The sequence below is a fragment of the Bradyrhizobium sp. CCBAU 25360 genome (genome assembly GCF_028128695.1).
GTDB classification, from domain to species: Bacteria; Pseudomonadota; Alphaproteobacteria; order Rhizobiales; family Xanthobacteraceae; genus Bradyrhizobium; species Bradyrhizobium ottawaense.
The window spans coordinates 616,639-725,916 of record NZ_LBJA01000045.1; the positions used below are offsets into that span (position 1 = coordinate 616,639).

General features: G+C 64.5%; 114 protein-coding genes and 2 tRNA genes (1 of these 116 only partly in view). 67 read left to right on the forward strand and 49 right to left on the reverse strand.

Annotated features, from left to right (window positions below):
- Window positions 1–1,656: the final stretch of a YhdP family protein gene (locus XH81_RS37140; protein ID WP_271596824.1), read on the forward strand. Its footprint begins 2,157 nt before the window's first position; 1,656 of the gene's 3,813 nt are visible here — the last part of the coding sequence; its start codon lies beyond the left edge, outside the window; it ends in the stop codon at window positions 1,654–1,656.
- 166 nt (window positions 1,657–1,822) lie between these two features.
- Here the strand turns inward: XH81_RS37140 and XH81_RS37145 are convergent, their stop codons facing one another.
- From XH81_RS37145 to tyrS, 4 genes are all read right to left on the reverse strand, one after another.
- The gene (locus XH81_RS37145) at window positions 1,823–3,517 is read right to left on the reverse strand and encodes a methyl-accepting chemotaxis protein (protein ID WP_028144831.1); all 1,695 of its coding nucleotides are present in this window, start codon (window positions 3,515–3,517) and stop codon (window positions 1,823–1,825) included.
- Window positions 3,518–3,880: 363 nt separating this feature from the next.
- Entirely contained in the window at window positions 3,881–4,318 is a 438-nt protein-coding gene (locus XH81_RS37150; RefSeq protein WP_028144830.1) for a DoxX family protein, read from the reverse strand.
- A gap of 220 nt (window positions 4,319–4,538) precedes the next feature.
- A complete protein-coding gene (locus tag XH81_RS37155) occupies window positions 4,539–5,786 on the reverse strand; it encodes an MFS transporter (protein WP_212429156.1) in 1,248 nt (415 codons plus the stop codon).
- A 57-nt stretch (window positions 5,787–5,843) separates the two neighbouring features.
- Window positions 5,844–7,097: a tyrosine--tRNA ligase gene (gene tyrS, locus XH81_RS37160; RefSeq protein WP_271596808.1), complete on the reverse strand. Its 1,254-nt coding sequence runs from the start codon at window positions 7,095–7,097 to the stop codon at window positions 5,844–5,846.
- A 165-nt stretch (window positions 7,098–7,262) separates the two neighbouring features.
- Between tyrS and XH81_RS37165 the strand changes: the two genes are divergently transcribed.
- From XH81_RS37165 to XH81_RS37175, 3 genes are all read left to right on the forward strand, one after another.
- On the forward strand, window positions 7,263–8,366 hold the full coding sequence (locus XH81_RS37165; RefSeq protein WP_271596809.1) for an anhydro-N-acetylmuramic acid kinase: 1,104 nt from the start codon (window positions 7,263–7,265) through the stop codon (window positions 8,364–8,366).
- Between the two features lie 830 nt (window positions 8,367–9,196).
- Window positions 9,197–9,874 (forward strand): glutathione S-transferase family protein, encoded by a 678-nt coding sequence (locus XH81_RS37170; RefSeq protein WP_038970202.1) that lies wholly within the window; start codon window positions 9,197–9,199, stop codon window positions 9,872–9,874.
- A 10-nt stretch (window positions 9,875–9,884) separates the two neighbouring features.
- Window positions 9,885–10,208: a DMT family transporter gene (locus XH81_RS37175; protein ID WP_028144825.1), complete on the forward strand. Its 324-nt coding sequence runs from the start codon at window positions 9,885–9,887 to the stop codon at window positions 10,206–10,208.
- Here XH81_RS37175 and XH81_RS37180 read toward each other — a convergent pair.
- Window positions 10,205–10,852 carry an alpha/beta hydrolase gene (locus tag XH81_RS37180; protein WP_014495555.1) on the reverse strand — a complete coding sequence of 216 codons (648 nt, stop codon included), beginning with the start codon at window positions 10,850–10,852 and terminating at the stop codon, window positions 10,205–10,207. The two genes, XH81_RS37175 and XH81_RS37180, sit on opposite strands and share 4 nt — an antisense overlap.
- A gap of 350 nt (window positions 10,853–11,202) precedes the next feature.
- Between XH81_RS37180 and XH81_RS37185 the strand changes: the two genes are divergently transcribed.
- From XH81_RS37185 to XH81_RS37220, 8 genes are all read left to right on the forward strand, one after another.
- A complete protein-coding gene (locus tag XH81_RS37185; protein ID WP_038946650.1) occupies window positions 11,203–12,342 on the forward strand; it encodes a cysteine desulfurase family protein in 1,140 nt (379 codons plus the stop codon).
- Between the two features lie 125 nt (window positions 12,343–12,467).
- The gene (gene sufB / locus XH81_RS37190; protein ID WP_028144823.1) at window positions 12,468–13,964 is read left to right on the forward strand and encodes a Fe-S cluster assembly protein SufB; all 1,497 of its coding nucleotides are present in this window, start codon (window positions 12,468–12,470) and stop codon (window positions 13,962–13,964) included.
- Window positions 13,965–14,025: 61 nt separating this feature from the next.
- A complete protein-coding gene (gene sufC, locus XH81_RS37195) occupies window positions 14,026–14,778 on the forward strand; it encodes a Fe-S cluster assembly ATPase SufC (protein WP_028144822.1) in 753 nt (250 codons plus the stop codon).
- Between the two features lie 11 nt (window positions 14,779–14,789).
- A complete protein-coding gene (gene sufD, locus XH81_RS37200; protein WP_028144821.1) occupies window positions 14,790–16,094 on the forward strand; it encodes a Fe-S cluster assembly protein SufD in 1,305 nt (434 codons plus the stop codon).
- Window positions 16,091–17,338 carry a cysteine desulfurase gene (locus XH81_RS37205; protein WP_028144820.1) on the forward strand — a complete coding sequence of 416 codons (1,248 nt, stop codon included), beginning with the start codon at window positions 16,091–16,093 and terminating at the stop codon, window positions 17,336–17,338. Before sufD ends, XH81_RS37205 begins: the two co-directional genes overlap by 4 nt.
- The gene (locus XH81_RS37210; protein ID WP_018323035.1) at window positions 17,335–17,706 is read left to right on the forward strand and encodes an SUF system Fe-S cluster assembly protein; all 372 of its coding nucleotides are present in this window, start codon (window positions 17,335–17,337) and stop codon (window positions 17,704–17,706) included. The genes XH81_RS37205 and XH81_RS37210 overlap by 4 nt, the downstream gene beginning before the upstream one ends.
- A gap of 49 nt (window positions 17,707–17,755) precedes the next feature.
- The gene (locus XH81_RS37215) at window positions 17,756–18,154 is read left to right on the forward strand and encodes a HesB/IscA family protein (protein ID WP_018323036.1); all 399 of its coding nucleotides are present in this window, start codon (window positions 17,756–17,758) and stop codon (window positions 18,152–18,154) included.
- A 182-nt stretch (window positions 18,155–18,336) separates the two neighbouring features.
- On the forward strand, window positions 18,337–18,744 hold the full coding sequence (locus XH81_RS37220) for a TfoX/Sxy family protein (protein WP_038946656.1): 408 nt from the start codon (window positions 18,337–18,339) through the stop codon (window positions 18,742–18,744).
- Between the two features lie 91 nt (window positions 18,745–18,835).
- On the opposite strand, the gene fabA is transcribed toward XH81_RS37220, so the two are convergent.
- From fabA to XH81_RS37240, 4 genes are all read right to left on the reverse strand, one after another.
- On the reverse strand, window positions 18,836–19,366 hold the full coding sequence (gene fabA / locus XH81_RS37225; protein ID WP_028144819.1) for a bifunctional 3-hydroxydecanoyl-ACP dehydratase/trans-2-decenoyl-ACP isomerase: 531 nt from the start codon (window positions 19,364–19,366) through the stop codon (window positions 18,836–18,838).
- A gap of 97 nt (window positions 19,367–19,463) precedes the next feature.
- Window positions 19,464–20,531 (reverse strand): GGDEF domain-containing protein, encoded by a 1,068-nt coding sequence (locus tag XH81_RS37230; protein WP_028144818.1) that lies wholly within the window; start codon window positions 20,529–20,531, stop codon window positions 19,464–19,466.
- Window positions 20,532–20,696: 165 nt separating this feature from the next.
- Window positions 20,697–22,247: a DEAD/DEAH box helicase gene (locus XH81_RS37235; protein ID WP_028144817.1), complete on the reverse strand. Its 1,551-nt coding sequence runs from the start codon at window positions 22,245–22,247 to the stop codon at window positions 20,697–20,699.
- Window positions 22,248–22,546: 299 nt separating this feature from the next.
- Complete coding sequence (locus XH81_RS37240; protein WP_028144816.1) at window positions 22,547–23,509, reverse strand: helix-turn-helix domain-containing protein; 963 nt, start codon at window positions 23,507–23,509, stop codon at window positions 22,547–22,549.
- A gap of 198 nt (window positions 23,510–23,707) precedes the next feature.
- Between XH81_RS37240 and XH81_RS37245 the strand changes: the two genes are divergently transcribed.
- From XH81_RS37245 to XH81_RS37260, 4 genes are all read left to right on the forward strand, one after another.
- Window positions 23,708–25,222: a caspase family protein gene (locus XH81_RS37245; protein ID WP_028144815.1), complete on the forward strand. Its 1,515-nt coding sequence runs from the start codon at window positions 23,708–23,710 to the stop codon at window positions 25,220–25,222.
- 79 nt (window positions 25,223–25,301) lie between these two features.
- Window positions 25,302–25,511, forward strand: a complete 210-nt coding sequence (locus XH81_RS37250; protein WP_028144814.1) for a hypothetical protein — start codon at window positions 25,302–25,304, stop codon at window positions 25,509–25,511.
- Between the two features lie 971 nt (window positions 25,512–26,482).
- Window positions 26,483–27,724, forward strand: a complete 1,242-nt coding sequence (locus XH81_RS37255; protein ID WP_028144813.1) for an FAD-dependent oxidoreductase — start codon at window positions 26,483–26,485, stop codon at window positions 27,722–27,724.
- A 179-nt stretch (window positions 27,725–27,903) separates the two neighbouring features.
- Entirely contained in the window at window positions 27,904–28,668 is a 765-nt protein-coding gene (locus XH81_RS37260; RefSeq protein WP_028144812.1) for an outer membrane protein, read from the forward strand.
- Window positions 28,669–28,783: 115 nt separating this feature from the next.
- Here the strand turns inward: XH81_RS37260 and XH81_RS37265 are convergent, their stop codons facing one another.
- The 4 genes from XH81_RS37265 to parE all read right to left on the reverse strand — a co-directional run bounded on the left by XH81_RS37265 (window position 28,784) and on the right by parE (window position 33,339).
- Window positions 28,784–29,554 (reverse strand): SDR family NAD(P)-dependent oxidoreductase, encoded by a 771-nt coding sequence (locus tag XH81_RS37265; RefSeq protein ID WP_028144811.1) that lies wholly within the window; start codon window positions 29,552–29,554, stop codon window positions 28,784–28,786.
- A 21-nt stretch (window positions 29,555–29,575) separates the two neighbouring features.
- A complete protein-coding gene (locus tag XH81_RS37270) occupies window positions 29,576–29,761 on the reverse strand; it encodes a hypothetical protein (RefSeq protein ID WP_028144810.1) in 186 nt (61 codons plus the stop codon).
- Window positions 29,762–30,084: 323 nt separating this feature from the next.
- Entirely contained in the window at window positions 30,085–30,867 is a 783-nt protein-coding gene (locus XH81_RS37275; protein WP_018323049.1) for an outer membrane protein, read from the reverse strand.
- Between the two features lie 426 nt (window positions 30,868–31,293).
- A complete protein-coding gene (parE, locus tag XH81_RS37280; protein WP_028144809.1) occupies window positions 31,294–33,339 on the reverse strand; it encodes a DNA topoisomerase IV subunit B in 2,046 nt (681 codons plus the stop codon).
- 273 nt (window positions 33,340–33,612) lie between these two features.
- Here parE and XH81_RS37285 point away from each other — a divergent pair, with 273 nt between their 5' ends.
- The 3 genes from XH81_RS37285 (at window position 33,613) to argC (ending at window position 36,011) form a co-directional block, all read left to right on the forward strand.
- Entirely contained in the window at window positions 33,613–34,143 is a 531-nt protein-coding gene (locus tag XH81_RS37285) for a DedA family protein (RefSeq protein WP_028144808.1), read from the forward strand.
- A 225-nt stretch (window positions 34,144–34,368) separates the two neighbouring features.
- Window positions 34,369–35,034: an FMN-binding negative transcriptional regulator gene (locus XH81_RS37290; RefSeq protein WP_028144807.1), complete on the forward strand. Its 666-nt coding sequence runs from the start codon at window positions 34,369–34,371 to the stop codon at window positions 35,032–35,034.
- Window positions 35,031–36,011: an N-acetyl-gamma-glutamyl-phosphate reductase gene (gene argC / locus XH81_RS37295; protein ID WP_028144806.1), complete on the forward strand. Its 981-nt coding sequence runs from the start codon at window positions 35,031–35,033 to the stop codon at window positions 36,009–36,011. Before XH81_RS37290 ends, argC begins: the two co-directional genes overlap by 4 nt.
- Window positions 36,012–36,140: 129 nt before the next feature.
- Here the strand turns inward: argC and XH81_RS37300 are convergent, their stop codons facing one another.
- The gene (locus XH81_RS37300) at window positions 36,141–36,539 is read right to left on the reverse strand and encodes an MAPEG family protein (protein WP_028144805.1); all 399 of its coding nucleotides are present in this window, start codon (window positions 36,537–36,539) and stop codon (window positions 36,141–36,143) included.
- A 64-nt stretch (window positions 36,540–36,603) separates the two neighbouring features.
- Window positions 36,604–38,412 carry a PHA/PHB synthase family protein gene (locus tag XH81_RS37305; protein WP_028144804.1) on the reverse strand — a complete coding sequence of 603 codons (1,809 nt, stop codon included), beginning with the start codon at window positions 38,410–38,412 and terminating at the stop codon, window positions 36,604–36,606.
- A 253-nt stretch (window positions 38,413–38,665) separates the two neighbouring features.
- On the opposite strand from XH81_RS37305, the gene XH81_RS37310 reads away from it, so the two are divergent.
- The 5 genes from XH81_RS37310 to XH81_RS37330 all read left to right on the forward strand — a co-directional run bounded on the left by XH81_RS37310 (window position 38,666) and on the right by XH81_RS37330 (window position 43,751).
- On the forward strand, window positions 38,666–38,941 hold the full coding sequence (locus XH81_RS37310) for a hypothetical protein (RefSeq protein WP_038946669.1): 276 nt from the start codon (window positions 38,666–38,668) through the stop codon (window positions 38,939–38,941).
- 215 nt (window positions 38,942–39,156) lie between these two features.
- Window positions 39,157–40,377 (forward strand): LL-diaminopimelate aminotransferase, encoded by a 1,221-nt coding sequence (locus XH81_RS37315; protein WP_028144802.1) that lies wholly within the window; start codon window positions 39,157–39,159, stop codon window positions 40,375–40,377.
- Between the two features lie 29 nt (window positions 40,378–40,406).
- Window positions 40,407–41,723 carry a homoserine dehydrogenase gene (locus XH81_RS37320; protein ID WP_028144801.1) on the forward strand — a complete coding sequence of 439 codons (1,317 nt, stop codon included), beginning with the start codon at window positions 40,407–40,409 and terminating at the stop codon, window positions 41,721–41,723.
- 162 nt (window positions 41,724–41,885) lie between these two features.
- On the forward strand, window positions 41,886–42,887 hold the full coding sequence (gene glpX, locus XH81_RS37325) for a class II fructose-bisphosphatase (RefSeq protein WP_018323059.1): 1,002 nt from the start codon (window positions 41,886–41,888) through the stop codon (window positions 42,885–42,887).
- Between the two features lie 144 nt (window positions 42,888–43,031).
- Window positions 43,032–43,751: a haloacid dehalogenase type II gene (locus XH81_RS37330; RefSeq protein ID WP_028144800.1), complete on the forward strand. Its 720-nt coding sequence runs from the start codon at window positions 43,032–43,034 to the stop codon at window positions 43,749–43,751.
- A 32-nt stretch (window positions 43,752–43,783) separates the two neighbouring features.
- Here XH81_RS37330 and XH81_RS37335 read toward each other — a convergent pair whose 3' ends face one another.
- Window positions 43,784–44,437, reverse strand: a complete 654-nt coding sequence (locus tag XH81_RS37335; RefSeq protein WP_028144799.1) for a TetR/AcrR family transcriptional regulator — start codon at window positions 44,435–44,437, stop codon at window positions 43,784–43,786.
- 176 nt (window positions 44,438–44,613) lie between these two features.
- Here XH81_RS37335 and XH81_RS37340 point away from each other — a divergent pair, with 176 nt between their 5' ends.
- Entirely contained in the window at window positions 44,614–45,816 is a 1,203-nt protein-coding gene (locus XH81_RS37340; protein WP_049801653.1) for an efflux RND transporter periplasmic adaptor subunit, read from the forward strand.
- 5 nt (window positions 45,817–45,821) lie between these two features.
- Window positions 45,822–48,968, forward strand: coding sequence for an efflux RND transporter permease subunit (locus XH81_RS37345; protein ID WP_028144797.1), 3,147 nt, complete (start codon window positions 45,822–45,824; stop codon window positions 48,966–48,968).
- Window positions 48,969–49,015: 47 nt separating this feature from the next.
- Here XH81_RS37345 and XH81_RS37350 read toward each other — a convergent pair whose 3' ends face one another.
- Both XH81_RS37350 and XH81_RS37355 read right to left on the reverse strand, forming a co-directional pair.
- The gene (locus XH81_RS37350; RefSeq protein WP_028144796.1) at window positions 49,016–49,987 is read right to left on the reverse strand and encodes an MBL fold metallo-hydrolase; all 972 of its coding nucleotides are present in this window, start codon (window positions 49,985–49,987) and stop codon (window positions 49,016–49,018) included.
- Between the two features lie 222 nt (window positions 49,988–50,209).
- The gene (locus tag XH81_RS37355; RefSeq protein ID WP_028144795.1) at window positions 50,210–50,875 is read right to left on the reverse strand and encodes a GntR family transcriptional regulator; all 666 of its coding nucleotides are present in this window, start codon (window positions 50,873–50,875) and stop codon (window positions 50,210–50,212) included.
- 121 nt (window positions 50,876–50,996) lie between these two features.
- Between XH81_RS37355 and XH81_RS37360 the strand changes: the two genes are divergently transcribed.
- The 9 genes from XH81_RS37360 (at window position 50,997) to XH81_RS37400 (ending at window position 59,987) form a co-directional block, all read left to right on the forward strand.
- On the forward strand, window positions 50,997–51,791 hold the full coding sequence (locus XH81_RS37360; protein WP_028144794.1) for an enoyl-CoA hydratase/isomerase family protein: 795 nt from the start codon (window positions 50,997–50,999) through the stop codon (window positions 51,789–51,791).
- A 10-nt stretch (window positions 51,792–51,801) separates the two neighbouring features.
- Window positions 51,802–53,061: a CaiB/BaiF CoA transferase family protein gene (locus XH81_RS37365; protein ID WP_028144793.1), complete on the forward strand. Its 1,260-nt coding sequence runs from the start codon at window positions 51,802–51,804 to the stop codon at window positions 53,059–53,061.
- A gap of 50 nt (window positions 53,062–53,111) precedes the next feature.
- Window positions 53,112–54,101: a Bug family tripartite tricarboxylate transporter substrate binding protein gene (locus XH81_RS37370; RefSeq protein WP_028144792.1), complete on the forward strand. Its 990-nt coding sequence runs from the start codon at window positions 53,112–53,114 to the stop codon at window positions 54,099–54,101.
- Between the two features lie 297 nt (window positions 54,102–54,398).
- On the forward strand, window positions 54,399–54,881 hold the full coding sequence (locus XH81_RS37375; protein WP_028144791.1) for a tripartite tricarboxylate transporter TctB family protein: 483 nt from the start codon (window positions 54,399–54,401) through the stop codon (window positions 54,879–54,881).
- Window positions 54,882–54,891: 10 nt separating this feature from the next.
- Complete coding sequence (locus XH81_RS37380; RefSeq protein WP_028144790.1) at window positions 54,892–56,427, forward strand: tripartite tricarboxylate transporter permease; 1,536 nt, start codon at window positions 54,892–54,894, stop codon at window positions 56,425–56,427.
- A complete protein-coding gene (locus tag XH81_RS37385; RefSeq protein ID WP_028144789.1) occupies window positions 56,424–57,428 on the forward strand; it encodes a 4-hydroxythreonine-4-phosphate dehydrogenase PdxA in 1,005 nt (334 codons plus the stop codon). The genes XH81_RS37380 and XH81_RS37385 overlap by 4 nt, the downstream gene beginning before the upstream one ends.
- Window positions 57,429–57,561: 133 nt before the next feature.
- Entirely contained in the window at window positions 57,562–57,777 is a 216-nt protein-coding gene (locus XH81_RS37390) for a hypothetical protein (protein WP_080670301.1), read from the forward strand.
- A gap of 134 nt (window positions 57,778–57,911) precedes the next feature.
- Window positions 57,912–58,973: a glycosyltransferase family 4 protein gene (locus XH81_RS37395; RefSeq protein ID WP_028144788.1), complete on the forward strand. Its 1,062-nt coding sequence runs from the start codon at window positions 57,912–57,914 to the stop codon at window positions 58,971–58,973.
- A 12-nt stretch (window positions 58,974–58,985) separates the two neighbouring features.
- Window positions 58,986–59,987, forward strand: coding sequence for a L,D-transpeptidase family protein (locus tag XH81_RS37400; RefSeq protein WP_271596810.1), 1,002 nt, complete (start codon window positions 58,986–58,988; stop codon window positions 59,985–59,987).
- 38 nt (window positions 59,988–60,025) lie between these two features.
- Here the strand turns inward: XH81_RS37400 and XH81_RS37405 are convergent, their stop codons facing one another.
- From XH81_RS37405 to XH81_RS37415, 3 genes are all read right to left on the reverse strand, one after another.
- Entirely contained in the window at window positions 60,026–60,442 is a 417-nt protein-coding gene (locus XH81_RS37405; protein WP_028144786.1) for a cupin domain-containing protein, read from the reverse strand.
- A gap of 50 nt (window positions 60,443–60,492) precedes the next feature.
- Complete coding sequence (locus XH81_RS37410; RefSeq protein ID WP_028144785.1) at window positions 60,493–61,236, reverse strand: SDR family oxidoreductase; 744 nt, start codon at window positions 61,234–61,236, stop codon at window positions 60,493–60,495.
- A gap of 360 nt (window positions 61,237–61,596) precedes the next feature.
- Complete coding sequence (locus XH81_RS37415; protein ID WP_028144784.1) at window positions 61,597–62,676, reverse strand: methyl-accepting chemotaxis protein; 1,080 nt, start codon at window positions 62,674–62,676, stop codon at window positions 61,597–61,599.
- A gap of 273 nt (window positions 62,677–62,949) precedes the next feature.
- On the opposite strand from XH81_RS37415, the gene recJ reads away from it, so the two are divergent.
- The 3 genes from recJ (at window position 62,950) to XH81_RS37430 (ending at window position 66,585) form a co-directional block, all read left to right on the forward strand.
- Entirely contained in the window at window positions 62,950–64,791 is a 1,842-nt protein-coding gene (gene recJ / locus XH81_RS37420) for a single-stranded-DNA-specific exonuclease RecJ (RefSeq protein WP_028144783.1), read from the forward strand.
- Window positions 64,792–64,882: 91 nt separating this feature from the next.
- Window positions 64,883–65,692 (forward strand): SDR family NAD(P)-dependent oxidoreductase, encoded by an 810-nt coding sequence (locus XH81_RS37425; RefSeq protein WP_028144782.1) that lies wholly within the window; start codon window positions 64,883–64,885, stop codon window positions 65,690–65,692.
- A gap of 95 nt (window positions 65,693–65,787) precedes the next feature.
- Window positions 65,788–66,585, forward strand: a complete 798-nt coding sequence (locus XH81_RS37430; protein ID WP_028144781.1) for an aldolase — start codon at window positions 65,788–65,790, stop codon at window positions 66,583–66,585.
- Window positions 66,586–66,704: 119 nt separating this feature from the next.
- On the opposite strand, the gene XH81_RS37435 is transcribed toward XH81_RS37430, so the two are convergent.
- Window positions 66,705–67,934 (reverse strand): lytic murein transglycosylase, encoded by a 1,230-nt coding sequence (locus XH81_RS37435; RefSeq protein WP_028144780.1) that lies wholly within the window; start codon window positions 67,932–67,934, stop codon window positions 66,705–66,707.
- Window positions 67,935–68,083: 149 nt separating this feature from the next.
- Between XH81_RS37435 and XH81_RS37440 the strand changes: the two genes are divergently transcribed.
- Window positions 68,084–68,344, forward strand: a complete 261-nt coding sequence (locus tag XH81_RS37440; RefSeq protein WP_028144779.1) for a hypothetical protein — start codon at window positions 68,084–68,086, stop codon at window positions 68,342–68,344.
- Window positions 68,345–68,415: 71 nt separating this feature from the next.
- Entirely contained in the window at window positions 68,416–68,667 is a 252-nt protein-coding gene (locus XH81_RS37445) for a hypothetical protein (protein ID WP_028144778.1), read from the forward strand.
- Between the two features lie 20 nt (window positions 68,668–68,687).
- On the opposite strand, the gene XH81_RS37450 is transcribed toward XH81_RS37445, so the two are convergent.
- A complete protein-coding gene (locus XH81_RS37450) occupies window positions 68,688–69,221 on the reverse strand; it encodes a MarR family winged helix-turn-helix transcriptional regulator (RefSeq protein WP_028144777.1) in 534 nt (177 codons plus the stop codon).
- 54 nt (window positions 69,222–69,275) lie between these two features.
- Here XH81_RS37450 and XH81_RS37455 point away from each other — a divergent pair, with 54 nt between their 5' ends.
- Window positions 69,276–69,755 (forward strand): carboxymuconolactone decarboxylase family protein, encoded by a 480-nt coding sequence (locus tag XH81_RS37455; protein WP_028144776.1) that lies wholly within the window; start codon window positions 69,276–69,278, stop codon window positions 69,753–69,755.
- 21 nt (window positions 69,756–69,776) lie between these two features.
- On the forward strand, window positions 69,777–70,280 hold the full coding sequence (locus XH81_RS37460; RefSeq protein ID WP_028144775.1) for a cupin domain-containing protein: 504 nt from the start codon (window positions 69,777–69,779) through the stop codon (window positions 70,278–70,280).
- A 25-nt stretch (window positions 70,281–70,305) separates the two neighbouring features.
- On the opposite strand, the gene XH81_RS37465 is transcribed toward XH81_RS37460, so the two are convergent.
- The 3 genes from XH81_RS37465 to efp form a co-directional block, all read right to left on the reverse strand.
- Window positions 70,306–71,298 (reverse strand): DUF808 domain-containing protein, encoded by a 993-nt coding sequence (locus tag XH81_RS37465; RefSeq protein ID WP_028144774.1) that lies wholly within the window; start codon window positions 71,296–71,298, stop codon window positions 70,306–70,308.
- A gap of 84 nt (window positions 71,299–71,382) precedes the next feature.
- Window positions 71,383–73,005, reverse strand: a complete 1,623-nt coding sequence (locus XH81_RS37470; protein ID WP_028144773.1) for a peptidoglycan DD-metalloendopeptidase family protein — start codon at window positions 73,003–73,005, stop codon at window positions 71,383–71,385.
- A 21-nt stretch (window positions 73,006–73,026) separates the two neighbouring features.
- Window positions 73,027–73,593, reverse strand: a complete 567-nt coding sequence (gene efp, locus XH81_RS37475) for an elongation factor P (protein WP_018323088.1) — start codon at window positions 73,591–73,593, stop codon at window positions 73,027–73,029.
- A 162-nt stretch (window positions 73,594–73,755) separates the two neighbouring features.
- Here efp and epmA point away from each other — a divergent pair, with 162 nt between their 5' ends.
- From epmA to XH81_RS37490, 3 genes are read left to right on the forward strand one after another with little or no spacing between them, the layout of a single operon-like run.
- Window positions 73,756–74,820 carry an EF-P lysine aminoacylase EpmA gene (gene epmA, locus XH81_RS37480; protein WP_028144772.1) on the forward strand — a complete coding sequence of 355 codons (1,065 nt, stop codon included), beginning with the start codon at window positions 73,756–73,758 and terminating at the stop codon, window positions 74,818–74,820.
- Complete coding sequence (locus XH81_RS37485; protein ID WP_028144771.1) at window positions 74,817–75,911, forward strand: lysine-2,3-aminomutase-like protein; 1,095 nt, start codon at window positions 74,817–74,819, stop codon at window positions 75,909–75,911. The genes epmA and XH81_RS37485 overlap by 4 nt, the downstream gene beginning before the upstream one ends.
- Window positions 75,912–75,954: 43 nt before the next feature.
- A complete protein-coding gene (locus XH81_RS37490) occupies window positions 75,955–76,215 on the forward strand; it encodes a hypothetical protein (protein WP_028144770.1) in 261 nt (86 codons plus the stop codon).
- 58 nt (window positions 76,216–76,273) lie between these two features.
- On the opposite strand, the gene XH81_RS37495 is transcribed toward XH81_RS37490, so the two are convergent.
- The 9 genes from XH81_RS37495 to XH81_RS37535 form a co-directional block, all read right to left on the reverse strand.
- Window positions 76,274–77,359, reverse strand: coding sequence for a 3-deoxy-7-phosphoheptulonate synthase (locus XH81_RS37495; protein WP_028144769.1), 1,086 nt, complete (start codon window positions 77,357–77,359; stop codon window positions 76,274–76,276).
- A gap of 232 nt (window positions 77,360–77,591) precedes the next feature.
- On the reverse strand, window positions 77,592–78,170 hold the full coding sequence (locus XH81_RS37500) for an HdeD family acid-resistance protein (protein ID WP_028144768.1): 579 nt from the start codon (window positions 78,168–78,170) through the stop codon (window positions 77,592–77,594).
- A 54-nt stretch (window positions 78,171–78,224) separates the two neighbouring features.
- Window positions 78,225–79,265, reverse strand: coding sequence for a PrsW family glutamic-type intramembrane protease (locus XH81_RS37505; RefSeq protein ID WP_028144767.1), 1,041 nt, complete (start codon window positions 79,263–79,265; stop codon window positions 78,225–78,227).
- A 283-nt stretch (window positions 79,266–79,548) separates the two neighbouring features.
- The gene (locus XH81_RS37510; protein ID WP_162832228.1) at window positions 79,549–79,704 is read right to left on the reverse strand and encodes a hypothetical protein; all 156 of its coding nucleotides are present in this window, start codon (window positions 79,702–79,704) and stop codon (window positions 79,549–79,551) included.
- 59 nt (window positions 79,705–79,763) lie between these two features.
- Window positions 79,764–80,018 (reverse strand): hypothetical protein, encoded by a 255-nt coding sequence (locus XH81_RS37515; protein ID WP_028144766.1) that lies wholly within the window; start codon window positions 80,016–80,018, stop codon window positions 79,764–79,766.
- A gap of 137 nt (window positions 80,019–80,155) precedes the next feature.
- On the reverse strand, window positions 80,156–81,163 hold the full coding sequence (locus tag XH81_RS37520) for an acyl-CoA desaturase (protein ID WP_028144765.1): 1,008 nt from the start codon (window positions 81,161–81,163) through the stop codon (window positions 80,156–80,158).
- A 122-nt stretch (window positions 81,164–81,285) separates the two neighbouring features.
- On the reverse strand, window positions 81,286–81,912 hold the full coding sequence (locus XH81_RS37525) for a pilus assembly protein PilZ (protein WP_028144764.1): 627 nt from the start codon (window positions 81,910–81,912) through the stop codon (window positions 81,286–81,288).
- A gap of 215 nt (window positions 81,913–82,127) precedes the next feature.
- On the reverse strand, window positions 82,128–82,802 hold the full coding sequence (locus XH81_RS37530) for a hypothetical protein (protein WP_028144763.1): 675 nt from the start codon (window positions 82,800–82,802) through the stop codon (window positions 82,128–82,130).
- Between the two features lie 116 nt (window positions 82,803–82,918).
- A tRNA-Glu gene (locus tag XH81_RS37535) sits at window positions 82,919–82,993 on the reverse strand.
- Window positions 82,994–83,217: 224 nt separating this feature from the next.
- On the opposite strand from XH81_RS37535, the gene XH81_RS37540 reads away from it, so the two are divergent.
- The 3 genes from XH81_RS37540 to XH81_RS37550 are packed head-to-tail and all read left to right on the forward strand — an operon-like array spanning window position 83,218 to window position 83,948.
- Window positions 83,218–83,472 (forward strand): PilZ domain-containing protein, encoded by a 255-nt coding sequence (locus XH81_RS37540; RefSeq protein ID WP_018323099.1) that lies wholly within the window; start codon window positions 83,218–83,220, stop codon window positions 83,470–83,472.
- Window positions 83,473–83,528: 56 nt separating this feature from the next.
- Window positions 83,529–83,774 (forward strand): hypothetical protein, encoded by a 246-nt coding sequence (locus XH81_RS37545; RefSeq protein ID WP_028144762.1) that lies wholly within the window; start codon window positions 83,529–83,531, stop codon window positions 83,772–83,774.
- A 6-nt stretch (window positions 83,775–83,780) separates the two neighbouring features.
- Window positions 83,781–83,948 (forward strand): hypothetical protein, encoded by a 168-nt coding sequence (locus tag XH81_RS37550; protein ID WP_085967565.1) that lies wholly within the window; start codon window positions 83,781–83,783, stop codon window positions 83,946–83,948.
- Between the two features lie 124 nt (window positions 83,949–84,072).
- On the opposite strand, the gene XH81_RS37555 is transcribed toward XH81_RS37550, so the two are convergent.
- Both XH81_RS37555 and XH81_RS37560 read right to left on the reverse strand, forming a co-directional pair.
- A complete protein-coding gene (locus tag XH81_RS37555; protein WP_028144761.1) occupies window positions 84,073–84,711 on the reverse strand; it encodes a glutathione S-transferase family protein in 639 nt (212 codons plus the stop codon).
- 302 nt (window positions 84,712–85,013) lie between these two features.
- Window positions 85,014–85,466, reverse strand: a complete 453-nt coding sequence (locus XH81_RS37560; protein WP_028144760.1) for a VOC family protein — start codon at window positions 85,464–85,466, stop codon at window positions 85,014–85,016.
- 279 nt (window positions 85,467–85,745) lie between these two features.
- Here XH81_RS37560 and XH81_RS37565 point away from each other — a divergent pair, with 279 nt between their 5' ends.
- Both XH81_RS37565 and XH81_RS37570 read left to right on the forward strand, forming a co-directional pair.
- Window positions 85,746–85,913: a hypothetical protein gene (locus XH81_RS37565; protein ID WP_157158357.1), complete on the forward strand. Its 168-nt coding sequence runs from the start codon at window positions 85,746–85,748 to the stop codon at window positions 85,911–85,913.
- 10 nt (window positions 85,914–85,923) lie between these two features.
- Window positions 85,924–86,304 carry a hypothetical protein gene (locus tag XH81_RS37570; RefSeq protein ID WP_131233217.1) on the forward strand — a complete coding sequence of 127 codons (381 nt, stop codon included), beginning with the start codon at window positions 85,924–85,926 and terminating at the stop codon, window positions 86,302–86,304.
- A gap of 116 nt (window positions 86,305–86,420) precedes the next feature.
- Here XH81_RS37570 and XH81_RS37575 read toward each other — a convergent pair whose 3' ends face one another.
- Complete coding sequence (locus XH81_RS37575; protein ID WP_028144758.1) at window positions 86,421–86,723, reverse strand: hypothetical protein; 303 nt, start codon at window positions 86,721–86,723, stop codon at window positions 86,421–86,423.
- Window positions 86,724–86,835: 112 nt separating this feature from the next.
- A complete protein-coding gene (locus tag XH81_RS37580; RefSeq protein WP_028144757.1) occupies window positions 86,836–87,327 on the reverse strand; it encodes a hypothetical protein in 492 nt (163 codons plus the stop codon).
- 358 nt (window positions 87,328–87,685) lie between these two features.
- Here XH81_RS37580 and XH81_RS37585 point away from each other — a divergent pair, with 358 nt between their 5' ends.
- A complete protein-coding gene (locus XH81_RS37585) occupies window positions 87,686–87,982 on the forward strand; it encodes an HU family DNA-binding protein (RefSeq protein WP_007591377.1) in 297 nt (98 codons plus the stop codon).
- A gap of 40 nt (window positions 87,983–88,022) precedes the next feature.
- On the opposite strand, the gene XH81_RS37590 is transcribed toward XH81_RS37585, so the two are convergent.
- On the reverse strand, window positions 88,023–88,199 hold the full coding sequence (locus XH81_RS37590) for a hypothetical protein (RefSeq protein WP_157158356.1): 177 nt from the start codon (window positions 88,197–88,199) through the stop codon (window positions 88,023–88,025).
- Between the two features lie 460 nt (window positions 88,200–88,659).
- Here XH81_RS37590 and XH81_RS37595 point away from each other — a divergent pair, with 460 nt between their 5' ends.
- The 3 genes from XH81_RS37595 to XH81_RS37605 all read left to right on the forward strand — a co-directional run bounded on the left by XH81_RS37595 (window position 88,660) and on the right by XH81_RS37605 (window position 90,031).
- Window positions 88,660–88,797 (forward strand): hypothetical protein, encoded by a 138-nt coding sequence (locus XH81_RS37595; RefSeq protein WP_162832227.1) that lies wholly within the window; start codon window positions 88,660–88,662, stop codon window positions 88,795–88,797.
- Window positions 88,798–89,360: 563 nt separating this feature from the next.
- Window positions 89,361–89,507 carry a hypothetical protein gene (locus XH81_RS37600; RefSeq protein ID WP_162832226.1) on the forward strand — a complete coding sequence of 49 codons (147 nt, stop codon included), beginning with the start codon at window positions 89,361–89,363 and terminating at the stop codon, window positions 89,505–89,507.
- Window positions 89,508–89,833: 326 nt separating this feature from the next.
- The gene (locus XH81_RS37605; protein ID WP_018323112.1) at window positions 89,834–90,031 is read left to right on the forward strand and encodes a hypothetical protein; all 198 of its coding nucleotides are present in this window, start codon (window positions 89,834–89,836) and stop codon (window positions 90,029–90,031) included.
- A gap of 7 nt (window positions 90,032–90,038) precedes the next feature.
- Here the strand turns inward: XH81_RS37605 and XH81_RS37610 are convergent, their stop codons facing one another.
- Window positions 90,039–90,164 (reverse strand): hypothetical protein, encoded by a 126-nt coding sequence (locus tag XH81_RS37610; RefSeq protein ID WP_109866604.1) that lies wholly within the window; start codon window positions 90,162–90,164, stop codon window positions 90,039–90,041.
- 102 nt (window positions 90,165–90,266) lie between these two features.
- The gene (locus XH81_RS37615; RefSeq protein WP_028144755.1) at window positions 90,267–90,497 is read right to left on the reverse strand and encodes a hypothetical protein; all 231 of its coding nucleotides are present in this window, start codon (window positions 90,495–90,497) and stop codon (window positions 90,267–90,269) included.
- A 281-nt stretch (window positions 90,498–90,778) separates the two neighbouring features.
- Between XH81_RS37615 and XH81_RS37620 the strand changes: the two genes are divergently transcribed.
- Window positions 90,779–91,069 carry a hypothetical protein gene (locus XH81_RS37620; RefSeq protein WP_028144754.1) on the forward strand — a complete coding sequence of 97 codons (291 nt, stop codon included), beginning with the start codon at window positions 90,779–90,781 and terminating at the stop codon, window positions 91,067–91,069.
- A gap of 68 nt (window positions 91,070–91,137) precedes the next feature.
- Here XH81_RS37620 and XH81_RS37625 read toward each other — a convergent pair whose 3' ends face one another.
- Window positions 91,138–91,302: a hypothetical protein gene (locus XH81_RS37625; RefSeq protein WP_162832225.1), complete on the reverse strand. Its 165-nt coding sequence runs from the start codon at window positions 91,300–91,302 to the stop codon at window positions 91,138–91,140.
- A gap of 242 nt (window positions 91,303–91,544) precedes the next feature.
- Between XH81_RS37625 and XH81_RS37630 the strand changes: the two genes are divergently transcribed.
- From XH81_RS37630 to XH81_RS37650, 5 genes are all read left to right on the forward strand, one after another.
- Window positions 91,545–92,306, forward strand: a complete 762-nt coding sequence (locus XH81_RS37630) for an SIR2 family NAD-dependent protein deacylase (RefSeq protein WP_028144753.1) — start codon at window positions 91,545–91,547, stop codon at window positions 92,304–92,306.
- A 197-nt stretch (window positions 92,307–92,503) separates the two neighbouring features.
- Window positions 92,504–93,166, forward strand: a complete 663-nt coding sequence (locus tag XH81_RS37635; RefSeq protein WP_026202878.1) for a cold-shock protein — start codon at window positions 92,504–92,506, stop codon at window positions 93,164–93,166.
- A 169-nt stretch (window positions 93,167–93,335) separates the two neighbouring features.
- Window positions 93,336–93,821, forward strand: a complete 486-nt coding sequence (locus tag XH81_RS37640) for a DUF192 domain-containing protein (RefSeq protein ID WP_028144752.1) — start codon at window positions 93,336–93,338, stop codon at window positions 93,819–93,821.
- A gap of 101 nt (window positions 93,822–93,922) precedes the next feature.
- Window positions 93,923–93,999: transfer RNA gene (locus XH81_RS37645), tRNA-Pro, on the forward strand.
- A 752-nt stretch (window positions 94,000–94,751) separates the two neighbouring features.
- Window positions 94,752–94,946 (forward strand): hypothetical protein, encoded by a 195-nt coding sequence (locus XH81_RS37650; RefSeq protein ID WP_028144751.1) that lies wholly within the window; start codon window positions 94,752–94,754, stop codon window positions 94,944–94,946.
- Between the two features lie 99 nt (window positions 94,947–95,045).
- Here the strand turns inward: XH81_RS37650 and XH81_RS37655 are convergent, their stop codons facing one another.
- Window positions 95,046–96,221 (reverse strand): OpgC domain-containing protein, encoded by a 1,176-nt coding sequence (locus tag XH81_RS37655; protein WP_028144750.1) that lies wholly within the window; start codon window positions 96,219–96,221, stop codon window positions 95,046–95,048.
- Window positions 96,222–96,474: 253 nt separating this feature from the next.
- Here XH81_RS37655 and XH81_RS37660 point away from each other — a divergent pair, with 253 nt between their 5' ends.
- The 3 genes from XH81_RS37660 to XH81_RS37670 all read left to right on the forward strand — a co-directional run bounded on the left by XH81_RS37660 (window position 96,475) and on the right by XH81_RS37670 (window position 98,094).
- Entirely contained in the window at window positions 96,475–96,780 is a 306-nt protein-coding gene (locus XH81_RS37660) for an ETC complex I subunit (protein WP_028144749.1), read from the forward strand.
- 275 nt (window positions 96,781–97,055) lie between these two features.
- A complete protein-coding gene (locus XH81_RS37665) occupies window positions 97,056–97,547 on the forward strand; it encodes an Lrp/AsnC family transcriptional regulator (protein WP_038946708.1) in 492 nt (163 codons plus the stop codon).
- Window positions 97,548–97,797: 250 nt separating this feature from the next.
- Window positions 97,798–98,094, forward strand: a complete 297-nt coding sequence (locus tag XH81_RS37670) for a DUF3551 domain-containing protein (protein WP_028144747.1) — start codon at window positions 97,798–97,800, stop codon at window positions 98,092–98,094.
- A 143-nt stretch (window positions 98,095–98,237) separates the two neighbouring features.
- Here the strand turns inward: XH81_RS37670 and XH81_RS37675 are convergent, their stop codons facing one another.
- A complete protein-coding gene (locus tag XH81_RS37675) occupies window positions 98,238–99,266 on the reverse strand; it encodes an AraC family transcriptional regulator (RefSeq protein ID WP_028144746.1) in 1,029 nt (342 codons plus the stop codon).
- Between the two features lie 166 nt (window positions 99,267–99,432).
- Between XH81_RS37675 and XH81_RS37680 the strand changes: the two genes are divergently transcribed.
- Genes XH81_RS37680 through XH81_RS37695 form a run of 4 tightly spaced genes read left to right on the forward strand, consistent with a single transcriptional unit; the run spans window position 99,433 to window position 105,119 of the window.
- Complete coding sequence (locus XH81_RS37680) at window positions 99,433–100,560, forward strand: isovaleryl-CoA dehydrogenase (RefSeq protein WP_085967564.1); 1,128 nt, start codon at window positions 99,433–99,435, stop codon at window positions 100,558–100,560.
- A 24-nt stretch (window positions 100,561–100,584) separates the two neighbouring features.
- A complete protein-coding gene (locus XH81_RS37685; protein ID WP_028144744.1) occupies window positions 100,585–102,189 on the forward strand; it encodes a carboxyl transferase domain-containing protein in 1,605 nt (534 codons plus the stop codon).
- Window positions 102,190–102,193: 4 nt separating this feature from the next.
- Window positions 102,194–104,197 (forward strand): acetyl/propionyl/methylcrotonyl-CoA carboxylase subunit alpha, encoded by a 2,004-nt coding sequence (locus tag XH81_RS37690; RefSeq protein WP_028144743.1) that lies wholly within the window; start codon window positions 102,194–102,196, stop codon window positions 104,195–104,197.
- A gap of 1 nt (window position 104,198) precedes the next feature.
- Window positions 104,199–105,119, forward strand: a complete 921-nt coding sequence (locus XH81_RS37695) for a hydroxymethylglutaryl-CoA lyase (RefSeq protein WP_028144742.1) — start codon at window positions 104,199–104,201, stop codon at window positions 105,117–105,119.
- 96 nt (window positions 105,120–105,215) lie between these two features.
- Here XH81_RS37695 and XH81_RS37700 read toward each other — a convergent pair whose 3' ends face one another.
- The 4 genes from XH81_RS37700 to XH81_RS37715 form a co-directional block, all read right to left on the reverse strand.
- A complete protein-coding gene (locus XH81_RS37700; RefSeq protein ID WP_028144741.1) occupies window positions 105,216–106,142 on the reverse strand; it encodes a dihydrodipicolinate synthase family protein in 927 nt (308 codons plus the stop codon).
- Between the two features lie 74 nt (window positions 106,143–106,216).
- Window positions 106,217–107,200 (reverse strand): TRAP transporter substrate-binding protein, encoded by a 984-nt coding sequence (locus tag XH81_RS37705; RefSeq protein ID WP_028144740.1) that lies wholly within the window; start codon window positions 107,198–107,200, stop codon window positions 106,217–106,219.
- Window positions 107,201–107,224: 24 nt separating this feature from the next.
- Window positions 107,225–108,490 (reverse strand): TRAP transporter large permease, encoded by a 1,266-nt coding sequence (locus tag XH81_RS37710; protein WP_028144739.1) that lies wholly within the window; start codon window positions 108,488–108,490, stop codon window positions 107,225–107,227.
- Window positions 108,490–109,113 carry a TRAP transporter small permease gene (locus XH81_RS37715; protein WP_038974096.1) on the reverse strand — a complete coding sequence of 208 codons (624 nt, stop codon included), beginning with the start codon at window positions 109,111–109,113 and terminating at the stop codon, window positions 108,490–108,492. Before XH81_RS37715 ends, XH81_RS37710 begins: the two co-directional genes overlap by 1 nt.
- Between the last annotated feature and the right edge of the window lie 165 nt (window positions 109,114–109,278).

The window sequence follows — 109,278 nt, forward strand, 5'->3', positions numbered from 1 at the left end:
TCGTCGACAGTCGTCGATCCCAACACCAGCAAGGGGACGTTCACGGCGAATATCCAGCTCGGCCTCCCGGTCAAGGGCGAGCTGACCAAGGCGGACACGACCTACGCCGTCACCGCCGACCTCAACGGTTTTGCCGCCGACAAGCTGGTGATGAACCAGAAGCTGGAGGCCAACACTCTCAAGATCGTCGCGAGCAACACGGGCTATCAGGTCAAGGGCGACGTCAAGATCAACGGGCAGGCGGCCTCGCTCGACTATCGCAAGCCGGCCGAGGGCGACGCGGATGTCAGGTTGCAGGCAACGCTGGACGATGCGAGCCGGGCGCGCCTGGGATTCGATCTCAGCCCCGCCGTCAGTGGATCGTTGCCGATCAAGCTGTCGGGCAAGATCGCCGGCGGCCCCGACCAGACGACGAAGCTCGGCGTCGAGGCCGACCTGACCTCGGTGAAGCTCGACAACATCCTGCCCGGCTGGGTCAAGCTGCCGGGCAAGTCGGGCAAGGCCAGCTTCAAGGTCGTGCCGACCGCGCAATCGACGCGTCTGGAAGACATCGTCATCGAAGGTGGTGGCGCCTCGATCAAGGGCTCGCTCGAGGTCGACGCGAACGGCGATCTCATGAGCGCGAACTTCCCGACCTATTCGCCGTCCGATGGCGACAAGGCGTCGCTGAAGGTGGAGCGCAGCCAGGATGGCGTCATCAAGGGCACCATGCGCGGCGACGTGTTCGACGGCCGTGGCTTCCTGAAGTCGGCGATCTCCGGCAATTCCAAGGACGACAAGAACAAGATGAAGAACGTCGATTTCGACATCGACGTGAAGCTCGGCGCCGTCGCGGGTTTCAACGGCGAGGCCATGCGCAGCGTCGATGCCAAGATGTCGAAACGCAATGGTGCCATCAAGGCCTTCACATTGAGCGGCAAGGTCGGCAAAGACACGCCGGTGGCGGCTGATCTGCGCGGCGGGCGTGCACAGGGCAACCGCGAGGTGATCTACCTCCAGACCAACGATGCCGGCGCGCTGCTGCGCTTCACCGACACCTATACTAAGGCGGTCGGCGGCCAGATGGTGGTGGCGATGGAGCCGCCGACATCCGAGCCGAACACCTCGCGCGAAGGCCTCATCAACGTCCGCGACTTCACGGTGAAGGGCGAGGCGCAGCTCGAGCGCGTTGCCGCCGGCGCGCCCAACGGCACCGGCAACGGTGTCTCGTTCAGCGCGCTCCGCGCCGAGTTCACCCGGCAGAACGGCGCGCTCACGGTCCGTGACGGCGTGGTCAAGGGTCCCATGATCGGCGCCACCATCGAGGGCTCGATCGACTATCCCGGCAACCAGGTCTGCATGAGCGGCACCTTCGTGCCGATGTATGGCGTCAACAACATCTTCGGCCAGATCCCGTTGTTCGGCATCTTCCTCGGCGGCGGCAACAATGAAGGGTTGATCGGCGTGACTTATGAGGTCGTCGGCACGCCGGCTGCGCCCGTGATGCGCGTCAATCCGATCTCGGCGATGGCCCCGGGCCTGTTCCGCAAGATATTCGAGTTCAACACCGGCAAGCAGAACTCGCCGTTCGAAGAATTCCCCTCGCAGTCAAACGACGGTTCGACCGGCTCGACGCGCCAGCTCTCGAGTGGATGTAGCCTGACGCGGCGGCAGTAGGGGCGGCTGTCTCCGGCGTCATGGCCGGGCTTTCCCGGCCATCCACGCCCCACACACGGCACCAGGAACGTGGATGCCCGGGCCTTCGCCTCGCCGAAGCGGCTTCGGCCGCGCAGGCGGGACAAGCCCGGGCATGACGGAGATCGCTTGGAGTGTTGTCGGCCGCCTAAGCCGCGCGCACGCCTGCGAGGAATGTCCCGACTTCGCCGGAGAGCTGCTCGGCCTGCTTGGAGAGGTTCGAGGCGGCGGCGAGCACCATGCCGGCGGCATTGCCGGTCTCGTTCGCGGCGGTAGAGACGCCGCCGATATTGGTGGTGACTTCCTTGGTGGCTTCCGCGGTCTGCGAGACGCTGCGGGCGATCTCGGCGGTGGCGGCGCCTTGCTCCTCGATGGCGGCGCCGATCGAGGTGGCGATGCGGCTGACCTCCTCGATGGTGGCGGTGATGCCGCCGATGGCGTCCACGGCCTCCTTGGTCGCGCCCTGGATCTGCGCGATCTTGTCGCCGATCTCGCGGGTGGCTTCGGCAGTCTGGCTCGCCAGCGACTTCACCTCGGAGGCGACCACGGCAAAGCCGCGGCCGGCTTCACCGGCGCGCGCGGCCTCGATGGTGGCGTTGAGAGCGAGCAAGTTGGTCTGCGCCGCGATGCTGGAGATCAACTCGGCGACATGCTCGATCTGCTGGGCACCGTCCGAGAGCGCGCGCACGATGGTGTCGGTGCGGCGGGCGCTGTCCACGGCGCGACCCGTGACTTCGGCGGACTGGGCGACCTGGCGGCTGATCTCGGTGATGGAGGAGGAGAGCTCTTCGGCGGCGGCCGCGACGGTCTGGACGCGCTGGCTGGCCTCGGTGGCGGCCGTGCCGACCACGGCGGCGCGGCGGTTGGTGCCCTCAGCCGTGGATGACATCGATTTCGCGGTGGTCTCGAGCTCGCCGGAGCCGGAGGCCATCAGGCCGACGAGCTGACCGACGGAGGCATCGAAGCGATCGGCGAGGGCGATCAGGGCGTCGCGCTTCTCCTGCTCGCTGCGGGTCTTGGCGGCGACCTGCTCGGCTTCCAGGTTCCGCGCCGTCAGCGCGGTCTGCCTGAGCACTTCGAGTGTCTCGGCCATGCGGCCGATCTCGTCGCCGCGGTCGGTCTCCTCGACCGGGTTATCGATGGCGCCTTCCGAAATCTCCTGCATGCGGTTCTTCTGGCGGTCGAGCGCGCCGAGCACGTCGCGAGCGATCAGCCAGGACAGCGTCGCCATCAGCAGCATCAGGCCGACGCCGATCGCGCCGAGCTCCAGCGTCAGGGCGCGCACGTCGGCGTCGATGTCGTCGACATAGAGGCCGTAGCTGATGGTCGCGTTCCAGGGCGCGAATTTGCGCGCGAAGACGGTCTTGCGCACGGGCTCGGTCTGGCCGGGGCGGGGGTAGAGATAGGAGGTCACTCCGCCCTGCGCGGTCTCGCCGCCAGCCTTGATGATGGCGTCGGCGATCAGGACGCCGTTGGAGTCTTTGGCTCCGGTGATCTTGCCTTCCAGCTGCTGATTGGCGCCGTTCACCAGGATGGAGGTGTCGGGGTTGTAGACGACGGGGTAGCCCTGGTTGCCGTTGAAGTTCATGCGGCGGCCACGCTGGTGGAACTGGGCTTTGGCGTCGGCCGACGTCAGCTTGCCGGCGGTAACCTCTTCCTGAAGAGATTGCGCGTAGTTGTAGAGCAGCTCTACCGCAGTCCGCATCTGCTGGACGCGGTCCTCCATCATGCGGCTCTTGCTGAGGACGGACGATACGCCGATGATGGCTGTGACTGTGAGAGCTGAAAGACAGACCATGCTGGCGAGCTTGGTCCGGATCTTGAGATGACTCATCAGCTTCATCGCAGCCTCGAAAAAAATGGTTGTTATTGCTCGCGTCGGTAGCATGAAGTTCTTACCAATCATGAATGGACGCGTGCGACGTGCTGCCGCGCGCGCAGCGTCCGCAGCCGGATGCGCACGCATGCAGGCGGAAACGCGCTTCGCCAGTGCGTGGCGCGTCAGGTCGCCGAGACAGATGATGTCGGAATGTGGTGGTGACCGAGCCCGGCCGGAGCGGCAATGAACCGATTCGTTCACCGCATCGTCATGGCCGTGCTGCTCGTGGCCGCCCTCGTCCTGATCTGGAACGTGCTGGGCGCGCACTGAGTCGGCACCGGCAGATCCGCCGGTGCCGTCTTGCGTTCAGATTAATTTGCGAGCGCCTCAGCGCCGTGCGTAGGCATCGCCCGCCGCGTCACTCTCCTTGCCCATCAGCGCATCTACGCTGACCGAACCGCCGCCGGCGGCCGCGAGGTAGAGGCAGGCGAAGCAGAACAGGATTGCTGCGGTGCCGCCATTGAGCAGCGGCAAGAGCACCGGCGTTTCGCCTTTGAGCATGTGGCCCATGAAGTAAGCGAAGGCCATTTCGCCCGAGAGAATGAAAGCGGTGAGGCGGGTGAACAGGCCGAGCATCAGAAGCGCGCCGAGCACGAGTTCGAGCGCACCTGCCGTCCAGATCAGCGGCGGGATGTTGGCGAAGTAGGGGAGCACCGGAAACTTGAAGATCTTTGCGATGCCGTACTGGAACAGCAGCAATCCGGTGACGAAGCGAAACAGGCTCAAGAGAACCGGTTGAAAGCGAGTGAGATACGGAAAGTTCATTGGTTTGTGCCCTCCATCCAATGCTGCGACTTGGACCGCATTCGGTTTCGCCCTGCAAGCCGTGCGCACTCGATTCGTCCTGACATTTTCGTCATGTCGGACAAAACACCGCAGGCCAGGATTTCAGCCGCGTACGACCGCAGCTTTCGCGCGTATTCCGCGTCGCGCCCATCCGTAATTTCCCGGTGACGCGGATGCGCGCAAGTTACCTCCAGGACACCTACCGCCGCAAGGCGGGCACGATCAGGAACGGGATCATCCCGAGCACCACGCTCGCAAGTGCGAAAGCAAGCAGCGCGTTGTACCCGTGGGTCGCGTCATGGATCAGGCCGCCGCTCCAGGAGCCGAACGCCGAACCGAGGCCACTGCCGATCGAGATGGTGCCGTAGATGGTCCCGACCCGCTTGCCCTGGAAAATCCTCATCGCCGTGGCGCTGATCAGCGGGCCGCGCGAGCCCATCATGCTGCCGAAGCAAACGACGAAACCGGTGAGCAGCAGGATGTTCGGAGAATACTGCAACAGCCAGAGCAGGACGATGCCGAGGATCGAGATCGCGTAGCTCAGCAGCACCGACGGCCGGCGCCCGATCAGGCCGTCGAGCGCGGAGACGCCGAGCATGCCGAACACAAGCACGACGCCGGAGAAACCCCAGGCGGTCGCAGCCTGCAGCGGCGGAAAGCCGGCGTCGATCAGATAGGCCACGATCTGTGCGGCGATTGAGTACATGCCGACGGCAGTGAAGAAAAAGGTCCAGAACAGCGCCCAGAAGGCGTGATGGCGCATGGCACGGAGCAGGGTCCAGCCATTGTCGACGAAATCAGGGTCGGTCCTCTTCACGACATGCGGCGAGCCCGCGGCGAACAGCCGCCACGGCAGCAGCATCAGCGGGAGCAACAGGCCCAGTGCCGTAAAACCGAATAGCTGGTAGGTGTCGCGCCAGCCGATGTGATCGATCAGGAGCTGCGAAGCCGGCAGCAGCGCCAGCACGCCGCCGCCCATCGCTGAATACACCACCGACATTGCCGTCGGCAGACGAGGGCCGAACCAGCGGCCGAGCAGGATCGAGTTCGGCACGATGCCGATGAAGGCAACGCCGATGCCGACGCAGAGGCCGATCGAGAGTTGGAACTGCCAGAGATGTTGCGCGTGGGCTGCGACCAGGAACGCCGCGCCCAGCAGCAGCAGCCCGAGCGCATAGACGATGCGTGGTCCGGAATGGTCGAACAGGCGTCCGACGAAGGGCGCGGTGAGACCGCTCGCGAGCCAGGTCAGTGAATAGACCGAGACGATCTGCGCGCGGTCCCAGCCAAAACTTTCCGAAATCGGTTTCAGGAACACCGTAAAGCTGTCGCCGAGCCCGCGGCCGAGCACGGCCAGCGTGAAGCACAGAGCGAGCACGACGAGCGCGATGCGAACAGCGTCCCGCTGATCGCTCGCGACGTTCTCCCTGGGCGTGTTCTGATCCATTGCCCGTCAGGGAGCGCGCATCCGTGCGCCCTGACAAGCAGCGAAAAACTCATACGCCTATGCAGGCTTAAGGAGGACGTGCTTCTTCTTGCCGAAGGACAGCTTGATCACGCCCTCGGGCGTCAGATTGTTTGCCGACAGTGCCATCTTTTCGTCAGTGACCGGCTCGTCGTTGACGCGAAGGCCGCCGCCCTTGATCTGGCGCCGGGCTTCGCCGTTGGATGCAACGAGGCCCGCCTTGACGAAGGCGTTGAGCACGCCGAGGCCGGCGTCGATCTCACCCTGCGGAATTTGCACCGTCGGCAGGGTTTCGGCCAGCGCGCCTTCCTCGAAGGTGCGGCGCGCGGTCTCCGCCGCCTCGTTCGCGGCCTCGCGGCCGTGCAGCAGCGCGGTCGCTTCAGTGGCGAGCACCTTCTTGGCCTCGTTGATCTCCGAGCCGCCGAGCGCCTCGAGCTTCCTGATCTCAGCCATCGGCAGCGTCGTGAACAGCTTCAGGAATTTGCCGACGTCGGCATCCTCGGTGTTGCGCCAGGACTGCCAGAAATCATAAGGCGAGAACGCGTCGGCGTTGAGCCAGACCGCGCCTTGCGCCGTCTTGCCCATCTTGGCGCCCGATGCCGTCGTCAGCAGCGGCGTCGTCAGTGCGAACAGCTGATGGGTGCCCATGCGGCGGCCGAGATCGACGCCCATGATGATGTTGCCCCACTGGTCCGAGCCGCCCATCTGCAATTTGCAGCCGGTGCGCTTGGCGAGCTCGACGAAGTCGTAGGCCTGGCAGACCATGTAGTTGAACTCGATGAAGCTCATCTCCTGCTCGCGCTCGAGGCGCAGCCGCACGGAGTCCATGGTCAGCATGCGGTTGACCGAGAAGTGCCGCCCGACGTCGCGCAGCATCTCGATCCAGTTCAGCTTGGTCAGCCACTCCGCATTGTCGAGCATGATGGCGTCGCTCTTGCCCTCGCCATAGCGCAATACCTTGGCGAACACGCCGCGGATCGATTCTTTGTTGGCCTCGATCTCGGCGACGGTGCGCATCGCGCGCGTCTCGTCCTTGCCGGAGGGATCGCCCACCATGGTGGTGCCGCCGCCCATCAGCGTGATCGGCTTGTTGCCGGACTCTTGGAGCCAGTGCAGCATCATCATGGTGAGGTAATTGCCGATATGCAGCGAGCGGGCGGTGCAATCGTAGCCGACATAGGCGGTCGCCTCGCCCTTGGCGGCGAGCGCGTCCAGCCCCTCGAAATCGGAGCACTGGTGAATGAATCCACGTTCCTGCAGGGTGTTGAGGAAATCCGATTTAAATGCAGTCATCTGTCGGCGTGCCTGACAATTCTTGGTTTACTGTTTTGGGCGCAATTTAAGGGTCTTCCGTGGGAACTCGATTGCTGCCCGCCACTTTGGCCTGTGGCATTATAAGATGTGTCCCTCTGGCACAAGATCGGCATGCCGGAGGGGGTCTCTTGAGGACGCTGATCCATGATGTTGACGGCACTCGGTTTGATGAGCGGCACCTCGCTGGACGGGGTGGATGTCGCGCTGATCGAAACCGATGGAAAACAGGTGAAGGCATTCGGGCCGTCCGGCTACCGGGCCTATAGCCCTGCGGAGCGCAATCTGCTGCGCCAGGCGCTCTCCGAGGCTGTGCACCTGCTGCAACGTGACGCCCGGCCAGGCATCCTGGCCGAGGCCGAGCGCGCGGTGACACGGGCCCATGCCGAGGCGGTTGCCGCCTTCTTTGCCCAGAACCGCATGAAGCCCGAGGACATCGACATCGTCGGCTTCCACGGCCAGACCGTGCTGCACCGCCCCGAGAAACGGCTGACGGTGCAGATCGGCGACGCGCCGGCGCTGGCGAGAGCGATCCATATCCCCGTGATGCATGATTTCCGCGCCGCCGACGTCGAGGCTGGCGGGCAGGGGGCGCCCTTCGTACCCGTCTACCACCGCGCGCTCGCCAACTCGCTGGATCGCGAGGGGCCGATCGTCGTGGTCAATATCGGCGGCGTCTCCAACATCACCTATATCGACGGCAACGACACGCTGATCGCCTGCGACACCGGCCCCGGCAACGCGCTGCTGGACGATTTCATGTACCGCACCATGAACCAGGCGTTCGATGCGGAAGGAAAGTTCGCAGCGCTCGGGAAGGTCGATGAGGCCTGGATCGCGCGCGCGCTCGAGCTGCCATTCTTTGCATTGCCTCCGCCGAAATCGCTCGACCGCAACGATTTTGCCGCGCTCAAGCTCGGCGATGTCGCCCCGGCCGATGGCGCGGCGACGCTGACCGCCTTCACCGCGGCGGCGATCGCCCGCATCATCCCGTTGCTGCCGCGTCGGCCGCGGAGCTGGATCGTCTGCGGCGGCGGCGCCCGCAATCTCACCATGCTGCGGATGCTGCGGGAGCGGGTTGCATCGGCGACCGTCGAGGCCGCCGAGACGCTCGGCTGGGCCTCCGACGCCATCGAGGCCCAGGCCTTCGGCTTCCTCGCCGCGCGTGGGCTGAAGGGCCTGCCGCTGTCCTATCCGGCCACCACGGGCGTGCCGATGCCGATGACGGGCGGGGTGATCGCGCGGCCCTGAGGGCGGCTTCCCGAATTGGGGCACTGCCTCGCCCTTCCAATCGGCTTTCAAGATTGCAGACACGCCTTCGTACTCTCGCGGCAGGTTTTGCCCGAGCCTTGCTGTCGTTCGGCGCCCTCAATCGGACCAGAGGACGCAGGGAAGGCCGGGCGCCGGCGGCACCCGCAGGTCCGTGGGCGATTAGAACGCACACGGGGTGGACCACAGGTGTGCCGGTCGCCCGGCCTTCCCTGCGCGGATGGTTTTAACGGTGTCCTTCGTGCTCTCCTCGGGGAGCGTTGCACTATTGCCCCCGTCGCCTTGCGGATGGCTGATGCACGTGCCCGGTCGGGCCGCCGCATCACCGCAAGCCTTGACGCCAGAACCCCGGGCGTCGGGACCACACGACTTCTCCGTCCGCGGACGGCTTGGCCTCAACATCCGGGGCTTGCGTGTGCCCGCCCCAGAGCATCGACCAAACCGCTGTGACCGCGCCGTGTCGTATGCGCGTTGTGCCGGGACTCACGGTCGCCCGCCCTGTCCTCACGCACATCGCGCCGGCGCTACCGCGTCCACCGCACCCCGGCCCGCATCTCGTGACGATCGCGAAGCGCCCCTCTGGCAGGGCCGGGATGGCGTGTGTATGCCATAAATCCGAAATTCGGGAAAGTGGAATATTTTTGCGGACGGGGATTGACGGGTTTTGGGTGTTTTGCCCGACGCGCGCCGATGCCGATGACGGGCAGGGTGATCGGCCGGCCCTAAATTAATGCAATTGCATTGATCTTGACAGTTGCATGCAAATGCATCTATGTTGGGTGCAGCTGCATCGAAACGCCGGGATATTGGCCATGACCGCGTCACTGAAACTCATCAGTCACAAGCTTTGCCCCTACGTGCAGCGCGCCGTGATCGCGTTGAAGGAAAAGGGCGTGCCGTTCGAGCGGATCGACATCGATCTCGCCAACAAGCCCGACTGGTTTCTAAAGCTCTCGCCGCTCGGCAAGGTGCCGGTGCTGGTGGTGACGACCGATAGCGGCGAGGTCGCGCTGTTCGAGAGCAACGTGATCTGTGAATACATCGAGGAGACACAGGGCGGCGCGAAGCTGCATCCGGCGGATGCGCTGAAGCGTGCCGAGCATCGCGCCTGGATGGAGTTCGGCTCGGCGATCCTCGGCGATCTCTGGGGACTGGAGACGACGACGGATCCGGCGACCTTCGAAACCAAGCGCCAGGCGCTCGCCGCGAAATTCGCGCGTGTCGAAGGGGCGCTCGGCGCGGGACCTTATTTCGCTGGCGATGCGTTCAGCCTGGCCGATGCGGTGTTCGCGCCGATCTTTCGCTATTTCGATCTGTTCGACGAGCTGACCGAGCACGGCATCTTCACCGATCTTCCGAAGGTGCGGGCGTGGCGCGCGCAGCTTGCGAAGCGTCCGAGCGTACGAACCGCGGTCGGCGCGGACTATTCTCAATTGCTGCGCGCCTTCCTGGTGCGGCACGACGCGCATCTGCTCAAGCTCGCCGCCTGAGACGATGCCGATGTCGCAATCCCTGGCCTGGCTGATGCTGGTGATCGCCGGCGCGCTCGACGTCGGCTGGGCGATCTCGATGAAATATGCGGAGGGCTACACGCGCTTAGGCTGGAGCGTCGTTTCGGTGGTGCTGCTCGCGGCCTTCGTTGTCCTGCTCGGGCGGGCCTTGAAGGTGCTCGAGGTCGGCGTCGCCTATTCGGTGTGGACCGGCATTGGGGCTGCCGGCACTTTCGTGATGGGCGTCGTGTTGTTCGGCGAGACGTTGAGCGCGATGAAGCTTGCGGGCATCGCGCTCGTCTTGATGGGGATCGCCGCGCTAAAGCTCGCTTAGCGCACGTTGGCGAGGCGCATGTCCAGATAGGCCGTGATGGTCTCCATCAGCGGCTCGAGCTTGGCGTCGAAGAAATGGTTGGCGCCGGGGATGACCTGCTGGTCGATCACGATGCCCTTCTGCGTCTTTAACTTCTCGACCAGGGTGTTGACGTCCTTCGGCGGCACCACCGCGTCCTTCTCGCCATGCACGATCAGGCCCGAGGACGGGCAGGGCGCAAGGAACGAGAAGTCGTAGAGATTGGCCGGCGGCGCGATCGAGATGAAGCCCTCGACCTCGGGGCGGCGCATCAGGAGCTGCATGCCGATCCAGGCGCCGAAGGAGAAGCCGGCGACCCAGCAGGCGCGCGCTTCGGGATTGATGGTCTGCGCCCAGTCGAGGGCTGCGGCGGCATCCGACAATTCGCCGGTACCATGGTCGAACGAGCCCTGGCTGCGGCCGACGCCGCGGAAATTGAAGCGCAGCACCGAGAAGCCGCGATGCGCGAACGCATAGTAGCACTGGTACACGATCTGATGATTCATCGTGCCGTGAAACTGCGGATGCGGATGCAGGATCATCGCGATCGGCGCGTTCTTCTGCTTGGCCGGGTGATAGCGGCCTTCGAGACGGCCGGCAGGGCCAGTGAAAATAACTTCAGGCATCGATGATCTCTTGATTGATGTGCTGGAGAGACGATCCTCGGCAATCAACCGATTGTGGCCTCATCGGCAGGTACCGACGGAAGCGCGAATGAAGGGTGAGAAGGCGCGCCTTGCGGTGATGCGCTGAAGGCGTGCGGTGACTTGACGGTGCGGGTTCTAACATAGGCTGAGGGTCAAAAAGCAAGCATCTTGAACATCACTCAATGGGCTCAAGATGTTAGCGTGTCATGGTCGCGTCATCAGCTGCCGCGGGCATGGAATCGCCCGTTGCCAAGCGCGTGTCGGGGCGCCATGTCGGGCTGGATGGGCCCAACGGGTTAGGTTTCCCAGACAAGGTAAGATAATACTACATGCGGAACCGCGTTTATCTCGACTGGAATGCGACCACGCCGCTGCGTGCGGAAGCGCGACGCGCAATGCTCGCCGCCTGGGATCTGGTCGGCAACCCGTCATCGGTCCATGCCGAGGGGCGGGAGGCGCGACGGCTGATCGAAGAGGCCCGCGCCACGCTGGCGGTGGCGGTAGGGGCGCTGCCGCGGAACGTCGTCTTCACCTCCGCTGGCACGGAAGCCAACGCGCTGGCGCTGTCGCCTGGCCTGCGGCGGTCATCCGGCGGCCCGGTCGAGCGGCTGCTGGTCTCGGCCGTGGAGCACGCTTCGGTGCTGGCCGGTGGCCGGTTCGCGGCGGACAAGATCGGCCTGATCCCGGTGACGCGTTCCGGTGTGGTTGACCTCGACCATCTCAGGAGCCTGCTCCGCGACGGCGCTCCGGCACTGGTTTCCGTCATGGCGGCGAACAACGAAACCGGCGCGCTCCAGCCGGTCGCGGAGGTCGCCCGGATCGTCCATGAGGCCGGCGGTTTCCTGCACGTCGATGCAATCCAGGCGCTTGGCAAAATCCCATTCGAGATCAACGCTATGGGCGCGGATCTTGCGACTTTTTCCGCACATAAGGTCGGCGGCCCCAAGGGCGTCGGCGCCCTGGTCGTGGCGGAGGGACTGACGGGATTGGAGCCGTTGTTGCGGGGAGGCGGCCAGGAGTTGAACCGGCGCGCCGGAACCGAGAATGTTGCGGGGATTGCCGGCTTTGGCGCAGCGGTGAAAGCCGCGCTTCAGACTCTTTCGGAAGATGCGGAGCAGGTGGCAACCCTCAGAAATCGCTTGGAAAATGGCATCCGGGGAATCGCCGGCGCAACGATCTTCTCGGATGAGGTCAAGAGGTTGCCTAATACCGTCCTTTTCACCGCGCCCGGCCTCAAGGCTGAGACCGCCGTGATCGGCTTTGACCTCGAAGGCATCGCAGTCTCCTCGGGTTCGGCCTGTTCCTCGGGCAAGGTCCAGCCGTCCCACGTGCTGTCCGCCATGGGATACGATCCCGCCGTGGCCCAGGGAGCGGTGCGTCTCAGTCTGGGCTGGTCCACGGAACCGGATGACATCAACAGGGCGTTAGAGGCTTGGCGAAAGCTCGGTAATACCCTACTTAAGAGCTAAGCGATGAAACACGGCTTGAACGGTTCTAAGCGCGTGCTTTCCGCCAAAAAACATCGTAATAGACACCGTAATAATCGTTCGAGTTTGATCCACCGCGGTCCTTGAAACCGCGAGCGGAGGATGGAATGCCAGCCGTACAAGAGACGGTCGAGCGCGTGAAGCGCATCGACGTCGACCAGTATCGTTATGGGTTTGAGACCCTGATCGACTCCGAGAAAGCCCCCAAGGGGCTGTCGGAAGAGATCGTAAAGTTCATCTCGCAAAAGAAGAACGAACCCGCCTGGATGCTCCAGTGGCGGCTTGAGGCCTATCGGCGCTGGCTGACCATGACCGAGCCGACCTGGGCGCGCGTCGATTATCCCAAGATCGACTTCCAGGACCTCTACTACTACGCGGCACCGAAGCCGAAGAAGACGGTCACCTCGCTGGACGAGATCGATCCGGAGATCCTGAAGACCTATGAGAAGCTCGGCATTCCCTTGCGGGAAGTCGCCATGCTCGAGGGCGTCGAACCGAAGCCCGGCGAGGAAGATCCCGCCCGCCGCAAGATCGCGGTCGATGCGGTCTTCGATTCGGTCTCGGTTGCGACCACGTTCAAGGCGGAGCTGAAGAAGGCCGGCGTGATCTTCATGCCGATCTCGGAGGCGATCCGCGAGCATCCCGAGCTGGTGCAGAAATATCTGGGCTCGGTGGTTCCGACCTCGGACAATTTCTACGCGACGCTGAACTCGGCGGTGTTCTCCGACGGCTCGTTCGTCTACGTGCCGCCGGGCGTGCGCTGCCCGATGGAGCTGTCGACCTATTTCCGCATCAACGAGCGCAACACCGGCCAGTTCGAGCGCACGCTGATCATCGCCGACAAGGGCTCCTACGTCTCCTATCTCGAAGGCTGCACCGCGCCGCAGCGCGACGAGAATCAGCTGCACGCCGCCGTGGTCGAACTCGTCGCGCATGACGATGCCGAGATCAAATATTCGACGGTGCAGAACTGGTACCCCGGCAATTCGGAAGGCAAGGGCGGCATCTACAATTTCGTCACCAAGCGTGGCGACTGCCGCGGCGACCGTTCGAAGATCTCCTGGACCCAGGTCGAAACGGGTTCGGCGATCACCTGGAAGTATCCGAGCTGCATTCTCCGCGGTGACAATTCGAGCGGCGAGTTCTACTCAATCGCGATCTCGAACGGCTTCCAGCAGGTCGACTCGGGCACCAAGATGATCCATCTCGGCAAGAACACGTCGAGCCGCATCATCTCCAAGGGCATCGCCGCCGGCAAGTCGCAGAACACCTATCGCGGCCTCGTCACCGCGCACCGGAAAGCGACCGGCGCGCGCAACTTCACCGCCTGTGACTCCCTGCTGATCGGCGATAAATGCGGCGCGCACACCGTGCCGTACATCGAGGCCAAGAACTCCTCGGCGACGTTCGAGCACGAAGCGACGACCTCGAAAATCTCCGAGGACGTGCTGTTCTACTGCATCCAGCGCGGCCTTTCGCAGGAGGAGGCGGTCGGCCTCGTGGTCAACGGCTTCGTCAAGGACGTGCTGCAGCAGCTGCCGATGGAATTCGCGGTGGAAGCGCAGAAGCTGATCTCGATCTCGCTTGAAGGGTCGGTCGGTTAATACCGACCCTCGCGGTGCGCTTAAGCGCTCCATGCATCATTTGAATAGACTGGACACCAAAATGGCTTTGCTTGAAGTGAAAGACCTCAAGGTTCGTGTCGAGGAGCGTGAGATCCTCCACGGGCTGACGCTGACCGTGAACGAGGGCGAGGTGCACGCGATCATGGGGCCGAACGGTTCCGGCAAATCGACGCTCTCCCACGTGATCGCCGGCAAGCCCGGTTACGAGGTCACCGACGGTCAGATCCTGTTCAGGGGCGAGGATCTCCTGGAGATGTCGCCTGACGAGCGCGCCGCCAAGGGCGTGTTCCTGGCGTTCCAGTATCCGGTCGAGATCCCCGGCGTCGCCACCATGAACTTCCTGCGCACCGCGCTGAACGCCCAGCGCAAGGCACGCGGCGAGAGCGAATATTCGACGCCGGACTTCCTGAAGAAGGTTCGCGAGGTCTCGAAGTCGCTGAACATCCCGCAGGACATGCTCAAGCGCGGCGTCAATGTCGGCTTCTCCGGCGGCGAGAAGAAGCGCAACGAGGTGCTGCAGATGGCGCTGTTCGAGCCGAGCCTGTGCATCCTCGACGAGATGGATTCCGGCCTCGACATCGACGCGCTGCGCATCGCGGCCGACGGCGTCAACGCGCTGCGCTCGCCCAAGCGCGCGATGGTCGTCATCACCCATTATCAGCGGCTGCTCAACTACATCGTGCCCGACGTCGTGCACGTGATGTCGAAGGGCCGTGTCGTGAAGAGCGGCGGCAAGGAATTGGCGCTGGAGCTGGAAGCCTCCGGCTATGCCCAGTTCGAGGACGCCGCGTAAGGAATTTTGCGATGAACGTTGCTGTGGCAAAGACCGGAAAGGGCCGCGCGGTGAGCGATCTCTTCACCAGCGCCGAGGGCCGGCTGCCGGGTTCGACCGCGGTCACCGCCGTGCGACGCGAGGCGTTCGAGACCTATGAGCGTCTCGGCCTTCCGCACCGCCGGATCGAGGAATGGAAATACACCGACTTGCGCGCGCTGGTCGGCGAGGTGCTGCCGCTTGCGGCCGCGCCCGACGCGGCCGCGCTGAAGCGCGCCGCGGACGCTGTGAAGGTGCATGCGATCGCGGGCGCCCGCAAGCTGGTGCTGGTCGACGGCGTGTTCGCGGCCGATCTCTCCGACGTGAAGGCGCTGGCAGCCGAGGCGGGCTTCAGCACGTTGCGGGAAACGCTGGAGAAGGATGCCGGTCTGCTGAAGACCGCGTCCACCGATGCCGTGATCGCGCTGAACGCTGCGATGGCGACCGATGGCGTGGTGCTGTCGATTGCCGACGGCGCGCAGCTGTCCGCGCCGATCCAGATCATCCACATTGCGACGGCCGCGTCGGCGTCGGCCTTCACCCGTTCGCAGGTCGCGGTCGGGAAGGGCGTGCGCGCCACCATCGTCGAGAGTTTTGTCGCGGCTGGCGCCAAGACTTACCAGGTCCATGACGCTGTGTTGGTGACGGTCGGCGACGATTCCGACGTGGCCCATATCCGCCTGATGGATGATGCGCCTGACGCGCTGAATGTCTCGTCGCACTTCGTCACCGTCGGCGCCAACGTGAAGCTCAACTTCTTCAACATGACGACCGGCGCCGCGGTCAGCCGCCTCCAGGGCTTCATCACGCTGGCGGGCGAGGGCAGCGAACTCTCGGCCAACGGCGTCAACCTGTTGCAGAAGACCGAGCACGGCGACACCACGCTGGTGGTCGACCACGCCGTGCCGAACTGCGTCAGCCGCGAGATCTTCCGCGCCGTGATCGACGACCGCGCCCATTCGGTGTTCCAGGGCCGCATCATCGTCCGTCCCGATGCGCAGAAGACCGACGGCAAGATGATGACGCGCGCGCTGCTGCTCTCGGATGAGGCCGAGGCCGACAACAAGCCCGAGCTCGAGATTTTTGCCGACGACGTCTCCTGCGGCCACGGCGCGACCGCCGGCGCGCTCGACGACAGCCTGTTGTTCTATCTGAAGGCCCGCGGCCTGCCGGAGAAGCAGGCCCAGGCGCTGCTGATCCAGGCTTTCGTGGGCGAGGCGATCGAGCAGATCGCCGATGACGGTTTGCGCGAGCACGTGATCGGCATCGCCGAGCGCTGGCTGGAGCGGCGGTCATGAGCACGCATCCGGCAGTCAAGAACGGTGCCTATGACGTCGCGCGCGTGCGCCAGGATTTTCCGGCGCTCGCCATGCAGGTCTACGGCAAGAAGCTGGTCTATCTGGACAACGCCGCCTCGGCGCAGAAGCCGAGCGCCGTGCTCGATCGCATGACGCAGGCCTACACGAGCGAATACGCCAACGTGCATCGCGGCCTGCATTACCTCGCCAATGCCGCGACCGAAGCCTATGAGGGCGGTCGCACCAAGGTGGCGCAGTTCATCAACGCGCCCCGTACGGAAGAAGTGATCTTCACCCGCAACGCGACGGAGGCGATCAATCTGGTCGCCTCGTCGTGGGGCGGGCCGAACATCGGGGAAGGCGACGAGATCGTCATCTCGATCATGGAGCACCACTCCAACATCGTGCCGTGGCACTTCCTGAGGGAGCGCCAGGGTGCCGTGATCAAATGGGCGCCCGTGGACGACGAGGGTAATTTCCTCATCGACGAGTTCGAGAAGCTGCTGACGGCCAAGACCAAGCTGGTCGCGATCACGCAGATGTCGAACGCGCTCGGCACCATCGTGCCGGTCAAGGAGGTCGTCAGAATCGCCCACGCGCGCGGCATTCCCGTGCTGGTCGATGGCAGCCAGGGCGCGGTGCATCTGCCCGTCGACGTCCAGGACATCGGCTGCGATTTCTACGTCTTCACCGGCCACAAGGTTTACGGGCCGACCGGCATCGGTATCCTCTGGGCCAAGTACGACCACCTCGTCGCGATGCGTCCCTTCAACGGCGGCGGCGAGATGATCCGCGAGGTCTCGCGCGATGTCGTGACCTATGGCGACCCCCCGCACAAATTCGAGGCGGGCACGCCCGCGATCGTCGAGGCGGTCGGCCTTGGCGCTGCCATCGACTACGTCAATTCGATCGGCAAGGAGCGCATCGCCGCGCACGAGCACGATCTCACCACCTATGCCCAGGATCGGCTCCGCGAGATCAATTCGCTGCGGCTGATCGGCACGGCACGGGGCAAGGGCCCGGTGATCTCCTTCGAGCTGAAGGGCGCGCATGCCCACGATGTCGCCACCGTGATCGACCGCCAGGGCATCGCGGTGCGCGCCGGCACCCATTGCGTCATGCCGCTTTTAGAGCGGTTCAACGTAACGGCCACCTGCCGAGCCTCGTTCGGCATGTATAATACGCGGGAAGAAGTCGATCATCTGGCACAGGCGCTCTTGAAGGCGCGGGATTTGTTCGCATGAGTGACACGGCCGAAATCAAAGCTAGTCCGATGGAGACCCATTCGGCGCTGCCGCCGGAGGAGACCGAGCGGCTGACCACGGAGATCATCGCCGGGCTGAAGACCGTGTTCGACCCGGAAATCCCGGCCGACATCTACGAGCTCGGCCTGATCTACAAGGTCGAAATCAAGGACGATCGCTCCGTCGACGTCCAGATGACGCTGACGACGCCGAACTGCCCGGCCGCCGGCGAGCTGCCGACCATGGTCGAGAACGCGGTTGCCAGCGTCCCCGGCGTCGGCGTGGTCGACGTCAAGGTCGTTTGGGAGCCGCCGTGGTCGCCCGAGCGCATGAGCGACGAGGCGCGCCTCGTGCTCAACATGTGGTGACGCGTAATCTCAGCATTGAATTTGCTCCGCAACGGACCAGATAGATAAGATGACCCAGGCGACACCAGCATCCACTCCGAAGCCGCGGCGGCCGCGCCCGCAGGTGATGCGGCTGACGGACGCTGCTGCCCAGCGCATCACCGAGCTGACCCAGCGCGCCGATTCGGAGATCGTCGGCCTGCGCGTCGGCGTGAAGAACGGCGGCTGCGCCGGCCAGTCCTACACGGTCGAATACGCCCACGACGTCCGCCCGACCGACGAGGTCGTCGAGGACAAGGGCGTCAAGATCCTGGTCGATCCCAAGGCCGTGCTGTTCCTGCTCGGCACCGAGATGGACTACAAGGCCGACAAGATGCAGGCCCAGTTCGTCTTCAACAATCCGAACCAGATTTCCGCCTGCGGCTGCGGCGAGTCGGTAGAGCTGCGGCCGGCCAAGATCGACGGGTAAGCCCGGCTCTCGCAATTCCCACCGCTGTCGTCCTGGCGAACGCCAGGACCCATACCGCGTGATCTCTCGATCATGGGCGGTGTTAGTACCACCACTGGCACCACTGGCAGTCTTCGCTGAACTCCTCCCTGGGGTAATGGGTCCCGGCGTTCGCCGGGACGACGATGGGGAGATAGCTTGGCATGGACCGCGAATTCCTGACCGACCTGTTTGCCGATTTCGGGCCCGTCACCATCCGGAAAATGTTCTCCGGCTACGGCATCTCCGCCGACGGCATCAACTTCGCGCTGTCACTGCGTGCCGGCCTGTTCTTGCGCGCCGACGAGGTGACGATCCCGGACTTTGAAGCCGAAGGCTCAAAGCCGTTTCAGTACTCGACCCGCGCCAGGACCGTGGTGGTCAACTCCTATTGGGAGCTGCCGGCGCGCCTGTTCGACGATTCCGCCGAGCTCGCCCAATGGGCGAGGGCGGCACTCGCCGCCGCCCAGCGCGCCAAGGTGAAGACGCGGCCGAAGAAAAAGGCGGCGGCAAAAAAAGCCGCGCCGAAGAAGCGGTTGGCCAAGAAGGCAGCCAAAAGGAAGGTGCGGTAGGGTGGGCAAAGCGGAGCGTGCCCACGATCAGGATGTCATCGCGAGAGATCGTGGGCACGGCGCTACGCGCCTTTGCCCACCCTACGGGATCTCAGTCTGTAGCCTTAGTCAGACCAACTCGCATATCCTTCGCCACAAAGATCGATATGCCATCTGCCAGCACACGGCCATCGGCAATTCCGAGCACCAGCTTGCCGCGGCGGACCATCCGCATGGCGACTTCGTAGCGCACGCGTCGCGTCTCCGGAGTGATGGTGCCCGTGCACTCGACTTCGCCGACGCCGATGGCGCGGCCCTTGCCCGGTGAGCCCGACCAGCCGAGCCAGTAGCCGACCATCTGCCACATCGCATCCAGGCCCAGGCTTCCCGGCATCATCGCATCACCTCGATAGTGACAATCGAAGAACCAGTGGTCCGGCACGATATCGAGCTCGCCGACGATATGGCCCTTGCCGAATTCGCCGCCGTCCAGGCTGATTTCCGTGATGCGGTCCATCATCAGCATCGGCGGGGCCGGCAGTTGCGCATTGCCCGGCCCGAAATAGCCGCCGTCGCTCGATTTCAGCAGTTCGTCCCTGGTGTAGGACGGTTGCGGCGTGTGAAAATCATGGGGATTGGGCACGACGACAAGTCCTCAACGCTCGCGGTCTGGCGGCGCAGAAGATGGCGGTCGTCACGTTGGAATGTCAAGCACAGCCGTTCGGCATGCCGCGATCGCGTCACGCCACCCGGCTGTGGGTCTCGACCGCGTATTCCGGATCGGCTTCGCAGATCACGCGGTTGCGGCCGTTACGCTTGGCGGCATAGAGGCAGGCATCCGCACGCTCGATCAGCGCGTCGGTGTCGTCGCCCTGCTTGAGCATGGAGACTCCGACCGAGATGGTGACGCGGCCGAGGATCTCGCCGGTGGACTTCTTCTTCAATTCCTTCGCCATCACTGCGCGGCGGATGTGGTCGGCCACCGTGAGGGCCTGACGCAGTGCGGTGTTGGGGAGCACGACCGCGAATTCCTCGCCGCCATAACGCGCGGTGATGTCCTGGCCCTTGATGGTCTGCTTCAGCGACAGGCCGACGAGCCGCAGCACCTGATCGCCGGTGAGATGGCCGTAGGAATCGTTGAACGACTTGAAATGATCGATGTCGAACAGCAGCAGCGACAGCGGCTCGCCCGAGGCGAGGGCGCTCTGCACCGCCATGTCGATCATGCGGTCGAAATATTTGCGGTTGCCAAGGCCCGTGAGCGGATCGGTCAGGCTCTCGGCGCGGATCGCCTCCAGGCTCTGCTGGAGATTGCTGATCTCGTTCTTCGACAGCGTCAGCCGGTCTTCCAGCGTCTTGTTGGTTTCGCGCATCTCGCTGGTCGAACGGAGCAGCGTCTCGACGATCGCCTTGATCTGCTCGCGGTTCTTGGCCGACGCCAGTTTCTCTGTGGCCCCCGACAGGCTGGCATCGTAGGAGCCGGTCATGCCGAGTGCATCGCTCAAGACCTTCATCACGTCGTCGATCTCGCCGATGACGCGCGCGCCGACCTTGTCGATGCGGTCGGTGGTCTTGATGTGGGAGAGATAGGTCTCGTAGATCTGCTCGAGATCGGCTTCAGTCAGCTTGCCGCTGCGCGCCAGCGTCTCATTGACGATCTTGTTGAGCGGCGCGTTGTAGCCGGTGGCGTAGACGTACCAAATCTCATAGTTGCGGGGAATTGCCGTCTGCCGCAGCGATCGGATCTGCCCGAGCGCTACCTCGGCGAACGCCATCGTGCGTTCGTGTTCGTCGAGAACCTTGACCACGGAACATACCCCACAGCGGTCGGTGCGCCGTCGACCGCAGCAATGCTTAAATTATGTTCGTAGGCTAACGGACGATCGTGAACACCCCGTAAATATACGTTCACGAATGCATCTAAAAAATTGTGCGGCGGCTTTGCTCAACCGAAACCTGGGGCGCCTCGCGCCTCAGGCTCCGGCGGGGGAGCGGACCGGCCGCAGCAGAAACGCCGGCAGATGCGAGTGATCGCCCGGCTCGCTGTCGGCTTCGCGCTGGCGGCGGGGTTCGGGACGGCCGATCGACGGCACGTGCGAATTATTGGCCTGCTGGCGCGCGTCGTGACGCGGCTCCGCCCTGCGCTTGTCGTCGGAACGATGCCTTGCTTCGGCGGGCTGTCTTGCCTCCGAAGAACTCTTTGCTTCGGAAGAATGTCTTGCTTCAGAAGAATGTTTGGCCTCGGAAGCATGTCTTGCCTCGCCACGGGGCTCGCGCGGCTCGTGGCTGCGCTCACGGTCGCGGCCGCGCTGCGGCTTGCCGCGTCCGCCGCGTGAACGTTCGCGGCCACGCGACTCGCGCGGACGCTCGGTCCCATCGGAGGCTTCGGCGTGGATTTCAAAGTCGCCTTCGGCGCGCGGAATGCTCTGGCCGATCAGCTTCTCGATTGCCACCATCGACTTCTGGTCGAGCGGCGTCACGATCGAGATCGCGGTGCCGGTGCGACCGGCGCGGCCGGTCCGGCCGACGCGGTGGACGTAGTCATCGGGATGGTGGGGAACGTCGAAATTGAAGACGTGGCTGACCTCGGGAATGTCGAGGCCGCGGGCGGCGACATCCGAGGCGACGAGGAGCGGTAGCTCTCCCTTGCGGAACTGTTCGAGCGCCGCCATGCGGGCCGGCTGGTCCATGTCGCCGTGCAGTGCGCCGACGCTGAAACCATGCTTCTGGAGCGATTTGTGAACGATGGCGACTTCGCGCTTGCGATTGCAGAAGATGATCGCGTTCTTGAGATCCTTGGCTTCGCGCAGCAGGCGGCGAAGCAGTTCGCGCTTCTCGTGCGCCTCGCGCCCGGCTGGCACCTGGGATTGCGTGACGGTCACGGCAGTGGTGGCAGGCTTGGACACTTCGACCTTCTGCGGATTGTGCAGGAAGGCTTCGGTGATGCGCCGGATTTCCGGCGGCATGGTCGCGGTGAAGAACAGGGTCTGTCGCGTGAACGGGACGAGCTTGCAGACGCGTTCGATGTCGGGGATGAAGCCCATGTCCAGCATGCGATCGGCTTCGTCGATGACGAGCAGCTCGACCCCCGTGAGGAGCAGACCGCCACGCTCGGTATGGTCGAGCAGGCGGCCGGGGGTGGCGATCAGCACGTCGACGCCGCGCGTCAGCTTGGCATCCTGGTCGCCGAAGGAAACGCCGCCGATCAGAAGCGCGACGTTGAGTTTCTGGCCGGCGCCGTAGCGGTCGAAGTTTTCCTTGACCTGGGCCGCGAGCTCGCGGGTCGGCTCGAGGATCAGCGTGCGCGGCATGCGCGCCCGCGCCCGACCCTTTTCGAGGATGGTGAGCATCGGCAGCACGAAGGCCGCGGTCTTGCCGGTGCCGGTCTGGGCGATGCCGAGCACGTCCTTGCGTGCGAGGACGTGGGGGATCGCCTGTTCCTGAATGGGGGTGGGGGTGGTGTAACCGGTGGCCGCCACTGCGGCGAGGACTTTTTCGGACAGTCCGAGATCTGAAAAGGACATTGAGCCTCTGGTCGAAACCGCCGTTCGGAATCGAGGGTAATAAGGCTGTCGCGTTCCACCCCGAAACGGCGCGCTCTCAAAGAAGCTGGGGGTGCTGACTCACGCGAACAAAGCGCCAGGCTCAGGAATCGGTCTTCGATCTGAGCCGCGTCGCCCCGGAACATAGGCGGGAATCGGCCAAAGTCAATGGAGCGGGCGCGGGAAGGTCCTAAAAAACCTGAGGTTTTTACCAAATAGCGGGTGCGACTGGGGTTTTTCCGCCCAACCCCGCGCTCCGGCCTGAGCCGCCAAAACGGCGGCTAACGCCTATCCGAGCCCTGCGCCCGGAAGTCACCGGGGGCCATGCCATAGGCGGCATTGAAGACCCGGTAATAGGTCGCCAGGCTCTCGAAGCCGCAGGAGGTCGCGATGTCGGCGATCAGCCGCTCGGGCGCCTCACGCATCAGGCGGCGGCTCTGTTTTAGGCGTTCGTCCGTCACGGTCTGTGAGAAGCTCTTCGCCGCGGTCTCGAACAGCATGTGCAGGTGGCGCACGGACACGCCGAGCTCGTCGGCCACCATCGTCGGTGCCAGATCCGGGTTTTGCAGGTGGCCCGCGATCAGGCGCCGGGCCCGCGAGAGGCGGGCGGTCCGCAGCGCGGCCTGTCCGCGCCGGCTGCCAGGCCTGACGATGCCGCGCTCGATCAGCGCCAGATGGGCCAAAGCCTGGACGAGAGAGGTCGCATCGCTGTCGCCCTGATCCGTTGAGGCTTCGCCGAGCTCGGCGAAGCAGGCCCCGAGCAGGGGCGCCAGGGTGGGATCGCCGAACGTCCGGGGCGCAAGCTCGCGCATGCGTTTGTCCTGCGCCGGGATGGTGCTGACCGGAATCTTCAGGATCCGCAGGTGGAAGCCCCCGGCGCCGAGCGGCGCGGTGCGGTAGGGCAGGTCGGTATGGCTGGTGGCGAAACTGCCCGGGGCGATCGCGAAGTCGTTTCCGCGCATGCCGCCGAACCAGCCGCCGCTGCCGAGCTGCTGGTAGACGCAGATGCTGTCGCCGGGTGCGTAGGCGATATCGGAGGTGCTGCGCTCGACCGCATATTGCGAGGCCTTCAGCTCGACGAGGCCGGCGCCGCCAAGCTGGCGCAGCGAGAACTCGCCGAAGAAGTCCGCGCGCCGTTCGCGCGCGAGTTCGGCAGTGACACCGAACAATCCCTTGGAGCGCACCTCGCGCCAATAGTCAAAGCGATCGTGCGGCTCGACCTCGTCGGTACACCAGCGATACACGGCAGCCCTCACTTGCAGCGCAATTGCCCTAGAAAGAGCAGATTCCACGGGAATCTGCCATAGCCAGATCATGGAACCGCGGCCCAGGTTCCTTGAACCACGGTTACGTCTGGGCCGACTATCACACAGCGGCAGGGGTCCAATGAACTGCTGTTCGAGGGAAGCGGCTTGGCGCCGTTCTGCAACGGGAATCTTGCGATGACGCGTCGGCTTTTCAGAATTCTGGCGGCCCTTGGCCTGGCGGCGGGCCTGAACGGCTTCGCAGCTCCCGCCCATGCCGAGAAGCGTGTCGCACTCGTCGTCGGCAACAACGACTACAGGAACGTCCCGAAGCTGCTCAAGGCGGTCAACGACGCCCGCACCATGGGCGATACGCTGAAGCAGCTCGGCTTCTCGGTGATGGTCGCCGAGAACCAGAGCCGGCAGCAATTCTCCGAGACCCTGCTCGCCTTCGACAAGGCGATCGAGCCGGGCGATACCGCGTTCTTCTTCTACGCCGGCCACGGCTTCGAGATCGCAGGCCAGAACTACCTGCTGCCGACGGACGTGCCGGCGGCGACCGAAGGGCAGGAAGAGCTGGTGCGTGACGCCTCGATCCTGGCCGACCGCATCGTCGAGCGCCTCCAGAACAAGAAGGCGCGGACCTCGATCCTGGTGTTCGACGCTTGCCGCAACAACCCGTTCGAGCGCAAGGGTACCCGCGCGGTGGCCGGTGGTGGCGGGCTTGCTCCGATGGTGCAACTGCCCGAAGGTGTGTTCTCGGTGTTTTCGGCAGGTCCCCGCCAGACCGCGCTCGACCGCCTCTCCAACGACGACGCCAATCCCAATTCGGTGTTCACGCGCACCTTCGCCAAGGAGCTGCTTCAGCCCGGCGAGAACCTCGTGCAGGTGGCGCAGCGCACCCGCCGTGCCGTCAGCGAGATGGCCGATACCGTCAAGCACAGGCAGGTGCCGGTCTATTTCGACCAGATGGTCGACGACGTCTTCCTCAGCGGCATGGCGAAGGATGCCGTCGCGCGGCCGGCTGATCCGCCACCGCAGAAGCTCGCGGCGCTACCGCCGGTGTCGGTGCCGCAACTGCCGAAGGAGGAGACCCTCAACGCGCCGATCGCGAGCTTCTCGCGGCACAATGGCGGCTGGAGCGTGGTGTTCTCGTTCGCCGACCCGACGCTCGGCATTTCCTGGCGCATGGCCGGAAAGGGCGATTTCCGCGAGACCGGATTCATCGACACGCTCGATCCGCGCACGCGCAAGCGGATGCCGAACCCGTCGATCGAATTGCCGCCGGATGCTGCGGCCGGCACCATCGAGGTCCGCTATGTCGATCAGTCCGGCGACATGCAGGGGCCGTTCCCGATCCGGTTCGATCCCGAGGCCGCGCTGATCCGCGACCAGCGCAAGATCCTCGACATGACATCGACGAGCTGGCTGTCGTTCCGCGAGTTCAACGGGCTGCTGGTCTACTACACGCACCTCGTGTCCTATCGCTGCGCCATCCGCGAGGTGCGCATCGGCATCGACACTGCCGTGCCCAACCAGGTTCTGAAGATGCCTGCTTGCGACATGCGCGACCCCAGTGCGATCACTGCGGGCATGCCGCTCTACATGAAGCTCGCACCGAGCACACAATCCGTCTCCGTAGAGTTGACCTATCGCGACGGCAGCGTCTCGGAGATCAAGAGTTTCCGCAGCACGAACCGCAGCAATAATTGAGGGCGTGTCGATCGGGCGGGCGTGGCGGGATGGATGAACTTAAATCGGACAGCTAACGGTGGAAATGTTAGAGCCGGGGATGACAAAATTCATCCTCGTCGCGCTCCTCACGACGCTTCCGGTTCTGGCGCAAACTACTCCCATCCCCACGCCGCCACTGACCGACCGGGAACGCGTCCAAGCGGACCGTGCGAAGGCCGCCGAGGATGAAAAGGGAGCTCCGATGACGCGTCCCTGGGACCGCGACGCCGACGGCAAGCGCCCATGGGAACGGAAGTCGAAGCCTTGAGGTAGCGGGCGCCTGTTCGCCGCAGGCGAAGGAACAACTCCTTGGTCACCTGGATTGTCCACCAAACCAGGGAGACGATCCATGATCCGCAAGTCCATCCTCGTAGCTTTCGCATGCGCTGCACTTTCGACGTCCGCTTTTGCCCAGGGAGGCGGGGGAGGCGGGGGAGGCGGCGGTGGTGCGGGCAGCGGTGGTGCGGGCGGCGCCAGCGCGGGTGCCGCTGCCGGTACGGGGACCGGCGGCGCCGGCGCGGGATCCGCGGCCAGCTCGGGTGCCGGAGTAGGCACGTCATCCAGCAGCGCCAATTCAGGGCCGTCGGCCCCTTCAGGAATGGGGACGCATAGCACCACCACCGGGGCCAACGTCAACACCAACAGAGGTCAGAACAATCCGAACGTTCAGTCGCCGACTGCGAACGGCACGTCGCCGACAGCGGCGCAAGCTGAGCGGAACGCTGGTGTTGGTCACGCGCCGAACGGATTGCCGATCGGCACTCCGGGCTCCGGGACCAGCAATGAAGATCAGAAATAATCTGGCTCTGCTGCATGAAAGGCCCGCGCAGCGCGGGCCTTTCTCGTTGCATCGCAAGTGGCGACCGGCTGCTCTGACGAGAAAGGCTGAGCCGCGCGCGGCCGTCGCCGCAGGCAAAGCTAGACCTTCGGCTCGCTCTCTTCCGCATTGCCGCTTCGCCGCGTGCGCAGATAGACGAGCGCGATGTTGATGGCCAGCCAGGCTGCCACGCCTGCAAGCAACCATGCCACGTTGAACGTTCCCGCTGATGCCGTTTGGGTCGTATTCCCCATAACAACGGGGCCCGCGGTTTATTCGGGGGCCGCGAGGGCCTGCGTGATCCGAAGCTGCCAGCCGTCCTTGCCGAGACCCGTCCAGATTGAGGCTGCGATCGACCTGAACCGGCGTTACAATCGTCCGGCATATCTTGATCGATACTCGCATCGTGGATAGCGGCTGCAATGACCTCCGACCAACAACCGAACCGGACGAAAAGAGTCCGTTGCTGCATCGTCGGCGGCGGGCCGGCCGGCATGATGCTCGGCTATCTTCTGGGGCGGGCCGGCATCGAGGTCGTGGTGCTGGAGAAGCATGCGGATTTCTTCCGCGATTTCCGCGGCGACACCGTGCATCCCTCGACGCTCGAGGTCATGGACGAACTCGGCCTGATCGACGGCTTCCTGAAGCTGCCGCATCAACGCCTGCAGAAGATGGACGGCCTGTTCGGCGGTACGCCGGTGCGCATCGCCGATCTCCGCCGGCTCCACACCAAATACCCCTTCATCGCCTTCATGCCGCAATGGGATTTTTTGAATTTCCTGCGCGAGGCCGGCCGGCGCTTTGCCTCACTCGAGGTGATGATGAGCACGGAGGCGGTCGATCTGATCCGCCGCGGCGAGAAGATCGCGGGGGTGCGGGCGAAAACGCCTGACGGCGTCGTCGACATCGAAGCCGATCTCACCATCGCCTGCGACGGCCGGCATTCGACGGTGCGCGAGCGCGCCGGCCTTGGTGTCGAGGAGATCGGCGCGCCGATGGACGTGCTGTGGTTCCGCGCCGGCCGCAAGGCCGACGAGACGGAAAGCGTGTTCGCGCGCGTCGAGCCCGGCAAGATGATGATCACGTTCGATCGCGGCGACTATTGGCAGTGCGCCTATGTCATCGCCAAGGGACAGCACGAAGCGGTGAAGGCGAGGGGACTGCAGGCACTGCTCGACGACGTCGTGCGCATGGCCCCGATCCTCAGGTCGGGCATCGCCGACGTGAAGAGCTTTGACGACGTCAAGCTGCTGACCGTCGCGATCAACCGCCTGACGCGCTGGACGCGGCCGGGTCTGCTTTGCATCGGCGATGCCGCGCATGCGATGTCTCCGGTCGGCGGCGTCGGCGTCAATCTCGCCGTGCAGGACGCAGTCGCGACCGCCAATCTGCTGGCGGACAAGATGCAGCACGGCTGCCCGTCCGACAACGATCTCGATGCCGTGCGCCGTCGCCGCGAATTCCCGGTGAAGATGACCCAGCGCATGCAGGTGATCGTGCAGAACAAGATCATCAGCAGTGCCTTGCAGGAGCGCGATCGGCCGCTCAAAGTGCCGCTGATCGTGCGCCTCATCACCGCGCTGCCATGGCTGCAGGGCATTCCGGCGCGCCTGCTTGCGCTCGGCGTGCGGCCCGAGCACGTGCATTCGAAAGCGGCATCGTAGCCCAGGAATTCGGTAGGGATAATGTCGCGTTAAGTCGCGCGTGCGGCGTTGCGGGCGAGCAACAGCGCCGACGGATCTGCGGACAGCAGGTGCCCATGCGCCGCGTTAACTCTGTTGATTCGAATTTTAGTAACACCCGTCTGTGACCGTGCGTCCATCAAAGGACACGGGGTTGTACCATGCGTAACAAATTGATTGCCGCCTTCGCCTGCACGACCGCTCTGGTTTCGGCGGGCGCGGCCTCCGCCGCCGATCTCGGTGCGCGCTACACCAAGGCGCCCGCCTATGCGGAGCCGCTGTTCAACTGGACCGGCTTCTATGTCGGCGGTCACATCGGTGGCGCCTGGACCAACCAGCAGTTCATCAACAACGGGACCGGTGCGCCGTTCGGCGATCTCGTCCCGGGCGAGGGCTATCGTCAGCGCAGCGCAGGCATCATGGGCGGCGCCCAGATCGGCTACAACTGGCAAGCCAACAACTACGTGTTCGGCATGGAAGGCACGATCTCCGGCCTCGACAACAAGGGCTCGTTCACGAACACCGCGTTCGGTGCGGGCGACGACGTGTTCTCCTGGCGCACCAACGTGCTCGCGACCGTGGTCGGCCGCGCCGGCTTCGCCGTGCAGAACAACCTCTTCTACGTCAAGGGCGGCTATGCCGGCGCGAACAACCGTCTGTCGGTCAGCGACACCGTCGGTGTGTCGGGCTCGGGCGGACAGACCCACTGGGCCAACGGCTGGACCGTCGGCGCCGGCTGGGAATATGGCGTCACCCGCAACTGGATCGTCGGCCTCGAATACAATTACGCTGCCTTCGGCAGCCAGACCTATCAGCTCGGCGGCACGTCGGGGAATTACACCTTCGATGCCAAGCCGCGCGACATCCAGTGGGCCGTCGTGCGCGCGAGCTACAAGTTCGACGCACCTGTCATTGCCCGTTACTGAGCACGTCGACGACGCAACGCGACCAACGATCAAAAAAAGCACTGCCTAAATTCAAAAGCCCCGGATTTGTCCGGGGCTTCTTTTTTGCGTTGTTGAATGGCCGACAGGCCCGGCCTCAGGCCATCACCGAGAAACCGCCATCGACGGGGATCGCGGTGCCCGTGACGAAGTTCGACGCGGACGATGCCAGGAACACGGCGATGCCGGCGAAATCGTCGATGTCGCCCCAGCGCCCCGCAGGCGTGCGCGCCAGCACCCGCTCGTGCAATCCTGACACCTGCTGCCGCGCGCCGCGGGTGAGGTCGGTGTCGATCCAGCCCGGCAGGATCGCATTGACCTGGATGTTGTCGGGCGCCCAGGCATTGGCGCAGGCACGCGTGTACTGCACGATGCCGCCCTTGCTTGCCGCGTAGGCGGTGGCGAAGCTCGCACCGAAGATCGACATCATCGAGCCGATGTTGATCACCTTGCCGTTGCCTGACGCCTTCAAGGCCGGATAAGCAAGCTTCGAGCACAGGAAGGCGCTGGTGAGGTTGGTGTCGATCACCTTGTTCCACTCGTCGAGCTCGAGCTCGTGCGGCGGCTTGCGGATGCTCATTCCGGCATTGTTGACGAGGATGTCGATGCGGCCGAGATCCTTCACCACGCGCGCGATCATGGCTTCGATGGCGGCCCTATCGGTGACATCGGTCGCAATCGCGATCGCCTTGACGCCGCGCTGCCTGAGATCTTCGACGGCTGCTTTGGACTTGGCCTCGTTGCGTCCGACCACGGCGATGTCGGCGCCGGCATCGGCAAGGCCGCGCGCCATGCCGAGCCCGATGCCGCCATTGCCTCCCGTTACGACCGCGACCTTGCCGCGGAGCTCGAACCGGCTGGATGTCATGCTTGTATTCCCTGGTTTCTTTTATTGGTTGCTCTGCCAGATCAGCACCAGCCCGAAGCCGGCCATGGCGGCGCCATAGCCGGCCCAATGCAGCTGGTTGACCATGAAGCTCGATCGCGGCCAGGGCACCGTACCCGTGCCCTGTCCGATCCAGAGCAGCCCGACGGCGAGGGCAAACAGGCCTGCTACAAGCAGAAATCTGCGCATGCATTCCTCCCCGTCGGTCCGCTTCCGTCGCGACCCGCGGCATCAATCGCCACGGTCAGGAGAGCTTGGGCCCACAGTAGCCGTAGCTTTGGTCCGGATACAATGGCGCCGCCGGCAGAAGCCAACGCGGCGAAGCCCAGCGCATGTCGCGATGCGGGGGGGGCAGGCGGTCACCAACGTCATGTGAGTGATCGAAGCTCAGCTCGCCGCTGCGTACGACGCTGAAGTCGAGCTTTGGTCGCCGACAAGACCATAACGAAAAAGCCCCGGCGATGCCGGGGCTTTGACGTCTGAACTTGCGTTCGGATCAGTACTTGGTCGGATCAGTACTTCGCGACGACCGGACCGGTCCAGTTGAAGCGGTAGACCAGCGAGGTCGAGATCGTCTGGTTCCAGCTGTTGGCGCGGATGTCGCGGCCGACCAGCGCGTTGGTACCGTCGAAGAGCTCGTTCGAGGTCTTGGCGTTGTAGAAGGCCGAACGATACTCGGTCTTCATGAACCAGCCGGGCGAAGAGACGCCGAAGATGTTCAGGCTGTTCTCGACACCGCCGCCAACGAACCAGCCGTTGCGGTTGTAGCTGTTGAGGTGGATGCCGGCGGGAGTGCCGCCCAGCGTCGTGAAGTTGGTCTGGCCGAAGTGGGCGCCCGAGTAACCACCGTTGACGTAGGAGAGAACGTTCGGGGCGACCAGCCAGCCGAGGCGCACGCCCGCGGCCCAGGAGGTTTCCAGCTTCTGGTTGCCGGTGATGCCGACGATCGGATCCTGGATGGTGGCGCGGATGCTGCCGAACTGGCCGTCAGCGAACACACCGGCGACCCAGGTGCCGCTGAACTGCCAGTCGTAACCGGCGCCGACGGTGCCGAACCAACCGGAGCCGCCCTGACGCTGGTCGATCGTCAGCGGAACCGCACCAACGGTGGTCTGGACGTGCTGGTCGGCATTGGAGAGGCCGCCGCCGCCGCCGCCGAACACGTAGAAGCCGGTCCAGTTGGCGACGGGCGCCGGCATCGGGGCCTTCACGTAGGGACGGGCACCGAGATCGGCCGCTGAGGCCGAACCGGTCATCGCGGCAACCGCGGTCAGAGCGAGCAAAACCTTCTTCATGTTAAAATCCCCAACCTTGGTCTGTGTAGCAGCGCGAGCGCACTGAAGTTCGTGTCATCTGATGCTCGGACTATAGACGTTTCCTGCCGGAATGCTGTTGCCGGGCAGGCACAGTTGCCGGAAAACGCCGATACGCGGGTATTTCCGCCGCGGCTGTCAAGATCTGTAATAGTTACATAAATTCAAAGCCTTACCGAGATTTTTGGAATTCAACCTTGGGTAAGGTTTCGTTAGCAAACCGGCCTTGTCCGAAATGGAGGCAGTCGTGCCTCCGCCTGAGCGCCGTGAGTCGTTGGCCGAGTCGCAACGACGATTCCGGGAATCGCTCAAGGCCATACGGACCGCAGCGACGTCATCGCCCCCGCAAAGCAAAAGAGCCCCGGCTTTTCGCCGGGGCTCTTGACGGAGCGCTACAGGGCCGAGGGCTCAAACGTCCAGCAGCTCCTCGCTGGCGAACTCGGCCTTGTCCGAGATGAAGGCGAAGCGCGCCTCGGCCTTGGTGCCCATCAGCCGTTCCACCGAATCCGCCGTGGTGTCGCGATCGTCGGCGAGCAGCACCACCTTGAGCAGCGTGCGCTTCCTCGGATCCATGGTGGTCTCCTTGAGCTGCGCCGGCATCATCTCGCCGAGGCCTTTGAAGCGGTTCACCTCGACCTTGGCGTTGGCGTTGAACGCGCTTTTGATCAACTCTTCCTTGTGCTTGTCGTCGCGCGCGTAAACCGACTTGGTGCCGTGCGTGAGCTTGTAGAGCGGCGGCACGGCCAGGAAGAGGTGACCCTCGTCGATCAGCCGCGGCATCTGCCGGTAGAAGAATGTGATCAGCAGCGAAGCGATGTGCGCGCCGTCGACGTCGGCGTCGGTCATGATGATGATGCGCTGATAGCGCAGATCCTCTTCTCGGTATTGCAGGAGCTGGCCGCAGCCGATCGCCTGCACGAGGTCGGAGAGCTGGGCATTGGCCGTCAGCTTGTCCTTGCCGGCGGAGGCGACGTTGAGGATCTTGCCGCGCAGCGGCAGCACGGCCTGAGTCTTGCGGTCACGCGCCTGCTTGGCGCTGCCGCCGGCCGAGTCGCCTTCGACGATGAAGAGCTCGGAGCCTTCGGTGCCGGCATCGGTGCAGTCGGCGAGCTTGCCGGGCAGCCGCAGCTTCTTGCCGGCGGTCTTGCGCGCCGTCTCCTTTTCCTGGCGGCGGCGCAGCCGCTCCTCGGCGCGGTCGATCACGAAATCGAGCAGCCTGTTGGCCATGTTCGGATTGCCCGACAGCCAGTGATCGAACGGATCCTTCATCGCCTGTTCGACGATGCGCTGCGCTTCCGCGGTGGCGAGACGATCCTTGGTCTGGCCCTGGAATTCGGGCTCGCGCACGAACACGGAAAGCATGACGGCGGCACCGACCATCACGTCTTCCGACGTAATGGACGAGGCGCGCTTGCCCTGACCGACGCGCTCGGCGTGATCCTTCAGGCCGCGCAGCAGCGCGCTGCGCAGGCCGGATTCGTGCGTGCCGCCATCGGGTGTCGGGACGGTGTTGGTGTAGGAAGAGAGGAAGCCGTCGGCATCCGCGGTCCAGGCCACCGCCCATTCGCAGGCGCCATGCGCGCCGTTGCGGCCCGACTTGCCGGAGAAGATATCCGGGTGGACCAGCGTGTCGGCGTGAATTGCTGCCGCCAGATAATCCTTGAGGCCGCCGGGGAAGTGGAATGTCGCTTCGGCCGGTACGTCCTCGACGCCTTTGAGCAGTTCGGGCGCGCAATTCCAGCGGATCTCGACGCCGCCGAACAGATACGCCTTCGAGCGCGTCATCTTGAACAGGCGCTGCGGCTTGAACGCAGCCTTGGCGCCGAAGATGTCGGTATCGGGCTTGAAGCGGACGCGCGTGCCGCGGCGGTTGTTGATCTTGCCGAGATCCTCGAGCTTGCCCTTGGGGTGTCCGCGCTCGAAGGTCATGCGGTAGAGCTTCTGGCTGCGCGCGACCTCGACCTCGAGCAGCGAGGAGAGGGCGTTCACCACGGAGATGCCGACGCCGTGCAAGCCGCCGGAGGTCTCGTAGACCTTGCTGTCGAACTTGCCGCCCGAATGCAGCGTGCACATGATGACTTCGAGCGCCGATTTCTTCGGAAATTTTGGATGCGGGTCGATCGGGATGCCGCGGCCGTTGTCGGTGACGGTCAGGAAGCCGTCCGCGGAGAGTTCGACGCCGATGAAGGTCGCATGTCCCGCCAGCGCCTCGTCCATCGAGTTGTCGATGACCTCGGCGAACAGATGATGCAGCGCCTTCTCATCGGTGCCGCCGATATACATGCCGGGTCGGCGCCGCACCGGTTCCAGGCCTTCGAGCACCTCGATGTCGGCTGCCGTGTAGTCGGCTTCGCCGCCGGTTCCGCGCGAAGCCGCCTTGGCAGGCGTGCGAGGCTTTGGCTCATCGCCGCCGAAAAAATCGTCTTTTGCTTTGGGTTTCAACTGTTTGGACATATATCTTGATACGCTTTGAGGGCCGCATAAGCGGCGAATCGGTTAGGCCGACTATGCCACTTCTGACTTGGAAAGGTTACCGCGGGCGGCCGGGGCGGTTTGGTTGGGAGTCAATCCCGGCGATTTTACGCCGCAGGCCCTGCAATTCCCGGCAATTTGACCGGACCGTCGGCGCCGAGCGAGTTTTGTGACTTGATGTCACACAAGCCCTTGGCTTACCAGTCTTTTTCATCGAGCAGCACCTTGAGACGGGGCGGGAAGGCTTTTTTTTAGATGGAGCAATTTGCGCACGCCCTGGCCGATTTCGTGCGCGTTCACCAGGCCTGGGCGGCTCCGATCGTGTTCCTGCTCGCCTTCGGGGAATCGCTCGCCTTCATCTCGCTGCTGGTCCCGGCCTGGGGCGCGCTGGTCGCGATCGGTGCGCTGATCGGGGCGAGCGGCATCAGCTTCTACCCGGTCTGGATCGCCGGCGGCCTCGGCGCGGCGCTCGGCGACTGGGTCTCGTACTGGTTCGGCTACCGCTACAAGGAGAAGGTCGCCCAGATGTGGCCGCTCTCGCGCTATCCGGAGCTCCTGCCCAGGGGCGAGGCTTTCGTGCGCAGCTGGGGCATCCCCAGCATCTTCATCGGCCGCTTCTTCGGGCCCTTGCGCGCCTCGGTGCCGCTTGCGGCCGGCATCTTCGAGATGCCTTATTGGAGCTTCCAGGTCGCCAATTTCGTCTCGGCCCTGATCTGGTCCGCCGTGCTCCTGATGTTCGGCGACGTGCTCGCGAAGATCATGGAATGGATCTGGCGGGTGATCTGACGCCGAAACCTTGACGGAAACCCGATCTGGCCTTATAGCCGCGCGCCATGATCAACGCCGCGACCATCCTGTTCGCTCGTCGCCGCCGCCGCTCTTTAGCGGTTTGGGCGGTCGATCGCGTTTGAGATCATCGTCTTTGCCGCTGGATCCGATCCGCGGCATTCTCTCTCCTGTCAGCGCGATCTGATCCGGCGGCCCCCCAAGGAGGCCCAGCAGGAGACCACGATGTACACGCCACCCTTTTTCAAGCAGGACCGCGCCGCAAGCCTGAAGTTCGCCGAAGAGCGCGGCTTCGGCACCATGTGCGCCTTTGACGGTCACAAGCCGGTCGCTTCCCCGCTGCCGTTCTATCTGACCTATGCGGCCGATGGCACGCCGCAGGCGGCCTTTCATGTCGCCCGTCACAATCCGCTGCTAAAGCTCGCGGACGGCACGGTATCCTGGCTGCTCGCGATCAATGGCCCCGATGCCTATGTATCGCCGGACTGGTACGTCTCGCCGGACCAGGTGCCGACCTGGCTCTACCAGTCGGTGCATCTGAGCGGGCCGGTGCGGATGTTGTCTGACGACGAGCTGGCGGTGCAGATCGACACGCTCAGCGACAAGTTCGAGAACTGGCTGCGGCCGAAGAAGCCGTGGACATCGGACAAGATGACGGCCGGACGGCTCGAGGCGATGAAGAAGGCGATCGTGGGTCTGGTGATGACGGTTGAGGAGGTCGAAGGCAGCTTCAAGCTCAACCAGCACAAGTCCGACGCCGACTACACGGCGATCGCCAATGCGCTCGGCGCCGGCGATGCCGACGCCAAGCAGATCTCACTTTTGATGCGGCAGGCCAGGCCGCAGGTTTTTGCAGACGACACGAACATGCTCGAAGGGAGCGCACCATGAGCCTCGCTGACATCAAACAGGCCCCGAAGGGCGCTGCCACCAAACCCGCGACCGTCTTCGTCGACGGCGGCTCCGGCACCACCGGGCTCGGCATCAACGAGCGGCTGAAACTCCAGAACGACGTCGTCGTGAGGACGATCGCCGACGACAAGCGCAAGGACCCCGCGGCCAAGAAGGCGCTGATGGAGGAGGTGGATCTCGTCATCCTCTGCCTGCCCGACGATGCCGCCAAGGAAACGGTTGCGCTGGTCGACAGCATGGGCGCTTCGGGCCCGAAGGTGCTGGACGCCTCGACCGCCTACCGGGTTGCGCCCGATTGGGCCTACGGCTTTCCGGAACTGACGGCTGACCAGGCCGGCAAGATCAAGGCGGCGAAGAAGGTCTCCAATCCCGGCTGCTATCCGACCGGCGCGATTGCGCTGCTGCGGCCGATCGTCGATGCCGGCCTGTTGCCGCCCGATTATCCCGTCGCCGTCAACGCGGTGAGCGGCTATTCCGGCGGCGGCAAGTCGATGATCGCGAGCTTCGAGGACGGCAGCGCGCCGTCCTTCGAGCTCTACGGCCTCGGCTTCGAGCACAAGCATCTGCCGGAAATGCAGCTCTATTCGAACCTGACGCGGCGGCCGATCTTCATTCCGTCGGTGGGCAACTATCGGCAGGGCATGCTGGTCTCGGTGCCGCTGCAGCTCGACACGCTGCCCGGCAAGCCCGGCGGTACCGATCTGCAGGCTGCGCTCGCCAAGCGGTACGTCGGCTCGAATTACGTCAAGGTGATGCCGCTGCAGAACGAGGCGGCCAAAGGCGGCCGGATCGAGCCGGAGGCGCTCAACGAGACCAACATGCTCGAGCTCTACGTCTTCGCCAGCGACAAATATCACCAGGCGGTGCTGGTCGCCCGGCTCGACAATCTCGGCAAGGGCGCCTCGGGCGCCGCCGTGCAGAACATGCGGCTGATGCTGGGATTGCCGGAGGAGTAGGGCAGTCTCGCGCCCCGGACGCAGCGCAGCGCTCCTTCAGCGGTGCGCTGCAGAGCCGGGGCCCACTCTTCCCTGTTGGTAGCGGCCTTCTGGGTCCCGGCTCGCGCTTCGCGCGTCCGGGACACGAAATCAAACCACCTTGAAGATCGCCAGCGCCAGCACGGCCTGGGCGAGGAAGCCGACGGTGAAGGCCAGGGTGCGGAACACCGGGATGCCGATCGCGTAGACGATGAGATGTGCGACGCGCGACCAGAAATAGACGGCGCAGGCGAGCACGGTCCATTTTGTGGAATAGTCGATCGCGTTGAGGATCAGTACCAGCGGCGCAAAGAGCACGAGGTTCTCAACCGCGTTGTCATGCGCGAACATCAGGCGGTTCGCCCATTCCGCCTGCGGCTTGTCGCCGCGCGAGGGGTTGGCCATGGCGCCGCTGAGGCCGCGGACCTGGCAGCGGTTGATGGTGTAGGGGATCCAGAGGATCCCGGTCAGGATCACCGTCAGTGTCAGCCAGAACAGTTCGCGCGTCATGGTCGGGTCCCCTCTGTCGTCGCTGCGTTGAGCGCGAGTCTATACAAAAGCGCGGAAGATTCCGCTATGCGCGAACCCTGACATAGCTGCCGGGCGCGTCCTCGATCGCCGGCAGGGCGTCGCTGCCGACGCTGCGCGCCGGGACTTGCTCCGGATCGAGCTCGCCCAGCCATTGACGCCAATCCGGCCACCACGAGCCCTTGTGCTCGACCGCGTCCTTCATCCATTGGGCGACGTTGACGTCCTTGATGTTGTCGTTGGTCCAGTACTGGTACTTGTTCGAGGCGGGCGGATTGACGACGCCGGCGATGTGGCCCGAGCCGGACAGCACGTATTTCACCGGACCGCCGAAGAACTGCGAGCCGTACAGCACCGATTCAGCGGGCGCGATGTGGTCCTCGCGGGTGGCGAGGTTGTAGACGGGCACCTTGACCTTGGAGAGATCGAGCAGCGTGTTGTCGAGTACCATCGTGCCGGTGGAGAGCCGGTTCTCCAGATAGCAATTGCGCAAATAATAGGAATGGTTCGACGCGGTCATGCGCGTCGCGTCCGAATTCCAGTGCAAGAGGTCGAACGCGCTCGGCTGCTGCCCCTTCAGGTAGTTGCTGACGACGTAGGACCAGATCAGATCGTTGGAGCGCAGCATGTTGAAGGCCATCGCCATCTTCGAGCCTTCGAGCACGCCGGCCGCCTTCATGTCCTGCTCGAGCGCCGCGATCTGCTCCTCGTCGACGAACACCAGGAGGTCACCCGCATGGGTGAAGTCGACCTGTGCGGCGAAGAACGTCGCCGACGACACGCGTTGGCGGCGCTTCTCGGCGAGCCAGGCCAGCGTGGTCGCGAGCATGGTGCCGCCGACGCAATAGCCGGCGGTGTGCACCTTCATCTCGCCGGTGACCCTCTCGATCACGTCCATCGCCGTGAGCGGGCCTTCCTTCATGTAGTCTTCCCAGCTCTTGTTGCCGAGCCGCTTGTCGGGATTGACCCATGAGATCACGAACACGGTGATGCCCTGGTCGACGCACCACTTGATGTAGGATTTCTCCGGCTTGAGATCGAGGATGTAGAACTTGTTGATCCAGGGCGGCACGATCAGGAGCGGAGTGCGCAGCACCGTCTCCGTGGACGGCGAATACTGGATCAGCTGCATCATCTCGTTCTGGTAAATCACCTTGCCCGGCGTCGTCGCCATGTTGACGCCGACGACGAGGTTGTCCGGGTTGGACTGGCGGATCTTCAGCATGCCCTTTCCGGCTGCGATATCCTCGGCCAGCATCTTCAGGCCGCGGGCGAGGTTCTCGCCGCTGCTGGCCACCGTTTCGCGCAGCACCTCCGGATTGGTCAGCACGAAGTTGGACGGCGAGATCGCGTTGATGACCTGCTGGACGTAGAACTCCGCCTTGCGGCGGGTCTGCGGATCGAGCCCTTCGGCGTCGCGCACCAGCTCCTGCGCCCATCTGGTCGTGAGCAGATAGAGCTGCATGACGAAATCGAAGAACTGGTTCGACTTCCATTCCGGGTCGGCAAAGCGCTTGTCGCGCGGCGAGGGCGCGATCGCGGGCGCTGCGTCCTGGCCGGCCATGCGGCGCACCGCCGAGCCCCAGAGGTCGAGATAGTCCTTGGCGAGCTTGGTCTGCAGATCGGAGGAGCGGGACGTATCCGACAGCCAGTATTCGGCGACCGAGGTGAAGGTCTTGACGACCTCGGCGAGCTCGGCCGGCGGGCGATCCTGCACCTCGCCGCTCTCGCGCGGCTTGAGGTAGGCGGCCAGCGCCTTGCCGCCGCTCTCCATCGCCCGCGCGACATTCATCGCGAAGGCTTCCGCATCGAACTTCGTCTCGGGTTTGGGCGTATCGGTCGTGGCCATGCTCATGAGCAGAACAGTAACGGTTCATTCCGTATTCGTCACCGCGAAGCTCGCATGTTTGACGTTAAACACTCTCGAAGATGTGTTGCACTGCGACAAATCTTCTTGGTTCCGTCACATTCGGGCCGCACCGCTCGGCTTGGTGGGCAACGGCTGTTTTCTCGCTCGCACCATTTGGGCAGCAATGGTTTGAGCTTGGGCGCGGTCTTGGGTAAGGTTGCCCGGGGCCGTGCTTTGGGACGAGTAGGGGATTTCCCAAGTGTTGGCGTTGTGGGACCTGCAAAAGACGCTGCCGATCCGCGGCGCGCTGCTGATCGCGGCGCTCGCCGTTGGCGGCTGCTCGAGCCAGCTCGCCGATATGACCCCCGCGGACGCGCAGGCCCATCCCAGGGAGCCCGGCACCTATCTGCCGGTGCACGACCTGCCGCCGGATCGCGATCAAGCGGTCATCCCGCCGGAGCAGCGCGCCAAGATCGAGGCTGAGCTCGCCGCCGCGCGCGATCGCCAGGCCGTCGCCGGCAAGGATGCGAAATGAGCCGCTCCAAGGTAATCGCTGGCGCCCCCGCCTTGCCGTGCTAAAAGACCACGTTCAGCCGAGAGTCAGGGCGAACGACTTCAGTCTTCGTCGTCGATGATTGCTCTAAGCATTTGATTTTGAGTAATTTTCACGACGAAAATGGACGCCTTTCCGAAGCGCCGTCCTGGCCTGTCGATTCTGTCCTGACCGGTTGCCCCGGAGCCCAGAGAGCCATGGAAGAATTTTACCGCATCCGCCGCCTTCCGCCTTACGTGTTCGAGCAGGTCAATCGGGCCAAGGCGGCCGCGCGGAATGCCGGCGCCGATATCATCGACCTCGGCATGGGCAACCCGGATCTGCCGGCCCCGGCGCATGTGCTTGAGAAGCTGAAGGAGACGCTGGGCAAGCCGCGCACCGATCGCTACTCGGCGTCCCGCGGCATCCCCGGACTGCGCCGGGCCCAGGCCGGCTACTACGCCCGCCGCTTCGGCGTGAAGCTCAACCCCGACACCCAGATCGTCGCGACGCTGGGCTCGAAGGAAGGCTTTGCCAACGTGGCGCAGGCGATCACCGCGCCCGGTGACGTCATCCTCTGTCCGAACCCGAGCTACCCGATTCACGCCTTCGGCTTTTTGATGGCGGGCGGCGTGATCCGCTCGGTGCCGTCGGAGCCGACGCCGCAGTTCTTCGAGGCGGTGGAGCGGGCGATCGTGCATTCGATCCCCAAGCCGCTGGCGCTCGTCGTCTGCTATCCCTCGAACCCGACCGCCTATGTCGCGAGCCTGGATTTCTACAAGGACCTCGTCGCGTTCGCGAAGAAGCACGAGATCCTGATCCTGTCCGATCTCGCTTATGCCGAGGTCTATTTCGACGAGAACAATCCGCCGCCCTCGGTGCTCCAGGTGCCCGGCGCGATGGACGTCTCCGTCGAGTTCACCTCGATGTCGAAGACCTATTCGATGGCCGGCTGGCGCATGGGCTTTGCGGTCGGCAACGAGCGCGTGATCGCAGCGCTCGCCCGCGTCAAATCCTATCTCGATTACGGCGCCTTCACGCCGGTGCAGGTCGCGGCGACCGCCGCACTGAACGGTCCCGACGATTGCATCAAGGAGATGCGCGACACCTACCGCAAGCGCCGCGATGCGCTGGTGGAATCGTTCGGCCGCGCCGGCTGGGAGATCCCGCCGCCGGAGGCCTCGATGTTCGCCTGGGTGCCGCTGCCCGAAGCCTTCCGCAGCGTCGGCAGCATGCAATTCGCGACCCTGATGGTGGAGAAATCCGGCGTTGCGGTCTCGCCCGGCGTCGGCTTCGGCGAGCATGGTGAAGGATATGTCCGCATCGCCATGGTGGAAAACGAGCAACGGATCAGGCAGGCCGCGCGCGGCGTGCGACGCTTCCTTGAAAGCGGCATCGAAACGTTGCACAACGTCGTTCCGCTCGCCAATCGGCGTTAAGTTCTCTTCGGCAGGTTTTCTAAGTCATCATGGTTGCACCCCTGAAAGTGGGCATAGCGGGGCTCGGCACCGTGGGCGCCGAAGTTGTCCGTTTGATTGAAACGCAGGCCCGCGTGCTCGCAGGCCGCAGCGGCCGCGGTATCCGCGTCGTCGCCGTCACCGCGCGCTCGAAGGCGAAGAAGCGCGGCATCGACCTGCGCGGCGTCGAATGGGTCAAGGATCCGTTGGCGCTGGCCACGCATCCGGGCATCGATTGCTTCGTCGAGCTGATGGGCGGCGCCGGCGATCCCGCGCTGTCGGCGGTCGAGGCCGCGCTCAGCGCCGGCAAGTCAGTGGTCACGGCAAACAAGGCGCTGCTCGCGAAGCACGGTTTGAAACTGGCAAAGGCCGCTGAAAAGCACAGCGGTGCGCTGAATTACGAGGCAGCCGTCGGCGCCGCGATCCCCGTCATCAAGACGTTGCGCGAGGGTCTTGCCGGAACCGGCATCAACCGCGTCTATGGCATCCTCAACGGCACCTGCAATTACATCCTGACCCGGATGGAGCAGGAAGGCCTGTCCTTCGCCGAATGCCTCGCGGATGCGCAGCGGCTCGGTTATGCCGAGGCCAACCCGTCCTTCGACGTCGACGGCCATGACACCGCGCAAAAACTCGCCATTCTCGCCAGCCTCGCTTTCGGCACGAAAGTTGCTCAAAGCGCGGTGTATGTCGAAGGCATCTCCTCCATCGCGCCGGAAGATCTGCGCGCGGCGGCCGATCTCGGCTACCGCGTCAAGCTGCTCGGCGTTGCGGTGCGCACCGCCAAGGGCATCGAGCAGCGCGTGCATCCGACCATGGTTCCGAAATCCTCCTCGATCGCGCAGGTGATGGGCGTCACCAATGCGGTCACAATCGACGGCGAGGGCATTCCGCCGATCACGCTGGTCGGCCCCGGCGCCGGCGGTGCCGCGACGGCATCCGCCGTCGTCGCCGATATCGCCGATGTCGCGCGCGGAATCCGCGCCAATCCGTTCGGCCGGCCCATTTCTCATTTGCGCGACACCAAGAAGGCGCCGATGGAGCGGCACGAGGGCGGCTATTACATCCGCCTTCTGGCGCGCGATTTCCCCGGCACCGCGGCTGCGATCGCGACGCGGCTGGCAGAGCAGAAGATTTCGATCGAGTCGATCGTGCAGCGTCATCCCAATGGCGGCGCTGCGCCAGCCGACGGCAAGGCGGTTCCTGTGCCCGTCATCCTGATCACCTACGCGACGCATGAGGACGCGGTGCGCCGCGCGCTCGCCGCCGTGCAGAAGGACAAGGTGATCAGCGGACGGCCGCAGGTGATCCGGATCGAGAAGAACTGAGCATGTCCCGGATCCGAAGGACCGCGCCAGCACAAGGTGCGAAGCGGTTTTCCGGAAAGGTCATGCTGAAACAATGAGGCGGTTTGAACGAACGAACCGTGGGCGTTGAGAGTTGATGCGGGCAGAGACTTCTGTCCAAAACCGTTTCGAAGGAGTGAGCCGATGTCGACCCATATTTCAGTCCCCCCGCACGCGTTGCTCGAGCGCATCCTCACGCTGGAGATCGTGCGGGTGACGGAGCGGGCGGCGGTGTCGTCGGCGCGGCTGCGCGGGCACGGCAACGAGAAAGCGGCCGACCAGGCTGCGGTGGATGCGATGCGCCGCGAGCTCAACAAGCTCCCGATCGAGGGCACCATCGTGATCGGCGAGGGCGAGCGCGACGAGGCGCCGATGCTCTTCATCGGCGAGAAGGTCGGCCTGAACGCCGGCCCGCAGGTCGACATCGCGGTCGATCCGCTCGAAGGCACCACGCTGTGCGCCAAGAACATGCCGGGCTCGATTGCCACCATGGCGATGGCCGACGGCGGTACGCTGCTGCACGCCCCCGACGTCTACATGCAGAAGCTCGCGATCGGGCCGGGCTACAACAAGGGCGTCGTCGATCTCGATGCAACGCCGGCCGACAACGTCCGCCGTCTCGCCAAGGCCAAGGGTGTCCAGCCCGACGGCATCACGGTTCTGGTGCTCGATCGTCCGCGCCATGCCAGCATCATCGAGAGCGTGCGCTCGACCGGCGCCGCCGTGCGCCTGATCACCGACGGCGACGTGGCCGGCGTGATCCATTGCGCCGACCCCGATAACACCGGCGTCGACATGTATCTCGGCACCGGCGGCGCGCCGGAAGGCGTGCTCGCGGCCGTGGCGCTGCGCTGCATCGGCGGCCAGATGCAGTGCCGTCTCATCCTCGATTCCGACGAGAAGCGTGAACGCGCCGCCAAGATGGGCGTCAACGATCCCAAGATGATCTACGGCATCGAGGACATGGCGCGCGGCGACTGCCTGTTCGCCGCCACCGGCGTCACCACGGGCTCGCTGCTCTCGGGCGTCAAATTTCGCAAGGACGGCGTGATCGAGACCGAGACGGTGGTGATGCGTTCGGTCACCGGCACCGTGCGCTACATCAAGGCCGAGCATCGCGAGCTTGCGAAGTTCCATCTGGACTAAGTGGGGCATAACAACTGCCCGTCATTCCGGGGCGACGCAAAGCGTCGAGCCCGGAATCCATAACCACGATCGGGAGTATGGATTCCGGGCCTGCGCCTAACGGCGCATCCCGGAATGACAACAAGAACAATCACGGGAAGCGCCATGTCCGAACTCTCCGCCGTCAAAGCCCTTGTCTTCGACGTCTTCGGCACGGTTGTGGACTGGCGCACCAGCCTCATCACCGACTTCATGTGGTGGAGCAGGCAGCGCGGCATCAGTGCCGACTGGACGGCGCTCGTCGACGGCTGGCGCGGCATGTACATGGCCTCGATGGACGATGTGCGCAAACATCCCGAGCGCGGCTATGTCATGCTGGATGATCTGCACCGCCGCTCGCTAGAGAAGCTGGTCGCGCAGTTCGCGATCAAGGGCCTCACTGACGCCGATCTCGATTATCTCACCAAGGGCTGGCATCGCCTCAATCCCTGGCCAGACAGCGTCGCGGGCCTCACCCGGCTGAAGTCGAAATTCGTGATCTCGCCGCTATCGAACGGCAATGTCGCGCTGCTCACCAACATGGCGAAGTTTGCCGGCCTGCCGTGGGATCTCGTCATGTCGGCCGAGCTGTTCGAGCACTACAAGCCCGATCCGGAAACCTATCTGGGCGCAGCAAGGCTGCTCTGCCTCAAGCCGGAGGAGGTGATGATGGTCGCCGCCCACAACGGCGATCTCGCGGCGGCGCAGAAGAACGGCCTGAAGACCGCGTTCGTCGCACGGCCGACGGAGTACGGTCCGCTCCAGAAGGTCGATTTCGAAGCCACCGGCAAGTGGGACATCGTCGCCAAGGACTTTGGCGGGATCGCCGATAGGCTCGGCTGCTGACCTTCTTCCAAGCCGAGCGAGGCGGCTCACGCTTATTCGTCGGCCGCACAGAAGGTTGCAATGGCAAGATCGATCCGCCGGTCCAGGGCGCGGCGATTGAACTTGAATGCGGTGTCTGTCAGCAGCCTGAAATGATCGTGGCTGAACACCATGCCGAACAGCATTTCGGCAATGAGGCGGAGCGGCACGCCCTCAAAACGGGGCTCCAGGCGAACTGCCTTCAGTAGCTCGACGATATGCTCCGTGCCGCTTTCCATGATGACCTCGGCGAACATACGCCCCAGCTCCGGGGACGCCTGACGTTCACCGATGATCAAACGCTGCAGGGCGATCTCGCCAGGCGACAGCGCGACGTTGGCCGCCTCGCGCAGCATGTTTCGAAGCCGGATCACTGGTGATCCTTCCGAAGGGGTGTCTGCGTAATCGGCTTCCGGCAAGCTGCGCAGCAGCATGGCGCGGAACAGCTCGGTCTTGCTCTCGAACAATTTGTAGAGCGTCTTCTTCGACATCCCGGCGGCACCGGCGATGTCGTCCATCGTCGTCGCGGCAAACCCTTTGCTGGTGAAGGTGTCCTTCGCCGCCGCCAGCAATTGCCTCATGCGAGCGTCGGGGGCGGGGCCCACGGTCGGCTTGGTCCGCTCCGACGGCGGAGCAATGCGCCTCTGACTGCTGGCTTCTTTCGCCATGGACGTACCCGCTTGAATTTGAGCTGCTTCACGACTGCTTGAACGCCGTTGTGCAGGCAGCCTAGCACTTGACTTCAGGGAAGGAAACTACCAAGTTTCCCAATGGAAACTGAATAGTTTCCAAATGTTTCCGCGCGATGCCCTTCAGGGGCCGCAACTTACCCATGGATCGTCTCATGCGTTCCCCGATCGTCCGCGCTGTTCCCTTGATTGCCCTGCTGCTTGCCGCTTGCGGGGAGCAGAACCCGCAAGCGGCATTGCAGCAGATGGTGCCAGAGGTCGGCATCATGACCCTGAAACCGCAGGAAGCGAAGATCTCGACGGTGCTGCCGGGCCGCGTCGTCGCCTACCAGGTTTCCGAGGTCCGGCCGCAGGTCACGGGCATTCTGCTCAAGCGCGACTTCGTGGAAGGCGCCGAGGTCAGGGAAGGCGACCTGCTCTATGAGATCGATCCGGTGCAGTACAAGGCGGGCTTGGCCAGCGCCGAGGCCGCGGTGCAGAGGTCGGAGGCAACGCTCGTCAGCGTCAAGCTCAAGGCCGCGCGCAAGACCCAGCTTCTGCAAACCAATGCGGCGAGCCAGCAGGATGTCGACGATGCGGTCGCCGCCTACAAGCAGGGCGAGGCCGACGTGAAGGCGGCGGAGGCCAACCGCGACACGGCTGCGATCTCGCTGGATCGCACCAAGGTCACGGCCTCGATCTCGGGCCGGATCGGCAAGTCGAGCATCACGCCCGGTGCGCTGGTCACCGCCAGCCAGGCGACCGCGATGACGACGATCCAGCAGCTCGACCCTGTCTATGTCGACCTCGATCAGTCGACCTCCGAGATGGAACGCCTGCGCAACCAGATCGCCAGTGGCCGGCTTAAGCGTCCTGCCGAAGGCGTGCAGGTCGAGCTCTTGATGGAGAGCGGCAGGGCTTACGGCCACAAGGGCAAGTACGGCTTCACCGATGCCAGTGTCAACGAGAGCACCGGCTCGGTCTCGTCGCGCGCGGTCTTCGCCAATCCCGAGCGGGCGCTGCTGCCGGGCATGTATGTGCGCGCCCGCGTCGTCGCCGGCGTGGACACGGCCGCGATCCTGGTGCCGCAGCGGGCGGTCTCGCGTAATCCGCTGGGGCAGGCGGTGGCGATGTTCGTCGACAAGGACGGCAAGGTCGAGCAGCGGACGCTGGAACTCGGAGAGGACGTCGGCAGCAACTGGCTGGTGCGCTCCGGCGCCAAGGCGGGCGACCGCCTGGTCGTCGAGGGAACGCAGAAGGCTCGCCCCGGCGCGCCGGTCAAGACCGTCGAGGTCGCGGTCGATCCCGCAACCGGTCTTGCCGTGAATCCGACGCGGCAGGCCGACGCGCGGCCTGCAGCCGCCACAGCCGAGCAGTAACCGTCATGTCCCATTTCTTCATCAAGCGGCCGATCTTCGCCTGGGTCATCGCCATCCTGATCATGCTGGGCGGCGTGCTCGCGATCATGCGGCTGCCGATCGCGCAATATCCGCAGATCGCGCCGACCGTCGTCACGATCACGGCGACCTATCCCGGCGCCAATGCCGAGACCGCGGAGAACTCGGTGACCAAGGTCATCGAGCAGAACATGACCGGTCTCGACTATCTGCAATACATGTCGTCGTCGAGCACCTCGACGGGCCAAGTGCAGATCTCGCTGACCTTCACCAACGGGGCCGATGCCGACATCGCCCAGGTGCAGGTGCAGAACAAGCTGCAGCTTGCAACTCCGCTGCTGCCGCAGGTCGTGCAGCAGCAGGGCATCAAGGTCGTGAAGTCCTCGGCGAGCTTCTTGATGGTGCTGGGTTTCGTCTCCGAGGACGGTCGGCTTGCCGCCAGCGACATCGCCGACTACGTGGCCTCCTCGGTCAACGATCCGATCAGTCGCGTTGCCGGCGTCGGGCAGGTGACGTTGTTCGGCGCCGAATACGCCATGCGCATCTGGCTCGATCCCGACAAGCTGGCCAAATACAATCTGATGCCCAGCGACGTGACCGCGGCGATCCAGACCCAGAACACGCAGGTGACCGCCGGCCAGCTCGGCGGCCTGCCGTCTGTCGGCGGCCAGCAGCTCAATGCCACCATCACCTCGCAGAGCCGCCTGCAGACGGTCGAGCAATTCAAGGACATCATCCTGCGCACGGCCACGACCGGTCAGACGGTCCGTATCGGCGACGTCGCGCGGGTCGAGCTCGGTTCGAAGTCCTATGATTCCGCCGCGCGCTACAACGGCAAGCCGGCCGCGGGCATGGGCATCAGCCTTGCGACCGGCGCCAATGCGGTCGCGACCTCGGAAGCGGTGAAGGCGCGCGTTGCCCAGCTCAGCGCCACCATGCCGGAGGGGCTCCGCGTCGTCTACCCCTACGACACCACGCCCTTCGTCAAGCTGTCGATCGAGAAGGTGATCCACACGCTGTTCGAGGCGATCGCGCTGGTTTTCGTCGTGATGTTCGTGTTCCTGCAGAGCTGGCGCGCCACCATCATTCCGACCATTGCCGTGCCGGTGGTGCTGCTCGGGACCTTCGGCGTGCTCTCGCTCGCCGGCTATTCCATCAATACGCTGACGATGTTCGCGATGGTGCTGGCGATCGGCCTCCTGGTCGACGATGCCATCGTCGTGGTCGAAAACGTCGAGCGCGTGATGGCCGAGGAGCAGCTTAGCCCGCGCGAGGCGACCGAGAAATCCATGCGCGAGATCACCGGGGCCCTGGTCGGGATCGGCGTCGTGCTCTCGGCCGTCTTCATCCCGATGGCGTTCTTCAACGGCTCGGTCGGCATCATCTACCGGCAGTTCGCGCTCACCATCGTCACGGCGATGCTGCTGTCGGTGCTGGTCGCGCTGATCCTGACGCCGGCGCTGTGCGTCACCATCCTGAAGCCGCCGCAACACCATGGCGCGCAACGCGGCTTCTTCGGCCTGTTCAACCGCGGCTTCGACCGCATGGCCGACGGCTATCAGCGCACCGCGGGCGCCGCGATCAGGCGCGTCGCCGGGGTGATGATCGCCTTCGCGGCGATCGTCGCCGGCATGGTCTTGCTGTTCCAGCGGCTGCCGAGCTCGTTCCTGCCCGACGAGGACCAGGGCACGATCATGACCCTGATCCAGCTCCCGGTCGGCGCGACGTCGACGCGCACGCTCGACGTGATCAAGCAGGTCGAGCATCAATATCTCGACAACGAGAAGGATGCCGTCGACGGCGTGTTCGCGGTCAGCGGCTTCAGCTTCGCGGGGCAGGGGCAGAATGTCGGCCTCGCCTTCGTCAGCCTGAAGCCGTTCGACGAGCGCAAGAGTCCTGCGGCCTCGGCGCAGGCCGTGGCCGGCCGTGCCATGGGGGCGTTCATGAAAATCCGCGACGCCATGGTGTTCGCGGTGCTGCCGCCGTCGATCCCCGGCTTCGGCAATGCCGGCGGATTCGACGTCTATCTCCAGGACACCGGCGGCAACGGTCACGAGGCGCTGATCCAGGCGCGCAACCAGCTGCTCGGGCAGCTCGCGGCGGACAAGCGCGTGGCGCAGGCCCGGCCGAACGGTCAGGACGATACGCCGCAATTCAACCTCGACGTCGACCAGGCCAAGGCCACCGCGCTCGGCGTCAACCTCAGCGATCTCAACACCACATTGTCGGCGGCCTGGGGCGGGGCCTATGTCAACGACTTCATCGACCGCGGCCGCGTCAAGCAGGTCTATGTGCAGAGCGATGCGCCGTTCCGCATGGATACCAGCGACATCGGCCGCTGGTATGTGCGCAACGCCTCGGGCTCGATGGTGCCGTTCTCGGCGGTCGCTACCGATCGCTGGAGCTTTGGCTCGCCGCGCCTCGAGCGCTACAACGGCGTTGCCGCCGTCGAGTTGCAGGGGCAGGCGGGGCCGGGCATCAGCTCGGGCGTTGCCATGCAGGCGGTGGAGGAGCAGATGGCCAGGCTGCCCAAGGGCTATGGCCACGAATGGACCGGATTGTCGTTCCAGGAACGGCTCACCGGCAGCCAGACGCTGTATCTCTATTCGATCTCGCTGCTGATCGTCTTCCTGAGCCTTGCGGCACTCTACGAGAGCTGGTCCGTCCCATTCGCGGTGATGCTGACGGTGCCGATCGGCGTGCTCGGCGCGCTGCTCGCGGCGACGCTGTTCAGCCAGGCCAACGACGTCTATTTCCAGGTCGGTCTGCTCACGACGATCGGCCTCGCCTCGAAGAACGCGATCCTGATCGTCGAATTCGCGCTGGAGCAGATCGCGGCCGGCCGGAGCCTCGTCGATGCCACCCTGCACGCGTCACGTCAGCGCCTGCGCCCGATCCTGATGACCTCGCTCGCCTTCATCCTCGGCGTGTTGCCGCTGGCGGTGGCGACCGGCGCCGGCTCGGCCAGCCAGAATGCGGTCGGCATCGGCGTCGCCGGCGGCATGATCGCGGCGACCGTGCTCGGCATCTTCTTCGTGCCAGCGCTGTTCGTGCTGGTGAAGCGGATATTCCCCGGTGCCCGGGCGGACGTCGCCACCTCGAATCTTCCTGGGGTCGCGGAGCCCGCGGAATAGGAGCAGTCATGGTCCGGGCGGCGCACGCGCCGCCCGGACCTGACGAGCTACAAGGTCATCTGCATCGGTTCGGGATAATAGTGGAAGCCTTCACCGGCCTTGGCGACATGGCCGTAGCCCGGCCAGGCGAAGTGATAGGACATCACCGGGGTCTTGTTGGCCGCAAGCATCGTCAGCAGTTTGACGCGCGATTCCGCGGCCTGCTTCGGATCGGTGTCGTAGGAGAATTCCATGCGCGGCCGCTCGAGCAGCAGCACGGAATGGTGCGAGAGGTCGCCGAGGAAGGCGAAGGACTTGCCGGCCGACGACACCAAGAAGATGGTGTGGCCGACGGTGTGACCGGGCGCGGAGATCGCCTGCACGCCCGGCAGGAATTCCTGGCCGTCCTTGAAGAACACGATCCGGTCACGGACCGGCAGCAGGTTCTTGCGGGCGTGAACGACGAAGTCCTTGGCCGGACTGCCGAGCTTGCCTTCGTCGGTCCAGAAGTCGAAATCGGTCTGCGAGATGTAGATCTGCGCGTTCGGAAACAGCGGCTTGCCGCCTTCGTCGACGATGCCTCCGATATGGTCGATATGGGCATGCGAGCACACGACGGCATCGATGTCCCCCGGCTTGATGCCGGCCTCGGTCATGCTCTTCTGTTGCCGGCCGGTGCTGGCGCCGAACATCTTCGATGAGCCCATGCCGGTATCGAACAGGATGAGCTTGTCGCCGGTGTTCACGATCGGCGAGTTCTGTTCGAGCACGACGTTGTCCGGCGACAGGAAATTGTCCGCCAGCATCTTCTTCACCTCTTCCTTGGGAACGCCGGTGAAGGTTCCGGAGGGATCGCCGAGCGGCAGCGGCCCGTCGGACACGACGGTGACCTCGGCATCGCCGAGAACGAAGCGGTGCCAGTAGGGCGTCTGGGTGCCGAGCTTGGGAGCCCGCGCCATCGCGCTGGTGCCGAGCATGGCGCTGGCACCAAGGCCAGCTCCGAGCGCGAGTAGGGATCGACGGGAGACATCGATTGTCATGCGTTTCCTCCGCTTTTGTCTTTTGTTTTGCGCGATTGTTCGCGCGTTGGGACCGGCCTGATCGGGCCACGCGGCCGCAGGTCGGCAGAGAAGTATGCTGCTCCGGCCGCGACAAGCTAGCAAGTGGAATTAGTGCGCAGATTCACGCGGAGCGAGAACGAGCTGCCGGGCGGGAAGGCCACGTGTGACGCACTCACTGGCCAGGACAACGCGAATTGCGCCTTACGCAATTTTCAGCGTGAGATCGTTCCCTTCCGTCTCGGCAAAACCCGCCTGGAAGACCTCTTCGCGCTTGTGGCGGAGATGCGCGCGCAAAATGTGGGAGAGGCCGAGGCCGTCGCGGCGCTGGAGCGCGTTCAGGATGGCGTCATGCTCCTTCACGGCGAGCGCCCAGCGCTGCGGCGTCATCGGCGTGACGTAGCGCGCGCGCCGGATGCGCGCTGTCACTGATGTGTAGAGCCCCGCGAGCACGGGATTTCCGGCTGCGGTGACGATGGCCTCGTGGATGGCGCGATTGCCGCGGTAGTACTGGATCAGATCGCCGTCGCGATAATGCAGCACCATGGCCGCATGCGCGGCGGCGATCTCGTCGATCTCGGCGTCCGTGATGCGTTCGCAGGCGAGCTCGCCGGCGAGGGCCTCCAGGCCCTGGCAGACCTCGAACAGGTCGCGCATGTCCTTGTCGGTCAGCTTTGCCGCGCGCGAGCCGCGATGCGGCAGCAACTGCACGAGGCCTTCGGCGGCCAGCACCTTGAGTGCCTCGCGCAGCGGCGTGCGCGAGATCTCGAGCCGTTCACATAGCTCGCGTTCGGGAATCCGCGCGCCAGGCGGAATTTCGCCATCGAGCAGGATGGCCCGGATACGGCCGACGACGTCCTCGTGAAGCATGGGGGGACTAGCACTCCAATTTGAATGCAAAACTGGGGTATTCGATCGATATTTCGAAGTTCCAGCTTGCTAATCGCAGATTTTGCATTCAAAAATGTAAAAAACAAGAGGATATGAGGAAATGGACCGGGCGGTAGGGGCAGACGACCTCGTTTTTGAATGCAACGACGGCATCGGGCGGATCACCTTCAACCGCCCCCAGGCCCGCAACGCCTTCACTTTCGCCATGTACGAGCGGCTCGCCGCGATCTGCGAAGAGGCCAACAGCGATCATGCGATCAAGGTGCTGGTGCTGCGCGGGGCCGGCGACAAGGCGTTCGCCGCGGGCACCGACATCAACCAGTTCCGCGAGTTCAAGTCGCCGCAGGATGCGATCGACTACGAGAACCGTATCGATCGCGTCCTGACCACGCTCGAACAGTGCCGGGTGCCGACCATCGCGGCGATCAACGGGTTCTGCACCGGCGGAGGCGCCGGCATCGCCGCGGCCTGCGACCTGCGCATCGGCACACGCAGTGCCCAGATTGGATTCCCCATCGCCCGGACGCTCGGCAATTGCCTGTCGATGTCCAATGTCGGCCGTCTCACCGCACTCATCGGCGCCGCGCGCGTCAAGGACCTGATCTTCACCGCACGTCTTGTCGATGCCACGGAGGCGGCGAGCGTCGGACTGCTCGGCGAGATCGTCGAGGATCTTGCTGCGCTGGACCGGCGCGCCGACGAAGTGGCCCGGCTCGTCGCCAGTCATGCGCCGCTGACGCTGAATGCGACCAAGCAGGCGGTCGGCCGGCTGCAACAGCGGCTGACGGGAGACGAAGGCGAGGATCTCATCCTGATGTGCTACACGAGCCAGGATTTTCGCGAAGGGCTCGATGCTTTCCTCAACAAGCGCGCGCCGCAATGGCGCGGCCAATAGGACGGGCCCGATGCAAAGCGATCGATCGCAATCCAATTCTCGCCGTTCGGGACCGCTTGCCGGCCTCAGGGTCGTCGACCTCACCCATGTCATGGCCGGGCCGACCTGCACCCTGATGCTCGCCGACATGGGCGCCGACGTCATCAAGATCGAGAAATCGCCGAACGGCGACGACACCCGCCATTCGGTACCGCCGAAGATCGGCGAGGAGGCGGCCTCCTTCCTGATGATGAACCGCAACAAGCGCGGCATCGTGCTGGATCTGAAGACCGAAGGCGGCAAGCAGGTGCTACGGCGGCTGATCGCTGATGCCGACGTGCTGGTCGAGAACTTTGCGCCGGGCGCGATGGAGCGCCTCGGCTTCGGCTACGAGGCGCTGCACGAGCAATTCCCGGCGCTGATCTACTGCTCGCTGTCGGGCTTCGGCCGCACCGGTCCCTACAAGCACCGCCGCGGCTTCGACCTCGTCGCGCAGGCCATGAGCGGCATCATGAGCTTTACCGGCGAACGCCCCGACGGTCCGCCGGTCAAATGCGGCCCGCCGCTCTCGGACATCACCGCCGGCCTGCTCGCCAGCATGGGCATCCTCGCAGCCTATACACATCGCCTCAAGACCGGCGAGGGGCAGTGGGTCGAGACCTCGCTCTATGAGGCCGCCCTGGTGCAAACCTATTGGCAATCGACCATCGCGCTCGCCGCGGGGACCGCGCCGCGCGCGATGGGCTCGGCCCATCCGCTCAATGCGCCGTACCAGGCGTTCGAGGCTTCCGACGGCTGGCTCGTGGTCGGCGGCGCCAACAAGAAGCACTGGCTCTTGATGCTGGAAGCCCTTGGCGCCAGCGAACTCGCCGCCGATCCGCGCTTCGTCACCGGGGCCGACCGCATGGCAAATCTGAAAGTGCTCGAAGCGGTCCTGAGCGAGCGCTTTCGCACCCGGTCGCGAGCGCACTGGCTCGCGGCACTGGACGAGAAGGGCGTGCCGTGCGGACCGGTGCATGACATGCTGGAGGCGCTCAGGGATCCCCAGACGCTGGCGCGCGAGATGGTCGTCGAGGTCGAGCATTCCACGCTCGGCCCGGTGAAGACGATCGGTCTGCCCGTCAAGTTTTCGGAGACCCCAGGCAAAGTCCTCTCGGGCGCGCCGGTCTATGGTGAGCATACGAGCGAGGTGCTGGCCGAGTACGGGTTCGACCAGAAGCAAATCGAAGCGCTCGAAAAAGAAGGCGCAATCGTCTTAGGCGCAGGAAGACGCGAGGAACGCGTCGCCTGACCGGGCGTCGATACGACAACGATAAAAGGCAAGATCCGCTGGAGGAAATCATGGGTCGGACGTCGATATTCTTCTCCGCAGCCGCGACGATGCTCGCCGGCACGATGCCGGCGCTCAGCGCCTGGCAACCGCAAAAGCCGATCGAGTTCGTGGCCACCGCCGGACCGGGCGGCGGGACCGACAATCTCGCCCGCGCGGTGCAGAACATCATCACCAAGCACAAGCTGACGGAGCAGCCGATCGTCGTCGTCAACAAGGGCGGCGGCAGCGGCGCGGAAGGCTATGTCTATGGCAAGGCCTCCGCCGGCGATCCCTACAAGGTGATTTTCGGCACCTCGAACGCCTGGCAGCAGCCGCTCGTCTCCAAGGTCGCCTTCAACTACACCGATCTCACCCCCGTAGCGGCGATGGCGCAGGACGAGTTTTTGCTCTGGGTCAAGCAGGACGCGCCTTACAAAACGGCGGGTGACTATCTGAAGGCGGCCGGATCGGGCGAGTTCAAGATGGGCGGCGCCCAGTCGAAGGACACCGACGAGGTGCTGACGCGCATGATCGAGAAGGCCGGCAAGGTCAAGCTGACCTATATCCCCTTCAAGAGCGGCGCCGAGACCGCCGTGCAGCTCGCCGGCGGACATCTCGATTCTCACGTCAACAATCCCAGCGAAAGCCTCGGGCAATGGCGCGGCGGCACGCAGCGGCCGCTCTGCGTTTTCAGCCCGAAGCGGCTGCCGCAGGGCGCCAAGGTCACCGCGACCGAAGGCTGGGGCGATGTTCCGACCTGCGTCGAGCAAGGGCTCGACATCAAGCAATATGAGCAGCCGCGCACCGTGTGGCTGCCCGGCAAGGTCACGCCGGACCAGGCCGCGTTCTATGTCGACCTCATGAAGAAGGTGCAGGCGACGCCGGAGTGGAAGGACTACATCGAGAAGACGTCCCAGGTCGACACCTTCCTGACGGGTGCCGAGTTCGACAAGTTCATCAAGGAGGATCTCGAGCACGTCAAGCAGGTGGCGGGCGAGCAGGGCTGGCTCGTCAAGTGAGGCGGGGCGCATGCAGCGGGGGTGACGATGTGGGCAGGGCTTCCCGCAGCATGTCGACCATCATGCCAAATCCGCCGCTGTCGTCCCTGCCTAGCGCGCAATTGCGCGCGGAGGCGCAGGGACCCATACCGCGTGATCTGTCGAGAAGTGTCGGTCGCTGTACCGACGTGACCTTGAGTCTTCGTCAAATTCCTCCCTGGGGTTATGGGTCCCTGCGTTCGCAGGGACGACACCGAGCGCCGGGGAAGGATGCGTGGCTACAGCGGGCAATTGCCCGACCTCTGAGCGGAGCCCCCCATGATCTCGCGCCGCGCGCTTGAACTTGCGACCGCCGTCCTCACCGGCGGCTTCGGTGTCGCCGTCGTCGTCTCCAGCTTCGACAACGGCATCGGCTGGTCGAGCGCGGGCGTCGATGCCGGCACGTTTCCGTTCCTGACCGGCATCGTCATCGTGCTCGGCAGCCTCTACAACCTGGTGCGGGGCGTGTTGCCGGTTGCGTCCCTGGCAAACGTTCCCATCGCGATCACGTCGATCGAGCTGCGCCGGCTTGCCGGCCTGTTCGTGCCGGCCGCGATCTTCGTGGCCGCGATCCCGCTCGCCGGGATGTACGTCGCCTCGGCGCTCTATGTCTTCGCGGTGCTGGCGATCCCCAGACATCAATCGGTGCCGCGCGCGCTGGGGATGGCGGCGGCGACGGCGCTCGCGCTCTACGTCGTGTTCGAGCGCATGTTCCAGGTGAGCTTGCCGCACGGCGCGCTCGCAGCCGCCTTCGGGTTCTGACGGAGGGCCGATGGACAATCTCGGGGAACTCCTCCACGGCTTCAGCATCGCGGTCACCGTGCCGCATCTGGTGCTGATGGTCGTCGGCGTGCTGCTCGGCATTCTCGTCGGCGTGCTGCCGGGGCTGGGTGCGCCGAACGGGGTGTCGCTGCTCCTGCCGCTGACCTTCGGCATGCAGCCGGTGTCGGCGATCATTTTGCTCTCCAGCATGTATTGGGGGGCGCTATTCGGCGGCTCGGTCACCTCGATCCTGTTCAACATTCCCGGCGAGCCGTCGTCGGTTGCGACCACCTTCGACGGCTATCCGATGGCGCGTGACGGAAGGCCGACCACGGCGCTCGCCACCGCCTTCGGCTCGGCCGCGTTCGGCGCGCTGATCGGCGTCATCCTGATTACCTTCCTCGCGTCCTGGGTGGCGCAGGTCGCGCTCGCCTTCGGGCCGGCGGAATACTTTGCCGTCTACTTCCTGGCCTTTGCCAGCTTCGTCGGCATGGGCGGCGCCGCGCCGATCAAGACCCTCGTGGCGCTGGCGATCGGCTTTGCGATCGCCGCGATCGGCATCGACACCGTCTCCGGCAGCGTCCGCCTCACCATGGGCGTCGACGAGCTCGTCAAGGGCGTGAGCTTCGTCGTCGCGGTGATGGGCCTGTTCGGCATCGGCGAACTGCTGGTTGCGGTCGAAGAGGAATTCCACGCCCGCGCGGTGTCCTCGAAGATCGACTGGCGCGAGGTGCTCCGCGCGGTCGGCCGCCTGCCGCGGCATGGCGTTGCCTTGCTGCGCAGCGCCGCAATCGGCTGCTGGATGGGGATCACCCCGGGCGGGCCGACCGCGGCGTCCTTCATGAGCTATGGCATCGCCCGCCGCTTCTCGCGCCGCGGCCGCTATTTCGGCACCGGAGAGGTCGAAGGCATCATCTCGCCGGAGACGGCTGACCATGCAGCCGGCACTAGCGCGCTGCTGCCGATGCTTTCGCTCGGCATTCCCGGCTCGGCGACCGCGGCCGTCATGATGGGCGGGCTGATGATCTGGGGCCTCAATCCCGGGCCGATGCTCTTCGTCGACCAGAAGGACTTTGTCTGGGGCCTGATCGCCTCGATGTATGTCGGCAACATCGTCGCCGTCGCCTTGGTGCTGCTGACCGTACCGGTGTTTGCCGCCTTGATGCGGATTCCCTTCGTGGTCATCGCCCCGCTGATCGTCATCATCTGCGTCGTCGGCGCCTATTCGGTGTCGAACTCCTATCTCGATGTCGTCATGATGCTCGGCTTCGGAATCGTCGGCTATCTCTTCAAGAAGCTGTTCTATCCCTTGGCCCCGCTGGTGCTCGCGATCGTCATCGGCGACAAGGCCGAGGATGCGTTCCGGCAGTCGATGCTGATGTCGAAGGGATCGCTCGGGATCTTCGTTGCGAACAAGCTGGTGACATGCCTGATCATGGCCGGCATCGCGCTGCTGCTGCTTCCGCTCGCGTTGCAGCTCGCGCGTCTCTGGCGCAAGCCCGCCCCCGCGACCGAAACGACCGCCCAGGAGAAGGTGATCATATGACCGCAAAGCCGCTGATTGCATTGGCAATGGGAGATCCCGCCGGCATCAGCCCGGAGCTGACGGCCAAGCTGGTGGCGCAGGATGACATCCGCGCGGGCTGCCGGCTCGTCGTGATCGGTGACCGCCGCATCTTCGAGGAGGGCGCGCGCATTGCCGGCGTCAAGCCGGCGCTGAAGATGGTCGAGCAAGGGGCCGATCTTCGCGCGGCGGAGGGCGAGGCGCTGTTCGTCGATCTCGGCCATCTCAATCCCAAGGAGGTCGAGCCGAAGACCGCGACCCTTGCCGGCGGAAAATTTGCGCTGACGAACTACAAGCACGCGCTCGAGCTCGGCCGCGACGGCCGCGTCGAGGCGGTCTGCTTCACCCCCTTCAACAAGCAGGCGATGCGGCTTGCCCGCGCCGAGTACGACGACGAGATCGCGTTTTCGGCCGAAGTGGTCGGCCTCAAGACCGCGGCGAGCGAGTTCAACGTGCTGGACCGGCTGTGGAACGCGCGAGTCACCTCCCATATTCCGCTGAGGGACGTTGCTGCAAAGTTGTCCAGCGAACGCATCCATCGTGCGCTCCAGCTGACCGATGCCTGCATGCGCAACGCCGGTTTCGCGCGGCCGCGCATCGCCGTCGCCGGTCTCAATCCGCACGCGGGCGATGGCGGAAATTTCGGCCGCGAGGAGATCGATATCATTGCGCCCGTGGTCGCGGCCGGCCAGCGCGAGGGCATCGCCGCGGAGGGACCGTTTCCCGCCGACACCGTCTTCCTGCGCGCCAAGGGCGGCGCCTTCGATGCCGTGCTGACGATGTATCACGACCAGGGCCAGATCGCGATGAAGCTGATGGGCTTCGACCGCGGCGTCACCTTGCTCGGCGGCTTTCCATTCCCGATCTGCACGCCAGCGCACGGGACGGCTTACGACATTGCCGGGCAAGGCGTCGCGTCGATCGGAGCCAGCCGGGCCGCGTTGCTGCTCGCCGCGGGGATGGCCGCGCGGCGCGCCGCCTGATTGCACGCACCAGGAAGCAAGCGCTTGCTGCACTCGCCTTGCGGGCAGTATTAGACTTTCGGGAAAAACTGGAAACTTCCGCCGTCGCGACGAGTTGGCGTCCCATGAACATCTTCACGTCGGAGCTGGGAACATGGTCGACGACGGCCCGCTACGAACAGCGGTCGATACCGCATGGTGCGCGTACCGCGCGCGGCATCGCGATGTCGATGCTGCCGACGGCCGTCGCTGCCTGCTCGAGCGCCATCTGCGAGGGAGACGGGAAGCGCGAGAGAGCGACGGCGACGCCCAGGAACTCACGGGTTTCGGGCTTGCCTATCTCGAGCGGCTTTCCGATGACTCATGTTGATGTCGCTTGAGAGACTCCTGTGCCGCCTGGCGCGCGCAAGCGCCAGACCGGCTTGGACGTTGCTCGCGATTTCGAACCTCCTGTCCGCAGCCATCGTGCTGATCGTCCGATCAGCGATATAGCGGCGGGCTATCATGCGTATCGCTCAGCTTGCTCCCCTGGCCGAAAGCGTCCCTCCAAAGCTCTACGGCGGCACCGAGCGGGTAGTCGCCTGGCTGGTCGACGACCTCGTCAAGCTTGGACACCACGTCACGCTATTTGCCAGTGGCGACTCCCGGACGACCGGCAAGCTTCACCCGGTATGGCCACGCGCGCTGCGACTGGGCCGAAAGGGCGCGGATCCCGGGGCGGCCAGCGCGATGCTGCTGGAAGCGATCGCGAAGCGGGCGAGGGAATTCGACGTGATCCACGCGCATGTCGACTGGCTGCCACTGCCGCTGCTCACTCGCCTTGGCGTGCCGTTCCTCACGACCACGCACGGCCGCCTCGACCTGCCGGGGTTACCGGACGTGATCCGGCAATTCCCCGAGGCAAGCTTCGTGTCGATTTCCGATCACCAGCGCTTGCCGCTTCCCGATGCGAAATGGATCGGAACGATTCAGCACGGATTGCCGTCGGAGCTGTTGCGCCCCTCCTATGAGGACGGATCCTATCTGGCATTTCTTGGTCGTCTGACCGCCGAGAAGGGGCCGGAGGACGCTATCCGGATCGCGCACGCGGCCCGGATGCCTCTCCGCATCGCCGCAAAGATCCCACGCGCCGAGACCGCCTACTTCAGGAAGCACCTCGAGCCCCGGATCGACGGCGAAAAGATCCAGCTCATCGGTGAAGTCGATGACATCAAAAAGCAGGCCTTCCTCAGCGAGGCGGCCGCGCTTTTGTTTCCGATCGACTGGCCGGAACCTTTCGGGCTGGTCATGATCGAGGCGATGGCCTGCGGCACGCCCGTGATCGCCTACCGTTCCGGCTCCGTCCCTGAGGTGATAGAGCACGGTGTGACCGGCTTCATCGTCGAGAACGAGGAGCAGGCGGTCAAGGCCGTCGACGAACTGGGCAAGCTGGATCGAAGGAAGGTGCGTGCCCGCTTCGAGGAACGCTTCACCGCACGCCGAATGGCGCGGCAGTATGAACAACGGTATCGCGAGCTGGTTGCCGCTGCAGCCCCAGGGTTCAACATGCAACCGCAGGAAACCTGAAAGGAGGCGGCGATGTCCCTGACGAAAACGGGGCAGATTTGCATCTCACTTTTCTTTGCCCTGGCGGCGGCCTCGCCAGCGTTTGCTGCCGAGATGTCGGCGGAAGCCGTCAATTCTGCCCAGCCAACGAAGAAGAGCCTCTCGAATGAGAAGCCGACCCCGGCGGGCGTGCGCTTGCAGGTCCTCCTGGATCGGGCGCACTTCTCGCTAGGCGAGATCGACGGCAAGTTCGGAGAGAATGCCAGGAAAGCGCTGCGGGCCTATGCGGAAGCGCGGCAATTGCCGAGTTCCGATACCCTATCGGACGATGTTTGGAAGGCGCTGCAAGCGGATGACCGGCCGGCGACCGCGACCTACACCATCGCCCAGCAGGACGTGGCGGGTCCTTTCCTGACCAGGCTCCCGTCGAAGATGGAAGACATGAAGGACATCCCGAAGCTCGGCTACACCAGCCCGCGCGAAGCGCTGGCCGAGAAATTCCACATGAGTGAGCAACTCCTGGAGATGCTCAACCCCGGGCGCCATTTCGACCGGGCGGGCGAGATTATCGTCGTGGTCAACATTGGCAACGAGGGCAATGGTGCACCTGCCAAGGCCGACAGGGTCGAGGTCGACAAGGTCAGGCAGACGGTAAAGCTGTTCGATAAATCAAATGTCATGATTGGATTCTATCCCGCGACGGTCGGAAGCGAAGACAAGCCTTCGCCTTCGGGCACGCTCAAAGTCACGGAAATCAGCCGCAATCCGTACTATCGCTATAATCCCGACTATCACTTCAAGGGCGTCCGTTCCCGCACGCCCTTCAAGATCAGGCCTGGTCCGAACAATCCGGTCGGCACTGTCTGGATCAACCTGTCGGCTGAAGGCTACGGCATTCACGGCACGCCTTCGCCGGGCAAGATCTCCAAGGCGGAATCTCACGGCTGCGTGCGTCTCACCAATTGGGACGCCGAACGCGTCGCGGCGAGCCTGTCGAAAGGCACGCCAGTCGTTTTCGTCGAGAGTCCCAATTGACGCTGGTGGCAATCGCCAGCCAGCCTGCCGGTCTGGCGCTACTTCGCAAGAGGCGTCGTCAGCTGCTTGTCGGCCGTATCCACCACGAACACGGCCAGCAGCTTGGCAGGCTCGGTATCGCTGGCGTTCGCGCTGATGCCGTGGCGGTCGCCGGGGCTTTCGGAAAAGTTCTCGCCCTTTTGAAAGACCTTGGCCGGGCCGTCATTGACCTGACTGCGGATCGCGCCTTCCAGGACGGTGGCGTAGATGAAGGCGGAGGGCGCGTGGATGTGGGCCGGCGACGAGCCCCCGGGACCATATTCGACCAGCACGCCCTTCATGCTCTTGCCGGGGACATTTGGCAGCGCCTGGTCAAATACGACGGTGACCTTGGCCGATGGTGCTGCCGTCTCGGCCGCATGGACCGTCAGGACAGACGCGGCGTAAACCGCCGTTGCGATCAGCAATCTGCGCATGGGATTTCCTTCATTGCCGTTTCTGTATTGATTGCGGCACTGGCGGCCCCTCAGAGGCGCGCGAGCCATGTTGCGAGCGGCGTCTTCCCGAGCCGAGCCTCGCCGAGCGGGTTCAGCGATGTGTCCTGAATGGAAGCGCCGTAATATTGCGCTTTTGGGTCGCCGACCACCGTACGGCTGTCGCCGGAGGCTTTCTGGCGGCGCGCGACGAACTCATTGAAGGGGGCCTTCTCGGGGCCTGCGATGTCGATGGTGCCATTCAGCGGCCGCCCCGTCGCGATCTCTGCGAGGCAATCGACCACGTCGTCGGCGGCGATCGGTTGAAACAGCGCCGATGGAACGACGATCTTGTCTCCGGCCGCTCCCGCCTCGCCAATGGCGCCGAGGAATTCGAAGAACTGCGTGGCGCGGACGATAGAGTAGGGGACCGCGGAGGCCTTGACGATGGTCTCCTGGGCGAGCTTGGCACGGAAATACGCGATGTCGGGCGAGCGGTCGGTCCCCACGATCGAGAGCGCGACGTGATGCTTGACGGCTGCGGCGGCCTCGGTCGCGGCGAGATTTCGGCTCGAGCGCTCGAAGAACTCGAGCACGGCGGCGGGCTCCCAAGACGGCGCATTGGCCACGTCGACCACGACATCCGCGCCGGCCAGCGCCGCCGCGAGGCCTTCCCCGGTCACGGCGTTCACGCCCGATTTCGGCGAGGCCGCTACCGCGTCATGACCCTGCTGTTTGAGCTTCGCCACGAGCTTGGATCCGATCAATCCGGTTCCGCCGATCACGACGACCTTCATGGCATGTCTCCTTGGCATGTGACGAGCGCGAGATGGTTAGCCAGGGCGGACTCGCTCACGTCGATTAAGGTGATGCGAGGCGACTCTATTCGATCAAGGACGCGGGCCTCTTGCCTGTAACGGGCGCGGCTTGCCGGAAACTGCTTCAGAAGCCGGGGTGCGATGTCACAAAACCGCGAAGGGTCGTTCCCTCATGCCGCAAGCACGATCTGCGATGCTCGCAGATTGCCCCTGTTTTGCCCGACGTGTCAAAATGTTTGAGAGAACGAGGAAGCAAGCCCAGCTGAAAACACCAATGAAAGCAGCCCTTTGGCTACTGTGCATGGGGTTGTTTTCGGGTTTTTGAATCGGCCGGCTGTCTCACGTCCCGCAGACGATCACGCCGTACCAGCCGAGCCCGCGATAGGTCTCATAGCCCGGGGTCGCATGGAACGCGACCAGGGCACCCGAGCGGTCATGGTAGAAGCCGGAGCGCTGGCCGTTCAGCGAGATCGAGATGCGCTCGCTGAGGATGCCCTGGCCGTCGGACGCCGCGATGATACGGAAATTCGAATCGACCAGCAGGACGCGGGCCTTGTCGCTGTCGCCGACGCGCACGCCCTGCACGATGGCGCGAGCCTGCGCCTCCCAGTCGAAGTGGATGGCGAGCACGCCAATCGGGGCGCCGTGGGCCTGACCGCCGGCTCGGACGCTGGCGCAATAGGTCGCCACCTGCGCATTGCCCAGCAGCGGCTGGTTCTCGACGTCGCCGGCGACGTAGTCGTCACCGGAGCGCAAGGTTCGCGCCTCGCGAAACCATTTGGTGTGGGCGACGTTCTGGCCGACCACGCGAAAGCGGTCGGCGCGGCCATTGGCGATGACGTTGCCGTCGAGGTCGCAGAGCCAGAGATCGAGATAGACGGTGTAGGCGCCAAGGATCACGCCCAGGCGCTGCGAGGCGTGGGAAATCGCTGCGGCGGCGGACGGCGAGGCCGCGCAATCGACCACGGCGGAATCGGTCGCCCACCAGCGCACATCGCAGGTGCGCTCATAGAGGTTGCGGTCGATCAGCTCGATGGCGTTGAGCGACAGGTCGACCATCCGTTCGCCGCGCGAGCGCTGGCTCATGCGGTCGATCGAGGCGACGAGATCGCCGGTGCGTTTGGTCAATTGGCTTTCGAGCTCGCGCGCGATGGTCTCGACCTGCTGGCCGACGCCGCGCACCTCCTGCGCCACCACCGCAAAACCCGCGCCCTGCGCGCCGGCGCGCGAGCTCTCGATTAGCGCGTTCAGCGCCAGCATCTTCATCTGGTTGGTGATCTGCTGGATCGACTTGGTCTTGTCGACCGCGATCTGGTTGACCTCCGCGGTGAGGCGGTTGATCAGCGCGGAGATGTCGGAATCATCGTCAGCGGGTTCGGTGGCGATCGGCTTGGCTTTCAGACCCAGCGCAGCAGACATCGGGGATTTCCCTTGGCAATGAGGTCTGATCTGCAATGAACCCGGAACAATCGCTTACAGATCGAATACGATTCTTTTTCGAGGATTCCGCCTAACGCCTGCTTAATTTGCTGTTCCGCCGAATGCCCAAATGATAGTCAGTCGGCGCAGCAAATCGGCAATCCACCGCTTTGTGCGGCGCGGAGATTGCAAATCCCTGAGGATTCCGGGTCAATCGTCCTGCAAGCCGGACCGATACCGTCGGCTCCGGGTTCCTCAAACCAATTGCGACCCATGACGCTGCCTGCAACCGCCTTGCCCGTCGAAGCGCCCCAGGCGTTTCTCGGCGTTGCGCGCTCGCTGACCGACAAGCTCTGGCGCGACCGGCTGGATCCCCGCGGAGCGGCCCAGGCGCTCGCCATGGTGCAGCGGCACCAGCTTCCCGAACTGCTGGCCCGGGTATTGGCCGGCCGCGGCGTCGACATCGACGCAGTCGCCGACTTCCTCGATCCGACCATCCGCAAGCTCCTGCCGGACCCCTTTACCGTGACGGAGATGGAGGCCGCGGCGAAGCGGATCGCGGATGGCGCGGCGAAGGGCGAGAAGGTCGCGATTTTCGGCGATTACGACGTCGACGGCGCGACCTCGGCAGCGCTGCTCGCCTGGCACCTGCGCCATTGCGGACTCGATCCGCTGATCCACATTCCCGACCGCATTTTCGAAGGCTACGGGCCCAATGTCGAAGCGGTTCGTGGCCTGGCGGCAAAGGGCGCCACGCTGCTCGTCACCGTCGATTGCGGCACCACCAGTATCGAGCCGCTCGCGGAAGCAAAACGGCTCGGCATGTCCGTGGTCGTGATCGACCATCACCAGGCCGGCACCGAGCTGCCGGAGGTTGACGCGCTGGTCAATCCGAACCGGCTCGATGATCTCTCCGGCCTCGGCCATCTCGCCGCTGTAGGTCTCGTGCTGGTGACGCTGGTTGCGGTCAACCGCGAGCTGCGTCAGCGCGGCTTCTGGAGCACGGAGATGCCCGAGCCCGATCTGCTCGGCATGCTGCATCACGTCGCGCTCGGGACGGTTGCCGACGTCGCGCCCCTGATCGGCCTCAACCGCGCTTTCGTCGCCAAGGGGCTGATCGCGATGCGGCGCCGCGACCATGTCGGTCATACCGCGCTGATGGATGTGGCGCGGCTCAACGGGCCGCCGGAGGCCTGGCATCTCGGCTTCATGCTGGGGCCTCGCATCAATGCCGGCGGCCGCATCGGCCGCGCCGATCTCGGCGTGCGGCTATTGCTGGAAGGCGACAGCGTCGAGGCCGCGCGGATCGCCGCCGAGCTCGACCGCCTCAACAGCGAGCGCCGCGTCATCGAGCAGGCGGCCGAAGCGCAAGCCGAAGCCGAGGCGCTGGCCTCGATCGGGCTCGAGGACAAGCTCAGCGTCATCGTCACGGCGTCCGAAGGCTGGCACCCCGGCGTCGTCGGCCTCGTGGCCTCCCGGCTGAAGGAAAAGTTCTCGCGGCCCGCTTTCGCCATTGCTCTGGAGCCAGGCGGCATCGGCACCGGCTCGGGCCGCTCGATCGCGGGCGTCGATATCGGCAAAGCCGTGCGGCAGGCGGTCACTGACGGAATTCTGCTCAAGGGCGGCGGCCACGCGATGGCCGCGGGCGTGACATTGCGGAAAGAGAAGCTCGCCGAATTCCGCGGCTATCTCGAGAACGCGCTGGCGCAGGACGTCGCGGAGGCGCGCCACGTCAACGAGCTCTATATCGATGGCGCGGTCTCCGCGCGCGCGGTGACGACTGAGCTTGCGGCGACGTTGAACCGTGCCGGTCCGTTCGGCAGCGGCAATCCGGAAGCCGTGCTGGCGCTGCCGGCACACCAGCTCGTTTTTGCCGACGAGGTCGGGCAGGCGCATCTGCGTCTGCGCTTCAAGTCGGGCGATGGCGCCATCGTCAACGGCATCGCGTTCCGCTCGATCGGCCAGAAGCTCGGCAACGCGCTGCTCGCCAACCGCGGCCAGCAACTGCATGTCGCCGGTTCGCTTTCGGTCGACCGGTACCAAGGCGTCGAGCGGGTGCAGTTCCGCGTCATCGACGTCGCGCTACCGGACCAGGGGCCATCCGTGATCAGATGACGCAAGATCTGATGCGACAAACGCGGAACGCGTTTGCGCAGAGATCATGCGTAAAAGATAACGGCCTCAAACAACAAAAAAGGGAGTGAACATGGCAGGGCAGGTTGAGGGCAAGGTCGCGCTGGTGACCGGCGGCGCCTCGGGTATCGGCGAGGCGATCGTCGAGCTGTTCGCGCGCGAGGGCGCGACCGTTGTCATCACCGACATCGATGAGCTGCGCGGGCCCGAGCTCGCCAAGCGCGTGACGAAAGCCGGCGGCAAGGCGATATTCCTGGAGCAGGACGTCACCAGCGAGGAGCGCTGGATCGATATCGTCGCCGAAATCGCCAAGCTCTACGGCAGGCTCGATATTCTCGTCTCCAATGCCGGCATCGGCATCGCCGTGCCATCGATCGTCGACATGACGCTCGCCGACTGGCGCAAGCAGAACGCGATCAATCTCGACGGCGTGTTTCTCTCGGTCAAGCATTGCCTGCCGCTGATGCGCAAGCATGGCGGCGGCTCGATCGTCATGATGTCCTCGCTCGCGGGCCTGCGAGGTTCGCCGGGTCTGTCCGCCTATTCGGCGACCAAGGGCGGCGTGCGGCTGTTCGCCAAGTCGATCGCGATGGAATGCGCGGCGGCCGGCGACGGCATCCGAGTCAATTCCGTGCATCCCGGCATCATCGATACCCCGATCTGGGGCAAGATCCCGACCGGTGCGACCGGCGCCGGCCAGAACGCGCCGATCGATCCCGAGGAGCGTGCCAAGGTCGTCACGCCGCTCGCCCGCGCGGGGCAGGCGGCGGAGATCGCCTCAGGCGTGCTCTATCTGGCCTCCGATGCCTCGCGCTACGTCACCGGCAGCGAGCTCGTCATCGACGGCGGCATGAATGCCGGCGGCGTGCCGCGGCGGGCCTGAGCCGCGCAGGGCAGGGTGGCGGTCGCAGGGGCTGACGCGCAGGCGCCGCCCCTGTACAAGACGGCAGCTTTCGACCGACAGAGGTGTCCTTCGCCATGGCGCACAGCCTCCACGCTTCCTCACCCGCGTCAGCGCCATTCCGCTCGAACCGGCCGGACCTCGCCACCGATGCAATTCGCACCGCACGCGAGGATCTCGCCGCCTGCTTCCGCATGGCCGCGCGCAACGGTTTTGAGGAAGGCATCTGCAACCATTTCTCGGCCGTCGTGCCTGGTCATGACGATCTGTTCCTCGTTAATCCCTACGGCTACGCCTTCCGCGAGCTGACCGCGTCCAAGCTGCTGATCTGCGACTTCCACGGCAACGTGCTCGACGGCGAGGGCGTGCCGGAGGCGACCGCGTTCTACATACATGCCGAGATGCACAAGCGCCTGCCGCGCGCCAAGGTCGCGTTCCATACCCACATGCCCTATGCGACGGCGCTGTCGATGACCGAGGGCGATCCCTTGATCTGGGCCGGCCAGACCGCGCTGAAATTCTACGGCCGCACCGCGGTCGACCGCGACTACAACGGCCTTGCGCTCGACAATCGGGAGGGTGCGCGCATCGCCTCCGCCGTCGGCGATGCCGACATCGTCTTCATGAAGCATCACGGCGTGATGGTGCTGGCGCCCACCATCGCGGAAGCCTGGGACGATCTCTATTACCTCGAACGCGCCGCCGAGGTACAGGTGCTGGCGATGTCGACGGGCCGCAAGGTGCTGCCGGTCGATCCCGCGATCGCGGCCGAGACCTACAGGCAGATGCGCGAGGGCGATTCCGAATCCGCGCGGCTGCATCTCGCCGCGATCCGCAGGCAGCTGGACGCTGAAGAGCCGCAGTACCGGCATTGAGGCAGGCTGTCATTCCGGGGCGCGCCACTCGGCGCGAGCCCGGAATCTATCGTGCAGCAAGCAATGCGGAGGAATGGATTCCAGGTTCTCGCTACGCGAGCCCCGGAATGACGGCGTACCTACGACCCCTGCCGCAGCTTGGCCAGCACCTTCAGCCCGCCATAGCCGTCCGCCGGCGCAATCCCTGCGCGCTGCTGGAAATCCTTGATCGCCTTCATGGTGTCGTTGCCGACCCGGCCGTCGGTGCCGCCGGTGTCGAAACCGGCTTTCGTCAAGCGCGTCTGCATCTCCTGCACCTCGGCGAGCGTCAGCGCGCGCTCGGAGCCGGGGAAGGGCTGGATGAAGGGCGGCGCCCCCAGGCAGCGGTCGCCGAGATGGCAGATCGCGAGCGCATAGTTCATGGAAGGGTTGTAGCTCTTCACGGAATAGAAATTCGGTCCGAGCAGGAAGGTCGGTCCGCCCGCAACCGGCGTCCACATTTGCGCGGATGCGTTTGGCTCCGGGAACGGCTGGCCGTCGGCGCGGGTGACGCCGGCTGACGCCCAGGCCGCATAGGTGCGGCTGCCGCTCATATTGCCGGCGGCGCGCACCTCATAGCCCCAATGCTCGCCGCGATGCCATTTGCCGCGGTTGACGAGATATTTTGCGGTCGAACCCAGCGCGTCGTCGGGCTTGCCGAAGGGCGAGACCTTGCCGTCGCCGTCATAGTCGATGCCGACATTGAGCCAGACTTCCGGCATCCATTGCGAATGGCCCATCGCGCCGGCCCAGGAGCCCTGCATCTGCTCTGGCGTGCTCCAGCCCTTGTCGACGATGCGTAGCGCGTTGATCAGCTCGGTCTCCCAATAGGCCTTCCGGCGCGGCTCGTTCCAGGCGAGTGCGGCGAGCGAGGGAAATACCGGCGTCATGTGGTTCTGCTGCACCAGGGGATCGCCATAAGCGGACTCGACGCCCCACAGCGCCAGCAGCGTGCCGCGCTCGACACCGAAATCCCGCTCGATGCGCGCCAGCAGCGCCTCGTTGTTCTTCAGCGCAATCTTGCCGTTGATGACGCGCCAGTCGGAGACGCGGCGATTGATGTATTGCCAGACCTGCTCGTGGAATTCGGGCTGGCTGCGCATCTGCTTGAACACGCTCATGTCGGGCTCGACCCGTCCCATCGCGCGTTGCCAGGTCGCGGCCGAAATGCCCTTGGCCATCGCACGTGCGCGGAAGCTCTCGCGCCATTCGTCGAAGCCTGGAGGCGCGGCGAGGACGCGTGTCGGGAATGCGAGCAGAGCGGCTGCACCGAACGTCGATTGCAGCAGGCTGCGGCGAGTCGGATGGAGGGAGGAATCAGCGTGCGTCATGGGCACATTGTAGCCCGAAACATGGCCTGTGTGGGTCGGTTCCTGGAACAGCCGCACGGCTGATTCTGCGCGGCCCGGGATCAGGCTTTCTGTCGGAACAAACTGTCGCAGTCCCGCATTCCCTTCGTATCCGGAAGGAGGAAGAGATGATGAGGACATATCTGTTTGCCGCCGCCATGATCACCGCCGTTGCGGCGCCTGCGCTCGCGGATGAAGTCGGCGTTCACGTCGGCCCGGTCGGCGCTGGCGTGACGGTCGGTCAGTCCCACGAGTACCGCGAGCGGGACCGCGATCGCGACCGCACCACCGTCATCAGGGAGCGCGCGCCCTCTGATCGCACCACGGTGATCAAGAAGCAGGATGAATTCGGCAATCGCGAAAAGACCGTGATTCATCACGACAACGACTAACGGAGCAGGCCCCGGCTGATCGCCGGGGCCTCTTCCGCGCACGCAGCCTGTCATCGAGAATTCGAGGTGGAATGAAGATACAAGCGCATGCGGAAAGCCATGTCGTCGAGCTCGACGACGGATCGCGCTGGCAGATTTTTCCGGGCGATCTGGCGATCACGCTGAGCTGGAAGCCCGAAACCACTCTGCACCTGGAGCCGAGCCGCGACCGGGTGACTTCGCACGTGCTGGTCAATGCCACGGATCGATCCCGCGTGCGGGTGATCGCCGCGACCGAGACTTGGCCCGCCGGCGACGTCAAGGACGCGTTGAAGGACGGGTAGGGCTTCGCCAGAGACGAACGTCAATCCACCTGGTCCTGCTGTAAATCAGTCGCAATTCCGGCGAGCCAGCGCCGGATTGTCGTTTCCGCTTTGCTATCCAAACCCCGAGTAAGTCGCTTCTCGAGCGCGATCACACGCTCGCGGCAGTCCTTCAGCAGCGTCGCGCCGCGCGGCGTCAGCGTCCATTGCTGAATGCGGCCGTGGACTGGATGGGGCGTCATCAGAATCGCGCCGTCGCGTTCGAGGTTGCGGATGATGACGCCGACAGTCTGGGGCGTCAGGAAGGTGAGGCGGGCGACGTCGGCGCCTGATAGTCCCGGATACGCGTTGAGCATGGTCAACACCGCGAATTGTGGCGATGTCACGCCGAGATCGGCCAGCGCCCGTTCCATCGTCAGGCGGACCGCGGCATGGGCCTGGCGCAGGAGATAGCCGAGATAACCTTGCTCGCCACGCTTGCCTTCTCCGGGCGCGGGTACACGCACGTCGCCGCTAGGTGCGGTCGCCTTGTACGCGGTTTTGGGTCTTGCGGCGGCTGCGGACTTGCGTGACATATAAGAGCTCTTATAAGATGTAAGCCTTCATACAATAAGACGAGGTGAACGGCAATGTCACATGCCCGTAGCGAATACGAGGATTTCAAGAAGATCGCTCCTGACGTCTATGATCTGGTGCTGGCGCTGGGTCAGCTTGCGGCCAAAGCCGGCCTCGACAAGCAGCTCATCGAGCTCGTCAAGCTGCGCGCCTCGCAGATCAATGGCTGCGCCTTCTGCGTGCAGCATCATGTCCTGCTGTCGGAACGGATCGGCGTTCCCGTCGACAAGCTCCATTTGGTCGCAGTCTGGCGCGAGGCGCCGATCTTTTCGCCGCGTGAGCGCGCCGCGCTGGCCTGGGCCGAGGCGCTGACTGTCCTGCCCGACGGCGTCAGCGAGGACGTCTATGCCGAAGCTGCCCGGGAGTTCTCCGAGACCGAGCTGATGTACCTGACCTCGGCGGTCGCCTCGATCAATGTCTGGAATCGCTTTGGGGCTGCGTTTCGCTGGACGCCGGCGCCGCGGCCGGTGGCCGCGAATGCTGCGGCATCCTGATCGGCACGAAGGGAGGTTATGATGACAGCAATGAGTTTATCTGCCGTACAGCGTCCGGCGCCGTCGCGTTCGACGGCGCTCGCCGTCGTTGCAGGGCTGGCCTGTGCGCTGGCGATCGGCAAAGCGCTGCCGGTGACGATGGATGCCGTCTCCGGCGCGCTGGCGCCGCTCTGCGCCACGGCGGCGGAGAGCTCGCCGCTCGACAAGGTCGAACCGATCGGCTCCTACGCATTGCCGAACGTGCCGGGCAAGCGCGTCACCATCGTGCGGGTGACCTATGGTCCGGGCGGGTTTTCACGGCCGCATCGTCACGCTGGATCCGTGACGGCCTACATCACCAAGGGCGAGATCCGCTCCCAGCTCGGCGGCGGTCCTGTCGCGACGTTTGGCGTCGGCCAGTCCTTCTTCGAACCGCCGGGCTCGACGCACCTGGTCTCGGCCAACGCCAGCGCGACGGAGCCCGCGGAATTGATCGCGGTGTTCGTTGCGGACGAGGGCGCGCAGCTCACGACGTTCTTGGAGTAGCCCGCACCCGTCGCCCGGATGGCGGCTAGGAGGCGCGGTCCTGCGATCGCCTCAGCCGTTTCCATGCCGGCGAGAGACCGTATTGGACTGCCGGAATCGCAACGGCGCCGACAAGTAGTCCAAGCACGCCTGAGATGGCTGCCTCGACCGACCATTCGATGATGCCGGCAACGGATGGAAGGGCGTGCGCGGCCGCCTCGGTTGCGGCATGGACCGTGCGGCCGACCACCGGCGGGCCGTATTTTTCGATGCCGTGCAGGATGATGCCGCCGCCAACCCAGATCATGGCGGCAGTGCCGATGGTGCTCAGCACCGCCAGGAAGGTGGGCATACCGCGGACCAGCGCGCGTCCAAGCGAGCGGATCGCGGCGCCAATGACTGAGGCGCCGTCATAGCGCGCAAGGGCCAACCCGGCATCGTCCGCCTTCACGATCAGGGCCACCACGCCGTAGACCCCGACCGTGATACCGAAGCCGACCAGCGCCAGCACCAGCGCCTGCATCCAGATGCTGCCCGCCGGAAGGGCCGCCAGCGTGATCGCCATGATTTCCGCCGACAGGATGAAATCCGTCTTGATGGCGCTCGCGACCTTCTCGTCCTCGACCGACCGGGCATTCAGCGCGATCGGCTCGAGCTGGGCTTCGTGGTGGTGCGCATGATGCGGCATCACGGCTTCGAGCACCTTCTCGGTACCCTCGTAGCAGAGAAAGGCTCCGCCCAGCATGAGCAGCGGCGTCACCGCGGTGGGAAGGAAATAACCAAGCAGCAGGGCAGCGGGAAGCAGAATCAGCAATTTGTTGCGCAGCGATCCGACCGCAATCTTGCCGACGATCGGCAGTTCGCGCTTCGAGGCAAAACCGATGACGTAGTTCGGCGTGACGGCAGCGTCGTCGATGACCACGCCAGCCGCCTTTGCGCCCGCTTTGGCAGCCTGGCTCGCTACATCGTCGAGCGAGGCCGCTGCCACCTTTGCAATCGCCGCGATATCGTCGAGAAGACCGATCAGTCCGACACTCATCACCCCGATCCCTGTTTTTGTTTGAGCCGGCGGTGCGCGCGACAACAAGCTCTTGCACCGCCCTTCATTGGAGCGAGCAAGCCCTCAATTCTCCTCGCCGCTCGATCCCTCGCGCAGATCCGGCTTGATCACGTCGTCCGGCAGCGCATGGGCGACCGGCTGCGACGTGACCGCGATCTCCGGGCCGACCTCCCGGCCGCGGGCGCGGATCAGTCGTTCGTAGGCGGAGACCAGGGTGACGTAGGGGCTGACCCAGATCCAGCCGTCGCGTGTGAACACCTGCACGTCGAAATGCAGATGCATCGAGGTGCCGGCGGGATGATCGAGATAATTCGAGATCACACCGATCTTCTCGCCTTCGGTGACGATGCGGCCATTGAGCACGCCATCGGCGTTCATTGCGTGCGGATTCATGTGCATGTAGCGGAAACGGATGTGCTCGGTGCGGCTGTTGACTTGAAGCGTCGCGGCCTGGTCCTTGGACGCGCGGATCACGATGGCGTCGCGCACGGCGACGACACCGCGCTGCTTGGGATCGCAGGGCTCGCGGCCTTCGCCGTGCGGCGGGCAGTCGGCGGCGCGGATGTCCTCGCCCTGATGGCCGTAACCGCCCGCGCATTGCCAGACCTCGAAACTGCGGGACTCGCAGAAATTGTCGCGCCAGGGATAGACGGTCGCGCTCTCCGTCTTGTCCCGCTTGGCATAGGATTGCGAGCGGACGAAGGCGGGCGCCTTTTCGAGCGGAAAGCGGATTTGTGCATAGGCCATTGCGTCGGGATGGCCGCCCTGCTTGCGGTAGCCGGTGTTCGGGATGATATCGCCGCTCGGCCGGTAGCTGAAATCCGCCGAACGGCCCGTCGGGCGATCGAGGATGTTGGAGGCAATGTCCGTCAATGGCCGCATGCGCTGGCCGCCCGCGACGCGCAGGGCCCTCAGGAAGCGCTCGGCGACCGGATAGGCTTCCTTGCAGGCCAGCCGCCGCGGCTTGGCGACGCTGTCGAGGCACTGGATCGACACCACATAGGCGACGCCGAAACGGGTGAAAGCGTAGCGTACATAGCCTTCCCGGATGAACCTGCGCAGGTCCGGGTAGAGTGCTGCGAGCGGTTTGATCTGCTCGCCCTTGCCGCCGGCGGGATCGGCGATGTCGTAGACGAGCGCCGAGCCCGTGATCTGCACTTCGACCGGCCTTGTGAACACCCGGCCCGGCATGCCGTCGCCGGCGCCGGGCTCGAGCGAGAAAGTCGCGCTGTAGCCGGCGGGGCCGGCATCGAACATGTCGACGGGATTGAAGTCCGCCTGATAGCGCGACAGCGCGAGCGTCGCCGTCGCGCCGCTGCGTTGCGCCTCGAGGTAAGCGGCGGCGTCGAACGGCAGCAGCACCGGCACGGGACTGCGGGTGATGCCGGTGAAGAATCGTGAGGAAACCGCGTTGAGCTGCACCAGGGCGGGCATCGCGCGCGGATCGTAGCGCGGCACCGAACGGCGAGGTGCGAAGATGAAATCGTCCGCGACGCGGGGGCGGCTGTTGATCTCGGTGCGGAGTTGGTCGAGCGCTGCGCGCCAGTCGACGCGCAGGGCCGTGAGCGAGGGGCTGCGGAATTCATCCGCAGCGAGCGGAGCGGCAATGAGGAGCGAAAGCGACGCCAAAAGAAGCGAGACGAAGCGGAAACCCTTCCCAACCACTGTCTCGCCCCCCGGCGGCACCTGCGATCGCTCTGTTCCCCGTCAGTCCTTGGCGCGTTCGGAGTAGGAGCCGTCCTCGGTCATGACCACGATGCGGGTACCGACCGCGATGTGCGGCGGCACGGTGGTGCGCACGCCGTTGGAAAGCACCGCCGGCTTGTAGGAAGACGAGGCGGTCTGGCCCTTGGTCACCGGCTCGGTTTCGACCACCTCCAGCGTCACGCGCTGCGGCAGCGCGAGCGAGACCACGTTGACATCGTGGGTCGACAGCTTGACGGTCATGTCGGGTTGAAGATACGAGGCCGCGTCGCCGACGACGTCCTTGGAGACCTGGACCTGGTCGTAGGTCTCGGGGTTCATGAAGTGGAAGCCGTCGCCATCTTCATACAGGAACGTGTAGTTGCGCTCTTCAATGGTGGCCTTTTCGACCTGGTCGGTGGTCTTGTAGCGCTCGGAGATCTTTACCCCGTCCGAGATTCGGCGCATTTCGATCTGGCTGACCGGGGTACCCTTGCCGGGGTGGATGTTTTCGGCGCTGACGACGACATAGAGCTTGCCGTCTTGCTCGATCACGTTGCCTTTGCGAATAGAACTGGCGATGACTCTCAAAGCTATATTTCCTGCTTGCTTGGCCCGGCACCGGCCAGGACGTGGTCAAATCGATGGGGGACTTGGGGCCTCAAATCGGACCTCGGCGCCCGTTTCGGGCCGCAACATACTGATTTTGCCATTAGATGCCAGCGTTTTGCTCGGGTCTGGGGCGGTTGGGTAATGGCTGGGGACAAGCCCATCTCACCGTTCTGGTCGCCCGGGCGGCACCTCGACCGTCGGCCGTTCCTCCAGGCCAGGGGGGCCATTACCGGGTCCCTACGGGGCTTTTTCGCCGAGCAGGGGTTCGTGGAGGTCGAAACCTCCGTTCTTCAGGTCTCCCCGGGCAATGAGACCCATCTGCACGCCCCCCGGACCGAGATCATGCGGCCGGACGGCAGCCGAGCCCTCCGGTATCTGCGCACTTCGCCCGAATTCGCCTGCAAGAAGCTGCTGGCGGCGGGCGAGACGCGGATTTTCGAGCTCGCCCGGGTGTTCCGGGACCGCGAGCGTGGCGACCTTCATCTGCCCGAATTCACCATGCTGGAATGGTATCGGGCAGGCGCCTCCTATGACGCCATCATGGCCGATTGCGTCGTCGTCATCGCCCGTGCGGCGCAGGCGACCGGCATCGGCAGCTTCTCGTTCCGGGGGCGGACCGCCGATCCCTTCGCCGAGCCGGAACTCCTGACGGTGGCGGGCGCCTTCGAACGCTTCGCGGGCATCGACCTGCTGTCGACAATCAGGGACGGCGAGGGTAACCGTGCCGCGCTCGCCGAGGCGGCCGGTGGCAAGGTCCGTGTGGCCGAGGACGACACCTGGTCCGACATCTTCAGCAAGGTGCTGGTCGAGCACGTCGAGCCGCGTCTGGGGCAGGGGCGTTTGACCATTTTGTTCGAATACCCATCTCCAGAGGCGGCGCTGGCACGAGTGAAGACTGACGATCCCAGGGTTGCCGAGCGCTTCGAGGTCTACGCCTGCGGCGTCGAGCTCGCCAACGGCTTTGGGGAACTGACCGATGCCTGGGAGCAGCGAAAGCGCTTCACGGAATCGATGACGGAAAAGCAGCGCCGCTACGGCGAAGCCTATCCGCTCGACGAGGACTTTTTGGCTGCGGTCGCCGCAATGCCGGAGGCGAGCGGCGTCGCCCTCGGCCTCGACCGGCTGGTGATGCTGGCAAGCGGTGCATCGCGGATCGATCAGGTGGTTTGGACGCCACCTGCAAATGAAGCGTCTAGTGAGACATGACGAAAACGACCCTTGCACGCACCCTGCGCGATCCGGCTGAGCTCGTCGCCGAAGGTCTGGCGCCCGCAGCAGCGCTGCCGGCGCTCGAACGCGTTGCCGCGCGCTATGCGGTGGCGATCACGCCAGCGCTGGTCGAACTGATCGACACGTCCGCCCCCGACGATCCCATCGCACGGCAATTCGTTCCGAGCGCCGCGGAGCTGGAGATGCAGCCGGGCGAGGACGCCGATCCGATCGGCGATCATCCGCACTCGCCGGTATCAGGGATCGTGCATCGCTATCCCGATCGCGTCCTGTTCAAGCTCGTTCACGTCTGCGCAGTCTATTGCCGCTTCTGCTTCCGCCGCGAGATGGTGGGCCCCGGCAAGGAGAGCGCGCTGTCGGACACTGCCTATCGCGCGGCGATCGATTACATCCGTTCGCATCACGAGATCTGGGAAGTGATCCTGACCGGCGGCGATCCCCTGATGCTGTCGCCGCGCCGGATGGGCGAGATCATGGCCGAACTCGCGGCAATCGATCACGTCAAGATCATCCGCCTTCACACCCGCGTGCCCGTGGCCGATCCCGCGCGCATCAGCGACGAGTTGGTTGCGGCGCTCAAGGTCGAGGGCGCGACCACCTGGGTGGCGCTGCATGCCAACCACGCGCGCGAACTGACGGGACCGGTGCGCGCCGCCTGCGCGCGGCTCGTCGATTCCGGAATTCCCCTGGTGAGCCAGTCGGTGCTGTTGCGCGGGGTCAATGACAACATCGCCGCTCTGTCGGATTTGATGCGAGCTTTCGTCGAATGCCGGATCAAGCCCTACTATCTGCATCACGGCGACCTCGCGCCGGGCACCGCGCATCTTCGCACGACCCTTGCCGAAGGACAGGATTTGATGCGGCAGTTGCGCGGGCGGGTGTCAGGGCTTTGTCAGCCGGACTATGTCATCGACATTCCCGGCGGCGCCGGCAAATCCCCGGTGGGGCCGAGCTACGTCTTGGCGCCGCAAAATACCGCACCCCATGCGGGTGATGCGGGAGCCGAAACGCGCTATCGTATCGTGGACTATTGCGGCGACGTTCATCTCTATCCGCCCGAGACCTGAGCGGTGATGGAGAGCGCGCCGGTTCGAGAATGGAGAAGCAAGAATGAAGAAGATCATGGTGGCAGCATCGCTCGTGGTCTTGCTCGGCGGCGCGGCGGCAGCACAGACCGGCGGTTCCAAGGGGTCGACGTCCGGCGGTAGCGGCGGAGCCTCTGGATCGGTGTTGCCGGCACCGGTCGGTCACCGCCAGCCGCGCGCGGCTGACGTGCCGAGCGAGAAGAATTTGAGCAATCCGAACACCCCCGCGAACAAGGAAGACGCGGAGCTCGATCGGAAGATCAAGAGCATCTGCCGCGGCTGCTGATCCTTTCACCTCTCCCGTTGGGGAGAGGTGAGGAGAGCGAACGCGCGTTCGCCATGAGCTAGGCCGAGCGCTCCTGCAGTCCGGCGCGCCGGACGTTGCGGCGGATTTCCACCGCGTCGGCGAGCTGCTCGAGCGCGGTCGCCGTAGTCGGCCAATCGATGCAGCCGTCGGTGATGCTCTGGCCGTAGGTGAGCGGCTTGCCCGGCACGACGTCCTGGCGGCCGGCAACGAGATTGCTCTCGATCATCACGCCCATGATGCGGCCTTCGCCGCCTGAGATCTGGCCGGCGATGTCGGCCGCCACCTGCGGCTGGTTCTCGGGCTTTTTGCTCGAATTGGCGTGGCTGGCATCGATCATCACCAGCGGCGCGACACCGGATTTGGTCAGCTCGTTGCAGGCGGCCGCGACGCTTGCCGCATCATAGTTCGGCTTGCTGCCGCCACGCAGGATGATGTGGCAGTCCTCGTTGCCCGCGGTCGAGGCGATCGCCGAGCGGCCGAGCTTCGTCACCGCCATGAAGTGATGCGGATGCGAGGCCGACTTCACGGCGTCCGCTGCGATCCGCACATTGCCATCGGTGCCGTTCTTGAAGCCGACCGGGCAGGACAGGCCCGAGGCCAGCTCGCGATGGATCTGGCTCTCGGTCGTGCGTGCGCCGATCGCGGCCCAGGACACGAGGTCGGCGATGTATTGCGGCGTCGTCATGTCGAGGAATTCCGTGCCGGCGGGCAGGCCGAGATTGTTCACGGCCGACAGCACGTTGCGCGCCAACCGCAGGCCCTTGTTGATGTCGAAGCTGCCGTCCAGATCGGGATCGTTGATCAGGCCCTTCCAACCGACGGTGGTGCGCGGCTTCTCGAAATAGACCCGCATTACGATTTCGAGCTGGTCGGCGAGTTCCTCGCGCAAGCTCGCGAGCCGCTCGGCATATTCGAGCGCGGCCTTGGGGTCATGCACCGAGCAGGGGCCGACCACGACCAGCAGGCGGTCGTCCTGGCCATTGAGGATTGCGTGGATGGCGTTACGCGCAGCCATCACCACGCGCGTCGCGGTGAGCGTCCGCGGGACTTCGCGCATCACCTCATCCGGCGTGCTCAGCTCTTTCAATTCGCGGATACGAAGATCGTCGGTCGTGCTCAGCACGGCGGGCTCCTGTTTGTTTCGAACCTGCCGGCCAATAAAAAAGCCGCCAGGTCTGGCGGCTTGTTCGGACGTTTGCTGCAATTTTCAGATTGAGCGCGATCCTCCTGCCGCCAGCGAGCTGTCGTAGCTAAAGTACCAAAAATAGCTGGTGGCGACGGTGATCATGGAGGGCATATAGCGCGCCATCGGCGGATTGTCACCCCCCAATCGGCGCGGCAGGTGACGAGGCGGGTCAGGTGTTGCTGTTGCGCGCCGCCAGCGCCAGGCCGATCAGGCTGGCGCCGCCGAACAGGAGGTTGATACCGACGAGGACGCCGATGGCCCATTCCGCCGAGCTCGGCAGTCCCGTGATCACCATGAAGGAGATCGCAATGTCGACGAGGCCCGAGACCAGCAGCCATGACCAGCGGCCGCTGAGTTCGCGGCGGTGCTCCAGTGCGTACATGATGGTGGCGACGCCCTCGGCCAGGAAGTAGGCGCCGACCACGATGGTCAGCGTCAGCACGGCCTGCATCGGGCGGGCCAGCAGCAGCATGCCGGCAAGCACGGCGAGCGCAGCCGAGATCAGCGACCACCAGAAGCCCGGCGTGCTGCGCGCCCAATAGGTCACGATCAGCCCGCCGATACCGCTGATCAGGAACATCCAGCCGAGGAAGATCGCGATTGCAAGGCTTGCGAGCGGCGGCAGGATCAGCGCCGCGACGCCGAGAATTGCGAGCAGGATGCCCTCGAACAGAAAGGCCTTCCAGTGTGCCTTGACCGTCTGGCTCATCATGGATTGCAGCCGCGAAAAATCCTCAGGTGACGTCATCGGCAGGCTCCAGATCGTTCTAGTATGCGCGCAGCGCGCTCGCCATCCCGCGGCTCACCCGCCGCCGGGCGCCGAGGAAAAACCCTCCGCGCTGGTGCGGATGCGGTTGCGGCCGAGAACATAGATCGCCGTTGTGACAATCAGAAGCGCCAGGCCGAGCAGGATCGAGACGAAACCGATCGGGATCAGGGCCAGCGTCAGATTGCGCTCGGGGTTGATAAGCCAGTGATGGATCGAGGTCAGCACGAAGGCGAGCCCGAGAAAGCCGACGCCGCCGCCGGCGAGCAGCAGCGCCCACATCCGCCGGAGCTGGCTGAGCCGCTCCCGCGCGACATCGGTCCGGGGAGCGTGGTGGCGGGCGACGCGCCGGACCAGACGGATGGCGAAGGCGATCGAGCTGAAGCCGATCAAGAGGCTGGAGGCGCCCAGCCACATCCGCAGCGTCGGATCGAGGTCGGGCATTCTTTGCAGGGTCAGCAGTGGAAAGTCGAAGGCCGAATGCAGCGCAAGCGGGCCGGCCAGCATCAGGAGGCGGCTGGAGAGGCGGGCCCAGTCGCGATGGTGCCGGTTCGCGCCCAGCGCCGTGCCGGCGCGCGCGATCGTCAGGTAGGCGCCCGCGATGATGCCGAGCGCGCCGTGGAATGGCACGGTCAGCACGCTGCGCAAGGCGGCCAGCGAGCGCCACATCTCGGCGTGCTGGACCAGATAGGCGAGGTTCTCGTAAGCGGCGAAGCCGAGGCCGACCGCGGCGCCATAGACCACGGTGTCCATCGGATTGGCAAAGGTCCGCCGCTTGGTCGAGGAAATTACCACGATGGCGATCACCTTGACGGCTTCCTCAGGCAGCGCGACGCCGAAGATCGAATGCATGGCCAGCGCCGCCCAGGGGTCGTCGGGCGCCGCGACCATCTTGGCGAAGGGGGCGCGGGCGAGGCCCAGCAGCGAGATGCTGGCCGCCCCCAACAGGAACGCAGTCCAGACCTGGGCCGGCGGGCCAGGGCGCTCTTCGGCGGCGATGACAAGCCACAGCATCAGCAGCGCCGGGGCGATGGCGGCCGTTCCGATGACGGTGGGCAATGCTTCAATCAGGTACATCGGCGCCGAAAATAGGTTCCCTTGATCCGCTTATCTACATTCACCGATGCGACCATGTGTCATGCGCTTGCTGTCGGCTCGCTTAATGAGTGCGATAGCTTCCGTTCATCCGCCACGGCTCGTGGCGATGTAAAATACACGCGTAATCAATTGCATGACAGCACCTGTTCGTCATCCACAGCAATGACGGCCCGACCGCGGTTGGAACGCGATTGGCAAGCCAGATCAAGGAAGTGCGCAGGTTTCTTCGATTCACGACGCAGGCGTGCGCGGGGTAGGCCAGCTAGCCGCGCTTCGCCGGGCCCTTGCGGGGCGGCGAGGCAAGCCGGCGCGTCCGCGCCTGCTCCAGTTCCCAGAAGGCGCGGACGAGGCAGGTGCCGAGGCAGAAGACGATGAGCACCAGCAGGAAGGCCTGGTCGACAGCGGGGATGTGTATCATGGCGATGATAAAGCAACGCCCATGCCATGCGTTCCCGCAACGGCCGGCGCTTTCCGCTTTCAGTGTGTGGTGAGCGGCGGCGCCCCGGGAGCAACGTCGAAGGCGCCGAGATGGAATTCCTCGCCGAGGGATGTGTCGGCTTCGCCCGGTTGCGCCAGCAGCGTGAACGCGGCCTGCGGGTAGAGCTTCCAGATCTCCAGATCGCCGGCGGTGATGGTGAGCCAGCCGAATGTGTACATGTAGCGTCCGGGCTCAGTGACCCGGCCGACCCTGTCCCAGGTGATCTTGTCCACTGTAACTTTGTCGACTGCCATTCGGTCCCCCGATCGCAAGTCTGCAAATGACGCCCGGCCTGGAGGCACGGACGATCAAAAGCTGATCCCGCAATGGGGCCGCGATAGGGCGGCGATGCGGGGGCAAGACGGCCCGGCGGTGGCCGCTGCCCGCCGATTCAGCGCGCCGTCGAGGCCGCCTCTGCTTCGGCCGCCCGCTCCAGCTGACGGTGCGAGGCGTGGAAGACGTCGTGGACGAGACCGATCTTTTCCAGGCCCAGGATGATCAGGCCGTTGAGATCGATCTCCCACCAGGCGTGCGAGATGTAGGCGTCCCGCGGGAAGCGGTGATGGTTGTTGTGCAGACCCTCGCCGAAGGTGAGGATCGTGGTCACGAACTCGTTGGTCGAGGCGTCGTCGACCTCGAAGCGGCGATAGCCATAGGCGTGGCAGACCGAGCCGGTGAGCTGGCTGGTGAGGATCAGCAGATAGACGCGAAGCAGGCCGGAGAACAGCACGCAGCCGATCATGGCGTGCACGCCGCCGAACGTGTAGCCGATCACGCCGGGGATGAAGACGGCCGACATCCCGTACCAGACCCAGCGCGTGCGCACGAAGAACATCGCGATCGGATCGGCGAGGATATCCTTGGCATAGTACTCGTTGTCGGTGGTGGCCTGGTCGAATACCCAGCTGCCCTGGGCATGCAGGAAGCCCTTGAGCGCGCTGACATAGCGATTGCCGAAGCCGTCGAATTGCGGGCTGTGGGGATCGCCGACGTCATCGGCGTAGAGATGGTGGCGGCGGTGGTTGGCGACCCATTTGGCGATCGAGCCCTGCACAGCCATCTGGGCGATGGCGCAGAAGAAGACACGCATGATCGGGCCGGTACGGAAGCTGCGATGCACGAACAGGCGATGCATGCCGGCACCGATGCCGAACGTCGTCAGCGCGAACATCCAGGCGAACGTGAACAGCTCGACCTTGCCGACGCCTTGCGTCACGGCCCAGATGATGCCGGCAACCGCGCCGACATAGAGGATGCCGAGCAGGAGATAGCTCTCGCGCAACTTGGCCTCGACCAGCGGCCCTTCGGTGACCACGCCGGGTGGAAGCTGCGGCTTCGGTGCGACGGGCGCGTTCGGCGCGATCTCTGCCGGGGCGAACTCGGCGTCGGCGATGGACATTCCGGGGCTTCCAATACTCGAGGCCCGCAGTGATTGCGGACGCACCGGGCCACACCCTACCGCGCAGGGGTCGCCATCGCCAGTATTTAGTTAAGAAAGAGTTAAGATTGATCGGGCCGGCTTCAGGCCGACTGCAGCAAGGGCGTGCGGACGATCAGACGGACGAGGTCATCCCGTGACTGCTTTTCGGCGAATTTGACCGCAAACCCGTGCTCGAACTTGCGGATCACGCGCCCGACGCAAGCACCGACCGCAAGCGGGGTTCCGAGCGGCGGATCGTATTCGCAGGAGATTGCGACGCCAGCCGTGGAGACGTCGATGATGAAGCACGGATGGCTGCTGCCGTTGGCGAGCGTCAGGAAGGTGTGCGAGACCTGAGGTACGAAACGCGCGTCGTTCCGCAGCTCCTGGACGCTGGCGTCCTTCTGCTTCCTCTCGAGCCAGGTCAGCTTTTCCGACATCCAGGCGCGCCGCGCCCGCGTCATGTCGAGCTCCATCAGGAAACCCGACTTCAGCGTCGCGCTGATCGTGCACTGGAATTCGCCGAAATCCTGGAAGTAGGAGGTGAGGCGCTCGCCGACCTTGCCGACGACGGGCACGTCCACGATCATGCGGAAGGGTGAGACGCGCTTGGTGCGGCAGGCGAAGCTGCGCAGCTTGCCCTCGCAATCATACCAGCGGGGCAGCGAGTAGCTGCCGCTGACCGTGACGTCCACTGCACGCTGCCTGAGGAACTCTGCGACGGACATGAGGTGCCAATGATGTTCGGGATTGCTTCCGTAATTCCACGGTAGCTGTCAAATTCTAAGCAAATGATACCAGCGCACTGGAGCAGGGGTAAATTTCCGGTAAACGCGCGCTTCGCACGCCCGGCGGAAAGCGCGGCATAAGGACCCGTTATGCTGCAGGCCGGCTCACAACATCGTCATTGATGGCGCAGTGAAGCAACGACGCGCCGCGGCGCCTAGAGAGCTCCGAACAGCACCAGCAAAGCCAACGCGCTGACGGCCATCGCGAACTGGATCGTCGTCCATGTCAGGCCGTTCGAGCTGATCTGCAATCCCAGCGGCGGCAACGCGCGCCGCATCGCCAGCGCCGTGAAGGCTTCGACGATGGCGAGCAGGAGGGCGATGCCGGCGATGAAAGACCACGACTCAGCTGGAGGCATCCATGGCGCGAGCCAGGCCGGGACGGAGCCCTTCAAAGTGGCGAGCAACGCGAACCAGCCGAACCAGAATGCCGAGCGCTTGGCGATGTCGGGGCCGATCGTTTCGGGCTCGAGGCGGATACCGATCGTTGCCAGCGCGCTTTCGATGCGCTCGCCGTCGGTCAGGACGACGAACGCGCCGAGATAGAGCGGAATGCGCGACTGGAAGAGCAGGGCGAGGATACCGAACAGGATAACGTGGCCAATGAGGTCGCCGACCACGTTCTTGGCGCTCTCGCCTGACGGCACGAGCGCCGCCGGCGCAGAATCTGGCTGCGGCTGCGCAAGCGACCTGGCGCGCGCCATGTGCTGCAGCATTTTGGCGCGCCGGTCCGATGGATGCTGGTGGGGTTGGCTCAGCCATGGCGGAAGGCGCGGCGTCATTGCGGACGTGTCGGACGAACCTTCAATCTCGGGAATACGCTGTGCCATGGGACCGGTTCCAACTGACATTGGTCGGTGGCGAGCAGCGGGAAGGTTCATGCGGGAGCGGCGGAAATTGGCAGCCGGGCGGTCGTGGCGGCTCAGTGCGGCGCCATCGCGTGCACTGGCGCTCCCTAGCGGAATCGAACCGCTCTCTCCACCGTGAAAGGGTGGCGTCCTAACCGATAGACGAAGGGAGCAAACGCAGGGCCCTGCCGTTATCCCCGGCACAGCCGCTGGCCGGCCGAGTCGAGCCCGGCGGCTTGCAGCGGGCGAACGTATAGTGGCCTTTCTGGCTCCCGGCAAGCCGTCCGGGACGGTCTTTTGGCCCCGGTGGACAGCGCCGGCGCCGGGGTGATCCGGAGGCGATTTCAACGGTTTCTTAGGGTTCCCTGAGTAGCGCTGGAGCGGGAGATCTTTGCCAATGCCACCGCCGAAAAAGCGCGCAGCCCGCAAGCTGCTGTCGCAGCATGCCTGGATCACCCTCGACGGTGGCTTCGCCGCGCGGCATTGCCTGGTCCAGGACATCTCGGATTCGGGCGCCAAGATCACGCTGGACGAGGACGCGAGCCAGCTCCCGGGCGTGATCCGGCTCGCCTTCGCGCGCGATGCACGCACCGGGCGGAGCTGCCAGGTGGTCTGGCGCCGAGGCAAATCCGCCGGCATCAAGTTCATCTGATCGCGGCCGCGGCCGCCCCGATGGCGCGCGGCGCCCGTCCGGGCTAGAAGGCCGCCATGCGCGTGTCGCTCCTCATCCTGATCCCGTTCTTCGCCACGTCCGCCGCCGCGGCGGAAGCCCTGCGTCTGCCGCCTGCCGAGCAGTCGAAGGCAGGCACGGCCGTGCCGCTGAAGGGTGCGGCCGGGAAGGCACGAGCGGGCTCCTGCGCCACCTACGGCCCGCGCTTCGTCATGGTGGAGGGCACCGGGACCTGCGTGAAGATCGGCGGCTCGATCAGCATCGACACCACCGTGAGGCGCTAGAGGCCCATGCCAGTGGATCTGCTGCGCCTCGACCTCATCGTTCCCGTGCTGATGTATTGCGCGCTGCTGTGGTGGGTCGGCCGCGGCCTGAGCTGGACGGCGCGGCTGGCGACCGCGGTGGTGACCTTGGTGCTGATCGTCTGCGTGCTGCTGGTCGAGCGCGGCTGGCGCTGAGCCAAAACAAAAACGCGAAAACAACCCCATGCACAGTAGCGTCAAGTGCTGAGTTGGCGCCGGAGGATTGCGCCGAAGCGCGGATTCATCGTGCTCTCACCGCGGCTTATGCAGCCCTGCCGGCTCACGACATCGGCGGTGCGACATGCTGTGCAAATCCGGGCCGTTTGCCGAGCTCGGCGAGCCAGCGCGTCAGGTGCGGCTGTGCCGGCCGGGTGATGCCCTCGACGCCGAGCCATCGGCGGGCATAGGAGCCGAGCGCGATGTCCGCGAGCGTGAACGCATCGCCCTCGATGAAGCGGCGCGAGGAGAGCAGGCGGTCGGCGATCGCCCAGACCTCGGCGGCGGCATCGGCATCGCGCTGCACCTGGATCATGTCGCGCTCGGCGGGCGCCGTGCGCACGATGCCCCAGAACACCGGGCGGTCGACCGGCTGCACCGTCGACAGCGTCCAGTCGAGCCAGCGGTCGACCGATGCGCGGCTCTTCGGCGCCTCCGGGTAGATCGGCGTGCCGCTTCCATGCGCGAGGCAGAGATAGCGCATGATCGAGTTGGACTCCCACAGCACGAAGTCGCCCTCGGCCAGCGTCGGGATCCGCGCATTGGGGTTCATCGCGAGATAGTCGGCCTCGCGGGTCCGGCCGTAATTCATGCCGGCGTCGATACGCTCATAGGGCAAAGCGAGCTCAGTGAGGCACCACAGCACCTTCTGCACGTTGACCGAATTGGCGCGGCCCCAGATCGTCAGCTTGGTGTCAGGCATGGAGCGTCTCCCGCGGCGTTGTCGCTTGCGCGGGTGATAGCGGAATTCGCCGTTCGGAGCGATGCGCGATTGCGGCGCGCCTCTCATGCAAAAAGCTCCGCCCGAGGCGGAGCTTTCGTTGCAAAACAAACCGGCAAGTTGAACCCGTCGCTCAGCGGCCGAAGAACAGCCACAACAGAATGATCACCGGGATAGGCACGCCAAGCATCCACAATAGAATTCCGCGTCCCATGATTTTCTCCTCCAATCGCATTGTCGGAGAGTGAACGCAGGCGGCGAGGGCTTGTTCCAGCGTCTCGAACCTACCAGTGGCCGGTGTTGGGCATCGACGCCCAGGGCTCCTGCGGCGGCTTCGGCTCGCCCTTCTGCAGCAGCTCGATCGAATGCAGGTCCGGCGAACGGACGAAGGCCATGTTGCCGTCGCGCGGCGGACGGTTGATGGTGACGCCGGCCTTCATCAGCTGCGCGCAGGTGGCGTAGATGTCGTCGACCTCATAGGCGAGATGGCCGAAGAAGCGATCCTCGCCATACTTCTCCTCGTCCCAATTCCAGGTGAGCTCGACCAGCGGCGCGCCGCGCGACTGCGGTTGCGTCTTCAGCGCCTCGAGATCGTCCGCCGAGCACAAGAACACCAGCGTGAACCGCCCCTTGTCGTTCTCGATCCGCCGCACCTCCTTCAACCCGAAAGCATCAACATAGAATTTCAGCGCGACATCGAGATTGCGCACGCGCAGCATGGTGTGGAGGTATCGCATGGTTGTTGCTCCCTGGAACGGGTGGGGTTTTGCTTTGGGCCGGGACGGCGGGGACAGGAGATAGCAGGAAACGGGCAGGAGGGGCAGGGGGCGGGCGCGCGAGGGGAAGCGGCTGGTGGAAACGGACCAGCCAAGCGTGGACCGAATCCGCAGAGCCTGCGGGTGAGCAGGCCATTTTTAATGCACTGTCACCGTAATCTTGCTCATGCTGAGGGGCGACGGCGGATGAATTTGATCCACCGTCACCGAACCCCAACGCCGGCGGCGCGACCAATAGCTATGCTTCATGCCCTGCTCAGCGCGATCGTGGATATTCTCCTGTCTGCCGCATGGAGCGCGGTCGTCAGGTTCTTCGGCCTGGAAAACGCCGTCGAGATCGCGACGGCCATCTTCGGCCTTGGCTGTATCGTGATCGGCTCTGCTGTGTTGCTGCTGGGGCACGGATGAGGGGAGCATCGTGAAGACGATCGCATTGCTTGCAATAGCGGCCATGCTGCTGCTGGAGATCCTGGGCCCGACGTCGAGCGTCGGCGGCTCGATGTCCTTCATGCTGGTCTTTGTCGTCGTGACGCTGGCGGTTACGATTTACGAGGCCTGGTCGAGCAAGCGCGGCGCGATCGGATGGATCGTCAATGTGTTCGCGTCAGTCGTTGGCGGCCTGACGGTGGTTGCCCTCATCGGAATGGCCATGGACGCCGGGCTCCCTTACCTTCAGCTCGAAGGCTCGCTCGCGTCCTCGCAAAATCCGGTGAAGTATGTCGTGGTCACACTCGTTGCGATCGTCATCGTGCTGGGATCATGGATCCCGCTCCAGATCGTCAACCGGCTTCGCGACTAGCTGAAGAATGGGGGCTGTCAGTTGCGGGGCGAGGCGGCCGAACCGCTCGGCCCGCAGGGTTCGCCCGGCGATGCAGAGCATCGCCCGGCAATGGCCGCTGGAGCCGCCGCCTTCGATCAGGCCGCAATGCGTTGTTCGACCGGGGCCGTCAGCAGCTTGAGCGCCTGGGCGTGTTGCAGGTCGGGGACCGCGATCGCCGTGTGGCTGTAGATCGCATGGCTGCGTGATGTTGCAATCCTGTCCAGGATCTCTTTGCCCTTGATGACGTGAAGGCCCATGCCCTCGTCAGTGGGGAAGATTGCCAGCACCACGTCATAGGCCGCGATGACGGCCCTGAGTGCTTCGGCCTTGTCCTCGGCGACGTCGACGAAAACACGAACATCAGCCGCGAGTTCACGCAGCTCGTCAAAATCCAGCACTGTGGGGTTACTCCAACGCAACGAGACTGAATGGAGCTTGGCGGCGTTGGGTTACTGAAGTGTCAACAAGGCGTGCCGAGCCACAAGTTTCACGACGAGGTGACTTCACGCTCTAGCGCTTTGCTTCGTCCTTGCGAAGCCGGGCCTCCGCGGCCTCGTCCACGAGGTTCAAGGTGAGGCCGTCATAACTCAGCTTGAGCCCGCGGCCGACGATCCATGTCCATCCCTCCCGGTCCTTGATGGCCTGCGCGTTGAACTGGTCGGAGATCGATTTGACGGCGGCGTCCTGTGCCCCCGGATTGCTCAACTCCGCCTTGACGCGCCAGATCGGGTGCCTGGCGTCGGCCTCCTCGCTGTCGACCGTGACCTTGGCGCCGTTGATGTCGCATTCGAAGGTGTAGGAGTCGCGGCTCCGGCGGCAGAGATAGCGGCGTTGACTGACGAGCTTGCTGGTCTCGTCGAATGTCATCCCGGGCGAGAAGCCGAAGATGTCAGACTTCTTCACGAGGGCGAGGGACGCAGGCTTCAGGAAGCTCGGCTGGATCGCGACGAGGGCTGCGACGGCCACAACGATCAAACCTGCGATGACGATAGCGACCTTCATGAGCACCCCACGAGAAACCTTCAGACCATTATAGGCAGCCGGGCCGTTCTACCATGCCCCCAAAAGCGAAAACCCCGCCTGGGGGAAGCGGGGCTTTCTGGTGGGGTGAAGCTTGGGGATTTCTTTGGGGACTTCAATGATATGACGCGCCAGCCGCAAAATGGTTCAAGCGAAAAACGGAAGGTCCTGCGGCATCTTCACAGGAAGTCGGGAACCCCGCAGAACCCCTGCTTGCGTTTTCGGCCTCGATGGGTTCTAAGCCCCGTCACTTCATGCCACTGGCATGAAATCAGCGCGCCCCCGCGCTTCAGGCCGCGTCCCCAGCAGAGTTGCTCGCGCGCACAAAAGGAATTCAGACATGGCGAAGATGACGAAGACTCAATTGATTGATGCAATTGCCGAGGGCACGCAGCTTTCGAAGAACGACGTGAAGTCGGTGATCGAGTACATGGCGACGGTTGGTTACAAGGAGCTCAACGAGTCCGGCGAGTTCGTCATTCCCGGTTTCGTGAAGATGTCGGTCGTGAACAAGCCGGCGACCGAAGCCCGCATGGGCGTCAATCCCTTCACCAAGGAGCCGATGCAGTTCGCGGCCAAGCCGGCGAGCAAGTCGGTCAAGGCCTCGCCGCTGAAGGTGGCCAAGGACTCCGTCTAAGGCGCTGGCGATGTCGTTGCGGCGGGCGATGCCGCAACGATCAATGGCTGAAGACAAGGTGATGCTCGGCGACGGCGATGCCGAACGTCACCACGACGATCAGGACGAACCACAGAGCGCGCCGGTCGGTTCGTCCCGGCGCGCTCTGCGGTTTCCCGCAAGCCGGACAGACCGAAAGGCCGATCGGGATCTCGGTCTCACAGAACTCGCAGATCATGGGCGCCTCGATCGTGAAGGGCGCGGGGCATCGGCTCTGGGGCCGGACGCGGAAACGCGGGATGCCGCCTCATTCGGCCGGTCAATGCGAATGTTGGAAGATTCGTTCCCGTTACGACCCGCTGCACCTGGGCAGGCAGCCGTTGCCCTCAAAGAAAAACCCCGCGCTTTCGCACGGGGCTCTTCTGGCTGACGGCATTGGGATTTCAGCGCCTGGCCGCCAGCCGTATTTCTAACTTAAAGTTGAAAGCCCAAAAAGCAACAGCGCCGCGATGACGGAATATGTTCGTTCACCGCAGCGCTGCCATATGACTGGGCGCTGAAATCCCCAGCTTCCATGGGTCCAGGCGGCGTTGAAAAGGTTCAACGCGACATGCCGGAAATCGCGCGCGAGGGACTGGACTTTTTGTTCTCATTTTGTTCTAGTGAGCCGCCTTAAGGACCGCTTGGGAGGTGGACTCATGACCGTCGAAAAACAGCGCGAAGTGATCAGGCTCTGGAACGAGCTCAGGAAGCTCGAGGGCCCGGCCGCGGAAGAGCTCCGCATCCAGATCCTGGAATGCTTCTCGGAAAAGGAAAAAGTGAAGCGGGCGGCTTGATCTGTTCTGGCGGACGCCGACGACACCAGGGGACCCGGCAAGCGCCGTCTGGTCTGACGGCTCGCGCTTGATCGGCGGCTTGCGCAGGGGCGACGAGGCGACCAACTTGAAGTTCGTCTCGGCGGGTGTGGTTGCCGGCGCGAGCATTCGCCGCTGATGCTTCAGGAACGAACATGTGCCGTCAGCGTTCGGCCTGCATGACATGCCCGCGATGCGCCAAGCCGATGATGGCGACGTCCGCCAACAGCTTTCGATGCGAACCTTGCCGCGAGATCGTCATCGTGTTTGCGGTCGTCTCGAAATTCCTGCCGCCGAAGATTGTGCCGACGGCGAGTCACGCCGCTGAAGAGGTTGCGTCGCGCGCTTTCATCGATCGTTAGGAATCGCTTCGCCCTGATTTTTCCGACTCCGATTCGTTCCTTGAGAACGAAATGGAGTCGGATGCAGAACATGTTGCGCCTGCCGCGCGCGATGCGGCCACACACATCAAGACGAGACAACGTGATGCTTCGCACAGTCCCGCCCGCGCCTCCTCCGTAAGGAGTGAGGCGAGGGAGAGCGACATGAATGCGTGCTGGTTTCTCGCCGAGATCGCGAAAGTGTTCTGGTACGATCGACACCCACGCTTGCGCAACGGCAAGCCGTCGGTGCCGCAAGTGCCGCCGCCGGGATCGAAATCTCCCGAGGCCTCGTCTCCCGATGCGACGTGAGCCGATCGTCGTGCCTGCGCGCACGTTCTGTTAAGAGTTGCTCCGCGCCGATTTCTTCAATTCCGATTCGTTCTTCGAGAACGAAATGGTGTCGAAGCTGGAACAAAGCCGGTCGCCAGGCTGCGGTCGCTTCGGCTTCCTGCGATATGGCAAGCGGCTCGCTGGAAATCGCAGGCGCTCCGCAAACTCCTAACGATCATTTGCGCGGAAGCCGATAACCCTATTCGGTTAGGTTAAAAGCCCAATCGCGTTGCGCTTGTCGCTCGTTGCGGTAGGTGTCTGGCAAGGACAAGCAAGAAACGACCTTTGCCAAGAAGCATTTTATCATGACACCTTTTTCAGAGCCGTCCTTTTACCAAGGCGACCGACAGACCTACCGGCGCGTCGCCATCGTCGGCGCGCTGTTCTGTCTCGCTTTCGTGGTGATCAGCTTCTCGCTGCGGCCGCAGCTCGAGGACACGCGCGTCGCGGTCAAGGCCGACCGGCTGGTGCGCACGGCGGGCCAGGCGGCGCACGCCAATTAAAGCGGCGCTAGCGATCGTCGCTGTACATGCGATCGTCTGCCGGCAACTGCGGGCTCGCGGTGCCGCGCGAGGCGAGCGCCACGAAACCGGCATAGCCGGACAAATTGAGCAAAACTTCGAGCCACGCGGGCATGTCGGGCCTCTTCCGCTCTCTGCGTGAAGGGGGATTCAACGTCCGCGCGCATTTCTGGTTCCGTGCTCTTGCCAGGAAATGCGGAAGAAATTCGAAGGAAACTCAAAGCGGAGAAGAGGGGTCGAGCCGGCGGCCGAGGGTCGCGACGGATTCGCTCGACGGCTGCTCTTTCAGGAACTCGGCGATCGCCCGCGCCAGCTCGCCGTCGCTCATCGGCGTCGGCGGGGGGTGCAGCGTCCCGACACCGAAGCTGCGAACGATCTCATCGTAGTGCTGATCGTCGGATCTGGGAACCAGCCTGCGGATTCGGGCCAGCAAAGCGGATAACGGCAAACTCTCCTCCTCGGTCGTTCGCCCCGCTGGCAGCAATCGTGGTCTGCTGCCATCTGCTCCCGTGAAACTGAAAACCCCGCCAGCATCGCGGAGATGCTGACGGGGCTTCGTGCTGTCGCCTCGACCCGGATGGCGGAGGCTCCCGCACTTGAGGAGGCAATCCCCGGCCGGCGATTTCGTTCCGGCTGGATCGACCTTTTTTGCTGTGGCCGGTTCCGCGCCCTGCGCGCAACCATCGCAGGCGCTCGTCGTTATCTCCGCGAGACGCGAAGGAGGAGAGCATGAAAAAAACACTGGCAGTTCTGGCCACCGTCGCAGCCGTTGGCGTGACCGCGGTTGCGGCCCCTGCGCCTGCCGAGGCGCGCGGGCGCGGCATTGGCCCGGGCCTCGCATTCGGCCTCGCCGCCGGCGCGATCACCGCGGGTGCGGTCGCAGCGTCCCATCCGTACGGCTATTACGGCCCGCGCTACGGCTATTACGACGGCCCCGACTATTATTACGGGCCGGGCTCCTACGCCTATTACGGCGGCGGACCGTACTACCGGCACCACCGCCACTGGCGCCACTGGTAGTCTCTTTCAAGCGAAAAGCCCGGAGCGATGCTCCGGGCTTTTTTCACGTGCATTGATCGGGACGTGAATTACGGCCAGAGCGAGGGCCGTTCGACCTTGCGGGCGTTCTCCAGGGTCGACACGAAATACTCTTCGCGCTCGCGCTTGAATTTTTCCTGCGTGGCACGGAAGGCGGCGACACGGGCGGCGATTTCGTCGCGCTCACGAGCTTTGCGTTCTTCGTCTTCGGTCATGACCATCCCCTCGGGTTTACTTAACTCAACTCAAGCGCTGCCGCCGCATCATCTTGAGTCGCATTGACCCATCCATTGGGGCTCCTGAATGGGGCGTCAATGGGGAGGAGGCATTGCAGGATTGTGATATGCGAAGGTCGGAAAAAATTGCCGAGCATCTCGCGTTAGCGCTTGATAAGAGCGTCAACAATCTTGCCGCTTGTGCATGATGCTTGTCAGGCGAAACGAATCGGAGGCCGCGATTGATTGCATCGGATCTTCAGAGCGGCGTTGAACGGCTCGGCGACATGATCGCCGAGGCAAGGGTCATCGTGCCGTTCACCGGCGCCGGCATCTCGACCGAATGCGGCATTCCCGACTTCCGCTCGCCGGGCGGAATTTGGACGCGCAACCGTCCGATCCCGTTCGACGAATTCGTCGCGAGCCAGTCAGCGCGGGACGAGTCCTGGCGCCGCCGTTTTGCGATGGAGGAGGTCTTCGCGGCGGCAAAACCCGGCCGCGGCCATCGGGCGCTGGCCTCGCTCTACCGCGCCGGCAAGGTTCCCGCCATCATCACCCAGAACATCGACAATCTGCACCAGGCCTCCGGCTTCGCCGGCGAGCACGTGATTGAACTTCACGGCAATACCACTTATGCGCGTTGTATCGGATGCGGGCAGGCCTATCCGCTCGACTGGGTGAAGCGTCGCTTCGACGGCGACGGCCTCGCGCCAAACTGCACCGCGTGCGGTGAGCCGGTGAAAACCGCCACGATCTCCTTCGGCCAGATGATGCCCGATGATGAAATGCAGCGCGCGACCGCATTGTCGCAGGCCTGCGACCTCTTCATCGCGATCGGTTCCTCGCTCGTGGTGTGGCCCGCGGCGGGCTTTCCGATGATGGCGAAGAACGCCGGTGCACGTCTGGTGATCATCAACCGCGAGCCGACCGAGCAGGACGACATTGCCGATCTCGTCATCCACCACGACATCGGCGAAGCACTCGGGCCCTTTGTCGGCAATTGAGGCATCAATTTGATTCGCGGCTGTGCAAGCTGTTCATAGGTTCCGGCGAATCTCTTTTTTATCTATGCCTCGCAACCGGGAGTGTTATCTTTTGAGTCGAAAGATTCGCGTCGCGTCCAGTTGAGAAGGTTCTCGAAAGACGCGTGATTCGATACCGCTGCTGAGGCGGGTCGCATGACAGTGTGGGGTCCGGGGTTATGGGGTCGTCGGACGGATTTGAGTCCAAGAAGCTCGGGGTTCCCGGGCAGGGGGCATCGCCCGGGCGGATCACGCCGGGCGAGCACGGCAGTGCCGGTCGCGAGAGCGGGCTCAGTCCGTTCAGCGGGCTCGGCGAGACCAGCGCCAATCTCGTTGAAGTCCACGGCGTCATCAAATGGTTCGACGCCTCCAAGGGCTATGGCTTCATCGTTCCCGACAATGGTTGGCCGGACGTGCTCCTACACGTTACCGTGCTTAGGCGCGACGGCTTCCAGACCGCCTATGAAGGCGCCCGCATCGTCGTCGAGTGCATCCAGCGCGCCAAGGGTTACCAGGCGTTCCGCGTGGTTTCGATGGACGAGTCGACCGCGATCCATCCGGCGCAGATGCTGCCGCCGCGCACCCATGTCACGGTCACCGCGACCAGCGGGCTGGAACGGGCCCAGGTCAAATGGTTCAACCGGCTGCGCGGCTTCGGCTTCCTGACCTGCGGCGAGGGCACGCCCGACATCTTCGTGCACATGGAGACGCTGCGCCGCTTCGGCATGACCGAGCTCAGGCCCGGCCAGTATGTCCTGGTCCGCTTCGGGCCCGGCTCCAAGGGCATGATGGCGGCCGAGATCCATCCCGAGACCGGATCGCCGGGATTGCAGTCGCACTAAGCGCGAGGAGACTCGCGCTCTGGCGTCCAAGTCCCTGCAAGCTTTCAAATCCCCCAAGCTTCATTTCCCGCAATCGTGAGCAGGGCCGCGTCGGCAGACCGGTGCGCCTCTGGCTTTTCCGGCGACCGCCGCGTAAGGACTGGTCCAGTCCCACGCCTCGAGTGCCCCCATGAATCCTGATCGAAAGGCTGTCTGGTCCGCCCTGAAGGGCTGGCTTGCCGCCATCCTCGTCATCGCCGGCTGTGCTGTTGCCGGCGCGCCCGCCGGCGCCGCCAGCTTCCAGCCGCTCGAGATCGTCACCAAGAACGGCGTGCAGGTGTTCTCGGTGGAAGTGGCGACGACCGAGGAGGAGAAGCAGACCGGCCTGATGTACCGCAAGGAGCTGGCGGACGGCAAAGGCATGCTGTTCGACTTCAACCCCGAGCAGGAGGTGTCGATGTGGATGAAGAACACCTATGTCTCGCTCGACATGATCTTCATCCGCGCCGACGGCCGCATCCTGCGCATCGCCGAGAATACCGAGCCGATGTCGACCAAGATCATCTCGTCCCGGGGGCCCGCCCGGGCCGTGCTGGAGGTGGTGGCGGGAACAGCGCAGAAATACGGCATCCGCCCCGGCGACCGCGTCGGCCATCCGCTGTTCGGCAGCAAATAGGCGGGCGGGCGAGCGCCTGCCGGACCCTGGAAGCTTGCCGGCGCTTTGGAAGCCTTGCTGGCGCCTTGGGAAGCGTGTATCGACGGGGCTCGCCGGACATTCGGGGTATAGCGCAGCCTGGTAGCGCGGCAGTTTTGGGTACTGCAGGTCGTTGGTTCGAATCCAGCTGCCCCGACCAGTCCCGAGGGTGAATCTCCTGGACCTTTTCCCTCCGACCTCCGACGCGATCTGACAGGCGGCGTTTCCGCGACTTCTGCGCGATGTTTCAAGCGGTTGCGGCGCGCTGACCGGGACAGAATTCCCGATGCCGCATCGAACCTTTGGCTGTCGCCACAGACATATGTGTGTTGGGGATTTCAGCGCCCAATGTCTAAACGGACGCCGCCAAGCGATGATATTCCGCTTGCGCGGCGTTGCGCTTTTCGGCTGCCGCCTTTTCGGATCCGGCCAATCAGCTCGAGGCGTACCAGCCGAGCGGAAACGGCAGCAGCGGCCATATCCCGTGGTTGTCGTTGGCGGCTTTCGTCAGTTCTTGCGCCGGCGTCCTTGCGATTGGCACAGGAGGTGTCGATCGCAGCGCCAGGCGCAGACGTTCACACTGCAAATTCATTGTGGTCGCCCTGACGAGATTCTCGAAATTTCAATTCACAAAATTGGACGTCAGCTCAATCAAATCGCCACGCGCCCAAGATGGCGCGGTCATTCTCAAATCGTGCGCGTATTGTAGATAAGTCGGCGCCGGCTTTCAACCGATCTCGGCCCCAGGCCGGGAGAAGTAAGGTTGACCGGTTAGGTTAAGGATGAGCGGTTGTTGCGGCCGCTTCGGCGATCGTTATCAGATCGATTCCGGCTCGCGATGGGCTGCCTGCAATTCGTGCTCACACAAGGTCACGGTTCGTCGCAGCGCGCGTATCCTGTGAGTTCTGCGTCATGTCTTTCGATCGCAACTTCAAAACCGTCGGTCCGCAATCGAGCTGGAGCGAGATCTGGCACCTCTGGACCGTGATCGTGCCCCGCCGCTCGATCAACGGGCAGCTCGTGGTCGGCAAGGTCTGGCGCCGCCATGACGGCCGCGACTGGATCTACAAGAAATTCACCGAGTTCGACGGCGAAGAAGCCGCCTGAAGCGCGCCGAACCATCGTCGCGCCTTGGGCCATTGCTGAGCCATCGATCTTGGCCCATGGCGGTGGAAGGCCGCGCTTCAACCGCCAGGCGTTGCCGGATCAGGCCGCCTTCGCCGCGGCTGCCGCCGGCTTGGGTGGCGGTGGCTTCAGCGGCTTGTCCTGCTTCTTCGACCACGAGATGTAATAGGCCACCGTCGTCATGATCGCGATGCCGGCGACGCTGACGAAGATCTGTGCGAGCAGCGAGCCCGAGCTCATCGACAGCTCGAAATGGCCGACGAACGACAGGAACACGCCGACACAGAACACGGCGAGCGACTGCTGGCCGCAGACGATCAGGGGATCGAACACTTTCCATTCCAGCCCCGGCCATTCCTTCGGCACGAAGCGGATCACCAGGATCACGATCACGACGAAGTGGAGGAAGCGGTAGGGCGCAAGGTTGGTCTTGTCGTTCGGGTTGAAGGCCGAGAACAGCCACTCCGGGAACATGCCGCCGAACGTGGGGAAGCGGCCGGCCATGGTCATGACCAGCGCGAACAGGAGATAGCCGAGACAGAGATAGAGCGTGATCGGCGCGTTGATCAGCGTCATCGAGCGCCGCGCGCCGCCCATCGCGCACCAGGCGCCGAACACGAACAGCACCTGCCAGCAATACGGGTTGAAGTACCACTGGCCGGCCGGATAGGCATTCAGATTCCAGCCGAAGTGACGCGCCGCCAGCCACAGCACGATCGCCAGCACCATCGTCAAATCGGGCTTGCGCAGCATGAACCACAGCACCGGCGGGAACAGGCCCATCAGCACGATGTAGAGCGGCAGCACGTCGAGATTGAGCGGCTTGAAGCGCAGGAACAGGCCCTGGCGTAGCGTCTCGGTGGCGTTGTCGACGAGGCCGGCGACGTTGAACTCGTTGATCATCTCGCTATCGCCGAAGCGCAGCGCCAGATAGCTGATCGAGGCGATATAGATCACGAACAGGATGATGTGGGCGACGTAGAGCTGCCAGACCCGCTTGGTCAGCCGGGTGGCGCCGACCAGGAAACCGCGCTCCAGCATCATCCGCGCATAGACGAACGAGGCGGTATAACCGGAGATGAACACGAACAGGTCGGCGGCGTCGGAAAAGCCGTAATTGCGGGTCGTGACCCAGTTCACGACGTTGTCGGGGATGTGGTCGAGGAAGATCGCCCAGTTCGCGACCCCGCGAAACAGGTCGAGCCTGAGGTCACGGCCTTTTTCAGGGAGCGTGGCGTTGATGTTCAGGAAGGCCATGCGACGGAAGCTCTCGGAGGGGCGGTTACGCTGATGTCGGCGAAGCAGTGCCGCCGGGCGGGACCCCAGCGCGAACGGCGGGTACGCAATTGTCACGGTGCAGCATAATGACTATACCGTCGGAGAAGGTTGCCCGGGGCCGGAATCACCGATCAGTTCCCAATCGGTGTCTGTATACTATCCCTGAGGTTTCCACCAACTGCTACCGTGACGCATCGAAATCGAGCGAAAAGACGAAGAGGCCGGACCGCCAATGACCGCACGCATTTTCAAGCCCGCCAAGAACGCGATGCAATCCGGCCGGTCCAAGACGAAGGAATGGCAGCTCGACTACGAGCCGGAGCAGCCCCGCTCGGTCGAGCCGCTGATGGGCTGGACCTCGTCGGGCGACATGAAGCAGCAGATCACGCTGCGCTTCCACAGCAAGGAAGAGGCGATCGCCTATTGTGAGCGCAAGGGCATCGCGTACCAGGTGATCGAGCCGCAGGATTCGATCCGCCGCCCGGCCGCCTATGCCGATAATTTCTCCTTCCGCCGCGGCGAGCCTTGGACGCATTGAGGGGCGGCTGCTGCGACGTTAATCGACGTGATGTACTCGTCATGCCGGGCCCGTCCCGCCTGCGCGGCCGAAGCCGCTTCGGCGAGGCGAAGGCCCGGGCATCGACGTTTTGGGCGCGTGAACGAACATGCGTGGCCGGGACAGGCCCGCCATGACGGTGGGGGAGGCATTCCTCCCGAACGCGATGGCGTCGCGCCCCGGGTTCGGACCCTTGGCACCAATTCCGCCGCGTGCTTCGCTGCCCCGCATGACACGACCATGACGAGGGTACGGCTATGGCCGGGCGTGACCAGCTCGACGGCGTCGATCTAAAAATACTGTCCGAGCTGCAGCAGGACGGGCGTATCCGCAACAACGAGCTGGCGCTGCGCGTCGGCGTATCCGCGCCGAACTGCCTGCGGCGGCTAAAATCGCTGTTCAGCCGTGGCGTGATCCGGGCGGTGCGCGCGGTCATCGACGAGCGGCGGCTCGGCTATGAGGTGGTCTCGTTCGTCTCGATCCAGCTCGGCAGCCAGGCCCAGCCGGTGCTGGAGGCGTTCGAGAGCTCGATCGCCGCGATCCCGCGCATCCAGCAGTGCTGGCGGATCTCGGGCGACACCGACTATCTCCTGAGATGCGTGGCGCCGAGCGTCGAGAGCATGCGCCAGCAGCTGCTGCATTTCGCGGCGATGCCTGACGTGAAGAACGTTCGGAGCTTCCCCGTGCTGGGTGTCGCGAAGGATGTGCCACTGCCGTTGCAGAACGTCGCGGCGGCATCTGCGGGCTAGCGGCAGGCCACGCCCGAGGGCAGCCTGCACTGCACTTGCATCAATTGCGAAAGAGTTGGAGGCGATCGCCCTGGTGGCACTATAATGCTTATCAACTCACCTAATTGAGAAATGTGATTATCACATCCCAGCAATGCGCTGAGCCGTGATTGATGGTTCCCGTGGTTGGCCTACATGCGAGGTGTGAGCCTCAGCGCGCGTTGCGAGTCGAGGGCTCGCATGTGGGACTTCTTAAGCAGGAAAAGACATCATGACCTCGGTTTCGAAGACGTTCGCAGTTTCCGCCGCGACGCTGTTTGCGTCCGCGTTTCTGGTGCTGACGGCACCGACTGCGAAAGCGGAAGATTATTGCATCACGAACGGTGCCCAGGCCGCTCACGGCTGCGGCTATCCGACGATGGAAGCCTGCCGCGCCGCTGCCGGCGGTATCGGTGGAACGTGCGCGCAGAGCGGTGCGAAGAGCGCGACCGACTCTCTCGCCTATCAGCCGAAGCATTCGCAGTCGCGCAGCAAGCTTCGGAGCGGCGCGCAGACCAACTCGAATTGATCAGAGATAGGACTGGTGGTTTCGACCTTTACGGCCTTCGGGAGTGATCCCGGGGGCCGCAAACGTCTGAGGAGTACGGCGCCTCAGGGTGCTCGCCCTCTCGGCACGCACGGAAGACCGCGACGTGCTTTCCGGATGATGTCTTAGCGATACCGCCCGCGAAACTCGCGGGGACTGGCGCCGCTCCAGTTGCGGAAGGCGCGCGAAAAACTCTTCTCGTTGCGGAAGCCGGCGATCTCCGCGATGCGTTTGATCGGCGTGCGGCCTCGCATCAGCTCCTGTTTTGCCAGTTCGAATTTTGCCTCTTCCTTGAGGTCGCGCAACGAGGTGGCCTCCTCGCGCAGGCGCCGATGCATGGTGCGAGTGGAGAGCGCAAGCTCGCTTGCGACATCCTCGGCACCGAGACTGCGTCCGCGCGCATTGCGGAGCACGCGGCGGACACGCTCGACCAGCAGCCGGTCGCGCCGATAGGGCAGCACGGTCAACCGCAGCGCGCCCTTGAGCATGTTGTCGAGATCGGCCGGACTGCGCGTCAGCGGCAGCGATAGATAATGCTTGTCGAAGACGATCCGAGCGCAGTCCGCGTCGAAGCGGACGCTTTTGCAGAAGATGGTCGGGTAGACCGAAACGTGTCCCGGCTCAGGATAAGGGAATTCCGCCGCGCGTAGCGCAATCGCGGAATCGACCGCCCAGCAGGAGAAGCCGAGGGCGTAGCGGAGCAGAGTGACGAGGCAGAATTCGCGCAAGGGCCCGAGGTCGCGCAGTTCCCGGATCGAGACGACCGCGGTCTCCTCACTGAGCTCGAGATCGAGCAGCACGTCCTCGGTGAGCAGACGATGATGCCGGCACCAGCGCTTGAGCGCGACCTCCAGCGTCGGCGCCGTGATCGAGGCGCGGCACAGCATGCCGTAGGTACCGAAGGGCAGGCGGCGCGAGAACCAGCCGAGCGCCTCGTCGTCGAGCTCCCGCATGGCATGGCCCGCCAACGCCTCGAACTGGGCGGCGGTGATCCGCCCACCCGGAGAATTGACAAGGTCTGGCGCTACCTGTCCCCGCTGCAGCGCTTCGGCCGGATCCCGTCCGTATCGCGCATAGGCGGCAACCACGCCCCGCACGAAGGCGGTGGGGGTCACGGCGCGGCGCGAGGTCGCGGTGGCGGCTTGAAAAGGCATTGCGAACCTTTGGGAATTCCTCTCGAAAATCCTCGCCAAGTTTGGCGGAAAATGCAACCTTTTCGACCGCAAGAGGGCTTCGATCCGGCTAGGTTCGAAGGTCAAATACGGAGGAATCGCCTTGAACATCCCGAGCATCGACTTCGAACTGGGCGAAGACGTCGGCATGCTGCGCGACACGCTTCGCGCCTTCGTGGAGGCGGAGATCACCCCGCGCGCGGCCGACATCGAGAAGGCCAATCTGTTCCCCGCAGACCTCTGGAAGCGCTTCGGCGACCTTGGCCTGCTCGGCATGACCGCGCCGGAGCAATATGGCGGCTCGAACATGGGCTATCTCGCCCACATCGTCGCCATGGAGGAGATTTCGCGCGGCTCCGCTGCCGTGGGGCTGTCCTACGGCGCCCATTCCAACCTCTGCGTCAACCAGATCCGGCGCAACGGCAATGACGCGCAGCGCCAGCGCTATTTGCCGAAGCTGATCTCCGGCGACTATGTCGGCGCGCTCGCCATGTCCGAGCCGGGCGCCGGCTCCGACGTCGTCTCGATGAAGTTGCGCGCCGACAAGCGCGGCGACCGCTACGTCCTCAACGGCTCGAAGATGTGGATCACCAATGGCGGCGACGCTGACGTGCTCGTCGTCTACGCCAAGACCGATCCGGCGGCCGGCCCGCGTGGCATGACCGCTTTCCTGATCGAGAAGGGCTTCAAGGGTTTTACCCACGGCCAGCATCTCGACAAGCTCGGCATGCGCGGCTCCAACACCTATCCCTTGTTCTTCGACGAGTGCGAGGTGCCGGAGGAGAACGTGCTCGGCAAGGTGGGCGAGGGCGTCAAGGTGCTGATGTCCGGCCTCGACTATGAGCGCACGGTGCTGTCGGGCGGTCCGCTCGGGATCATGGCGGCCTGCATGGACGCGGTCGTGCCCTACATGCACGAGCGCAAGCAGTTCGGCCAGCCGATCGGCGATTTCCAGCTGATGCAGGGCAAGCTCGCCGACATGTATGCGACGTGGCAGGCCACTCGCGCCTATGTCTATGCGGTGGGACGCGCTTGCGACCGCGCCGACCACGCCCGCAGCTTGCGCAAGGATGCGGCGGCGGCGATCCTCTATTCCGCGGAGAAGGCAACGTGGATGGCCGGCGAGGCAATCCAGGCGCTTGGCGGCGTCGGCTACACCAGCGAATTCCCCGTGGGGCGTCTCTGGCGCGACGCCAAGCTCTACGAGATCGGCGCGGGGACGTCCGAAGTTCGCCGCATGCTGATCGGCCGCGAACTGATGTCCGAGACGGCTTAAAACCTTCACCTTATTGGAATCAACATGCCGCTCCATTCCAGCATCGATCCATCTTCATCAGGCTTTTCGCGCAATGCAGAAGCCATGCGCACGCTTGTCGCCGACTTGCGCGAAAAGCTCGCCCAAGTCGCAGGCGGCGGCGGCGAGGCCTCGCGCAACCGCCACACCTCGCGCGGCAAGATGCTGGCACGCGAGCGCGTCGACCTGCTGGTCGATCCCGGCACCTCCTTTCTGGAGCTGTCGCCGCTCGCGGCCTATGGCCTCTATGGCGGCGACGTGCATTCGGCGAGCGTCGTGACGGGGGTGGGTCGTATTTCGGGGCGCGAATGCATGATCGTCGCCAACGACGCCACCATCAAGGGCGGCACTTACTACCCCATGACGGTGAAGAAGCATCTGCGCGCGCAGGACGTGGCGCGGCAGAACAATCTGCCCTGCGTCTACATGGTCGATTCCGGCGGCGCCTTCCTGCCGCTGCAGGACGAGATCTTCCCGGACGAGCGGCATTTCGGCCGCATCTTCTATAACCAGGCGCAGATGTCGTCCCAGGGCATTCCGCAGATCGCCATCGTGATGGGCTCCTGCACCGCCGGCGGTGCCTATGTCCCCGCGATGTCGGACGAGAGCATCATCGTGCGCAATCAAGGCACCATCTTCCTCGGCGGCCCGCCGCTGGTGAAGGCCGCGACCGGCGAGGTCGTCAGCGCCGAGGAGCTCGGCGGCGCCGACGTGCATTCGCGCCAGTCGGGCGTCACGGACCACTATGCCCAGAACGATGCCCATGCGATCGGCATCGCGCGGCGCATCGTCGGCACGCTGAAGCCGTCGGTGCGGCCGAACCTCAACATGCACAAGCCGCGCGATCCGCTGTTCGCGGCCGAGGAGATCTACGGCGTGGTGCCGGTCGACGGCAGAAAGCCGTTCGACGTGCGCGACATCATCGCCCGCGTCGTGGATGGCTCCGAGTTCGACGAGTTCAAGAAGCTCTACGGCACGACGCTGGTCTGCGGCTTCGCCCATATCTGGGGCTATCCGGTCGGCATCATCGCCAACAACGGCATTCTCTTCAGTGAGAGTTCACTGAAGGGCGCCCATTTCATCGAGCTGTGCTGCCAGCGCGGCATTCCCCTGGTGTTCCTGCAGAACATCACCGGCTTCATGGTCGGCAAGAAATACGAGGCCGGCGGCATCGCGCGCGACGGCGCCAAGCTCGTGACCGCGGTTGCGACGGCATCGGTGCCAAAGTTCACCGTCGTGATCGGCGGCTCCTATGGCGCCGGCAATTACGGCATGTGCGGCCGCGCCTACTCGCCGCGCTTTCTCTGGATGTGGCCGAACGCGCGCATCTCGGTGATGGGCGGCGAGCAGGCCTCGATGGTGCTGAGCCAGGTCCGGCGCGACAATATCGAGGCCAAGGGCGATAGCTGGTCGAAGGAAGAGGAAGACAAATTCCGCGAGCCCATCCGCGCACAATACGAGAGCCAGGGACACCCGTACTACGCGACCGCGCGGCTGTGGGACGACGGCGTGATCGACCCCGCCGACACGCGCCTCGTGCTCGGCCTTGGCCTCTCGGCGGCGTCGAATGCGCCGATCGAGCCGACGAAATTCGGCCTGTTCAGGATGTGATGCGATGGACCACTCAAAGCTCTACCGTCGTTTTCGCACGCTCCTGATCGCCAACCGCGGCGAGATCGCCTGCCGCGTCATCCGCACCGCGCGTGCCATGGGGCTGCGCACGGTCGCGGTCTATTCTGAGGCCGACCGCGACGCGATGCATGTCGCGCTCGCCGACGAGGCCGTGCTGCTCGGGCCGGCGCGGGCCCGCGACAGCTATCTCAATGTCGAGCGGCTGATCGAGGCCGCGCGCAAGACCGGCGTCGAGGCCGTGCATCCCGGCTACGGCTTCCTGTCGGAGAATGCCGAATTCGCACGGGCCTGCTTCGATGCAGGGCTGGTGTTCGTCGGTCCGACCGCCGGGATGATGACGGCGATGGGCTCGAAGTCCGGCTCGAAAGAGCTGATGGAGAAGGCCGGCGTGCCGCTGGTGCCCGGCTATCACGGCGAAGCCCAGGACGAGGCGACGCTTTCGAAGGCGGCCGACAAGATCGGCTTCCCGATTTTGGTGAAGGCCTCCGCCGGCGGCGGCGGCCGCGGCATGCGCATCGTGCGCTCGGCCGACGAGCTTGCGCCTGCGATCGTCAGCGCCAAGCGCGAGGCCAAGGCCGCGTTCGGCGACGATCGCATGCTGATCGAAAAGTATGTCGATAATCCCCGGCATATCGAAGTGCAGATCATTGGCGACAGCCATGGCAATCTGCTGTCGCTGTTCGAGCGCGAATGCACGCTGCAGCGCCGGCACCAGAAGGTGATCGAGGAGGCGCCGTCGCCGACGCTCAATCCCGCCCAGCGCGAGGCGGTCTGTGCCGCCGCGCGAAAAGCGGCCGGAGCGGTGAACTATGTCGGTGCCGGCACCATCGAGTTCGTCTCCGACGGCAAGGACGTGTTCTTCATCGAGATGAACACACGCCTGCAGGTCGAGCATCCCGTGACCGAGCTGATCACCGGGATCGACCTCGTGGAATGGCAGCTGCGCGTCGCCTTCGGCGAGGCGCTGCCGCTGAAGCAGGACGAGATCAAGCTCAACGGCCACGCCGTCGAGGCGCGCGTCTACGCGGAGAATCCGACCAAGAACTTCATGCCGTCAGTCGGGCGGATCTCGACCTGGCGGCTGCCCGCCGAGACCGGTGGCCTACGCATCGACGCCGGCTACCGCGAGGGCGATAGCGTCTCGCCTTACTATGACGCCATGCTCGCAAAAATGATCGCATGGGCGCCGACGCGGGATGTCGCGATCGAACGGCTGAACCGCGGGTTGGAAGAGTCCGATGTCCGCGGCATCGTCAGCAACATCCCGTTCCTGTCGGCGCTGATGACGCATCCGAAGGTGCGGACGAATGCGATCGATACCGGCTTCATCGAGCGTGAGCTGGCGGTGCTGACACAGGCCGCGCCGGCGCCGGGTGAGCTCGAACTGTGCGCCGCAGTGGCCGCTATCATCAGCGACGAGCAGCGGGCCGCCCAAGCGGAGGCGAATTCGCCCTGGCAAACCTTTGGCTGGCAGCCGGTCGGCCGCCGGCAGCGCAGCTTTGCCTTTCGCGTCGGTCACGGCCCCGAGCAGAAGATCGTGCTGAACTACGGCAGCGGCCCGTCCACGCTTGTCATCGGCGAACGCGAATTGGCGTTCGCGATCACGCCACGCGACGGCGGCTTCGACCTGACGCTTGATGGCGTCAAATCCTCGGTCGCCGCAGTCATCGCCGGCCATGAGCTTTACTTGCGCACGCGCAACGGCCGCTTCGACCTGCATTGGGTCGATCCGTTCGGCGGTGAGACCGAAGAGCAGACCGGCCAGGACAAGATCGCAGCGCCGCTGCCGGGCACCGTCGTCGCCGTGCTGGCCGAGGAGGGGGCCAAGCTCGAGAAGGGGGCGCCGATCCTGACGCTGGAAGTGATGAAGATGGAGCAGACGCTGCGCGCGCCCTATGCCGGCGTCTTGAAGTCCATCAAGTGCAAGGTCGGCGACATCGTGCAGGAGGGCGTCGAACTCGCGGTGGTCGATCCTGCGGGAGAGTGACATGAGCGACCCCGTCCGCATCATCGAAATGGGGCCGCGCGACGGCCTCCAGAACGAGAAGACGCCCGTCAGCGTCGAAGCCCGTATCGCCTTCGTCGAGGCGCTGGTCGCGGCCGGCCTCGATACGGTCGAGGTCGGGGCGTTCGTCTCACCCAAGGCGATCCCGCAAATGGCAAGCTCGGATGCCGTGCTGCGCGGCGTGAGCGGCATCAAGGGCGCCGAATTCCACGTGCTGGTGCCCAACGAGAAGGGCTATGACGCCGCGCGCGCCGCGGGCGCGAAAGTGGTTTCGGTGTTCGCGGCGGCGTCCGAGGGCTTTTCGCGCGCCAACATCAATTGCACCGTTGCGGAGTCCATTGAGCGGTTCAGGCCGGTGCTGGCTCGTGCCAAGGCTGACGGCGTCAGGGTGCGCGGCTATATCTCCTGCGTGCTGGGCTGTCCGTTCGACGGTGAGATCAAGCCGAAGGCCGTCGCCGATCTTGCGAGCACGTTGTCGGAACTCGGCTGCTACGAGATCTCGCTCGGCGACACCATCGGCGTCGGCACGCCTGATAAGGCCAAGGAGATGCTGCGCGCGGTTGCCGCCAACATTCCCGCCGCCAAGCTTGCAATGCATTTCCACGACACCTACGGCCAGGCGCTCTCCAATCTCTATGCCGGCCTGGAGGAGGGCGTCCGCGTCATCGACGCCGCGGCCGGCGGCCTCGGCGGCTGCCCCTACGCGCCGGGAGCGACCGGCAACGTCGCGACCGAGGACGTCGTCTACATGCTCGAGGGCATGGGTGTCAGGACCGGCGTCGACATGGAGAAGCTGCTGGCGGCCACGAACGAGATGAGCGGCGTGCTGGGCAAGCCGCCCGTGAGCCGGGTCGCGTCCGCACTGAATGCGAAGAAGAAGCGGGCCGCGACTTCAGCTCCGTAGGGTGGGCAAAGGCGCGAAGCGCCGTGCCCACCATCTTTCGATTGTTGAGACAGGTGGTGGGCACGCTTCGCTTTGCCCACCCTACGAGACCTCCCGTCAGGCCGCCTTCAGCCCCACATCCGGCAGACGCGGCCGGCTCTTCAGCGCCTTGGCCATCATCGCCTCGACCTCGGCCTTCTCCTGCGGCAGCAGCGCGAGGCGCGGCGGGCGGGTCAGCGCGGTACCACGGCCCATGATGTGCTCGCACAGCTTGATGCACTGGACGAGATCGGGGCGCGCATCGAGGTGCAAGAGCGGCATGAACCATTCGTAGATCGGCATCGCCTCGGCGAGGCGGCCGGCCTTGGCGAGGCGAAACAGCGTCTCGCCCTCGCGCGGGAAGGCGTTCGACATGCCGGAGACCCAGCCCACGGCGCCCATGGCGATACTCTCGACGATGACGTCGTCGAGGCCTGCGAACAGCACGAAGCGGTCGCCGACCATGTTGCGGGTATCGATGAAGCGCCGCGTGTCTCCGGACGAATCCTTGAAGCAGACTACGGTCTCGACGTCGGCGAGCGTGGCGAGAATGTCCGGGGTGACGTCGTTCTTGTAGATCGGCGGATTGTTGTAGAGCATCACGGGCAGGTCGGTCGCGGAGGCAACGGCGCGGAAATGCGCGGCAGTCTCGTGCGGCTTGGACGAATAGACCAGCGCCGGCATCACCATCACGCCGTCGATGCCGACGCGCGCGGCTTCCTTCGCCGTCTCGACCGCAAACGCCGTGGTGAATTCGGCGATGCCGCACAATACGGGCACGCGGCCGGCGGCGACCGACTTGGCCGTCTCCATGATCGCGACCTTCTCCTTGCGCTCCAGCGAGGTGTTCTCGCCGACCGAGCCGCAGACGATCAGTCCGGAGACGCCGTCGCGGATCAGACCGTCCATCACCTTCGCGGTTGCATCGATGTCGAGCGAGAGATCGTCGTGGAATTGCGTGGTGACGGCCGGGAAGACGCCTTCCCAGGAAACGCGGCGGCTCATTGATTTGACTCCAAGTAAGATTGACGGCGGGGGGCTGGATCCGCCGGGCGTGGTGAAGAGGCTGACGGGTGGGATCAGAGCGTCGCGCCGACCTTGCGCAGCTCGGCGAGAACCGGTGCCTTGGGCAGCCAGATCTTGTCGAACTCGGCAATGACGGCTTCGGTGTCGCCGGCGGGGACCTGGCGGATCGGGATCGGCGCGTTCTTGAAATTCTCGATCAGCGCGGGCTCGTTGCCGGCGAGTTCGTCGATCTGCGCATCCAGCGTCGCCTTGACCGTCTTGGCGATCAGCTCGCGGTCGGCAGCGGGGAGCGACTGCCAGACCCGTCCGGAGACGACGGCCGCCATCGGCATGAAGACGGCATTCATCTGCAGGATCACCTTGGAGACCTTGTCGAAACGCTGGTTCCAGGAGAATTCGAGATCGGCCTCGAGGCCGTCGACCTGGCCGTTGGCCATGGCGTCGAACACCTGTGGCGTGGGGATCGGCGTCGGCGCAGCGCCGAGGGACGAGTAGAAGTCGCGATAGACCGGCGTCGGGTTGATGCGCAGCTTCATGCCCTTGATGTCGGCGAGCGTCGTCAAATCCTTCGACGAGAACACCGCGCGCATGCCGGTGATGCCCCAGCCAAGCCCGATCGTTCCGGTTTCCTGCGGCAGCACGTCGAACAGTTTGACGGCCGCCGGATGCCGCACGAATTTCGCCACCGCCGGCGTCGAGCGCACGATGTAGGGCGCGTTGATCGCGGCGATGTGCGGCACGCGCGAGCCGAGCTCGGCGGCCTGGATGAAGCCCATGTCGAGCGCTCCGGACTGCAATTGCTGCATCATCGCGGGCTCGTTGCCGAGCTGGCCGGAATGGAACACGGTCAAGGTCAGGCGGCCGTTGGTTGCGGCCTTGAGATCGTCGCCGAATTTGAGCGCGGCCTTATTCCAGGAATGGCCGTTCGGCGTGATCAGGCCGAGGCGGAATTCCTTGGTCTGGGCGAGCGCCAACGACGGTGCGAACACCGATGTGGCGGCACTGGCGGCGAGAAAGCGGCGGCGTGTAAGCGGCATGGTCGGGCTTCCTTTTGAACGGGCCTATTTGATGAGGATCAGCGAGAGCGACGGATAGAGCGAGAGCAGCACGAGGAGGACGCAGGAGATGACGAAGAAGGGCAGCGTCACCATGAACATCTTGCCGGGCTTGGCGCCGGTGACGGCGGCCGCGACGAAGAAGCAGAGCCCGACCGGCGGCGACAGCAGGCCGAGCACGAGATTGATGACCACCACGACGCCGAAATGCCGGGGATCGATGTGATAGACCTCGGTTGCAACAGGCAGCAGGATCGGCACCGTCATGATCAGGCCGGGAATGCCGTCGATGACCGTGCCGATCACCAGCAAGATGACGTTGCAGATCAGCATGAAGCTGACCGGGTCTTTGGCAGCCGTCTGGATCCAGGCAGCCGTCTCCTGCGGCACCTTGCCGAAGATCAGGACCCAGGAGAACACGGCGGCGGCCGCGACCAGGAACAGCACGATCGCCGAATAGATCGCGCTGCGCAGCATCATCTGCGGCAGCTGCGAGAACTCGAACTCCCTGGTCCAGTATTTTCCGACGAGTGCGGCAGCCACCGCGCCGACGGCGGCGGATTCCGTCGCATTGGCAAGGCCGCTCAGAATCGTGCCGACGATGACGACCGGGATCAGCAGCGTCGGCGACGTCCGCAGGATCGTCATGACGCGCTGGCGCGGTGTCTGATAGTCCGCACGCGGATAGTTGTAGACGTAGCCCATCAGCGCGATGACGAGGCAGAACATCACGGTGAGGATGACGCCCGGCACGATGCCGGCGATCAGCATGTCGCTGACCGAGACCTGCGCGAGCACGCTGTAGACCACGAACATCACCGAGGGCGGTATGATCGGTCCGAGCATGCCGCCATAGGCGGTCAGTCCCGCCGCAAACGTCTTGTCGTAACCCTTCTTCTCCATCTCCGGCACCATGATCTGGGCCATGATCGCGACCTGTGCGGTCGCCGATCCCAGGATCGAGGAGATGAACATGTTGGCGAGGATGTTGACGTAGGCGAGCCCGCCTTTGAGCGAGCCGACGAAGGCCATCGCCATGTCGACGATGCGCCGTGTGATGCCGCCGCCGTTCATGATCTCGCCGATCAGGATGAAGAGGGGAATCGCGATCAGGCCGTAGCTGTCGACGCCGCCGAACAGCTGCAGCGGATAGGACTGGAATAGCACGGGATTGCCGGATGCCGCGATGTAGACGAGCCCGGCGAGGCACAGGCAGAGGCCGATCGGCACGCCGACCAGCATGAAAACCATAAAGGCCGCTGACGTGATCATCAGTTGACCCCGTCGAGCTCGGAGAGCTGGAAGCCCTTTGGCGGCACGCGCGGCACCAGCCCGAGATCTTCCAGCAAATTGGCGAGGCCGTGAACGGTCATCGACACCGCGAAGATCGGCAGCGTCAGGTAGAGCACCCAGGTCGGCCAGTTCAGCGTCTGCGTGTGCTCGGTGTAGAGGAAGTTGAAGGTTTCGGCCGCGAGCTTGCGCCCGTCGAAGCCGGCGCGGGCGAGGCCAACCGGATCCATCCAGAGCATGCAGGTGACGATCAGGGCGGCACCGAACACGACGACGAGGCCGGTCGAGATCACCTTCGCGATCTTCTGGTGCTGCGGCGAAAGACGTTCCGTCAGCATGGTCACCGCGAAGTCGAGCCGCAGGCGCGTCATCGTGGAGGCGCCGATGAAGGTCAGCCAGACCACGCAATAAACAGCGGATTCGTCGATCCAGTAGATCGGAAAGCGCGCGTAGCGGGTGACGACGTTCACCAGGATCAGGCCGGTCAGCACGTACATCAGGCCCATCAGCGCAAGGCGCTCCACGGCGAGCAGGGCGCTGGAGGCGCGAATGACCATCCGTCGAACGCTGAACGCGCGGTTGGCCGGGATCGTCTGCTCGATCATGAAAGAGGCCCCACACCCCGAAAATTGTCGTGCTATCGACAAATGTATAATTTATACAATTTGGGTGTCAAACGGAGATTGGGGTCATTTCGGCGGCAGGCCGCGCTTTTGCTGGGCACGCCGCTTTGCGGGGCACCCGGCTTTTGCTGGAGCGCCCGACATGCA

Excerpts from the sequence above, each read along its gene's own strand:
- XH81_RS37385 (WP_028144789.1), top strand. The coding sequence starts at position 56,424 with ATGACCGCAAAGCCGCTGATTGCATTGGCAATGGGAGATCCCGCCGGC.
- XH81_RS37370 (WP_028144792.1), top strand. The coding sequence starts at position 53,112 with ATGGGTCGGACGTCGATATTCTTCTCCGCAGCCGCGACGATGCTCGCC.
- XH81_RS37450 (WP_028144777.1), bottom strand. The coding sequence starts at position 69,221 with ATGTCACGCAAGTCCGCAGCCGCCGCAAGACCCAAAACCGCGTACAAG.
- XH81_RS37485 (WP_028144771.1), top strand. The coding sequence starts at position 74,817 with ATGACGAAAACGACCCTTGCACGCACCCTGCGCGATCCGGCTGAGCTC.
- XH81_RS37610 (WP_109866604.1), bottom strand. The coding sequence starts at position 90,164 with ATGCCCGCGTGGCTCGAAGTTTTGCTCAATTTGTCCGGCTATGCCGGT.
- XH81_RS37390 (WP_080670301.1), top strand. The coding sequence starts at position 57,562 with ATGGTCGACGACGGCCCGCTACGAACAGCGGTCGATACCGCATGGTGC.
- XH81_RS37500 (WP_028144768.1), bottom strand. The coding sequence starts at position 78,170 with ATGACGTCACCTGAGGATTTTTCGCGGCTGCAATCCATGATGAGCCAG.
- XH81_RS37165 (WP_271596809.1), top strand. The coding sequence starts at position 7,263 with ATGATGTTGACGGCACTCGGTTTGATGAGCGGCACCTCGCTGGACGGG.
- XH81_RS37375 (WP_028144791.1), top strand. The coding sequence starts at position 54,399 with ATGATCTCGCGCCGCGCGCTTGAACTTGCGACCGCCGTCCTCACCGGC.
- XH81_RS37685 (WP_028144744.1), top strand. The coding sequence starts at position 100,585 with ATGCCGCTCCATTCCAGCATCGATCCATCTTCATCAGGCTTTTCGCGC.
- XH81_RS37465 (WP_028144774.1), bottom strand. The coding sequence starts at position 71,298 with ATGAGTGTCGGACTGATCGGTCTTCTCGACGATATCGCGGCGATTGCA.
- XH81_RS37505 (WP_028144767.1), bottom strand. The coding sequence starts at position 79,265 with ATGTACCTGATTGAAGCATTGCCCACCGTCATCGGAACGGCCGCCATC.
- XH81_RS37245 (WP_028144815.1), top strand. The coding sequence starts at position 23,708 with ATGACGCGTCGGCTTTTCAGAATTCTGGCGGCCCTTGGCCTGGCGGCG.
- tyrS (WP_271596808.1), bottom strand. The coding sequence starts at position 7,097 with ATGACTGCATTTAAATCGGATTTCCTCAACACCCTGCAGGAACGTGGA.
- XH81_RS37665 (WP_038946708.1), top strand. The coding sequence starts at position 97,056 with ATGGCCGGGCGTGACCAGCTCGACGGCGTCGATCTAAAAATACTGTCC.
- XH81_RS37205 (WP_028144820.1), top strand. The coding sequence starts at position 16,091 with ATGAGCACGCATCCGGCAGTCAAGAACGGTGCCTATGACGTCGCGCGC.
- XH81_RS37220 (WP_038946656.1), top strand. The coding sequence starts at position 18,337 with ATGGACCGCGAATTCCTGACCGACCTGTTTGCCGATTTCGGGCCCGTC.
- XH81_RS37330 (WP_028144800.1), top strand. The coding sequence starts at position 43,032 with ATGTCCGAACTCTCCGCCGTCAAAGCCCTTGTCTTCGACGTCTTCGGC.
- XH81_RS37650 (WP_028144751.1), top strand. The coding sequence starts at position 94,752 with ATGTCTTTCGATCGCAACTTCAAAACCGTCGGTCCGCAATCGAGCTGG.
- XH81_RS37215 (WP_018323036.1), top strand. The coding sequence starts at position 17,756 with ATGACCCAGGCGACACCAGCATCCACTCCGAAGCCGCGGCGGCCGCGC.
- XH81_RS37150 (WP_028144830.1), bottom strand. The coding sequence starts at position 4,318 with ATGAACTTTCCGTATCTCACTCGCTTTCAACCGGTTCTCTTGAGCCTG.
- XH81_RS37350 (WP_028144796.1), bottom strand. The coding sequence starts at position 49,987 with ATGACAATCGATGTCTCCCGTCGATCCCTACTCGCGCTCGGAGCTGGC.
- XH81_RS37705 (WP_028144740.1), bottom strand. The coding sequence starts at position 107,200 with ATGCCGCTTACACGCCGCCGCTTTCTCGCCGCCAGTGCCGCCACATCG.
- XH81_RS37320 (WP_028144801.1), top strand. The coding sequence starts at position 40,407 with ATGGTTGCACCCCTGAAAGTGGGCATAGCGGGGCTCGGCACCGTGGGC.
- XH81_RS37260 (WP_028144812.1), top strand. The coding sequence starts at position 27,904 with ATGCGTAACAAATTGATTGCCGCCTTCGCCTGCACGACCGCTCTGGTT.
- XH81_RS37675 (WP_028144746.1), bottom strand. The coding sequence starts at position 99,266 with ATGCCTTTTCAAGCCGCCACCGCGACCTCGCGCCGCGCCGTGACCCCC.
- XH81_RS37405 (WP_028144786.1), bottom strand. The coding sequence starts at position 60,442 with ATGCGCAGATTGCTGATCGCAACGGCGGTTTACGCCGCGTCTGTCCTG.
- glpX (WP_018323059.1), top strand. The coding sequence starts at position 41,886 with ATGTCGACCCATATTTCAGTCCCCCCGCACGCGTTGCTCGAGCGCATC.
- XH81_RS37625 (WP_162832225.1), bottom strand. The coding sequence starts at position 91,302 with ATGACCGAAGACGAAGAACGCAAAGCTCGTGAGCGCGACGAAATCGCC.
- XH81_RS37435 (WP_028144780.1), bottom strand. The coding sequence starts at position 67,934 with ATGACGCACGCTGATTCCTCCCTCCATCCGACTCGCCGCAGCCTGCTG.
- epmA (WP_028144772.1), top strand. The coding sequence starts at position 73,756 with ATGGCTGGGGACAAGCCCATCTCACCGTTCTGGTCGCCCGGGCGGCAC.
- XH81_RS37655 (WP_028144750.1), bottom strand. The coding sequence starts at position 96,221 with ATGGCCTTCCTGAACATCAACGCCACGCTCCCTGAAAAAGGCCGTGAC.
- XH81_RS37620 (WP_028144754.1), top strand. The coding sequence starts at position 90,779 with ATGAAAAAAACACTGGCAGTTCTGGCCACCGTCGCAGCCGTTGGCGTG.
- XH81_RS37235 (WP_028144817.1), bottom strand. The coding sequence starts at position 22,247 with ATGTCCTTTTCAGATCTCGGACTGTCCGAAAAAGTCCTCGCCGCAGTG.
- XH81_RS37290 (WP_028144807.1), top strand. The coding sequence starts at position 34,369 with ATGTACACGCCACCCTTTTTCAAGCAGGACCGCGCCGCAAGCCTGAAG.
- XH81_RS37210 (WP_018323035.1), top strand. The coding sequence starts at position 17,335 with ATGAGTGACACGGCCGAAATCAAAGCTAGTCCGATGGAGACCCATTCG.
- XH81_RS37660 (WP_028144749.1), top strand. The coding sequence starts at position 96,475 with ATGACCGCACGCATTTTCAAGCCCGCCAAGAACGCGATGCAATCCGGC.
- XH81_RS37700 (WP_028144741.1), bottom strand. The coding sequence starts at position 106,142 with ATGAGCCGCCGCGTTTCCTGGGAAGGCGTCTTCCCGGCCGTCACCACG.
- XH81_RS37270 (WP_028144810.1), bottom strand. The coding sequence starts at position 29,761 with ATGCGCAGATTTCTGCTTGTAGCAGGCCTGTTTGCCCTCGCCGTCGGG.
- XH81_RS37175 (WP_028144825.1), top strand. The coding sequence starts at position 9,885 with ATGTCGCAATCCCTGGCCTGGCTGATGCTGGTGATCGCCGGCGCGCTC.
- XH81_RS37340 (WP_049801653.1), top strand. The coding sequence starts at position 44,614 with ATGCGTTCCCCGATCGTCCGCGCTGTTCCCTTGATTGCCCTGCTGCTT.
- XH81_RS37255 (WP_028144813.1), top strand. The coding sequence starts at position 26,483 with ATGACCTCCGACCAACAACCGAACCGGACGAAAAGAGTCCGTTGCTGC.
- XH81_RS37360 (WP_028144794.1), top strand. The coding sequence starts at position 50,997 with ATGGACCGGGCGGTAGGGGCAGACGACCTCGTTTTTGAATGCAACGAC.
- sufC (WP_028144822.1), top strand. The coding sequence starts at position 14,026 with ATGGCTTTGCTTGAAGTGAAAGACCTCAAGGTTCGTGTCGAGGAGCGT.
- XH81_RS37520 (WP_028144765.1), bottom strand. The coding sequence starts at position 81,163 with ATGTCCATCGCCGACGCCGAGTTCGCCCCGGCAGAGATCGCGCCGAAC.
- XH81_RS37365 (WP_028144793.1), top strand. The coding sequence starts at position 51,802 with ATGCAAAGCGATCGATCGCAATCCAATTCTCGCCGTTCGGGACCGCTT.
- parE (WP_028144809.1), bottom strand. The coding sequence starts at position 33,339 with ATGTCCAAACAGTTGAAACCCAAAGCAAAAGACGATTTTTTCGGCGGC.
- XH81_RS37595 (WP_162832227.1), top strand. The coding sequence starts at position 88,660 with ATGACCGTCGAAAAACAGCGCGAAGTGATCAGGCTCTGGAACGAGCTC.
- XH81_RS37425 (WP_028144782.1), top strand. The coding sequence starts at position 64,883 with ATGGCAGGGCAGGTTGAGGGCAAGGTCGCGCTGGTGACCGGCGGCGCC.
- XH81_RS37530 (WP_028144763.1), bottom strand. The coding sequence starts at position 82,802 with ATGGCACAGCGTATTCCCGAGATTGAAGGTTCGTCCGACACGTCCGCA.
- XH81_RS37185 (WP_038946650.1), top strand. The coding sequence starts at position 11,203 with ATGCGGAACCGCGTTTATCTCGACTGGAATGCGACCACGCCGCTGCGT.
- XH81_RS37690 (WP_028144743.1), top strand. The coding sequence starts at position 102,194 with ATGGACCACTCAAAGCTCTACCGTCGTTTTCGCACGCTCCTGATCGCC.
- XH81_RS37560 (WP_028144760.1), bottom strand. The coding sequence starts at position 85,466 with ATGCGATACCTCCACACCATGCTGCGCGTGCGCAATCTCGATGTCGCG.
- XH81_RS37555 (WP_028144761.1), bottom strand. The coding sequence starts at position 84,711 with ATGCCTGACACCAAGCTGACGATCTGGGGCCGCGCCAATTCGGTCAAC.
- XH81_RS37460 (WP_028144775.1), top strand. The coding sequence starts at position 69,777 with ATGACAGCAATGAGTTTATCTGCCGTACAGCGTCCGGCGCCGTCGCGT.
- XH81_RS37490 (WP_028144770.1), top strand. The coding sequence starts at position 75,955 with ATGAAGAAGATCATGGTGGCAGCATCGCTCGTGGTCTTGCTCGGCGGC.
- XH81_RS37275 (WP_018323049.1), bottom strand. The coding sequence starts at position 30,867 with ATGAAGAAGGTTTTGCTCGCTCTGACCGCGGTTGCCGCGATGACCGGT.
- XH81_RS37380 (WP_028144790.1), top strand. The coding sequence starts at position 54,892 with ATGGACAATCTCGGGGAACTCCTCCACGGCTTCAGCATCGCGGTCACC.
- XH81_RS37600 (WP_162832226.1), top strand. The coding sequence starts at position 89,361 with ATGAATGCGTGCTGGTTTCTCGCCGAGATCGCGAAAGTGTTCTGGTAC.
- XH81_RS37525 (WP_028144764.1), bottom strand. The coding sequence starts at position 81,912 with ATGTCCGTCGCAGAGTTCCTCAGGCAGCGTGCAGTGGACGTCACGGTC.
- XH81_RS37300 (WP_028144805.1), bottom strand. The coding sequence starts at position 36,539 with ATGACGCGCGAACTGTTCTGGCTGACACTGACGGTGATCCTGACCGGG.
- XH81_RS37395 (WP_028144788.1), top strand. The coding sequence starts at position 57,912 with ATGCGTATCGCTCAGCTTGCTCCCCTGGCCGAAAGCGTCCCTCCAAAG.
- XH81_RS37180 (WP_014495555.1), bottom strand. The coding sequence starts at position 10,852 with ATGCCTGAAGTTATTTTCACTGGCCCTGCCGGCCGTCTCGAAGGCCGC.
- XH81_RS37265 (WP_028144811.1), bottom strand. The coding sequence starts at position 29,554 with ATGACATCCAGCCGGTTCGAGCTCCGCGGCAAGGTCGCGGTCGTAACG.
- XH81_RS37585 (WP_007591377.1), top strand. The coding sequence starts at position 87,686 with ATGGCGAAGATGACGAAGACTCAATTGATTGATGCAATTGCCGAGGGC.
- XH81_RS37455 (WP_028144776.1), top strand. The coding sequence starts at position 69,276 with ATGTCACATGCCCGTAGCGAATACGAGGATTTCAAGAAGATCGCTCCT.
- XH81_RS37410 (WP_028144785.1), bottom strand. The coding sequence starts at position 61,236 with ATGAAGGTCGTCGTGATCGGCGGAACCGGATTGATCGGATCCAAGCTC.
- XH81_RS37400 (WP_271596810.1), top strand. The coding sequence starts at position 58,986 with ATGTCCCTGACGAAAACGGGGCAGATTTGCATCTCACTTTTCTTTGCC.
- XH81_RS37155 (WP_212429156.1), bottom strand. The coding sequence starts at position 5,786 with ATGGATCAGAACACGCCCAGGGAGAACGTCGCGAGCGATCAGCGGGAC.
- recJ (WP_028144783.1), top strand. The coding sequence starts at position 62,950 with ATGACGCTGCCTGCAACCGCCTTGCCCGTCGAAGCGCCCCAGGCGTTT.
- XH81_RS37590 (WP_157158356.1), bottom strand. The coding sequence starts at position 88,199 with ATGATCTGCGAGTTCTGTGAGACCGAGATCCCGATCGGCCTTTCGGTC.
- XH81_RS37445 (WP_028144778.1), top strand. The coding sequence starts at position 68,416 with ATGAAGATACAAGCGCATGCGGAAAGCCATGTCGTCGAGCTCGACGAC.
- XH81_RS37545 (WP_028144762.1), top strand. The coding sequence starts at position 83,529 with ATGCGCGTGTCGCTCCTCATCCTGATCCCGTTCTTCGCCACGTCCGCC.
- XH81_RS37335 (WP_028144799.1), bottom strand. The coding sequence starts at position 44,437 with ATGGCGAAAGAAGCCAGCAGTCAGAGGCGCATTGCTCCGCCGTCGGAG.
- XH81_RS37250 (WP_028144814.1), top strand. The coding sequence starts at position 25,302 with ATGACAAAATTCATCCTCGTCGCGCTCCTCACGACGCTTCCGGTTCTG.
- XH81_RS37510 (WP_162832228.1), bottom strand. The coding sequence starts at position 79,704 with ATGATACACATCCCCGCTGTCGACCAGGCCTTCCTGCTGGTGCTCATC.
- XH81_RS37415 (WP_028144784.1), bottom strand. The coding sequence starts at position 62,676 with ATGTCTGCTGCGCTGGGTCTGAAAGCCAAGCCGATCGCCACCGAACCC.
- XH81_RS37635 (WP_026202878.1), top strand. The coding sequence starts at position 92,504 with ATGGGGTCGTCGGACGGATTTGAGTCCAAGAAGCTCGGGGTTCCCGGG.
- XH81_RS37345 (WP_028144797.1), top strand. The coding sequence starts at position 45,822 with ATGTCCCATTTCTTCATCAAGCGGCCGATCTTCGCCTGGGTCATCGCC.
- sufD (WP_028144821.1), top strand. The coding sequence starts at position 14,790 with ATGAACGTTGCTGTGGCAAAGACCGGAAAGGGCCGCGCGGTGAGCGAT.
- XH81_RS37285 (WP_028144808.1), top strand. The coding sequence starts at position 33,613 with ATGGAGCAATTTGCGCACGCCCTGGCCGATTTCGTGCGCGTTCACCAG.
- XH81_RS37170 (WP_038970202.1), top strand. The coding sequence starts at position 9,197 with ATGACCGCGTCACTGAAACTCATCAGTCACAAGCTTTGCCCCTACGTG.
- XH81_RS37440 (WP_028144779.1), top strand. The coding sequence starts at position 68,084 with ATGAGGACATATCTGTTTGCCGCCGCCATGATCACCGCCGTTGCGGCG.
- XH81_RS37550 (WP_085967565.1), top strand. The coding sequence starts at position 83,781 with ATGCCAGTGGATCTGCTGCGCCTCGACCTCATCGTTCCCGTGCTGATG.
- XH81_RS37430 (WP_028144781.1), top strand. The coding sequence starts at position 65,788 with ATGGCGCACAGCCTCCACGCTTCCTCACCCGCGTCAGCGCCATTCCGC.
- XH81_RS37145 (WP_028144831.1), bottom strand. The coding sequence starts at position 3,517 with ATGAAGCTGATGAGTCATCTCAAGATCCGGACCAAGCTCGCCAGCATG.
- XH81_RS37580 (WP_028144757.1), bottom strand. The coding sequence starts at position 87,327 with ATGAAGGTCGCTATCGTCATCGCAGGTTTGATCGTTGTGGCCGTCGCA.
- XH81_RS37605 (WP_018323112.1), top strand. The coding sequence starts at position 89,834 with ATGACACCTTTTTCAGAGCCGTCCTTTTACCAAGGCGACCGACAGACC.
- XH81_RS37515 (WP_028144766.1), bottom strand. The coding sequence starts at position 80,018 with ATGGCAGTCGACAAAGTTACAGTGGACAAGATCACCTGGGACAGGGTC.
- XH81_RS37710 (WP_028144739.1), bottom strand. The coding sequence starts at position 108,490 with ATGATCACGTCAGCGGCCTTTATGGTTTTCATGCTGGTCGGCGTGCCG.
- sufB (WP_028144823.1), top strand. The coding sequence starts at position 12,468 with ATGCCAGCCGTACAAGAGACGGTCGAGCGCGTGAAGCGCATCGACGTC.
- XH81_RS37540 (WP_018323099.1), top strand. The coding sequence starts at position 83,218 with ATGCCACCGCCGAAAAAGCGCGCAGCCCGCAAGCTGCTGTCGCAGCAT.
- XH81_RS37315 (WP_028144802.1), top strand. The coding sequence starts at position 39,157 with ATGGAAGAATTTTACCGCATCCGCCGCCTTCCGCCTTACGTGTTCGAG.
- XH81_RS37695 (WP_028144742.1), top strand. The coding sequence starts at position 104,199 with ATGAGCGACCCCGTCCGCATCATCGAAATGGGGCCGCGCGACGGCCTC.
- XH81_RS37680 (WP_085967564.1), top strand. The coding sequence starts at position 99,433 with ATGCTGCGCGACACGCTTCGCGCCTTCGTGGAGGCGGAGATCACCCCG.
- XH81_RS37640 (WP_028144752.1), top strand. The coding sequence starts at position 93,336 with ATGAATCCTGATCGAAAGGCTGTCTGGTCCGCCCTGAAGGGCTGGCTT.
- XH81_RS37715 (WP_038974096.1), bottom strand. The coding sequence starts at position 109,113 with ATGATCGAGCAGACGATCCCGGCCAACCGCGCGTTCAGCGTTCGACGG.
- XH81_RS37565 (WP_157158357.1), top strand. The coding sequence starts at position 85,746 with ATGCTTCATGCCCTGCTCAGCGCGATCGTGGATATTCTCCTGTCTGCC.
- XH81_RS37670 (WP_028144747.1), top strand. The coding sequence starts at position 97,798 with ATGACCTCGGTTTCGAAGACGTTCGCAGTTTCCGCCGCGACGCTGTTT.
- XH81_RS37305 (WP_028144804.1), bottom strand. The coding sequence starts at position 38,412 with ATGAGCATGGCCACGACCGATACGCCCAAACCCGAGACGAAGTTCGAT.
- XH81_RS37355 (WP_028144795.1), bottom strand. The coding sequence starts at position 50,875 with ATGCTTCACGAGGACGTCGTCGGCCGTATCCGGGCCATCCTGCTCGAT.
- argC (WP_028144806.1), top strand. The coding sequence starts at position 35,031 with ATGAGCCTCGCTGACATCAAACAGGCCCCGAAGGGCGCTGCCACCAAA.